The organism is Citrobacter sp. MGH110 (assembly GCF_001037515.1).
GTDB classification, from domain to species: Bacteria; Pseudomonadota; Gammaproteobacteria; order Enterobacterales; family Enterobacteriaceae; genus Citrobacter; species Citrobacter portucalensis.
The window spans coordinates 1457779-1573121 of record NZ_KQ089830.1 but is presented as its reverse complement, the minus strand read 5'-3'; the positions used below and the strand labels follow the sequence as shown (position 1 = coordinate 1573121).

The window sequence follows — 115343 nt, the reverse complement described above, 5'->3', positions numbered from 1 at the left end:
GCACAGCGAACTACCGGATGGTGCGGCAACGTTGCGCCATCGCCCACACGGCGTGCTGGCGGTTTTTGGTCCGTATAACTTCCCCGGTCATTTACCCAATGGTCATATTGTTCCGGCATTGCTGGCAGGCAATACGTTGATTTTCAAACCCAGCGAGTTGACGCCGTGGACCGGTGAAGCAGTAACAAAACTGTGGGAGCAGGCGGGGTTGCCGCCGGGCGTGCTGAATCTGGTGCAGGGCGGACGTGAAACGGGACAGGCGCTGAGTGCGCTGGAAGACCTCGATGGCCTGCTGTTTACCGGCAGTGCGAATACCGGTTATCAGCTGCATAAGCAGTTATCCGGCCAGCCGGAAAAAATCCTTGCCCTGGAGATGGGGGGCAACAACCCGCTGATTATTGAAAATCCGGAGGATATTGATGCCGCGGTGCATCTGACTATTCAATCCGCATTTGTCACCGCCGGACAGCGCTGTACCTGTGCCCGCCGCCTGCTCGTAAAAAAAGGCGCGCAGGGTGATGCGTTCCTGACGCGTCTGGTGGAGGTTAGTCAGCGTTTAGTGCCCGGCAACTGGGATGCACAACCGCAGCCATTTATGGGTGGACTGATTTCCGAACAGGCCGCGCAGCACGTCTATGATGCCTGGCAGCGTCTGGCGTCGTTGGGCGGCCGTACGCTGTTAGCGCCACGTCTGGTAAATGCCGGAACGTCACTGCTGACCCCTGGAATCATCGAACTGACCGGGGCGGGGAACGTACCTGATGAAGAGGTTTTCGGTCCGCTGCTCGGCGTCTGGCGTTATGACAGCTTTGATGATGCGATTCGTCTGGCGAACAACACCCGCTTTGGATTGTCGTGTGGGTTAGTTTCGCCCGATCGCGGCCAGTTTGAACAGCTACTGTTGGAGGCGCGGGCAGGGATCGTCAACTGGAATAAGCCGTTAACCGGCGCTGCGAGTACCGCACCGTTTGGCGGTGTAGGCGCTTCCGGGAACCATCGCGCCAGCGCGTGGTATGCCGCAGATTATTGCGCCTGGCCGATGGCAAGTCTGGAATCCCCGGCCTTAACGCTGCCAACGGCGCTTAGCCCCGGACTGGATTTTTCTCGCGAGGATAAGCTATGAAAGCCCGTGAGGTAAATTTTGATGGTCTGGTGGGGCTAACTCACCACTATGCTGGATTGTCATTTGGTAATGAGGCCTCAACCAAACATCGATTTCAGGTGTCGAACCCGCGTCTGGCGGCAAAGCAAGGTCTGCTAAAGATGAAAGCGCTGGCGGATGCGGGATTTCCTCAAGCGGTGATCCCGCCCCACGAGCGGCCTTTTATTCCGGTTCTGCGTCAGTTGGGTTTTAGCGGCAGTGACGAACAGGTGCTGGATAAAGTGGCGCGTCAGGCGCCCCACTGGCTCTCCAGTGCCAGCTCCGCATCGCCTATGTGGGTAGCGAATGCGGCAACGGTTTGCCCTTCGGCAGACTCGCTGGACGGGAAAGTGCATCTGACGGTGGCGAATCTGAATAATAAGTTCCACCGTTCACTGGAAGCGCCTACTACCGAGGCATTGTTACGGGCGATTTTCCGTGATGAGAATAGCTTTGCGGTCCACGGTGCGTTACCCCAGGTTGCGCTTTTTGGCGATGAAGGGGCGGCAAACCATAACCGCCTCGGTGGAGATTACGGTGACCCCGGCGTACAGCTATTTGTTTACGGTCGTGAAGAAGGCAATGCATCCCAACCGAAGCGCTATCCGGCAAGGCAATCCCGTGAGGCCAGCGAGGCGGTCGCGCGACTGAATCAGGTCAACCCGCATCAGCGCATTTTTGCTCAGCAAAACCCGGACGTTATCGATCTTGGCGTGTTCCATAACGATGTGATTGCGGTGTCGAATCGCCAGGTGCTGTTTTGTCATCAGCAGGCGTTTGTCAGACAGCAGGCATTGTTAGAGCAGTTGCGCAGTCAGGTGGCAGGTTTTACCCCGCTGGAAGTCCCGACAGCGGAAGTGTCGGTGCAGGATGCCGTGACCACTTATCTGTTTAACAGTCAGTTGCTGAGTCGTAGTGACGGTTCGATGATGCTGGTCCTGCCGCAGGAGTGTCGGGAGCATGCTGGCGTGTGGCGGTATTTGAACCGGCTTCTCGAGGAAGACAATCCGATCGATGACCTGCGGGTATTCGATCTGCGTGAAAGTATGTCCAACGGCGGTGGTCCGGCATGCTTGCGCCTGAGAGTGGTGCTCACTCCGCAGGAACAGCAGGCGGTGAATCCGGCGGTTATCATGAACGACACGCTGTTTAACACGTTGAATAACTGGGTTGACCGTTACTATCGCGATCGTCTTACCGCTGCCGACCTTGCCGACCCACAGCTGTTGCGCGAGGGGCGTGAAGCGCTGGATACGCTGACGCAATTGCTCAAACTCGGCTCAGTGTATCCTTTCCAGCAGGAGGGGATGCACCATGGATAACTTTCTGGCTATTACGCTCGCAGGCGCCACTCCAGAGAAAACGCAAGGAACCACTCATGGTTTTGACTGGCAGTGGATCGGTCACGGAATTCTGGAACTGACGCCGCTTGCACCCGTTGAACATTCTCTGGTGCTGTCTGCGGGGATCCATGGCAATGAAACAGCGCCGGTAGAGATACTCGATTCATTGCTTTCCAGGCTGTTTAGCGGCGAGCTGACACTGACATGGCGGCTGCTGGTGATTCTGGGAAACCCGCAGGCGCTGGCTGCGGGAAAACGGTATTGTCATAGCGACCTGAATCGTATGTTTGGCGGTCGGTGGCAGATTTTTACCGCAAGTGAAGAAACGCACCGAGCCCATGAGCTTGAGCTGTGTCTGGAAGATTTTTATTCACGGGCGAAAGAGCCAACACGCTGGCATCTGGATCTGCACACCGCGATCCGCGGTTCACAGCATCTGCGCTTTGGCGTATTGCCACAACGCAACGTTGCCTGGGACGAGGATTTTCTTGAATGGCTGGGAGATGCGGGACTGGAAGCGCTGGTTTTCCATCAGACGCCTGGCGGCACGTTCACCCATTTTAGTGGTGAATATTTTGGTGCGTTGGCCTGTACGTTGGAACTGGGTAAAGCGCTGCCGTTCGGGCAAAACGATCTCACCCAGTTTGCGCAAACGGCAGACGCACTGGAGAAACTGCTGCGGGGTGAGCGGGTGCCGACGAGAGAAATATCCCCGCTGCGTTATCGCGTGGTGTCGCAAATCACGCGTCGTAGCGACGATTTCATTCTCCACATGGATAACCAGACGCTAAACTTTACCCCCTTTAAAGAAGGCACCTTGCTGGCGCAGGACGGAGATGAACGTTTTATCGTCACCCATGATGTTGAATACGTTCTCTTTCCCAACCCTAACGTGGCCTGTGGTTTACGTGCCGGATTGATGCTCGAAAAGTTGTGATAAATATATTCGCCCTGCAGGTTTATCCTTTAGGGCTTATTTTTGCGTGCTGTTTTTATTTATTACGGATTATTCCTGGTGAATTGCTTTCTTAATAATCAGGGTTCAGGTATAGTTCTCCATAATCCTTTCAAAATCATCCTGTTGTAATTTTTTATTGCAACTCTGCGCAATTTATTCTTTTTTTCTTCATAATTGATGAAAGTTTGTTTTTTACACTTTCACTGTTTTACCGTTGCTCTGATTAATTGACGCTTAAGCCGGTAAAGTTAATCTCGTCAACACGACATCACATTGCATAAGAGTCGCATGAGTGTCGTAAAAATAACTGAAAGAAAGGATAAAAATTATGCGTAAACTGACTGCTCTGGTTGTTGCCTCTACTCTGGCGCTGGGTGCTGCGAACCTGGCTCATGCTGCTGACACTACAACAGCTGCACCAGCGGATGCCAAACCGATGATGCACCACAACGGCAAGTTCGCCCCGCATCACGACATGATGTTCAAAGACCTTAATCTGACCGACGCGCAGAAACAGCAGATTCGCGAAATCATGAAAGGCCAGCGCGATCAGATGAAACGTCCGCCGCTGGAAGAACGCCGTGCAATGCACGATATCATCGCCAGCGATAGCTTCGATAAAGCGAAAGCCGAAGCGCAGATTGCGAAGATGGAAGAACAGCGCAAAGCCAACATGCTGGCGCATATGGAAACCCAGAACAAAATTTACAACATTCTTACCCCGGAACAGAAAAAGCAGTTTAATGCCAATTTTGAGAAGCGTCTGACAGAACGTGCAGCGCAGAAAGGTAAAATGCCAGAAGCTGCCGAGTAATCGATCAGCGTCTACACTAAATCATTCACACTGTGTCGCGCTGATTGCCGCACAGTGTGAAACCAAACTCAAGACCGCCGCTCTTGTCCACAACACGTATAACGATGTGGGCAGGATCGGCGGTTTTTTCATTTCTGCCTATTGCACCGGACGCACGACACGCTATTCTCCTGAAGCCCGCGAAAATTCTACCTGGATCAGCGCGTTATTCTTTTTTGCAAAATGCCGGGTTCATCGCTAAGGCAAATCAACTCTGCTGCCGATAACAATAATCTGCAGGGTGAACATAATAATGATGATTTATGGCTGTCTGTTTACGGCAGGCTGCCATGCTGCTCCTTTCTGGAGGGATGATGGAATACTTTGATATCCGCAAAATGCCTGTTAATCTCTGGCGGAATGGTGCGGGAGAAACGCGTGAGATTTGCTGTTTTCCGCCAGCAACACGAGATTTTCACTGGCGGGCGAGTATCGCCTCCATTGCAGCAAACGGTGAATTTTCACTTTTCCCGGGTGTAGAGCGCGTGATTACGCTGCTGGAGGGAGGGGAAGTCACTCTGGAAGAAGCGAACATCTTTACGCATACCCTGAAACAGCATCAACCTTTTACCTTTGCCGGTGACAAGGTGGTAAAAGCAAAGCTGACGGAAGGGCAGATGTCGATGGATTTTAATATCATGACCCGACGAGATGTTTGCCAGGCAAAAGTCAGAGTGGCCGATCGCACCTTTACGACCTTTGGTTCACGCGGCGGCGTGGTGTTTGTTATCAGTGGTGCATGGCAACTGGGCGATAAACTGCTAACGGCCGACCAGGGTGCGAGCTGGCATGACGGCAAACACACATTACGACTGCTGGAACGCGAGGGAAAATTGCTGTTCAGCGAGATTAACTGGATGCCGGGGCATTCTCCGGATGCAGTTCAATAATGTCATATTGACCAGACAGAACAGGCCGGCAGAGAATTTTGTAGCCATCATGGTCAAAGCCTGCTGGCATACGCGCCAGGGTAGTCGCTTCATCCAGCGTTGAAACGGCTCCCAGCCACAGCCAGTTGTTGATGATATGGTACTGTGTTATTTCGGCACCGGTTTCTTGCAAGGCAATGGCATTGCTCCATGGCCAGCAAATCACTCTCACTCTTTCCAGCGCCGCTAGCAGGCGCGAGTGATGCGCTTCATGACTCTCTTTCCCGCAGCACGCTCCGGCGCAGCGTTTAAGCGCGGAGCGAAAACAGGCACGCCCGCGACTCAGGGGTTCCAGCCCCAACAGGCCGTAGCACAGCTGCTGTTCATCCGCGAGGTTTTGCAACGCTTGTAGCGCTGCGCGACGATGGGCAAACAGGCCAAACAGATTGGGTGCATGGGAGAAATCAATATCTCGTGCGTAGACAACCTGAACAGTTCGGTCGGTAAGCTGCAAGGCGCAAAGCTGACGATTGCGCCGCAGTCGTTTATTAAACAACGGCTGTTGTTCTTTGATCAACCGCGCTTCCAGCAGCAGGGCACCAATTTCTCCCGCCGTACAAATCCAGCTAATGCGTTTGGCCTGACGCAGCATTGCCGCTTCGTCCGCGGTACGCAGGTGTGCCAGCACGCGGCTGCGAATATTGACGCTTTTACCAATGTAGAGAGGCATAGTGTCGCTTTCACTGTGAAACAGATAGACGCCTGGTGCGGTGGGAAGCGCACTCAAAAATGGACGCAGGTGTTCTGGATATTCATAGATTGCCGCTGCCTCAAATGTCAGGCGTGGGGCTGATTGACGCCGTACCACTTCTCACTCCGGATGCTGGTTATTCATCCAGTGTAACAGTTTGAAACCGATTAAAAAAGCGGCATCAGACCAGGGGGAGGGGCCGGACAGCGGTGATCCCAGTGCTATCCGGCGATATGTGATTAAAAAAATTACGCTTTTTTCCAGAAGTCATCAAACACCGTGATCGGTGTGCGACGTTTGTGCTCGGTCTTCAGATACCAGCCTTCAATTTTTTTCGCGATGTCGGCAGCCAGCGTTTTTCCTTCCAGATAATCGTCGATGTTGTCATAGGTGACGCCTAATGCGGCTTCATCCGGCAGAGAAGGGCGATCGTCTTCGAGGTCGGCGGTTGGCGCTTTCTTATATAAATGTTCCGGGCAACCCAGCGCGGCAAGCAGCTGCTTACCCTGACGCTTGTTCAGGCGGAAAATAGGGTTAATGTCAGTACCGCCATCGCCGTATTTGGTGAAAAATCCGGTGATGGCTTCTGCTGCATGATCGGTACCCACGACAACACCGCTGGTCATTCCGGCGATACTGTACTGGGCCTTCATACGTTCACGGGCTTTTTCATTGCCACGGACAAAATCGCTCAGTTCAATACCCGCTTCACGCAGGGCCTGTTCACTGGCCAGTACCGCACCCTTAATATTTACTGTGAGCACGCGGTCCGGTTGGATAAAGGCGATGGCATCCTGACAGTCCTGTTCATCAGCCTGAACGCCATACGGCAGACGTACGGCAATAAACTGCAACGCGTCATTCCCCGTTTCTTCGCGAAGCTCGGAAATAGCCATCTGGCAAAGTTTTCCCGCGAGCGTTGAGTCCTGTCCGCCGCTTATCCCTAATACCAGTGATTTCAGAAAAGGGTAGGTTTGCAGGTAGGATTTCAAGAAATCCACGCTGCGGCGAATTTCCTCTTCTGCATTAATTTGCGGTTTTGCGCCAAGCGCCTGGATTATCTCTTGCTGCAGAGTCATTTAACCCCCTCCGAAAAATGAAATGATCAAAAAAATGATGTGTTAAAGCTAACGCGTTGGGACCCAAACGACAAGGGATGCAGGCCTGATCTAACATCATTTTGTTTTAATAGAATTTTCCGAAACGACCTAAGTATCATCTGATTGCTTGAAAAATGTGTTGTTGTGCTCCAGGCTTATATAACACGCTGAAATACAAGAGGACGGAATATGAACAAGAACCTAACAGGAATTCTAAGCGCAGCGGCTGTTTTGACTATGCTGGCAGGATGTACGGCCTACGATCGCACCAAAGACCAATTTGTTCAGCCCGTGGTGAAAGATGTGAAGAAAGGGATGAGCAGGGCGCAGGTGGCGCAGATTGCCGGTAAACCTTCTTCTGAAGTCAGTATGATTCATGCGCGCGGGACATGCCAGACCTACATCCTGGGTCAACGAGATGGTAAAGCTGAAACCTATTTTGTTGCTTTAGACGACACCGGACATGTGATTAACTCCGGTTACCAGACCTGCGCCGAGTACGACACTGACCCGCAGGCGGCGAAGAAGTAACAACTGCTTATTGCCTGAGCATTCAGAAGAACCGGCCTTCGCGCCGGTTTTTTTGTGCCGAACGATCTTATTTATTGCCGCGAATTATTTGCCTGAAATGTGAGGGGGGTCATAACGACAGGTCAAGGAGAGACAATTTAGTTGGTCAAGGAAATACCATCCGCCGGTGCAATCCCGTATACTCATTTCAGCCACCTAAAAAAGTAATTTAGCTGACGCAAGTTACCCAGAGCATGGATGCAGGTTATGGCTTGCGGAGTGTCTGGTTGACAGATAATCGCACATGAGGATCGTTTTAATGGAAAAGAAACACATTTATCTGTTTTGTTCTGCGGGCATGTCGACTTCATTGTTGGTTTCGAAGATGCGTGCTCAGGCCGAAAAATACGAAGTACCGGTTATTATTGAAGCATTTCCTGAAACGCTGGCCGGAGAAAAAGGTCCTGTCGCCGATGTCGTGTTATTAGGTCCACAAATTGCTTATATGTTGCCCGAAATTCAGCGTTTGTTACCCAACAAGCCTGTGGAAGTGATTGACTCGCTGCTGTATGGCAAAGTCGATGGTTTAGGCGTGCTTAAGGCTGCTGTTGCAGCAATTAAAAAAGCCGCAGCAAATTAATTATTTTATTTTAATTTTTCCCGTCAAAGAGTTATTTCATTAACATTCACCGCAATTATTAATTGCGGTATTTAAGGGTATTTTTCTATGAGTAACGCTATTGCTTCACTTGAAAAGGTACTCCTTCCTTTTGCTGTAAAAATTGGAAAGCAGCCACACGTTAATGCAATCAAGAACGGCTTTATTCGTTTAATGCCGTTAACCCTCGCAGGGGCCATGTTTGTATTAATCAATAATGTTTTCCTGAGCTTTGGGGAGGGGTCGTTTTTTTATTCAATGGGCATTCGACTTGATGCTTCAACTATTGAAACTTTGAATAGCTTGAAAGGCATTGGTGGAAACGTCTATAACGGTACGCTGGGTATCATGTCATTGATGGCACCGTTCTTTATCGGCATGGCGCTGGCAGAAGAACGTAAAGTCGACTCACTGGCTGCCGGGCTGTTATCCGTCGCCGCGTTTATGACCGTAACGCCTTATAGCGTGGGTGAAGCCTATGCCGTTGGCGCGAACTGGCTCGGCGGTGCCAATATTATTTCCGGTATTATTATCGGCCTGGTGGTCGCGGAAATGTTCACTTTTGTGGTCCATCGTAATTGGGTGATTAAATTACCTGATAGCGTACCGACGTCCGTATCGCGCTCTTTCTCTGCGTTGATTCCTGGCTTCCTTATTCTCTCCATTATGGGGATCATCGCCTGGGCGCTGAACACCTGGGGTACCAACTTCCACCAGATCATTATGGATTCCATTTCAACGCCGCTGGCATCGTTGGGCAGCGTGGTGGGCTGGGCCTACGTGATTTTTGTTCCGCTGCTGTGGTTCTTCGGTATTCACGGTTCACTGGCGCTGACTGCGCTGGACAGCGGTATCATGACGCCATGGGCGCTGGAAAACATCTCTATCTACCAACAGTTTGGTTCCGTAGATGCCGCGCTGGAAGCCGGTAAGACGTTCCACGTCTGGGCGAAACCGATGCTCGACTCCTATATTTTCCTTGGGGGTAGCGGAGCAACGTTGGGTCTGATTATCGCTATCTTCCTGGCATCGCGTCGTCCTGACTATCGTCAGGTTGCTAAACTGGCACTGCCGTCAGGTCTGTTCCAGATTAACGAACCTATCCTGTTCGGTCTGCCGATCATCATGAACCCGGTGATGTTTATCCCGTTCATTCTGGTGCAACCGATTCTGGCGGCGATTACGCTGGCAGCTTACTACTCAGGCATTATTCCACCGATTACCAACATTGCACCGTGGACTATGCCAACCGGTTTGGGCGCGTTCTTTAACACCAACGGTAGCGTCGCTGCTCTGCTGGTCGCGCTGTTCAACCTCGGTATCGCAACGCTGGTTTACCTGCCGTTCGTGGTGGTAGCCAACAAAGCGCAGAACGTTATTGACCAAGAAGAAAGCGAAGAAGATATCGCTAACGCATTAAAATTCTAAATTTAATCCGGCATGGCTTTACGGTCATGCCGGACTGAACCAGAGGAAAAAAGTATGTTGGATATCGAGAACATCGTCGACACGCAGTCAGAAGCAGAAGAACTTGAAGAAGTGGTGATGGGCCTCATCATCAACTCCGGTCAGGCGCGTAGCCTGGCGTACGGCGCACTCAAAATGGCCAAGCAAGGTGATTTTGAGTCGGCCAGGGCCATGATGGACCAGTCTCGTCTGGCGCTGAACGAAGCGCACCTCGTGCAAACGAAATTGATTGAAGGCGATCAGGGCGAAGGTAAAATGAAAGTCAGCCTGGTGCTGGTCCACGCACAGGACCACCTGATGACATCAATGCTGGCGCGTGAGCTGGTGACTGAACTGATTGAGCTTCACGAAAAGCTGAAATAGCGAGGAGTGCATAATGCAGCTACAGATTAACGCACCGGAAATCAAAACCGTTTATGAACAGCAGCTGTTTAATGGCAAAAATTTCCATGTGTTCATCTATAACAAAACTGAGAGCATCAGCGGGCTGCATCAGCATGACTACTATGAGTTTACCCTGGTTTTGACCGGGCGCTATTATCAGGAAATCAACGGTAAACGCGTACTGCTCGAGCGTGGAGACTTTGTCTTTATCCCGTTGGGATCGCACCACCAGAGTTTTTATGATTTTGGTGCGACAAGGATCCTTAACGTCGGCATCAGTAAACGTTTTTTTGAACAGCACTATCACCCGCTGCTGCCATTTTGTTTCGTTGCATCGCAGGTCTACCGGGCGAATAACTCGTTTCTTACCTACATTGAAACGGTTATTGCATCACTTAACTTTCGTGAGAGCGGGCTGGATGAATTTGTAGAAGTGGTCACCTTCTATATTATTAATCGGTTACGCCATCATCGCGAAGAGCAGGTGCTGGATGATATTCCGCAGTGGCTTAAAACCACCGTCGAGACCATGCACGACAAACGGCAGTTTAGCGAGAATGCGCTGGAAAATATGGTACACCTGTCCGCGAAATCCCAGGAGTATCTGACCCGCGCTACCCAGCGTTATTACAGCAAAACGCCGATGCAGATTATTAATGAAATCCGCATTAACTTTGCTAAAAAACAGCTGGAAATGACGAACTATTCTGTAACGGATATTGCTTACGAGTCTGGCTACAGTAGTCCAAGCCTGTTTATTAAAACGTTTAAAAAGCTGACGTCGTTTACACCGAATAGCTACCGTAAGAAATTAACTGAATTTAATCAGTAGATATTATTTGCCAATAACCCATTTTTTATAGCTTGCCCAAAATAGCGTCGGGACAGCCACGCTATACCTGACAAACGGGTTGAGCATAATACACGTCAGTGTTTTTACACTGAAGGGAGAAAGTATGAGCCAGAAATTAAAAGTCGTCACTATCGGTGGCGGGAGCAGCTACACCCCTGAATTACTTGAAGGCTTTATTAAGCGCTATCATGAATTACCGGTTTCTGAGTTGTGGCTGGTTGATGTCGACGGTGGAAAAGAGAAGCTGGACATTATTTTTGATCTTTGCCAGCGCATGATCGACAAAGCCGGCGTACCGATGAAGTTGCTTAAAACGCTGGACCGCCGTGAAGCACTGAAAGATGCTGATTTCGTTACCACCCAACTGCGCGTAGGGCAACTGAAAGCCCGTGAAAAGGATGAACGCATTCCGCTGAGCCACGGTTATCTGGGACAGGAAACCAACGGTGCGGGTGGGCTGTTCAAAGGTCTGCGTACCATTCCGGTTATCTTTGACATTATTAAAGATGTGGAAGAACTGTGCCCGAATGCCTGGGTGATTAACTTTACTAACCCGGCAGGGATGGTGACTGAAGCGGTTTATCGCCACACGAATTTTAAGAAATTCATCGGTGTGTGTAATATTCCTGTCGGCATGAAAATGTTTATTAGCGATGTGCTGGCGCTGAAAGAGAGCGATGATTTATCCATCGATCTGTTCGGTCTGAACCACATGGTCTTTATTAAAGACGTGCTGGTGAACGGTACATCGCGCTTTGATGAACTGCTGGACGGCGTGGCTTCTGGACAACTGAAAGCTTCCACCGTGAAGAACATTTTCGACCTGCCGTTCAGCGAAGGGTTGATTCGTTCGCTGAAGCTGCTGCCGTGCTCGTATTTGCTGTACTACTTCAAGCCAAAAGAGATGCTGGCGATCGAAATGGGCGAGTACTATAAGGGCGGCGCACGTGCCCAGGTAGTACAAAAAGTAGAAAAACAATTGTTTGACCTCTACAAAAATCCTGAGTTAAACGTTAAGCCGAAAGAGCTGGAGCAGCGCGGTGGCGCGTATTACTCCGATGCGGCCTGTGAAGTGATCAACGCCATCTACAACGACAAACAGACCGAGCACTACGTCAACATTCCACATCATGGACATGTTGATAACATTCCTGCGGACTGGGCGGTTGAGATGACCTGCACGCTCGGACGTAACGGTGCTACGCCGCACCCACGTATTACCCATTTTGATGAGAAAGTACTTGGCCTTATCTACACCATTAAAGGCTTTGAGGTTGCGGCGAGCAATGCGGCATTGAGCGGCGAGCTGAATGATGTGCTGCTGGCGTTAAACCTGAGTCCGCTGGTGCATTCTGACAGCGATGCCGAGATTCTGGCGCGTGAGCTAATCCTGGCGCATGAAAAATGGTTGCCAAACTTCGCCGGGTGCATTGAGAAACTCAAAAGCGAACAACACTAACTGAGGTCGGCTATGGAACGCGTACTGATAGTGAATGCGGATGATTTTGGCCTGAGTAAAGGACAAAACTACGGCATTGTTGAAGCCTGTCGTAATGGCGTTGTCACCTCGACAACAGCACTGGTTAACGGTGCGGCGATTGACCATGCGGTACAGCTGAGTCGTGACATACCTGCACTTGCCGTCGGGATGCATTTTGTTCTGACGCTGGGTAGGCCGTTGACGGCAATGCCGGGCCTTACCCGTGACGGATTACTGGGGAAATGGATCTGGCAGATGGCAGAGGAGGACACTTTGCCGCTGGATGAAATTTCTCAGGAGCTGGCCGCGCAGTATCAGCGTTTTATTGACCTGTTCGGGCGGGAGCCGACGCATCTGGATAGCCATCACCATGTGCATATGTTCCCGCAAATTTTCTCTATCGTAGCCGGGTTTGCTGCCCAGAAGGGGATTGCATTGCGTATCGATCGTCAGACCGTTTTTCAGGCGTCTGATTTTCCGGAAACGTTACGTACCTCCCAGGGATTCAGCAGCGAGTTTTACGGCGAAGCGATTTCCGAGGCTCTGTTTTTACAGACGCTGGATGCGTCAGCCGACCGGGGAGAGTCTTCGCTGGAAGTGATGTGTCATCCGGCCTTTATCGATGACATTATTCGTCAAAGTGCCTACTGTTACCCCCGCTTAACTGAGCTCGACGTGCTGACGTCTTCGTCACTGAAATATGCAATTGCGGAGCGCGGTTATCGTCTTGGCAGTTTTCTGAACGTGTAATTCCTGAGTTTGCGGCGCAATCGTGCGCCGCATTTTTTTGCTTGTGGCACAAATAGCACCTGCAACCCGTCTGCGATCCCCGATATAGTCATTCCCTTCACGAATACGCTGTTTTTGCACCGCCCAGTGGCAAAATCGGCTAAGATAGCGGTTTTCTGATTTTTAGAATTTGTCTTTAGTGAAGCAACTGATTATGAAACCTCTTCGCCAACAAAATCGTCCGGTTATCAGCTATGTTCCTCGCGTGGAGCCCGCGCCACCAGAGCATGCGGTTAAAATGGATGCGTTTCGTGACGTATGGATACTACGCGGAAAATATGTCGCTTTTGTCTTAATGGGGGAGGCGTTTCAACGTTCGCCTGCATTTACGGTCCCGGAATCAGCACAGCGCTGGGCTAATCAGGTTCGCCAGGAAAATGAACTAAGGGATTAATGGATATAAAAAAACCGCCGGAGCATGATACTCCGGCGGTTTTTTGTTCTTTAGCTGACAGACTTAGCGATGCGCCAGTTCGGCGTTATCGTCGCTGTCCAGAATCGTTTTATCAGTCTGCTTGAGCCATTGGCTGGTCAGCGTACCGGCAGTCATGGAACCGCTTACGTTCAGCGCGGTACGACCCATATCGATCAGCGGCTCAACGGAGATCAGCAGCGCAACCAGCGTGACCGGCAGACCCATGGCGGGCAGGACGATCAGCGCGGCAAATGTTGCACCGCCACCCACACCCGCAACCCCTGCGGAGCTCACGGTCACGATACCAACCAGCGTGGCAATCCACATTGGGTCCAGTGGGTTGATACCGACGGTCGGTGCAACCATTACTGCCAGCATTGCCGGGTACAGGCCCGCACAACCATTCTGACCAATCGTGGCACCAAACGAGGCGGCAAATGAGGCGATGGATTCAGGCACGCCCAGACGACGGGTCTGCGCTTCAACGTTCAGCGGAATTGAGGCTGCGCTGGAACGGCTGGTGAAGGCGAACGTCAGCACTGGCCATACCTTGCGGAAGTATTTTAACGGGCTAACGCCGTTCACACCCAGCAGGATCCCGTGTACCACGAACATAATGCCCAGACCGAGATAAGAGGCCACGACGAAGCTACCCAGCTTGATGATGTCCTGCAGGTTGGAACCCGCAACCACTTTGGTCATCAGCGCCAGAACACCGTACGGCGTCAACTGCATCACCAGACGAACCAGTTTCATCACCCAGCTTTGCAGGGTATCGATAGCGACCAGAACGAGCTCGCCTTTTGGTGCATCATCTTTCAGCAGTTTCAGTGCGGCTACACCCAGGAATGCGGCGAAGATAACCACGCTGATAATCGACGTCGGGTTCGCGCCAGTCAGATCGGCAAACGGGTTTTTCGGAATAAACGACAGCACCAGTTGCGGAACGCTGAGGTCAGCCACTTTGCCAACATAGTTGGTTTCAATCGCGTTCAGACGGGCGGTTTCGGCACCACCTTGCACCAGACCTTCGGCGGTCAGGCCGAACAGGTTGGTCACCAGAACCCCTACCAGCGCGGCAATCAGCGTGGTAAACAGCAGAGTTCCGATGGTCAGGAAGCTGATTTTACCTAACTGAGAGGCGTTATGCAGACGTGCAACGGCGCTGAGAATAGACGCAAATACCAGCGGCATAACAATCATCTGCAGCAGTTGGACATAGCCGTTGCCGACAATGTTGAACCACTGTACTGAATCTTTAAGAACCTGGCTGTCGGAGCCATAAATGGTGTGCAGGGCAAGGCCGAACACGACACCCATGACCAGACCGACCAGTACTTTTTTGGCCAGACTCCACTGTTTGTGACGGGCTTGCGCCAGCACGAACAGCAGCACTACGAACACGATAATGTTCGCGATTAATGGAAAGTTCATCCCCGTTCTCCTGATCTTATTATGCGTATCACCGTTTAAAGGTGATTCTGTTGGCGCAAGATTAGCAGAACTGTGACTTGCCTCTTATATTCAAATGGAATTGTTTATACCTAAAATGACTTTTTGGCTGATTTATTAGTCAATCTGATGCGTTATGAAACGATTGAACTGCATTTGTAGCGTATTAATCATCTGCGAAGACCAGCGTACCGCGCTGTTCTCTTGTACGGTTTGCGGCATCCAGATTGCCCACGCGAACAGTGCCATGCACAGAAACCGCTCCAGTTGATTGCCTTTTTGCGGCACGAGGATGGGCAGACGAAAACGCCAGCGGCAGGGCCAAAGCAGGGGAACGCCTGCTGGGGTCAGCATGTCGGCCAGAATGTGACTAAGATAGCCGAGTACCATACCTTGTAAGGCATCGGCAGGTATTATCCAGGTATCCGGGACTTTCAGGTAGAACGTGGCCAGCAGGGCAAAAACCGCCAGCAGGCTATGTGTAAACCCGCGATGACCAAATGCCCGGGCAATGGGTTTTGATATCCACTTCAGACGCTGCCCCAGCAGAGATTTGGGATGATCGATATCCGGCAGCAGGCACGTTAAAATGGCTGAAGGAACAATATGCCACCAGTCACCCTGCGCAAGAACGGGCGTTAGCTCGGCATTCTTGGCAAATACCGCACAGGCAATAGAAAAAAGAAGGTGGCCTTCCGCCGTCATGATAAAACCCAATAAACTGTCAATTCATACAGTATAGGGGTTTTATACAGTAGGCGGAAGAGGTGACGTTGTAACCCTTTGTCACAAGTGCGCCTTTACCGCGCCAGCCAACCACCGTCCACGGCCAGCGTATAGCCATGAATATAGTCAGAGGCGGGACTTGCGAGGAACACGACCGGACCTTTTAGATCATCCGGCGTGCCCCAGCGCCCTGCGGGAATACGATCGATAATCTCCTTATTGCGCTCGCTGTCTGCGCGCAGTTGCTGGGTGTTGTTGGTCGCCATATAGCCGGGCGCGATAGCATTGACATTAATTCCTTTGGCCGCCCATTCATTGGCGAGCAGGCGAGTGATGCCCAGAACGCCGCTTTTTGATGCGGTATAGGAAGGTACACGGATACCCCCCTGAAAAGAGAGCATCGAGGCAATGTTAATGATTTTTCCACCATTGCCCTGCGCCACAAACTGGCGCGCCACGGCCTGCGACAGAAAGAAAACGGATTTGAGATTCAGATTCATCACGTCATCCCAATCTTTTTCACTGAAGTCCAGCGCATCCTGACGGCGTATAGTTCCTGCATTGTTGACCAGAATATCGACCCGGCCAAACGCCGACACCGTTTGTGTCACGATGCTGGTGAGAGCATCTTGTTGACTGAGGTCGGCCTGAATGGCCATAAAGCGTCGACCGAGGGCGTTAATTTTCTCTGCGGTTTCATGCGGTATTTTACGATTCACGCCGACTACATCGCAGCCCGCTTCAGCCAGCGCCACTGCCATACCCTGCCCGAGGCCGGTGTCACATCCAGTGACGATGGCGACTTTACCCTCGAGACGAAAAGCTTCCTGAATCATGTTTACCTCAACTATTTATGTCATTAACGCTTGCGCTATAGGGCAAGGATAGGAGAGGTTAAACAGAAATACAATTAAAAATGAAATGGCGTTTTAAAATAGAAAGTCTGAAAAGACGGGCAATACGATCATTGCCCGTTACAGGATTAGCCGCGCAGATGAGCGGCTGTGAGTTCGGTGAGCGAGGTTAGTTTGACGTCGGCAAGAACGAAGCGAGGATCGTCCTGATTCTCATGCGCTGGTACGACGATGGAACGCATACGGGCAGCTTTCGAGGCAATCATGCCGTTCACTGAGTCTTCCAGTGCTACGCAGTTTAACGGGGCAATGCCCAGTTTCGCCGCACAATCGAGGTAAACTTGTGGGTGCGGTTTGCTGTAAGGCAGTTTTTCTGCAGAAGCCAGCGCGTCGAAGTCATCGCGCAGATCAAACATGGTCAGCACTTTTTCCAGCATATGTAGCGGCGAGGCGGATGCCAGTCCTACTTTGATTCCCTGAGATTTGCACAGTGCCACAGCTTCACGAACGCCTGGCAGCAGCGGTTTTGTCTCTTCAACCAACGCAATGGCCCGGGTAATGATGCGCTCGGTGACTTCCTGACGTGAGGGGCCGTTCCAGGGTTGCTGCGCAAACCACAAATCAACCACCATGTCGATGCGTAAGCCAAGGGTATCGGGAAGTTCATGGCGGCGGGAGATATCAACGCCTAAACTTGCTATCACATCCAGTTCAGCCTGATCCCAAAGTGGTTCAGAATCGACCAGTAACCCATCCATATCGAAAATTGCAGCAAGAATTTGACGCGGGGTTGACATTACAACCTCTCCTTTACGGTGATAAAAGGGATTAGAGCCAGCCTGGACGGACTCTGAGCGTTCATTATGGCTAATTCAGAAGTATACCGCCTTTAAAGATCAGGCGAAAACGGTAATCAACGGGTAAACTTAGGCCAAAATGACACGTCTTAATCAAGGGGAACTCATGACGTATCAACAAGCTGGACGCATTGCCATCTTGAAAAGGCTGGTGGGATGGGTGGTTTTCATTCCCGCGCTGATTTCAACGCTGGTTTCAGTACTGAAGTTTATGTACGCGCACAGCGAAAAGCAGGAAGGGATTAACGCGGTCATGCTCGATTTTGCCCATGTGATGATCGACATGATGCGGGTGAACACACCTTTTCTTAACGTGTTCTGGTATAACTCGCCAACGCCCGATTTTCAAAGTGGACTGAATCTCGTTTTTTGGCTGATATTCATCCTGATTTTTATCGGCCTGGCGTTGCAGGACTCAGGCGCCAGAATGAGCCGCCAGGCGCGTTTCTTACGCGAAGGCGTTGAGGATCAGCTAATTCTGGAACAGGCAAAGGGCAGTGAAGGATTATCCCGCGAGCAACTTGAGTCGCGAATTGTGGTACCGCACCATACGATCTTCTTACAAATTTTCCCGCTTTATATTCTGCCGGTGATCGTTATCGTGATCGGCTACTTTTTCTTCTCATTGCTGGGCTTTTTGTAAGTGCCACTCTATCGGGCCTGCCACGTTGCGAAACGGCAGGCCTGATAAGCAACACGGTACGTCGTTAGGCCGCCAGTAATCTATCCAGCGCTTTCTGCGCCACAACCAAATGCTGTCCCCCGAACAGAATTGCCCGATTCAGCAGCGTATAGAGCTGGTAGATTGGCTGCCTGTCGAGAAAGTCCAGCGGCAGTGGCGAGACAGACTGGTAACCGTCATAAATTTGCGGCGGCTGATCGGTATGTAACGGCAGCATTGCCAGGTCACACTCTCTGTCCCCCCAGTAGCAGGCAGGGTCAAAGATATACGGACCGTTAGGACCGAGGGCGCAGTTCCCGGACCACAAATCACCGTGCAGGAGAGACGGCTGCGGCTGATGAGAAGAGAGACGTTGCTGAACGTGTTCGACGATGGCGTCAATATTGCCAAACGCTATGCCTTTTTCAGCGGCGAGTTCCAGCTGCCAGCCTATACGCTGCTCGGCGAAAAAGGTTGACCAGCGACGTTGCCAGGTATTTGGCTGCGGCGTGGTAGAGAGCGCGTTATCGAAGTCGAGACCAAACTGAGGCTGGTCGCTCCATTCGTGCAAATGCGCAAGCTGTTGGCCGAGGATAAACGCGTTATGCGCATCAAGCGGACGGGGAGGGAGGAAATCCATCACCAGAAAGCTGTAATCTCTGTCTGCGCCTACTGCCCAGACTTTCGGTACAGATACAGTTTGACTGCGGGAAAGTAGCTCCAGCTGATCGGCTTCTGCCGTAAAGCCGGTTAACAGCTCTCTTTCATCGCATTTGACGAAAAAATCTCGCCCCGCATAGCGTAAATGCCATGCGGCGTGGATCTCTCCGCCGGGCAGTTCATTACGCAGTTCGATTTCGCCTTCACCTAATTGCTCGCTTAAAAGACGACTGATAGCCTGCCACATGATGTCTCTCCCCATGTTGTCTGCCAGATCATAAGGTTAGCGCAAGAATGCGGTTAAAAAACACGAACTGACGCACACCACGGACGCGTCATCGCTGGAAAGGCACTTAATGTTTGTCGTTCTTCTTCACCCCGTACCGCTGTGGAGACGTCTGACTGCACATGATTCACTTCTTTGTAATCACGTGATTTTTTATCATAGTCGCATAACACCCATGCTGACAGTTTTACGCGAGAATCCCCCTTTTTCTTCAAAAGAGGGACGGTGTCGTTACTGAGCGAGATACGAATATATTTTTTGCGTGTCGTCCAAAGAGCACAGGCGAGTACCCTGATTCAGCGTTGCTGCGCTGCCCGCGGCGACACCGTAACGGACAATATCCTCAAAAGGCGCGTTCTCTGCCAGTTTAAGCGTCATGGCCCCGACCATACTGTCGCCTGCACCTACGGTACTTTGACTTTTCACCGGTGGCGGAACCACCTGAACGCAGGTATCGCGATCTACACCCAGCGCCCCTTGCGGCCCAAGCGATACCACAACGCGGTGCGCTTTTCCGCTTTGCACGATTTCCTGCGCGGCCTTGCGCACATCATCGGGTTGAGTGAGTTCGCGGTTTACCAGCGCACTCAGTTCTTTGAGGTTGGGTTTGACCAGTTCGATATTGCCGATGGCTAACGCCGCCGTCAGTGCTTCGCCTGAACTGTCGACAATACAGCGGATCCCCTGTTTTTGTGCGGTGGTAATGAGTCGGGTCAACTTCTCAAGCTGTACGCCGGGCGGCAAACTGCCGCTGATGACCAGCAGCGCACCAGACTCAATTTCCAGCACCTGATCCTGAAGTTGGTAGAACTCGTCATCGGTCAGCGCAGCGCCCGGCATGACAAAACGATACTGTTCGCCGCTGGACTCCACGTGGACATGAAGATTTTGTCGGGTCCAGTCTTTGGCTTCGACGGTAGATACGGGAACATTTTCGTCGGCGAGCAATGCAACAAGATGCTCTCCGGTTGCTCCCCCCGCGGGGAAAATCGCCGTTGCGGTTCCGCCAAGATGGGCAATTGCGCGAGCGACGTTGATACCGCCGCCGCCGGGTTCAAAAACCGGCGAGGTACAACGAAGCTTACCTTCCGGGTAAATTTGCGGGGTGATTGTTGCGCTATCGAGAGAGGGCGCAAGTGTTAACGTATAGATACGTACCATCTTTACCTCCTGTTAGGCTGAACTCAGTCTGGCACTTAACCTCCCGAAAGTGAAGTAATTAACAACATGATTTTTCATATCTTTATTTAAAATTATCGCCATAAAGATATATAAATAAAATAAAGGTTTAGGAACGCTCTTATTCAAAAAATGAAATAAGAATTTATTGCTATGTTATTCGAGTCTTTTTATAATTTGTTACCTTTCAAGGGTCTTTTGTCATTGATCCATATGAAAGTTTCCGAGACCGTAATGGTCTCTTTTTTTGTTGTACGGACTCTTAATAAATGAAGCTTTTGAAGACAGTGCCCGCAGCATTACTGCTGACGGGAGGCCTGCTTGCGTCAATGCATGCTGTAGCCGATGATTCCGTTTTTACTGTCATGGATGACCCTTCCAGCGCGAAAAAACCCTTTGAAGGTAACCTGAACGCGGGATATCTCGCCCAGTCAGGCAACACAAAAAGTTCTTCTTTAACCGCAGATACCACCATGACCTGGTACGGCCAAACGACCGCATGGTCTCTGTGGGGAAATGCCAGCAATACCTCCTCAAATGATGAGCGTTCATCGGAGAAATATGCCGTAGGTGGCCGTAGTCGTTACAACATGACCGACTATGACTATCTCTTTGGACAGGCAAGCTGGTTGACCGACCGCTACAACGGCTACCGCGAGCGTGACGTGCTGACAGCGGGTTATGGTCGTCAGTTCCTCAACGGACCTGTGCACAGCTTCCGTTTCGAATTCGGTCCTGGCGTGCGCTATGACGAGCACACGGATGGCACCACCGAAACACAGCCGTTGGGCTATGCGTCCGGGGCTTATGCATGGCAGATGACGGACAATACCAAGTTTACTCAGGGTGTGTCGGTATTCGGCGCTGACGATACCACGCTCAACTCTGAAACCGCCCTGAACGTTGCCATCAACGAGCACTTTGGGTTAAAGGTGGCTTACAACGTGACCTGGAACTCTGAACCGCCGGCAACAGCGCCGGAGCATACCGATCGTCGCACGACAGTTTCCCTCGGCTATCGGATGTAATGACAAGCCGGGTCAAATAAATGACCTGGCTTTTCTAAGTTAAAGTTAAGTTTATTTAATATTTAATTTGCGTTTTATTTTTTTATCTGGTCATAACGCGCTATTTTCAGACAAATTCGATTAATCGATAAATAAACGAAAGCGGAACAGTGGGTGAGCGTCATTTAGCCCCAGATCATCGCAGCCCAGCGCAGCATCAACATGGCCGCACAAATAACGAGCAGAATCACAACCATCTTCCAGTGTTTCTTCGCAAAGCGATTTGTGGGCATTGTTTTTTTCCTGCTCAGGTTAGATGACTTTGTGCAAGTGTAACAAAGACGGTTGGGTGTCAGTGAATTGATTTACATCATAGAGCGCGCGTTGATTGTTGCTTTGATCGACCCGTAATGCCGTGTACACTGTCAAACGGTGTTATCAAAAAGCGGGTGTAGGTCCAGTGTGGTCTTTAAGGCAACCAGTGACATATTTCGCAGAGTGAAGCGGGAATCAGCCCACACCTTTTTGATAATTTTAAATATTGAATCTTTGTATGTGATCTTACGTGTGGGTCACCACTGCAAATAAGGATATAACATGCCTGTTATTACTCTTCCTGATGGCAGCCAACGCCATTACGACCACGCTGTAAGCCCCATGGATGTTGCGCTGGACATCGGTCCAGGTCTGGCGAAAGCCACTATTGCTGGCCGTGTTGACGGTGAGCTGGTAGATGCTTCCGATCTGATTGAGCATGATGCGAAACTCTCCATCATCACCGCGAAGGATGAAGAAGGTCTGGAGATCATTCGTCACTCCTGTGCGCACCTGTTAGGGCACGCGATCAAACAACTCTGGCCGCACACCAAAATGGCGATCGGACCGGTTGTTGATAACGGTTTTTACTACGATATCGATCTTGACCGTACGTTAACCCAGGAAGACGTCGACGCGCTCGAGAAGCGGATGCACGAGCTCGCTGAGAAAAACTACGATGTCATTAAGAAGAAAGTCAGCTGGTACGAAGCGCGTGAAACCTTCGTGAAGCGTGGTGAGACCTATAAAGTCTCCATTCTTGATGAAAACATTGCCCATGATGACAAGCCTGGCTTGTACCATCATGAAGAATATGTCGATATGTGCCGTGGCCCGCACGTGCCGAACATGCGTTTCTGCCATCACTTCAAACTGATGAAGACCGCAGGGGCATACTGGCGTGGCGACAGCAATAACAAGATGCTGCAGCGTATTTATGGTACTGCATGGGCAGATAAAAAAGCCCTGAATGCCTACCTGCAACGTCTGGAAGAAGCAGCCAAACGCGATCACCGTAAAATCGGTAAACAGCTTGACCTGTATCATATGCAGGAAGAAGCACCTGGTATGGTGTTCTGGCACAACGATGGCTGGACTATCTTCCGTGAACTGGAAGTATTCGTTCGTTCAAAACTGAAAGAATACCAGTATCAGGAAGTGAAAGGCCCGTTCATGATGGACCGTGTGCTGTGGGAAAAAACAGGTCACTGGGACAACTACAAAGATGCAATGTTCACCACCTCTTCTGAGAACCGTGAATACTGCATTAAGCCAATGAACTGCCCAGGCCACGTGCAGATCTTTAATCAGGGTCTGAAATCCTATCGCGATCTGCCGCTGCGTATGGCTGAGTTTGGTAGCTGCCACCGTAATGAACCGTCAGGTGCGCTGCATGGCCTGATGCGTGTTCGTGGCTTCACTCAAGATGATGCACATATCTTCTGTACTGAAGAGCAGATTCGTGATGAAGTTAACGCGTGCATTCGTATGGTCTACGATATGTACAGCACCTTTGGCTTCGAGAAAATCGTCGTCAAACTGTCCACTCGCCCCGAAAAACGTATCGGTAGCGATGAAATGTGGGACCGTGCTGAAGCTGACCTGGCCGTTGCGCTGGAAGAAAACAACATCCCGTTTGAGTTCCAACTGGGTGAGGGCGCGTTCTACGGTCCGAAAATTGAATTTACCCTGTATGACTGCCTCGATCGTGCATGGCAGTGCGGTACTGTACAGCTGGACTTCTCCCTGCCGTCCCGTTTAAGCGCCTCTTACGTTGGCGAAAACAACGAGCGTCAGGTTCCGGTTATGATTCACCGTGCAATTCTTGGGTCGATGGAACGTTTCATCGGTATCCTGACCGAAGAGTTCGCTGGCTTCTTCCCGACCTGGCTCGCGCCGGTTCAGGTTGTGGTCATGAACATCACCGATTCTCAGTCTGAATACGTTAACGAATTAACGCAGAAACTACAAAATGCGGGTATTCGTGTAAAAGCAGACTTGAGAAATGAGAAGATTGGCTTTAAAATCCGCGAGCACACTTTACGTCGTGTCCCTTACATGTTGGTCTGTGGCGACAAAGAGGTAGAAGCAGGCAAAGTTGCCGTGCGCACCCGTCGTGGCAAAGACTTGGGCAGCCTGGACGTAAATGAAGTGATTGAGAAGCTGCAACAAGAGATTCGCAGCCGCAGTCTTCAACAACTGGAGGAATAAGGTATTAAAGGCGGAAAACGAGTTCAAACGGCACGTCCGAATCGTATCAATGGCGAGATTCGCGCCCTGGAAGTTCGCTTAACAGGTCTGGAAGGCGAAGCTTTGGGTATTGTGAGTCTGAGAGAAGCGATCGAAAAAGCTGAAGAAGCTGGAGTAGATTTAGTTGAAATCAGCCCTAACGCCGAACCGCCAGTTTGTCGTATTATGGACTACGGCAAGTTCCTTTATGAAAAGAGTAAGTCTTCTAAGGAACAGAAGAAAAAGCAAAAAGTTATCCAGGTTAAGGAAATTAAATTCCGTCCTGGCACCGACGATGGCGATTACCAGGTAAAACTCCGCAGCCTGGTACGCTTTCTGGAAGATGGCGATAAGGCTAAGATCACGCTGCGTTTTCGCGGTCGTGAGATGGCCCACCAACAGATCGGTATGGAAGTGCTCAACCGCGTCCGTGACGATCTGAGTGAACTGGCAGTAGTCGAATCCTTCCCTACGAAGATCGAAGGCCGCCAGATGATCATGGTGCTCGCTCCTAAGAAGAAACAGTAAGGCCTTCAAGTAGCAATGTCTGTGGAGCCTACGGGTTCCACAGCCGTTGTTCGCCTACGTTTCGTTTATTAACAATGCGAAGTGGAAGTTATTAAAATGCCAAAAATTAAGACCGTACGCGGTGCTGCTAAGCGTTTCAAAAAAACCGGTGGTGGTGGATTTAAGCGTAAGCACGCAAACCTGCGTCATATTCTGACCAAAAAATCTACTAAGCGTAAACGTCACCTGCGTCCAAAAGGCCTCGTGTCTAAAGGCGATCTGGGTCTGGTTATCGCGTGCCTGCCGTACGCATAAGCCGTTAACGTTTAATTCATTTTTTTACTAAGAATATAGATACAGGAGAGCACATATGGCTCGCGTAAAACGTGGTGTAGTTGCCCGTGCACGTCACAAGAAAATTTTGAAACAAGCTAAAGGCTACTACGGTGCGCGTTCTCGCGTATACCGCGTTGCCTTCCAGGCAGTTATCAAAGCTGGTCAGTACGCTTATCGTGACCGTCGTCAGAAAAAGCGTCAGTTCCGTCAACTGTGGATTGCGCGTATCAACGCAGCAGCACGTCAGAACGGTATTTCTTACAGCAAATTCATCAATGGCCTGAAAAAAGCCTCTGTTGAAATCGACCGTAAGATCCTGGCTGACATCGCAGTATTCGACAAAGTAGCGTTCACCGCTCTGGTCGAAAAAGCGAAAGCAGCTCTGGCATAAGCCGGTGAAAAGAGGGAGCCTGGCTCCCTCTCTTTTATTTGTAGTGCAATCAATTAGTTGACAATTTATCCGTAAGCCTTTTCAATAAAGGTTGTCCGGTTTTTACCACACAAGGTAACGCAAGCATGAATGCTGCTATTTTCCGCTTCTTCTTTTACTTTAGCACCTGAACTCAGGAGGCTTGCGCGTGAAAGAAGAAACGGAAAACAGCGCCTAAAAGCCTCCCTGGTGGAGGCTTTTTTTATACGCGTCATCCTTCAAGTTGTCTCTGTATTGGCTGCATTCGCTCTTTGGCCGCGTTGATACAACTTGAATGATTTTGCGTATATACGAGCGACTAGTGAATATCGCAACATAACGAGGAAAACCATGTCACATCTCGCAGAGCTGGTTGCCAGTGCAACGGCCGCCATTAACCAGGCTTCAGATGTTGCCGCGTTAGACAATGTCCGCGTCGAATATTTGGGCAAGAAAGGGCACTTGACCCTTCAGATGACAACCCTGCGCGAACTGCCGCCAGAAGAGCGCCCGGCAGCAGGTGCGGTGATTAACGAAGCCAAAGAGCAGGTACAGCAAGCGCTGAACGCGCGTAAGGCCGAATTAGAAAGCGCTGCGCTGAATGCTCGTCTGGCTGAAGAAACGATCGATATTTCCCTTCCTGGGCGTCGTATCGAAAACGGCGGTCTGCACCCGGTGACGCGTACAATCGACAGGATTGAAAGTTTCTTCGGTGAGCTGGGCTTTACCGTGGCGACTGGTCCGGAAATCGAAGATGACTATCATAACTTCGATGCGCTCAACATTCCTGGCCATCACCCGGCGCGTGCTGACCACGACACTTTCTGGTTTGACGCGACGCGTCTGCTGCGCACACAGACTTCCGGCGTGCAGATCCGCACCATGAAAGAAAAACAGCCGCCGATCCGTATTATCGCCCCAGGCCGTGTATATCGTAACGATTACGATCAGACACACACACCAATGTTCCACCAGATGGAAGGGCTGATTGTTGATACCAACATCAACTTCACCAACCTGAAAGGCACGCTGCACGATTTCCTGCGCAACTTCTTTGAAGAAGACCTGCAGGTTCGTTTTCGTCCTTCCTACTTCCCGTTCACTGAACCATCAGCGGAAGTTGACGTGATGGGCAAAAACGGCAAATGGCTGGAAGTGCTGGGCTGCGGGATGGTTCACCCGAACGTGTTGCGTAACGTTGGAATCGATCCGGAAATCTATTCCGGCTTTGCATTCGGTATGGGTATGGAGCGTCTTACTATGCTGCGTTACGGCGTTGCCGATCTGCGTTCTTTCTTCGAAAACGATCTGCGTTTCCTCAAACAGTTTAAATAAAGGCAGGATAAAACAATGAAATTCAGTGAACTGTGGTTACGCGAATGGGTAAATCCGGCGATTGATAGCGATGCGCTGTCAAACCAAATCACGATGGCGGGTCTTGAAGTTGACGGTGTGGAACCTGTTTCCGGCGCGTTCAATGGCGTTGTGGTAGGTGAAGTGGTTGAATGTGGCCAGCACCCGAACGCTGACAAACTGCGCGTCACCAAAGTGAATGTAGGCGGCGACCGCCTGCTGGATATCGTCTGCGGTGCGCCAAACTGCCGTCAGGGGTTGAAAGTGGCTGTGGCAACCGTTGGTGCCGTTCTGCCGGGCGATTTCAAAATTAAAGCCGCGAAACTGCGCGGTGAACCATCTGAAGGCATGCTGTGCTCGTTCTCCGAGCTGGGTATTTCCGACGATCATAACGGGATTATCGAACTGCCTGCCGATGCGCCAATTGGCACCGATATCCGTGAATACCTGAAGCTTGACGACAACACCATCGAAATCAGCGTCACGCCGAACCGCGCCGACTGCTTAGGCATCATCGGTGTGGCGCGTGATGTTGCTGTACTGAACAAAGCCCCGCTGGTTGAGCCGGAAATCGCGCCAGTAGCCGCGACCATTAGCGACGTCCTGCCGATTCAGGTCGAAGCCGTGGAAGCCTGCCCACGCTATCTGGGCCGCGTGGTGAAAGGCATCAATGTTAAAGCGCCGACCCCGCTGTGGATGAAAGAAAAACTGCGCCGTTGCGGTATTCGTTCTATCGATGCCGTGGTTGACGTGACTAACTATGTGCTGCTCGAACTGGGCCAGCCGATGCACGCATTCGACAAAGACCGCATTGAAGGCGGAATTGTTGTCCGTATGGCAAAAGAGGGTGAGACCCTGGTATTGCTGGACGGCAGCGAAGCGAAGCTGAATGCAGATACGCTGGTGATTGCGGACCACAACAAAGCGCTGGCGATGGGCGGCATCTTTGGTGGCGAACATTCCGGTGTGAACGATGAAACACAAAACGTCCTGCTGGAATGTGCATTCTTCAGCCCGCTGTCTATTACCGGTCGCGCGCGTCGTCACGGTCTGCACACCGATGCATCTCACCGCTATGAACGTGGTGTCGATCCTGCGCTGCAACATAAGGCCATGGAACGTGCAACGCGCCTGCTGATTGATATCTGCGGCGGTGAAGCGGGCCCAGTCATTGATGTGACGAACGAAGCCACGCTGCCAAAACGCGCAACCATTACGCTTCGTCGTAGCAAACTGGATCGTCTGATCGGACACCATATTGCCGATGAGCAGGTGAGCGACATTTTGCGTCGTCTGGGTTGTGACGTGACGGAAGAGCAGGATGAGTGGAAAGCGGTCGCGCCGAGCTGGCGTTTCGATATGGAAATCGAAGAAGACCTGGTCGAAGAAGTCGCCCGCGTATACGGGTATGACAATATCCCGAACACGCCGATTCAGGCGGGTCTTATCATGGGTACGCATCGTGAAGCGGGTTTGTCGCTGAAACGTGTAAAAACCATGCTGAATGACAAAGGCTACCAGGAAGTCATTACCTATAGCTTCGTCGACCCGAAAGTCCAGTCACTGCTGCACCCGGGTGAAGAAGCGTTGCTGCTGCCAAGCCCAATCTCTATTGATATGTCGGCAATGCGTTTGTCCCTGTGGACTGGCTTGCTGTCTACGGTAGTGTATAACCAGAATCGTCAGCAGAACCGCGTACGTATTTTCGAAACGGGTTTACGTTTCGTGCCAGATACGCAGGCCAACCTCGGGATCCGTCAGGATCTGATGCTGGCTGGCGTGATCTGCGGTAACCGTCATGATGAACACTGGAATCTGGCAAAAGAGACCGTTGATTTCTATGATCTGAAAGGCGATCTGGAAGCGGTTCTCGACCTGACAGGCAAACTGGCAGACATTCAGTTCAAAGCTGAAGCGAATCCAGCACTGCATCCGGGTCAGTCTGCGGCGATTTATCTGAAAGGTGAACGTATTGGTTTCATTGGGGTTGTTCATCCTGAACTGGAACGTAAACTGGATCTGAACGGTCGCACTCTGGTGTTTGAACTGGAGTGGAATAAGCTCGCAGACCGCGTGGTGCCTCAGGCGCGTGAAGTTTCTCGCTTCCCAGCGAACCGTCGCGATATCGCAGTCGTTGTGGCAGAAAACGTTCCCGCTGCGGATATTTTATCCGAGTGTAAGAAAGTTGGCGTAAATCAGGTAGTTGGCGTAAACTTATTTGACGTGTACCGCGGTAAGGGTGTTGCGGAGGGCTATAAGAGCCTCGCTATCAGCCTGATCCTTCAGGATACCAGCCGTACACTTGAAGAAGAGGAGATTGCCGCTACCGTCGCCAAATGTGTAGAGGCATTAAAAGAGCGATTCCAGGCATCATTGAGGGATTGAACCTATGGCGCTTACAAAAGCTGAAATGTCAGAATATCTGTTTGATAAGCTTGGGCTTAGCAAGCGGGATGCCAAAGAACTGGTCGAGCTGTTTTTCGAAGAGATCCGTCGTGCTCTGGAAAATGGTGAGCAGGTAAAACTCTCTGGTTTTGGTAACTTCGATCTGCGTGATAAGAATCAACGTCCGGGCCGTAACCCGAAAACGGGCGAAGATATTCCCATTACAGCACGGCGCGTGGTGACCTTCAGACCCGGACAGAAGTTAAAAAGCCGGGTTGAAAACGCAACGCCCAAAGAAGAGTGATTTAACGATACGCAGAGTATGACGCGTATAACTAAAAAGGCCGCTATGCGGCCTTTTTCCTTTTCACTACCGAATCAGCACCGTAGAATCACCTCCATCTCTTTTCAGCAGAATGGAAAACATGCTGACTTTCGCCCATCAACAGCAGCGTCGAAACGTACGCTGGATACTGTCACTGTCAGTACTTATGCTACTGGCAACGATTCTAAGCTTGTGCGCAGGAGAACAATGGATCGCTCCCGGCGACTGGTTCAGCGCCCGCGGCGATCTGTTCGTCTGGCAAATTCGACTTCCCCGTACCCTTGCCGTTTTGCTGGTAGGCGCTGCATTGGCCTTATCTGGCGCAGTAATGCAAGCTCTGTTTGAAAACCCGCTCGCAGAGCCTGGATTACTGGGCGTATCTAACGGCGCGGGAGTCGGGCTTATCGCGGCGGTGTTGCTGGGGCAGGGGCAACTCCCTGGCTGGGCGTTGGGCCTTTGCGCCATTGCCGGAGCGCTGATTATCACGCTTATTCTGCTACGTTTCGCCCGTCGACATCTGTCTACCAGCCGCCTGCTGCTGGCGGGGGTGGCGCTGGGGATTATCTGTAGCGCGCTGATGACATGGGCTATCTACTTCTCTACCTCGTTTGATTTACGTCAGCTGATGTACTGGATGATGGGGGGCTTCGGTGGCGTAGACTGGCATCAGGCCTGGCTCATGGTGGCGTTGATTCCGGTGCTGGTGTGGATCTGCTGTCAGTCGCAGCCGATGAATATGCTGGCGTTAGGAGAAACTTCTGCGCGTCAGCTAGGACTGCCATTATGGTTCTGGCGCAACCTGCTGGTGGTTGCCACAGGCTGGATGGTTGGCGTGAGCGTGGCTCTGGCAGGGGCGATTGGTTTTATTGGGCTTGTGATCCCGCATATTTTGCGACTGTGCGGCCTCACCGATCACCGTGTTTTACTGCCAGGTTGTGCGTTGGCTGGCGCAATCGCATTATTGTTTGCTGATGTTGTCGCGCGTTTGGTGCTGGCCTCGGCTGAGTTACCTATCGGCGTGGTAACGGCCACCATGGGTGCACCGGTATTTATCTGGCTATTGTTAAAAGCCGCGCGCTAGAACGCGTTGGTTCGGTCTATGATTAAAAACTGAAAATCCACCTGTTGTTCTGGAGATGCTATGCAAAACACTATCCTCGATACAGAAGTGACGACCATCGACGGCGAGGTTACCTCACTGCAGCCGTATTCCGGGAATGTGCTGTTAATCGTCAACGTTGCTTCAAAATGTGGACTGACGCCGCAGTACGAGCAACTGGAAAATCTGCAGAAAGCCTGGCACCAACAGGGCTTCAGCGTTCTTGGTTTCCCTTGCAATCAGTTTCTGGGCCAGGAGCCGGGCAGCGAAGAGGAAATAAAAACGTACTGCAGCACCACATGGGGCGTAACTTTCCCGATGTTCAGCAAAATTGACGTCAACGGCGAGGGACGCCATCCGCTGTATCAGAAGCTGATTGATGCCGCGCCAACGGCCGTTGCGCCTGCGGATAGTGGGTTCTACGAGCGAATGGCGAGCAAAGGTCGTGCGCCGCTCTACCCGGACGATATCCTGTGGAATTTCGAGAAGTTTTTAGTGGGTCGCGATGGAAAAGTGCTGCAACGATTCTCACCGGATATGACGCCTGAGGATCCCATCCTGGTGCAAACCATCAAGCAGGCGCTGGCAAACTAATGTCTCGATTGATGCAGCTACAGGACGTCGCGGAATCGACCCGTCTCGGCCCGCTTTCTGGTGAGATAAAAGCAGGAGAGATCTTGCATTTAGTGGGACCAAACGGTGCCGGAAAAAGTACGCTGTTGGCGCGTATGGCGGGTCTGACAAACGGAGAGGGCAGTATCACTTTTGGTGATATGCCGTTGGAGGAATGGCCGGCCGCCAGGCTGGCGCAATATCGCGCCTATCTTGCGCAACAGCAAAATCCGCCGTTTGCCATGCCGGTCTGGCATTTTCTGACGCTGCATCAACCCGACAAAGCACGCACCGATCTGTTACAGGAGATCGCCGATGCGCTCGGCCTGGGAGATAAACTGGGGCGCGGCGTGAACCAACTTTCCGGCGGTGAGTGGCAGCGTGTGCGCCTGGCTGCGGTTATCCTGCAGATTTGCCCACAAGCGAATCCATTAGGTCAGCTTTTACTGCTGGATGAGCCGATGAACAGTCTGGATGTCGCGCAACAAAACGCACTGGACCGCTTGTTGAGTCAGCTGTGTTTGCAGGGCATAGCGATTGTGATGAGTAGCCACGACCTTAATCACACCTTACGCCATGCGCATAAAGCCTGGCTACTCAAACGCGGGAAACTGCTTGCCAGTGGTTCACGAGATGCGGTACTGACGCCGGCCAATCTGTCTGCGGCCTATGGCGTCAACTTCCGACGTTTGGATATTGAAGGGCACAGAATGCTCATATCAACCACTTAAGTGAAATGGGTTCTTGAAAATCATATAATTTCCACGCTAAATTGGCATAAAAATAAAATTCAGAGGATTCGTACTGAATGCGCTTTTGGCTCCTTTTCATCACAGCATTGTTTTTGGCGGGCTGCAGCAGCCATCGTGCGCCTGCGCCAAATGCCCGCTTGTCGGATTCTATTGCCGTTATCGCCGGTCTTAATGATCAGCTACAAACCTGGCATGGCACACCCTATCGTTATGGCGGTATGAGTCGTAGTGGGGTGGATTGTTCTGGATTTGTTTTGATGACGATGCGCGATAAATTCGACCTGCAACTTCCGCGCGATACGCGTACGCAATCAAAGATTGGTACCGAAATTGATAAAGACGATTTGCTGCCCGGCGATCTGGTTTTCTTTAAAACCGGGTCTGGGGAAAGCGGTCTGCATGTTGGTATTTACGATACCAATAATCAATTTATTCATGCTTCAACCAGCCGTGGCGTGATGCGCTCGTCTCTGGATAACGTTTACTGGCGTAAAAACTTTTGGCAGGCGCGACGTATTTAATCCCCCGCAACTCCGAGGCTGCCATCGAGTGCGCAGCCTCAACATCACCATTTGAAAGTTAACTTTTATTTCTGCTTTTGGTTAGACAATACCCCTGAACATTAAGAGCGTATCTTGCTAAAAATATGATTTATTCCGAGATATTAAAAAGTGCAAAGCTGGATATTCGCTTATAATCAGGATAAGCTAAAAAAAAGGATTCGATTTACCGGCTAAAAAGGGAAAAATGAAAGGGCCTCTACTTGCATCAGCAGTAACGTATTTCTCCATCCTTTGCTACAGGATGCCGGATAACACCCATGCAGCGGGGCTGGCACGATGATTGTTTCACTGGATAATCTTTACCATTCTGAGTTCTCTTTTCTTCCTGCGAGAAGCGAAAAAGGCGATCTTGAATTCGTCGATATCATCACCAGTTTCGCCAGTGCGCATGGGGATGTGCGTATACCCACCGAGCTGGTCCTACCTCGGATGTCAGACGACGAACAATGTCGTTTATTTGTAGAAAAACTAGAATTAATCGAAACGTGCCAACATTTTTTTATTCAGCGAAAAGTATCCGCCTGGATTAATTTAACGCCAGCAGTTGCTAATACTTTATTATCAGATACTGAATTTGCTTCACAAGTTGAACGATTTTCATTTCTGGAGCTGACTATTAATGAAAGCTATCCGGAGTTAAACAAAGGTAAAGATAATCCAATATTGGCCGCACTTGCTGCGCGATTTCCATTAGTCCTGACAAACTATGGTTCTGGCGGTATATCAACCCGGGCAATTTTTGACGGCCTGTTCAAACGCGTCGTGCTGGATAAAAACTTTGTTCAACAAAGGATTGCACATATTTCGTTTGAACCGTTTATGCGGGCTATTCTGGCGCAACTATCGCCCAGCTGTGAGTCAATAATCATTAGCGGAATTGATACACAAGAGATGCTGGAGCGCGTCTTGCCTGTGGGATTTAGTGCCATGCAGGGAGGATTGTGGCCTGCGGTGCCTCCTGCGCAGATAATTTCGCTCGCTAAGATATAACCCTTTTATTTGCTGGTGTTTAACAGCCTATTAACAGTCTACACTAGAGGCAGGAGGCCCTATGACCCTGTCTTTTACCACTCGCTGGCGTGATGAACTACCAGCAACCTATACCGCGCTTTCACCCACCCCTCTGAAAAACGCGCGCCTTATCTGGCATAACGATGCGCTGGCGGAGCAATTAGCAATTCCTGCGGCGCTATTTGATATTCCGACTGGTGCAGGCGTTTGGGGCGGCGAATCGTTGCTTCCCGGGATGTCGCCTTTAGCCCAGGTTTATAGTGGGCATCAGTTCGGCGTCTGGGCTGGTCAGCTTGGCGACGGACGAGGGATCCTGCTGGGCGAACAACAGCTCGCGGATGGTTCAACGTTTGACTGGCACCTGAAAGGCGCCGGACTCACACCGTATTCCCGCATGGGTGATGGGCGTGCCGTGCTGCGCTCGACCATTCGTGAAAGCCTGGCCAGTGAAGCGATGTACTACCTGGGAATACCGACCACGCGGGCATTGTCGATTGTCACCAGTGACACGCCGGTTTATCGCGAAACGGTCGAAGCAGGGGCGATGCTCATTCGCGTGGCGCAAAGCCATATGCGGTTTGGCCATTTTGAGCATTTTTACTATCGCCGAGAGCCGGAAAAAGTGCGCGAGTTGGCTGACTTTGCGATTCGCCATTACTGGCCGCAATGGCAGGAAGAAGCCGATAAGTATCAGCTGTGGTTTAACGATGTTGTCACGCGTACTGCGACGTTAATCGCTGACTGGCAGGCGGTAGGATTTGCACATGGTGTTATGAACACGGACAACATGTCGATTCTGGGTCTGACGATGGATTACGGTCCATTCGGTTTTCTTGATGATTACGTGCCTGATTATATCTGCAACCACTCTGACAACCAGGGGCGATACAGTTTCGATAACCAACCGGCTGCCGCGTTGTGGAACCTGCAACGTCTGGCGCAAACCCTGTCGCCGTTTATCCCGGTCGAGGCGCTAAATGATGCGCTGGACAGTTACCAGCTGGCGCTGTTAACTCGCTATGGTCAGCGGATGCGGCAAAAGCTCGGCTTCTTTAGCGAGCAGAAAGACGATAACGAACTGCTTAGCGAACTGTTTAGCCTGATGGCGCGAGAAAGAAGCGACTATACGCGAACGTTTCGCATGCTCAGCGAAACGGAGCAGCACAGTGCGCAATCTCCGTTGCGCGATGAGTTTATCGACCGCGCAACATTTGACGACTGGTTCACGCGGTATCGCTCGCGCCTTCAGCAAGACAATATTGCCGATGCAGTCAGACAAACACAGATGAAGGCGGCAAATCCGGCGATGGTATTACGTAACTGGCTGGCGCAACGGGCGATTAGCCAGGCAGAGCAGGGGGATTATGCCGAACTGCACCGGTTGCACCAGGCGTTGCGTACCCCGTTTGCCGATCGTGATGATGACTATGCCAGCCGTCCACCTGACTGGGGCAAACGGCTGGAAGTGAGTTGTTCAAGCTAAGGGGCCAGAAATACCTGTGGGGAGGCGTTGGCCGGATGCTGGCCAACGTGTACCTGAGCACCGTACCAGCGCTTCAGATCATCGGCCTGTAACACAGTTTCCGGTGTTCCCTGCGACACCAGCCTGCCGTTGTGCAGCAGCACTATTCTGTCTGCCCACAGTGCGGCGAGGTTCAGATCGTGAAGCACAATGCACACATGCAGCTCACCCGAAGCGGTTAGCGTTTTTAGCATGCGCAACAGATGCTGCTGGTGGTAAAGATCCAGCGCGGAGGTCGGTTCATCAAGGAATAACCAACCGCGAGGCGCACCGTCGCACCAGAGTTGCGCCAGCGCACGGGCTAACTGCACTCGCTGTTGCTCGCCGCCGGAAAGCGCGGCGTATTGCCGGCCTGCCAGAGGCGTACATCCGGTCATCTCCATTACCTGTGCAATAAGCCCAGGTTCCGGTCGTTGGGTCCAGGGCGCGCGACCCATTGAGATGACGGCCTCTACCGGCCAGTCAAACCCCAACTGTGTTTGCTGACGCATCACCGCCCGGTGTCGTGACAGCGTCTGGGTAGGCCACTCCTCCAGCGGTTTGCCCGCCAGCACGCAGCGCCCGGTAGCCGGTTTCAGAAAACCGGTCAGCAAGCGTAGCAGAGTGGATTTCCCCGCACCGTTTGGGCCGATGAGCGCCACCAGTTCACCTTTTGTAAGGGCGAGTGATACATTGTCAATTACCGCTCTGCCAGCTACGTGATAGTGAAGCCCTTCAGCGATGAAATGTTCAGCCATGCGGTCCTCGCTGACGAAAAATAAGCCATAAAAACCACGGTGCGCCGAGAAGACTGGTCAACAGACCGACCGGCATCTCCGCAGGCGCAACCGCCGTACGGGCTAGTGTGTCGGCAATCAGCAATAAAAATGCGCCCGCCAGCACGGAACCCGGAATAACGGCCCGATGGTCTGAGCCGAGCCACATACGTATTAAATGTGGGATGACCAACCCGATAAAGCCAATCACGCCGCTTACCGCCACGGCTGAGGCAACCAGTAGTGCGCTACAAAGCAGCAAAATACGCTGGATTGTACGCACATCAACGCCGAGATAATGCGCCTCTTCCTCACCCAGTTGCAGAAGATTCAGCGCCGGAGCAAGTCGCCAGATGATCAGCACTGTCGGGATTGTCAGTGAAGTGACAGCCAACAGTGTGGACCACTGCGCGGCCCCCAGACTTCCCATTCCCCATAGCGACAGCTGGCGCAGTTGCGCATCATTACTGACCCACGACAAAACGCCAACCGCCGCCCCACAGAGCGCGTTAATGGCAATGCCGACCAGCAGCAGGCGTGAGAGTGAACCGTCGCGCTGTTGGCTAAGGATAAAAATCACTACGGTTGCCGCCAGCGCGCCGAAAAAAGCGGCCAGCATTGGAGCATACAACATCAGCAGCGCGGGCAAGGAGACAGGCAGCACCACCCACAGGGCCACAGCGCAGGCGGCGCCGCTGCTTATTCCCAGTAATCCAGGGTCTGCAAGTGGATTGCGAAACAGCCCCTGCATCACGCAGCCCGCGAGCGCCAGAGAGCCGCCAATCACCAGCGCCAGCAGGACGCGGGGCAGACGAATCGTGAGCCAGATTTGACGCAGTGCCTCATCGCCATCACGCCAGAGCAGACTTACCGGCAGGCGCAACGCGCCAAAACCGGTAGCCAGAACCGTCATTACAACCAGCATCAATGCCAACATCCACAATGAACAGGTGATCCGCCGGGACATCAGGGCAATTGCTCCGCTTTAGCACGAAGCTGCAAAATAGCCTGTGGCGTGCGAACGCTGAAGCCCAACAGCGCCATATCGTCAACCTGCAATACCTGTTTATTCCTTCCGGCAGGTGTTTGCGCAAGTCCCGGTAGCGCCCACAGATTTGCCTCGCCACCCATCGCCTTAACACCTTCTTGTGAAATCACTACCAGATCGGGCTGGCTGGCAATGACGCCTTCTTGTGACAGCGGCTGATAGCGATTAACGCCCTGCATCGCGTTGCGTAGACCTGCGGCACGAATCGCCGCATCGGCTCCGGTTTGCTGGCCCGCCGCCATCGCGGTCATCCCGCCATGATTGAGAATAAACAGCACACGTTTATTAAGTTCAGATGACGGGAGCGTCGCCAGTTCCTGACGTAACGTTGCGCGCAGCGTTTCGCCGTCGGCCTCCCGATGAGTAGCCTCGGCGATAACCCGAACTTTTTCATCAATCGCGTTAAGATCGTTGCTTGCTGGGATCGTGACAACCCTGACGTTGCTCTGCTCGAGCTGTTTTAACACCAGAGAAGGCTGCGCCTGCGCGCTGGCAAGGACCAGCGTAGGGCGTGTGGCAAGGATCCCTTCGGCGTTGAGCTGGCGCAAATAACCAACATCAGGTAACGCGGTTGCCGCAGCAGGCCATTGGCTGGTGCTGTCTCTCGCCACAAGGGAGGGTTGTGCTCCCAGTGCGTATACGATCTCGGTGACATCGCCACCGAGGGCAACAACTCGTTCCTCGGGCGCAGCCAGTGCGGCGAAGGGCAGCAGCACGATCAGGGCCAGCAGTTTTTTCATGCAGCCAGTCCTTTCGGCGTTAGCGCGTCAATCTGTGTGCGCCATTGCGTCTGTTCCGGCTCGCCTTCCGTACGTTGACCATACAGTTGTGCGATTTGCGTACCGTCGGCAGCAAACAGTTCCAGACTGGTGACGTGACCATCGGCGGTCGGTTTGCGCGTCACCCACGTTTCAGCCACGCTCTCTTCCAGCAGATGTAGGGTAAAGGTTGGGTTGAAGATGTTTAGCCAGCCTTTCATCGGTACCAGTTTTTCAATCACGCCGGTAAAAATCTGTACACAGCCGCGATTACCCACAAAAACCATAATTTCGTTGCCATCCTGACGCGCGGTGTCGAGTAACTGCGCCAGTGCACTATTAGAAACCTTACAGGCCAGATCGTCGCCCACCAGATTAAACGCCTGTTGGCGGGTGAGTTCATGGCGTTTCAGCAGACCGAAGAACTGGTGGACATCGGTCATCGCTCGCCACTCTTGATCAACGGTCTGCGCATCGACCGTGACGGCGGCAGGCGCGGAATTGTTGGCGGGTTGCAGTGCCAGCGGCGGGTTTTCTGCAAAGATGAAACGGGTCAGCAACGCTGCCCATTCCTCAACGAGGGTATTTTGCGTGGTATAGACCTTCAGCAGCGCATCTCCCTGATGGTCGAAGAACTGAATGCTCTGACGCTCACCATGGGCGGTTGTTTCGCTGATATGAAAGGTGCTGGCCCACTGATTCAGGAACAGACGCAGATCGAGGGCGCGCGGATTGAGAACCAGTCCGGCATGACCGTTGAGGTGCTGATTGGTAAAAGCACCCACCTGCTCATGTACTGCGTATTCATTGCGGCAAATACATTTGGTTTCGCCAACTGCTTCCAGTGCGCTGAGAATTTCACGCACTTCGCCACGTAAGCGCCAGGCATCGTGACCGACGCGTGCAAAGGTCAGTTCGGCTTCGCTAATATTCATCAACCCCGCAATATCACGTGCGTATTTGCCAGGATTTTCTTTCTTCAGTTCCAGCCAGCGTGTGTAATGATTCATTGTCTCTTCCTTCCAGATTGCGGCCCCGGCGAACCGGGGAAAAGTGATTACCACTGATAACTCACGAAAATTTCGCCATTACGACCATCCTGCGGAATGCCTTGCGGCGACCAGTACTCTTTGTCGAAGGCGTTGCCCAGTACCAGCGTGGTGGTCATGCCTTTCAGCGCTTGTTGGCCCTGATAGCTGACGTAGAAATCGTTTACCGCATAGCCGGGCTGTTTAGCGTAGGTGCTGCTGATATGCGTTGAACGGTCAGCAAATGTCCCTATCCAGCCGACAGAGAAACCGCTGTGCGCAACTGGCACATTCAGTTTGCTGGTGACGGTGTCCGGGTTAATGCTGGAAATGTATTCGCCGGTGTCAGTATCTTTTCCGCGTGTGCGGTTATAGGCCATGTCGAGGCTGAACAGATCGGTGGAATATTTCGCCATCACATCCCAGCCCCAGATTTTGGCGTTGGGTACGTTATAGGACATGGTTGTCGCAGCGGCGAAATCGACGCTGGTGGAGATGTAATCTTTCGCTTTGGTGTCGAAATAGCTGGCTTTAAATTCGAGCGCGTCGCTCGCCATCAGCAGATCGTCAAAGCGCAGGCCAAATCCGTATTCCTGTGTTTCGTTGGTTTCCGGGCGCAGGTTAGGGTTTGGTACCCAGTAGTTGGTGTAAAAACGACCAATCGAGAAGTGTTTCGCATCGTTATACATCTCGCCCATAGTCGGGGCACGGAAAGCCTGAGCGTATGAACCGAACAGCATCAGCCAGTCAGTTGGCGCAACCGTTAATCCGGCGCGGGACGACCATTTATCGGCATCGACATCTTCATAACCGTCGCTGCTGCCGCGATAAGAGTCATAACGGGTACCGCCCAGCAGCGTAACCGGCAGGTCGCGCAGGGTGATTTCATCCTGGAGCCAGCCGGAGCTGAAATCGATCTTAGCCTCCGGGAAACCAGTTGTTGCTCCTCCCGGTTGTTGTTCCTGACGATAGTATTCACCGCCGTAGGTCAACAGGTGAGATGCAAAAGAGTCGGTAAACAGGCGGCTGCGGTTGTCGATCTTCCCGCCTTTGGTGGTTTGCTTGCGGAATTCGCCAGTGTTATCTGCGTTCTGAGCATTAATGCGCGCTTCGGACCAGTAGATACGGGCGTCAGCGTTCAGCCAGTCATTGTCCGCCGGAGCGAGCGAGTAGGTCAGTTGCGCATCACGCTGGATCGTTGAACGGTTGGTCATCGGATTGCTGGCATCTGCCGCGCTGGTCTGCGGGTTTTTAGGTTCCCGGGCGTCATTGTTGTAGTAACGCAGCGAACCGGCCAGCGTCTGGGCGCTGTCAATTTTCCAGCTACCTTTCGCCAGCATATTGTTAATTGCTTCGTCATTCGGCGCAGTAGTACCGTCACTCTGGCGTAAATCACCGCGATCGCGGCTGGACCAGGCAAGCAGTCCGTCCAGCGTATCGGTACGGCCATACGTGCTGGCGCCCATGCCGAGACTGTGATCGCCGGTCGCCGCGGTACCGAACACGCGATAACCGCTGTTTTGCCCGACTTCCAGTAGATCTTTGGCATCTGCAGTGTCATAGGCGATCACGCCGCCTAGCGCGCCGCTACCGTACAGTAGTGCGGAAGGGCCACGCACGACTTCGATGCGTTTGATAAGCGCCGGGTCGAGGAAGGTGCTGTTCAGGTGTCCGGTGTCGGTTCCCTGACGAACGCCGTCAACCAGTACCAGAACTCCGCGTCGATCATAGCCGCGCAGATTCACGTCCTGGCCGTTGGTACGGCCCGTACCGTCAAGGGTCAGGCCTGGAACCTTACGTAACAGGTCGGCAGCGGAGCTGGCGGTTTGGTTTTCTGGGGCGGTGGCGTCAATGACGCTAACCATCATTGGCGCTTCAAAGGCGCTACGGGCATTGCCGGTGGCGGTAACGGTCATATCCTCGACCGCCGCCCAGGCGACGGCGGGCAGGTTACTGATAATCGCCAGCGCCAACAGCGATGGGCGCAGGGAAGCGGTGTGCAGGTAAGGCATAGCAACTCTCCATTAGGAAATCGAAAAGCGCTGGCTGCCTGGGTATGACCTGGGTGGCTGGCGAAATGTGTTGTTTATTTAGTCAGAATGAGTTTTCCGGCTTGTGTCTGGCGCAGCAGGTAGTGCTGACCATCATGTTCTATGATCACGCGTCCTTCGTTACCAAGCAGGGTTTTACTGTCAATTCGTCGCTCGTTTGGCGCGACGAAAGGCGGTGTTTTGTCTTTTGCGGGCGTTGCCGTTATGTTATCCATACGTGACATAGTGTTTAAAAATAACAATCAATGTAACAATGATAATCATTATCATCAAACTACAAATTTGCGGCAAGCGTTTTTGTGAAATAATTGTGACGAGAACGTTTTTTGCGCAATAAGCAAGGGAAAAACAAGGGATTAGCGCCGGGCAAGCTGATATTGCCCGGCGAACAGCATTAAAAACGGCTATCAACCGCAGAGGCGAGTTTTTCAACCAACAGTTCAGTATCTTCCCAGTTCAGGCACGGGTCGGTAATGGACTGACCGTAAACCAGCGGCTGGCCGCTAACGATTTTTTGCGTACCTTCACGCAGGAAACTCTCCGCCATAATCCCGGCAATCGCCGTCGAACCATTGCGAATTTGCTGGCATACATCATCACAAACGTCCAACTGACGGCGATGCTGCTTCTGGCAATTACCGTGGCTAAAATCGACCACCAGATGCTCAGGCAGGGAAAATTCGTGCAGGGTATCGCAGGCGGCAGCAATATCTTCAGCATAATAATTCGGCTTTTTACCGCCACGCATGATGATATGCCCGTAAGGGTTACCGCTGGTCTGATAAATGGTCATCTGGCCGGTTTTATCCGGCGAGAGGAACATGTGACTGGCGCGGGAGGCGCGAATCGCATCGACGGCGATGCGCGTGTTGCCATCCGTTCCGTTCTTAAAGCCAACCGGGCAGGAGAGCGCGGAGGCCATTTCACGATGGATCTGACTTTCGGTGGTGCGCGCGCCAATAGCTCCCCAACTGATTAAATCAGCAATAAACTGGCCGGTCACCATGTCGAGGAATTCAGTCGCCGTGGGGACGCCCAGTTCGTTGACCTGCAACAGCAGTTTTCGCGCCAGTTCAATACCGTGGTTCACACGATAACTGCCATTCAAATCCGGGTCGGAAATCAGGCCTTTCCAGCCTACGACGGTGCGTGGTTTTTCAAAATAGGTACGCATCACGATTTCCAGACGCGCCTGGTGCTTAGTGCGCAGCGCCTGTAACCGTGTCGCGTATTCCATCGCGGCATCAAGATCGTGAATCGAGCAGGGACCTACGATCACCAGTAAACGGGGGTCTTCACCATTTAAAATTTTTTCTATCCGACGTCGGGAGTCCGTAACATGACGGGCGACGGAGGACGAAACAGGATGCCGTTGCGCAAGCTCTGCTGGAGTGACCAGGTTGTCAATACGCGCAGTACGGAGTTCATCGGTTCTGTTCATTACTTGTCTCAGAAATTTGTTGCTTCAACGGCAGGACTACCGGGAAGTGATGTACATCACAATATCACACTCATCCTGCCTGGTGGCGAGCATAATAACAAAAAATCGAACCAATGCACTAGCATTCTAGTACATGCGGCGATTCAGTCCCATGATATCGAGGATCTTGGTAGCAATCTCTTCTACCGAGTAATTGGTACTGTTCAGCCAGGGGATCTGGTTTTTCCGATAAAGCGCTTCCACCTCAGCAACTTCCATACGGCACTGACGCAGTGAGGCGTAACGGCTGTTCTCACGGCGTTCTTCGCGGATGGCCGCCAGGCGCTCAGGGTCGATAGTCAGACCGAACAGCTTATGCTGCAACGGCTTCAGGGAGGTGGGCAGCACCAGATTATCCATATCATCGGCAATAAAGGGGTAGTTGGCCGCGCGGATACCAAACTGCATGGCCAGATACAAACTGGTCGGGGTTTTGCCGCAACGGGAAACGCCGAGCAGGATCACCTGCGCCTGATCGAGGTTGCGCAACGAAATACCGTCGTCGTGGGCGAGGGTGTAGTCAATGGCAGCAATGCGCGCGTCGTACTTGTTGAGGTTACCAGGATTCAGACCGTGCGTGCGGTGGGCGATAGGCGTAGGGTCGAGTTTCATCTCGTGCTGCAGTGGGGCAACCAATGCCTGCACGATATCCTGACAAAACCCTTCGCTTTGCAGAATGATCGAGCGAATTTCCGGCAGGACGATGGAGTAAAACACTAAAGGGCGCACGCCAGTTTGTTGGTAGATAGCGTCAATCTGGTCTTTAACCGCGCGCGCACGACTCTCATTTTCCACAAACGGCAGCGTAATGCTGCTGATCGTGACCGGAAATTGCGACATCACCGCGTGACCCAATACCTCGGCGGTGATGGCCGTACCATCAGAAATATAAAATACGTGACGATCAACAGCATTATCCATTTTGCTCATCCTGGGGCAGATATAATTCTCTGAAAGCATAAATTAAAATTCGCCAGAAGCGAATATTGCGGCATCTATTTTATAAAATGAAACGGTATTTTTATATTTAATGAAAAGTGCATTTCATTTTTCGGAACAAATGTTTATACCGGTCATTTTTGTGGTGATCCCGTGTGGCTCGCGGGTTTGCGCAAATGCGGAAACAATCTGAAAAAATAAAAAATAAAGTTGCTTGAACGATTCACCGTTTTTTTCGCCGGAGTAAATATGCCAAGATAATTACGCAAAATTGAGTTTCCTAACCTCGTTCATATATAAGGATTGTTCGATGTCCAACAATGGCTCGTCACCGCTGGTGCTTTGGTATAACCAACTCGGCATGAATGATGTAGACAGAGTTGGAGGCAAAAATGCCTCCCTGGGTGAAATGATTACTAACCTTTCAGGTATGGGTGTTTCCGTACCGAATGGTTTTGCAACGACCGCCGATGCGTTTAACCAGTTTCTGGACCAGAGCGGTGTAAACCAGCGCATTTATGAGCTGCTGGATAAAACGGATATCGACGATGTCACTGAGCTTGCGAAAGCCGGGGCACAGATCCGCCAGTGGATTATCGACACTCCTTTCCAGCCCGAGCTGGAAAATGCCGTCCGCGATGCCTACGCGCAGCTGTCAGCGGACGATGCCAATGCCTCTTTTGCCGTGCGTTCTTCCGCTACCGCAGAAGATATGCCAGATGCGTCATTTGCCGGTCAGCAGGAAACCTTCCTCAACGTCCAGGGATTTGATGCCGTACTGGTTGCCATCAAACACGTATTTGCCTCGCTGTTTAACGACCGCGCGATCTCTTATCGTGTTCACCAGGGCTATGACCACCGTGGCGTCGCACTTTCTGCTGGCGTTCAGCGGATGGTGCGTTCTGACCTCGCGTCCTCAGGCGTAATGTTCTCCATCGATACCGAATCCGGTTTCGACCAGGTTGTCTTTATCACGTCCGCCTGGGGCTTGGGCGAAATGGTCGTGCAGGGCGCCGTTAACCCGGATGAATTCTACGTGCACAAACCGACCCTGGCGGCTAACCGTCCGGCGATCGTCCGTCGCACAATGGGATCGAAAAAAATCCGCATGATTTACGCGCCGACCCAGGAACACGGTAAGCAGGTGACCATTGAAGATGTCCCGCAGGAACAACGCGACATTTTCTCCCTGACTAACGAAGAAGTGCAGGAACTGGCCAAGCAAGCGGTGCAGATCGAGAAGCACTACGGTCGTCCAATGGACATCGAATGGGCGAAAGACGGTCATACCGGCAAGCTGTTCATTGTTCAGGCGCGTCCGGAAACCGTGCGCTCTCGCGGTCAGGTGATGGAGCGTTATACGCTGCATGCTCAGGGTAAAATTATTGCTGAAGGTCGCGCCATCGGCCACCGCATTGGCGCGGGTCCGGTCAAAGTCATTCATGACATCAGCGAAATGAACCGCATCGAACCAGGCGACGTACTGGTTACCGACATGACCGACCCGGACTGGGAACCGATCATGAAGAAAGCGGCAGCAATTGTCACTAACCGTGGCGGTCGTACCTGTCACGCGGCAATCATTGCCCGTGAACTGGGGATCCCGGCCGTGGTGGGCTGTGGCGATGCGACCGAGCGCATGAAAGATGGTGAGAAGGTAACTGTCTCCTGTGCCGAAGGCGATACCGGTTATGTTTACGCTGACATGCTCGACTTTAGCGTGAAGAGTTCCAGCGTGGAGACCATGCCGGATCTGCCGTTGAAGGTGATGATGAACGTCGGTAACCCGGACCGGGCTTTCGACTTCGCCTGTCTGCCAAACGAAGGCGTCGGCCTGGCGCGTCTGGAATTTATCATCAACCGCATGATTGGCGTACACCCGCGTGCGCTGCTGGAGTTCGATGACCAGACGCCTGAGCTGCAAAATGAAATCCGCGCCATGATGAAAGGTTTCGATTCTCCGCGTGAATTCTATGTCGGTCGTCTGACGGAAGGGATCGCGACGCTGGGTGCGGCGTTTTATCCAAAACGCGTCATCGTGCGTATGTCGGACTTTAAGTCCAACGAATATGCCAACCTGGTCGGCGGTGAGCGTTATGAACCGCATGAAGAGAACCCGATGCTGGGCTTCCGTGGGGCGGGCCGTTATGTTGCCGACAGCTTCCGCGACTGCTTCGCGCTGGAATGCGACGCAGTAAAACGTGTCCGTAACGACATGGGCCTGACTAACGTTGAAGTGATGGTACCGTTTGTACGTACCGTTGCCCAGGCGAAAGCGGTGGTGGAAGAGCTGGCACGCCAGGGGCTGAAACGCGGCGAGAACGGACTGAAGATCATCATGATGTGTGAGATCCCGTCTAACGCCTTGCTGGCCGAGCAGTTCCTCGAGTACTTCGACGGCTTCTCCATCGGCTCAAACGACATGACGCAGCTGGCGCTGGGTCTGGATCGTGACTCTGGTGTGGTTTCTGAACTGTTTGATGAGCGTAACGACGCGGTGAAAGCGCTGCTGTCGATGGCGATTCGTGCTGCCAAGAAACAGGGTAAATACGTGGGTATTTGCGGCCAGGGACCTTCTGACCACGAAGACTTCGCGGCCTGGCTGATGGAAGAGGGGATCGACAGTCTGTCGCTGAACCCGGACACCGTCGTACAAACCTGGCTGAGTCTGGCTGAACTGAACAAGTAATATCATGCCTTATCCGGCCTATTCAACGTAGGCCGGATAAGATGCGTGAGCATCGCCATCCGGCGCTTTATCCTGTAATACTCTCCACGCTCAAACGCTGAATAATATCCTGACGAAGCTGGTATTTTTGTACTTTACCTGACGCCGTGCGCGGTAATTTCTCCACGATCACAATGTGCTCAGGGTATTTGTACTTTGCCACCCGCTTGCGGCTAAAAAATGCCACCACTGATTCCAGCGACAACGAATGATGCGGAGGTTTTAGAACCACGTAAGCACACGACCTTTCACCTAACCGTTCGTCCGGCATCGCGACAACACAGGCATCGTGAATGCGAGGATGCTGCAATAAAATATCCTCAACTTCGCGGCTGCTGATGTTTTCTCCACCGCGGACAATGATATCTTTTTTCCGTCCGGTGATTTTGATGTACCCCGCATCGTCCATTCGGCATAAGTCGCCGCTGTAATACCAGCCGTCTTGATCCAGCGCGCGGGCGGTGAGTTCGGGTTCATCGAGGTAGCCCATAAACACATTGGGACCACGCGAAGCTTCTTCACCTTCTACCCCCGCGGGCAACGTATTGCGTGCTTCGTCGACCACTTTAATTTCGACGCCTGCAGCAGCATATCCGTCGGTATTCATCATGCGAGAAAGCGAATCATCGAGATTGACCAGCGCATGCGGTGAACTCTCTGTCGAGCCATAAATGCTTAATAATTTTATGCCGAGCTGCTGGCAGTCACGGGCAATCTTCTGTGGAATGGTTGTGCCCCCACATAAGAAAAAGCGTAGCGATGAGAGATCGCGTGGTCGTTTTTCCATGCTACACAACATGTCGTAGACGAAGGGCGTTGCGCCGAGCACACAGGTACAGCGTTGTTGCTCCAGCAGTTCAAGACAGGCGGTTGGGGTGAAAATATCTAACAATACGCTGCGTGCGCCGATTAAAAACGGTGCAGTAACGCCATGCAGAAAACCGGTAGCGTGTCCCAGTGGTGCGGGCGTCAAAAACACATCCTGCCAGGTGAGATTGAGGCGGGCACAGTAGGCGCGCTCGCTGGCAAGGATGTTGTTGTGGGTCAGCATTACGCCTTTTGGCATTCCCTCGGTACCGGAGGTAAACAACACCGCCGCCAGTTCATCGGCGTGAACATTAGTCGTCTGGGTTAAAGGCGGAGCTAAAAGCAGTTGACTGAGCGCCAGCGAGGTAGTTGCCGGAGCCAGTTTATCCACGGCAACGATCTGTTGCAGATGCGGCAACTGGTTTTGTAAGGGGAGGATCAGATCGACCGGTCGGGTCTGTTTAAACAGCGTCGGTGCGAAAAAAATCTTCGCTTTGCACTTATTTAGCACCCATACCAGCTCGGCTTCACGCCACGCTGGCAGCAGCGGTACGGAAACGGCCCCGGTTTTCAGGCAGGCCAGGTAGATAATCGTAAACTCGCACCAGCCCGGTAACTGGAAGGCAATGCGATCGCCGGGTTGAATACCGCAGGCTAAAAACCAGGTTGCCAGACTGCTGGCCGCGCTGTCGAGTGCGGCATAGGTGTATGAAGCGCCATGGTTATCAACCACGGCGATTTTATCTGGCATGGCTCTGGCAGTTTGGTTCCAGTAATCGCCAAGCGAAGCATCTCCCCATAAACCCTGTTGCCGCCAGACTTCGCGGCGTTCGGCGTTAAACGTTAGTGTGATACTCATGAAGTTATTCCCAGGATGATTTCGGCATACATCTGACCGGATGGCCGGCGTGGCCGATCCGGTGTACTACAGGCAAAATCCATTAGCCGTAGCGAAAATCAACGCCAAATGTTCCGACCGGATATTCCCATTGGTCGAGGATTGTGTCGCCGCACAGTACTCGACACGTTCCGCACTCCAGGCAACCAGCAGAATCAAAATGAATGTTTCCACTCTCGTCCTGCTTATACAGCCCGGCGGGGCAGGCTTTCAGCAGCTTGCGAAATTCATTAAGGTCTGGATGTTCGGCCAGGATGATGTGCGGGTGGCCTTCATCGACATTGAATTTATTGACGCCCAGTTTGACGTCAACGTTAACGGTATTGTCCTGATTCATAGTGCAGTTGCCCCCTTGATACCGTCTTTCAGTAAGTTCATCAGCCCGATTTGTTTTGCGTGGGACATAATCATCTTGCGAACCGGTTGATTTGGACGTCCGTCAACGGTGAACATATCGCTCATGATGTCGGCCACCATACGCGGATACTGAGTGAACAGCCGTGGGTTTTCCATTAACGCCGGGATCTTGCGAAAATGCTGTAAATCACGCATCACACAGCCCTGTTCGAGCGCGCGCTTGTAGCCCATCAGGCTACTGGCAGAGAAATCCTGGCGTTCTTTTGCTGCAATAGCTGTTTGGGCAGCGGCTTCTGCGGAAGCGATGGCCAAATCCATACCTCGCACCGTGAAACCCAGGTTCAAACAGAAACCGGCGGCATCGCCCACGATCATCACACCGTCATCGACCAACTTTGGAACCATTGCCAGACCGCCTTCCGGCACCATATGCGCGGAATATTCCAGTAGTTCTCCACCGGCAATCAATGGCCGAATAGTTGGATGTTGTTTAAAGTCTTCCAGCATTTGTGGAATGCTTTTTGTGGCATGGGCAATATCCCCCAGACCACACACCAGACCCAGAGAGATGGAGTCCTGGTTGGTATACAAAAATCCGCCTCCCATCAACCCATCAGACGGTGAGCCTGCAAACAGCCAGGCCGCGCCTTCATTACCTGAAAGATTGAAGCGATCTGCAATGACCGCTGGAGGTAAGCCGATCAGCTCTTTTACGCCAACGGCATAGTGATGTGCAGAAGAGGGCGGAACCATCCCCAGGGAACGCCCCAGCATAGAGTTGACGCCATCGGCAAGGATGACAATATTGGCTTCCAGGATATCGTCACCGGCCTGAACTCCGGTAACCTTATTACCTTCGCGGATCAGGGCATCGACGCGCACGCCGGGGATGAACTGCACGCCAGCTTGTTCCGCCTTATCCATTAGCCATGGGTCAAGTCTGTTGCGCAAAACGGTATACGAATCCTGCGTTGGTGCGTCAGCTTTTTCACGATGGAAATCGAGAGTGACGGCGCTTTCTTCGGTCAGAAAGGAGATTTTTTCGCGGGTGACTTTACGCTCGAGCGGCGCTTCCTGCGCGAACCCCGGCATGATGCGCTCAAGACTATGTGCATAGAGTCTTCCGCCGGTCATATTTTTACTACCAGCACTGTTACCGCGCTCGATGACCAGTACGTCCAGTCCGGCCTGAGCCATCACGTAGCCTGCAACCGTACCCGCCACGCCAGCACCGACCACAATGGCATCAAATTTTTCATCTGACATGCTTTATGCTCCCTTCCCGCTGCGAGGGCAGCGGGATATGTGCGTTAAATGTGGGGGTTAGCGGCTGAGATGCTCGATAAGAGCCGGAACGACTTTGTAGATGTCGCCGACCAGTCCGTAATCGGCATAATTGAAAATAGGGGCTTTCTTATCTTTGTTGATGGCAACAATGACTTTCGCGCCGTTACCGCCAACCATATGCTGAATTTGTCCTGAAATGCCGAGGGTGAGGTAAAGGTCCGATTTCAGTAACACGCCAGAAACGCCGATGTAGCGTTCGCGTTCCATCCAGTTTTCGCCTTCGGCAATCGGTCGTGAACAACCCACTTCTGCACCCAGTACAGATGCCAACTGGTGCACCATCTCCAGATCGTTTTGCGCAACCAGGCCGCGGCCCACACCCACCACACGTTTGGCTTTGCTGAGATCCACGCTGCTCACGGATTTGGCGCGACGTTCCTGGCACATAATTTCATGGTGTGGTGCGATGTAAGGTGCAGAGACAACAGGGCAGGTATGTGAAGCATTAGCCTCTACCGGTTCAAGTACGCCTGGGGCAAGGGTGATAATTGCCTGAGTTGTTTTGATTTTTTCTTTGCCGAATGCCAGGCCACCGTACATACGGTGTTCTGCGAACAGTGAGCCATCATCAAGCGTTACCGACGTGGCGTCATTTACCATCGCTGCATTGAGCTGAATACTTAACCGCGCACCAAGGGATTTAGCGCGTTTAGTCGCTGGCATCAGCAATAGTCCGGTATGTTCTTGTATCAGGGCGGCGATGGTCTCGGCGAAATTTTCAACACGCTGTAAACCAGACGTTGTTTCAAGCACGACAATCTTATCGGCACCCAGAGGTTTAACCTGATTGGCCTGTTCGTTGCCTTGTACAATAAGGTGTACCTGTTCACCCCACAGGCGTGCGCCGGCCATTAATTCTGCATAGCGTTCTACGTTATCGCTGAACACCCATACGTTAGCTAATTTACTCATGATAATTTCTCTCCGTTGGGCTTAGTTCAGGGCTTTTTTCAGATGCTCAGCCAGCTCGGCGATGGCTTCTGCTGAGTCGTTTTCCAGAATGATGTGCTTACGTTCTGTTTGTGGCGGAACGGTGAGGCTCACCAGTTCTGCTAACGGTGAGGCAGGTGTCCAGCCAATATCGCTGGCTTGCCACGGTGTGACCGGTTTTTTACCTGCGCCCAGAATGGCTTTCATCGAGGGAATACGCGGCGTGTTGATATCCGAGGTTACGCACAGCACGGCGGGGAGCGGCAGTTCAATCACTTCAACTTCGTCTTCCAGCGTACGTTCAACCACAATGCGATCGCCGTTACGTTGGATGTTGCTGACGGCGTTAATCACCGGAAGTTGTAAGAGTTCGCCAACCAGTAAGCCAACCTGCTGGGCGTAGATGTCTCCAGACCCTTCGCCGAACAGCATCAGGTCGAATTCAATGTTTTTGGCCGCGCAGGCCAGCGCCTGAGCCGTGTCTCGCGGTAATGAATGCTCCAGTTGGGGATCCTGCACCATAAACAAACTGTCCGGCCCGCGGGACAGTACGTCTTTACGCACTTTGGAGTTTTGCAGTAGCGAGCCGCCAACCGTTAAGGCGACGATTTCATCACCTTCCGCACTAAGTTGCGTCGCGGCCTCTATTGCATTCAAATCAAACTGACTGATTTTGGCATCGGCCCGGTCAAAGTTAAGCGAACGTTCTGGGGTAACAACAATGTCCTGTTCTTCAGGCACCAACTTAAAGCAGGTTATTAGTTTCATGGCATCTCCAGTGATTCTCGTGTGGATGATGACGGGGAGTGACATCATCAACAGTAGGGAAAATTGACTGAAAATAGTGTGCGGCAGAGGGGGACTGTTTTCGACGGGGCAATCTGTTTTCATTCCCAACAATCTTGCAAAAAAAAGGACTTTAGGAATGCTGAGTTTATGAACGTAAAGACGACGTCGGGTGTTAAAGTGATAAATATGGAAATAAAATCGAGACGTTTTTTTGAGAAATGGATCATATTTTTATCCGTTTCTGCATGCACTTTGTTTCTGGTGTGTAAATTATTATTGCTGACTTAATAACATTTACACTTTCCTGTTATTTTAAAATAAAAACAATTTGTGCGAGCAGCGTGCTGAAGTTGGAGGTGTCATCTTGCAGACGACGCAAATAATTTTGTTTCGCCTGGACAGAATAACGTTGTATAACGTCTTCATCGTTTTTACTTTTCGATATTAATTATCCGCAAAATTACTGCCTTTCGGTGGAGGTTGTCATGTATCAACGCTGTTTTGATAATGCCATGGAGACCCTTTTTGAACAGGGAAAAACCCCGAGATTTTCGCGATTCGTCATCAGTGATGATCCTAACTGGGAGTCGGGTCATCATGTTCATGACAATGAAACAGAGCTTATCTATGTAAAAAAAGGTGTCGCAAGGCTAATTATCGACTCTTCGCTGTATGTCGCACATGCGGGTGACATCGTAGTGATAGAACAAGGGCGGTTACATGCGGTTGCTTCCGATAGCAGCGCACCTGCAACCACTTACACCTGTGCGCTCTACGGCTTTCGTTTCAACGACTGGCAGGAGAACCAACTCTTGCAGATGCACTCGTGTCCGGTTATTAGCGTTAGCCAGGGCAAAGAGGTTATTAAAAGTATCTTTAATGAACTGAGTGTTATGATCCCGCAGAGCAAGAATAACCTGACGTCTTCCGCTTATGACGCCTTCGCTTATGCATTAACCGTTTTATATTACGAAAACTTTAAAAATGCTTATCGTTCTGAGCAGGGATATATTAAAAAAGATATCTTAATTAAAGATGTGTTGGTTTATTTAAATAACAATTTCCGAGAGAAAATTACGCTGGAACAGTTGTCTAAGAAATTTCGTGCCAGCGTGAGCTATATCTGTCACGAGTTTACTAAGGAGTATCGTATTTCGCCGATTAATTATGTGATTCAGCGGCGAATGACAGAGGCAAAATTTGCCCTGACGAATACGGAGTCCTCGTTGGCAGAAATTTCCTGGCGGGTAGGGTATGAAAATGTCGATCACTTTGCCAAACTCTTTCAGCGGCATGTGGGTTGTACCCCCAGCGATTATCGTAAGCAGTTTAAAAATAACCTTGTAGAACAGGAATGTTTGATGCCAGAAATATGATTAACCTGGCTCGTGCCGGATAACGCATTTGCGCTATCCGGCAAGCATTACTGCTTACTTATTCTGATAATCTTTCAGGATTTGGCGACCCGCGACGTAAATCATGATTTCATCTGTACCACCGCCAATGCGTTCACAGCGGACATCACGCCAGAAGCGGGAAACGCGTGCTTCGTCGGTGTAACCCAGCCCACCCATAATCTGAATGGCGTCATCAATCACTTCCATTGCAGTACGTGCACAATACAGTTTTGCCAGCGCTGCACTGGTGCGCAGAGACTGTTCCTGATCGGCCTGCCAGGCGACTTTTAACACCATATTGCGCATGTTATCGATTTTAATCGCCATCAGCGCCAGTTTTTCCTGGATCATCTGATTGTGACCAATTGGCTTACCGAATGCGATGCGCTGGTTGGCGTAACGGGCGGCATCTTCGAAGGCGCATTCAGCAAAACCGGTACTGCGTGCAGCGTTGATCAAACGTTCCATTTCGAAGTTGTACATGACGTTGAGGAAACCCATGCCTTCCTCTCCGACCATATCGCTTTCGTCCACTTCGACGTCATCAAGATAAACTTCGCAGGTGCTGAGCATATGCCAGCCGATTTTGTGCAGCGGATTAACCTTAATGCCGGGTTTTTTCGAATCGACCCACCACAGCGTAAAGGCTTTTTTCGGATCTTTTGGCTCTGGATCGCGGGCCAGTACCAGCATATAGGGATACTCTTTCGCGCCGGTGATAAAGGTTTTCTGCCCGTTGAGATAGACCTTACCGTTTTTGCGAGTGTAGCTGGTGGTCGCGCTGTTGTTGTCGGAGCCAGCTCCCGGTTCGGTTAATGCTAGCGCATACGCTGGATCGCCCGTTTCCATGGTGCTTTCTGCGGTCTTACGCAGCTGTTCAGCGGATCCAAAACGACGCATACTGTGAATGCACTGACCGTTAGTGATCAAAAAAGCGGGTGCGCCGCATTTTGAAACTTCCATCAGTGCCAGCATCTGTGTGACGTAATCCGCCGGGATGCCACCAAACTCTTCCGGAACGCCCAGCATCGAAATACCGTTGTCCGCCAGGGCACGCATAAACTCTTTCGGGTAGGTCGCCGTCTGATCGCAGGTACGGAAATATTCTTCCGGGAAATTGCTGGTAATCAGTTCTCGAATACTGGCAAGCAGCAGTTCTTGTTCTTCAGTTAAAGAAAAGTCCATCAGGGTACTCCTTTTAATTGGCGGCGTCGGGTAATACAAAACCCATCGAGGCATCGATAAATAATCTTTCGTCCATCAGCTTCAGATTTGGCGAAATAATTGGCGTGAAATCCATCTTGTCCAGAATGTCTTCCTGTAAAGAGACTCCCGGTGCAATTTCGATTAAATGAAGACCATCTGCTTTTAACGTAAAGACAGCGCGTTCAGTGATGTAACGCACATCAAGTCCACGTTCGAGAGCAATTTTTCCGCTGAAAGTCACTTCAGGTAATTCGTTGACGAATTTTTTCACCCGACCTTCCTGCACGATATTTAACTTGCCATCGGCAACTTCCGTTTTCAGACTTCCGGCAGTTAACGTGCCGCAGAAAATAATTTTTTTGGAGGTGGCGCTAATATCGATAAAACCGCCGGTACCCATGATTTTGCCATTGAATTTGTGTACGCCGACGTTGCCGTGGCGATCGACTTCGGCAAAACTTAAATAGCACACGTCCAGTCCACCACCGTGATAGAAGTCAAACTGGGAGGTCATATCCAGAATGGCGCGGGTGTTGACGTTGGCGCCGAAAGCAATACCTTGAGAGGTGATGCCGCCAATCGGACCCGTTTCGACTGTCAGAATAAAATCGTCAGCACAGCCTTCTTCGCGCGCGACGAGGCCAATGCCATCGGCAATGCCTACACCAACGTTGCCGACCGCACCTTTGCGCATTTCAAACAGGGCGCGTCTGGCCACCAGTTTACGCTGATTGAGCGGCAGGGCAGTCTGTTGGCTGTCATCGAGAACAAAATCGCCAGAGATAAAGCGGTTAACCGGCGCGCCACCATACAGTTGCGTTTGGTCGGGGTCGATGACCACAATATCGACCAGATAGCCGGGAATACGCACCGATTTCGGATGCAACGTGGCTTTCTTCACCATCTTTTGCACCTGCATCATAACGATGCCACCGTTATTGTGTACGGACTGAGCAATCACCAGCGCATCAAGATACATCACCTCATCTTCAAAGGTGGCGTAGCCTTCACTGTCGCAAGTGGTGGCGCGAATAAAGGCGATGTTTGGCGCAATGGCTTTGTAATACAGGTACTCTTTGTTATCAATTTCCACCAATTTGATCAGATCTTCGGTGGTCACTTCATTCAGCTTACCGCCCTGTTGGCGAGGGTCAACAAATGTACCGATGCCGATATCACTCAGGATCCCCGGCTGGTGAGCCGCCGATGCACGCAGGGTTTGGGTTAATACGCCCTGAGGATAGTTATAGGCGGCAATTTTATTTTGTTCAGCCAGATCGGAGATTCGCGGTGATTGTCCCCAGTGTCCGCATAATGCCCATTTGACTAAACCTTCCTGTGCCAGTGGGCTAATTCCCCGGTCGGCACGGTCACCCAAACCTGTAGGACTAATCAACGCTAAATTTCGCGGTAACTGTGAGTTTTTATATTTTTCAGCCAGTGCATTAATTAATGTTGTTGCTTCGAGAATACCCCCTCCAGCACCTAATACACAAAGCGTTGCTTCATCAGGAATATAATTGACTGCATCTGCAGCGGATAATACGGGTACCCGACCATCTATACGATTTGGCCTTGAAAATTTCATGTGAACTCCAGATTATATGCGTGCGACTACCTGTCGCTATATTCGACAATAATATTGTGAGTTATTTAATAACGCTTAATTACCGGCCAGATATCCGTGGTTAGACGAATATCTGGGCTAGGGCATTACTGATATTTATATGGATATATCTGTAATTAAGCCTGATGCAATATTGTCAATACAGTACGCAGGTCGGTGACCGAAATTTGTCCTGGTGCGGAGGCTTTTTTTACTGCCCCAAAGGTTGCCGCTGAACCGAAAACCTCACCAGACAGACGTGAAATCACCCCTGTTTTAGCCATCGACATGGTGATTATCGGGCGATCGGCATAGCGTTCTTGCATTTCCAGCGTGGCACTAAGCAGCGTCAGAACATCCGTTTTATTTTGCGGCATCAAGGCAATCTTCGGGATATCTGCACCAAGTTCCTGCATTTTACGCAGGCGCTGGACAATCTCTTCCGCGGCTGGTGTCTTATGAAAATCGTGATTGGACATAATCACAAAGACATTTTTCGCATGCGCATGCTCGACGGTCGCTTTGACCAGTTCGTCACCGGTAAACAGTTCCAGATCGATCATATCCACCAGACTGCTGTCTACCGCCGCGCGGTTAAGTGCAATATAGTGCTCGACAGACAGAGCCTGTTCACCGCCTTCTTTGGCGCTACGGAAGGTGAAAAGCAGTGGTTTGTCAGCCATCACATCGCGGATGGTGCGCGCAGCTTCCAACACCGCCTCAATGGAAGAGACATCGGCGAAATGGTCTACGCGCCATTCCAGAATGTCGAAATCCGCTTCGCGATAGGCCAGCGCTTCGCTTTTTACCGTGGCGATGTCTTTACCCATCAGCGAGACAATGATCTTCGGCGCACCCTCGCCAATAACGAGGTTTTTTACGGTTACGGTTTTCATTGATTACCCTTTAACTATTGTACAAATGCTTGCCCGTCAGGCGGCAAAACCCATAACCTGTTTCACATACTCCAGTGGGAAATCTTTCCCGGTCCAGAGCTTGAACTGTTCAGCCCCTTGCCACAACAACATGCCGTAACCATCAATTGTTTTGCAACCAGCACTTTGTGCCTGCTGCAATAATTTGGTCATATGCGGGTTGTAGACGCATTCGGTTACCAGCAGTTCCGGACGCAGCAGGGAAGCGTCGGTCACGAGAGATTCATTTTCCAGCGGCTTCATGCCGACTTTAGTGCCGTTGGTCAAAATATCTGCGCTGGCAAGTGCGTCAGCAAAAGCCTGGCGATCGGCGAGATCGATAACGGTGACCACGCAGTCGGTGTTTTCATTGACGCGTTTGGCAAACTCCTGCGCTTTGGCAAAAAACTCATCCTGGCGGTTAAAGAGTTTAATTTCTTTGATGCCTTCAATCGCTGCCTGTGCACCAATAGCCGTCGACGCACCGCCTGCGCCCAACAGTACCATGGTTTTACCTTTGATATCGAAACCACTTTCCTTAATTGCACGAATATGGCCCGTGCCATCGGTATTGTAACCGCGCAGGTAACCATCATCATTGACGATAGTGTTAATTGCGCCGACCAGCTTGGCTGCAGGCGTTAATTCATCAACATACTCACATGCCAGCTGCTTGTTGGGCATTGAGACCCCGGTACCCCGCATCTTTAAGGCCTTCAGCCCGGCAATGGCATTAGCAAACGTTGAGTTATCAACTTCAAATGCCATGTAAGTGAATGGCAATCCCGCTTTTTCTAATGCCTTATTTTGCATTTCAGGCGACAGACTGTGTCTGATAGGGTAGGCCATCAAACCAATCAGTTCATATTTTGCAGTTACGTCCATTTAATACTCCTTCTAAACAATTTATTGAAAATAACGCTCGCCCAACCGCACATCATTTTTGGGGATATCAAATACGCGGTAGTAACGAATAAAGACGATGATGGCGGTGACAAAAGCCAACAGAGCAAATGCAAGGTCCAGCAAAATAATGTATTGCAGACCAATGTTAGAGAGGTATCCGGTGATTAATGGGATAATAAAGTTGGCTACGCCACCCATCATCATATAAATACTGGTGACTTTGGCCTTGCTCTTGGGAAAGAACTCTGACATCACCGATACACCGAGCTGTAAAATACCGCCAGCGGCAGAGAATCCAATGAGAAATGAACCGGCGTTACATACCAGCGGAGATGGGTATAAATAGATCACGGCTGCGGTGATGGTTGCCAGTCCGGCGTTAAATACGTTTGCCCAAATAGGTCGTACCCATTTTTTCAACAGTGCGGCAAAGATAAATACGCAGACCAACGAACCCATACTGTAGTAAGAGATTGTTTTCAGTGCGTCGGATTCTGCCATGCCAGCAAAGGCCATCGCATATTTCGGCATCCAGACCACGATGACGTAAAAAGTCGAAAAGGCAGCAACACCAAACATGACGGATGCCACACCTTCCAGCCAGACCAATGGTTTACTGTTCATCTGTGGCAGATCTTTCGCGATGCCGGCATCCACCATCTGGCTGGGGAAACGACTTTTTAGCAGCATCAGGGTAATGACTACAAACAACGCACCCGGGATAATGACCGCATAACCGTACCAGATATGGTTGAGCAGCATGGTGCTGACGACGATGGGGTAGATCATCTGCCCAAACGAGACCATAGCTTTCACCAGGATAACGGCTGAGCCAGAGGCTTTAGGGAAGCATTCCATTAACGCCGGGTACCCACCGGTATCCAGTGCCGAGTTTGCCACGCCAACGCAAACGGCCAGAATAAAGGCAATCATCAGATTAGGGCTGGCGGGAATACCGAAGAAGAACAGTATATAAAGAATAGCCCCTAACAGAATGATAGCCCGACGACCAAATTTATCTGAGAGCACGCCAAAGAATAATATGCTCACCAGTCGTCCCAGACCAATGCCTGAAATCAAATAGGCAATTCCTGCATTGTCGGTGGAAAACTTTTCTGCAAGAGAGGTCATATTTTGCGCCAGTGTAATGACGCTAATGCCGTGTAGGAAATAACTTAAATAAATACAGGTTATCGCCAAAAGAAATGGCGTATTAAAGGTCTTGCTTTGAGACATTTTCACAACTCCTTGCGGATTTTAAAATTGTTCTGTGCTCGTCGATATTGTTTAAATTGCGGCGACCTTGTAATTAATATACCGGGCAGCAGCCACAGAGCCTACATAGCATGGCGTTTAAGTTACCAGGTATATTGCATAACACACTGTGAAATTGAACTCTGCCAGCCGGTGTTTTGTTGATGTTTTAAAACATATGCCAATTATTTTGCAGAAGGGGGGAACAATATTGCATCCACGCTATTCTACGGCTTGTATCATTTTTAGCTGATGCTTTGACGCGATGTGGCTGCGATAACCAATAAACAACGCCAACAGGAACCCAACAGCGGCTATACCAGTATCAAACCACATGATGTGAGCAATACTGGTTTCTGAGAGTTTTGCTGTTATCAATGGAATGGTGAAGGTCGCAATGCTGCCCGCGCTGTAGTAAATCCCGGTCGCTTTGCCCTTCGCATGCGGAAAGCGTGCGGCCATGAGCGTTAAACCGATTTGCACAACGCCCCCAGCGGAAGAAAAACCGATGACAAACGCAAAGATAATGACCACGTAGGGTGTCGGATGCAGACAAACCATCAGCAGTGCGACAAATGAGATAAACGTATACAGCATCAGCATCGATGTCGCGCGTTCTGCTTTTCGCGCCAGCGGGGCGGTGATCAGCACGCACAGTAGAGAGCCGCAGGTATAAATGCTTAACAGTTTGATAGATAACGTATAGGACATTCCTGCGACAAACTGTCCGTATTGCGCCAGCCACTGGCTTACCAGGTAAAATGTTGCCATTGCGATGTAGCCGTATAGGGTGTAACTGGCAAGGTCGAGCAGGGAGCAACGATGTTCAGGTTGTGCGGTTTCTCGTTCAGCAGGTTGTGCCAGGATGACGGTATGAGGCCCGGGGTGTGGCGGAAACCGACAGCGAAACAAAAACACGCCGTTGAGTATCATAACGGCAGCCGCCAGCAGGAAGGACCAGCCAAACCAAAGTTCGCTCCACACCAGCAGGCTGATGATCATCGGCAGCAGGAACTGACCGCTGGAGACGAAGGCTTTTATCAAAATATTGGCTGTGCTGGGGGAACGGGGGAATGCCTCCATCAGGCTGGGATAGGTTCCGGCATCGAGAAAACTGTTTGCCATTCCTGCTAAAAAACCAAAAGCATAGGCAAGAAAAATACTGTGAGTATTGATGATGCCAATAAAGAAAATCAGGTAGCAGGTCATACCAAGGATAATAAATGGTCTGCGACCGTAGCGATCGGAAAGCATCCCTGCCACTAATAAAACGCTTAAGCGGCCGATACCGAGTGAGGAAATAACAATCGAGACGCCCGCAGCATTGGTTTGCCACTGTTGTTCCAGCGAAGACATATTGAGGCTCATCAGAATGACCCCCATGCCGTGCACCAGGTAATTTAGGTACAGCCCTATCGCAGTGGAGAAATAGGTGTTTTTCATAATGAGTTACTCAGCGAAGAGGCTAAATAGGTATGGCGTTGCAATCTCTTAACACATACGCTCGAGATCGTGAGCATAGAGTTCAACAGCAGCCGACTGATAGATTTTCCAGTCGAGAAAACCATCGTGGTGATAAACCGCCTGAAAAGCGTTCAGATCGGGGAAAAAACGCATGGTGTTATTACCGATACGATTATTTATTTTGTCGATAATTGCATTAATTCTTAACTTCCTCCTTGCTTTCATTTCTGAACAAATGCGGATGATGTCTTCTGGAATTTCTCTTTCACCCTTTTCCCATTGCTGCCAGGCGGCAACATTGTTATCGCGCGCGATATAACTGGCGCTTTCTTCCACCGTCATAGCAAAAATATGGCGGATCGCCTGTAGTTCTAATGCGTTCATTATTTGGTCACTTCATAAAAGACGGTGGAATAGTAATAACATTGCTGTGGATATTTCGGCTTGAAGAGAGTCACAGTATTTTGTGCAATATTATTTGTTGTACGCCGAAGGAAGAGGGGGTGTGTTGCCCGGAAAGGCTGGAGGATTGGTTGTGTGAAGGAAAAAAAAGCCCACAGTGGGAAATGGGTAACCAGAGATAACGAGGCTTACAGTGAAAATCTAGAGATCATGAGGCTTAGCTATGAACACAAAAATTGCACACTTGCAGCACTCCGTAAAGAAAGGATACTTGTGGCGTCAACGGCACGGCAAAAACACGATAGAGATTGCCTTTCAAACGACAGAGCCTGCGAAGGCAACAGCACGTTGTGCAATGTTAACAATCCGCTTCCTTCAACTGCACCCTAAGCGTGTCTATCAATAACCCACCCAATTCTACCCTTTGTTTTTACACTACTTAGAATCTCTTACAGAATGTCATAGTAAGAACAGGGTTTGTCGGTTCGGATGTGTAGTTTACCCCCATCTACATACATCCTTATGTGGCAAGAGCTAGAACTATCAACTAATACACATCCATGTATTACTTGTGTATTACAAGTTGTTATCCGTTATTAACCATCACTACAGCTCTGTTAATAGCCTGTGCAATGAGCCGTTAGCTAAAGAGCCGTGTGCAATGATTGCAGTGTTTCTACTTTGCATGCTTACTTTTACCCATAATGATTAAGTGAGTGATGTTTATTTCTTTCTTTCAGTGTCCAGTGCAAAAGCACTGTAAGCACTTGCACGATAAGGGTTTTCTGCTAATTTTCCTTAATAATTGTGTAGCTATAGTGACTATTATTAAGTGCTGTTCTATCGCGCAATTAGCAATAATTACACTGAATAATGCAAAGCATCCTTACATATTATTTGTATGTTAAACACCGTAACACATACCGATTCTAACCGTATGTATTTAAACGGTATTTTCGAGTAACAAATAATGGTCAGGGAATAATAATGCATCACCACTTAATGTATTTGTGCTGTTCTTTTTAGTGCCTATATTGACCCCTGCAGCCTGTAAGAGCTTAATGCGACTCCCCAATCATGGGGGGGTTAATACAGAGGTAAATAAAATGTTCAAGGCAATATCTAAGGTTTTATCTGTTGTTATTATTTTGATGGATAATGATTCTACACGCATCGCTCCAGAAAAGCTTTCTGTGTATGCCAGCCTTATTAATCAGTGTGGCGATGATATAGATGAGCAATGCGTAGCTGCTTATGAAATAGCTAAGGATGTAAGCATTTTGCGTTTAAATGATATGTCTCAATCTGATTTTATGGGAAGGGTGTTTTCATCTTTTTCTGAAATTGACAGGCAAGCTTAATAACTAATATTGGGGCTATTTATATGTAGCCCCTTCAATGTACTTAATGTGAGGAAAGTGTAATGACCAATAAAACAGAGTTGATTAACAAGCAGCCAATCTTAAAACTCTTGGCAACTGGAGGGCGTGGGTTTGGTTAGAGAATCAGCCAGCACCAAAGCCAGCTACTACAAGTGCAGCGTTTAGGGATAAAGATGTTTCTGTTCCTGCTGAGCAGCGTGCAGCTGAGGCTGCAAAGCTAAAGCCTTTGCTTGATGAAGGGAAAATTACCATTAATGACATAGTAAAGGCTGTGGAAGATATAGGTGGAAAAGTTGCCTATGCACAGCTACAGAACTGGTTAGGGCTGAAAGCTGCTAAGACAACTAAACAGGCTGCTCCTGTGGCTGTTAAGCAGAGTGAAGAAGTGTTCACCATTAGCAAGGGTGAGCGTTATTTCTATGATGCTCTGTTAAAGATGGTTAGCCCTGCTGATGTTGCAAATGCTAAGAGTCTTGTACTTGCACGATTCAAGCAAGAGCAGATGGAGCAGATAGAGCGAGAAGCAGAGGAGCAGATGAAAGCTCTTAATCTTGATGATTGGTTAGGGGCAATGGAAGGTCAGCAGGTTGACACGCTCAAGCAGGGCGTTCAGGACGTTTTAGATAAGCTGGATAGTGCAGAAGCTAGGGGGTAAGCCTTAGCCCGTTACAGAGCGATAGAGAGCGTTATAGATGGTGTTGCTGGTGGGGGTTCTCAATAGAACCCTGGCTATTGTAGTTGGCTTTGATGAATGGCTAGAGGAATTGAGGCATAGACGCTAATTTCTTTGAGCTTTAATTATTCTATCTATTCAGTTGTGAGTTAATTATGAAGAAAAATATTGTAATGGGGCTAATTGTGTTGGCTCTTTGTGGGTGTGATTCTAAAGAAACTATTAATACAGCCATTTGTACGGGGACTGAACACAAAAGCCCAACTACATCAACACCTGATTCTTTAACGCTTAATATGCGTAATTATCCAGAGTCTGTAGGTGTTGATGGTGAGAGGCTTACTCAATCATCAGTAGAAAGTGATTTTTTCACTAATACTTTTTTCTTTGGTAAATTTAGTGATGATAGGAGTCTTTTTATGTCTGTAGTTATCACTGAAAATAAACATCCACTATTAGAGTTGCCATATGGTTTATGGGTGTTTAGAGATAGCCCTGATGGTATCAAAACAGCCTTTACTATGTTTTGGAATGAGTTAACAAGCGATTTTTCTGCTCTTGTAAACGATGTGGGACACAGTGATTCTGATGTGACTTGTAATAAATTAAATTGATATTGAATTGTTATAGTGAGTGTCTTTTTATTATTGTTTCTTTGCTGGTTAGGGCTTAGTGCTCTATGGGGAAGTTTCTTCCTTATAGGGCATTATTTAGTATTAATAATTCAATGCAGAGTTATCTGTTTACTGCATCACACTGAAATTATTCAGGGAAATGATTAAATGAACTTAAATAAAGTAGTGGCTGCTTTACTTATTACTTCCTCTCTGTCTGCCTGCTGTACCATTATGGATGGCAAGAGTCAGAAGGTGCAAATCAAAACTAATGCACCAGCAATGTACACCATAAAGAACGATGATGGGGAACAGGTAGCGCAAGGCGTAGCCCCTGCGACGGTGACGCTAAAGCGTGGTGATGCTCCATATGTGGTTACTTTGCAGCGTACAGATGCATCACAGCCCACTACAGGCACTATCAACGATAATCTGAATGGTTGGCTATGGGGGAACCTAATAACGCCTCTTGGTTTGATTCTGGACTTTGCACAGGGTAGTGCATGGGATTTGGACAAGGACATAACCATCAATACTATGGCAGATGTTAACAACCCAAATGCTAATGCTCTGAACACTCCGCATGTAGCAACTAATACAGCTAATCCAATTGTAATTAACAATACTGTTAACAATAAGCAGGGATGATATGGCTAATATCTTTAAGAAGTATTTTGTAGGTGATTCTGTGCGGATTAATCCACTGTATGAAATATTAGGACAGGGTGTGCACATTTTACACTTTAGCTTAGGTGGAAATAACACTTTATCTTCTATGGTTTGTGAGTGTGTCTCTAATACAGATTGCAGGTTGAACTATGGGGATGATGTGTTAACTCTTGTAGATTCCACTGACTTTAATGTCATACCTGACAGGCATCTAAGATTTAAAAACACTGCTGGTAAAATGGTTAGGTTGTTCTTTCCTGCAATAAATGGTCAGAATAAGACATGTGTAATAAAAATGAATAAAATTGATTATCCAGCAATGATAGATAAACCTTGCTACGCTGAGGATTAATCGCTGAGAGAATAGGTGGTGTTACTTAGGAGGGGATAGAGAGTTTTCTATTCCCTTTTCTTTTTTCAGCGTTCAGGTGTAGCCTGTATTGTACATTTCAATTTCTAACTCGCTTTATTCTTTTAATATAATAATGGTTATGTAAATAGACCCGTTTTAGTTCCAGGCATTTTTTGAGATCCCGGCCAAATGAATGTGTTGCCGATATTCCTCCGGCGTCATATTGTTCAGTGATTTATGCGGGCGTTCACGGTTATATTCTGACACCCATCTTTCCGTGATTTCCCGCACTTCATTCAGCGTTCTGAACAGATAAAAATCGAGTATTTCTGTACGGTATGTTCGGTTAAAACGCTCAATAAAAGCGTTCTGCGTCGGCTTACCCGGCTGAATAAATTCCAGTTTTACTGCATGTTGCTCTGCCCATTCAGCCAGTGCAAGTGAGATAAATTCCGGACCATTATCCATGCGTAGCATGACCGGATAGCCGCGATCCTGTCGAGTACACGGACCACGCGCAAAGCTGGCAGATTCAGATCGACTTCAATCGACAATGCCTCACGGTTAAAGTCATCAACGTCATTGAACGTGCGAAAACGACGGCCACAGACCAGAGCATCAGGCATAAAATCGACAGACCAGCTCTGGTTCAGCGCTTCCGGTGTGGCCAGTGGCGAGGGATTACGCACCGGCAACCGTTGTTTGCCTTTACGGCGAAAATTCAGCTTCAGCAGACAATAAATACGATGGATCCTTTTGTGATTCCACGGGTATCCCTGCCGCCGCAGAACCTGGAAAAGTTTTGGAAAACCGTACCGTGGGTATCGCTCTGCCACTGCCTGCAACGCGACAATAACGGGTTCGTCACGCGTGGTATCCGGATGGTAATGGTAAACCGTTCTGCTCATGTTCAGACTCCGGCAGGCCTGACGGATACTGAGTCCAAATATCGTTATCAGATGAGTGGCCAGCTCACGCTTAAAGGCTGGTTTTAAAGCTTTTTTCGATAACGTCTTTCAGCGCCCGGTTCTCAAGGCTCAGGTCGGCAAACATCTGTTTGAGACGCCGATTCTCGTCCTCAAGATCCTTGATCTTTTTAATTTCAGAAGCCTCCATGCCGCCGTATCTGGACTTCCAGTTGTAGTAGGTGGCTTCAGAGATATCGGCCTCCCGGCAGACATCTTTAACGGTTCGTCCGGCTTCAACCGATTTAATTACGGCAATGATCTGATGCTCAGTAAAACGGGCTTTACGCATAGCGATCTCCTTTGTTGGCAGAGTGATTATGCAGGAGGATCTCTAAATGTGAATGGCGCGATTATGCGGGATACTTACAATTGCACGACATCCCTGATTTTAAACGAAAAAAAAGCCCAACGTGGGAGTTGGGCAAAGACTACACACAGCAATTCGTTGTTTCACTCAGGGGATTTCCATGCTTATAAATCAATGTGTTGATCTAAAGCCATGTGCTAATAGTAGGCATCGTGATTTTTTACGTCGATCAGATTCATCTCAATAGTTTAAAAACTGTAAAGAATTTGCGACACAAATGATTATTTAAAGAAGGGCGAGGTTGGGTCTAATCCCGAAAGAGGGAGGATTGATTAGTATTGTTAAACAATCAGGCGGCGCTGCCGCCTGATGTTGGATTACTTATTGCGTTCGATTTCAGCAATTTCTTCGAGGATTTCATCCGGATTGGTACCTGGCGCAGGGGCTTCGTTTACCCAGGCGGAGAACAGACGCCAGGAAACGGCCAGCACTACTGGACCGATAAACAGACCAATCATGCCGAAGGCAATCAGTCCGCCGATGACCCCGGAGAGAATCAGGATCAGTGGCAAATCGGCACCCATACGAATCAGCATCGGTCGAATAACGTTATCTAGCGTTCCGACTACGCCGCTCCAGACCAGCAGAACCGTGCCCCAGGTTGAATCACCCGTCCAGTACAGCCAGATAATGGCCGGAATCAGCACCGGCAACGGCCCCAGTTGCACCAGACAAGACAGGATCATCAATACCGCCAGCAGTGTGGCGTAAGGCACGCCGGTTACCGCCAGACCAATTCCCCCGAGCACTGCCTGCACCAGAGCGGTGACCACAACGCCCAATGCGACGGCGCGAATGGCTTGCGCGGCCAGCAGAATGGCAGCATCGCCACGTTTTGAGGCAAGACGGCAAGCGAAGTGACGAATACCTAATGCGACCTGTTCACCGCGCCAGTACAACAGGGCGCTGAACAGCAGCATCAGACCACAGTGCATCATAAAGCGGCCGATATGCGCGGCCTGACCGACAAACCAGGTGGTGGTGGTACCGATATAAGGACGAACCTTGGCCATAATGGCCGAACCGCCCATATCCAGTAAACTGTGCCATGCGCCATACATTTTGGCACCCACCAGTGGAATGCTGTTCAACCAAGCCAGATCCGGTAGCGTCATATCACCTGCGGTTACGGCATGGATCAGCGGCCCGCTGCCATCGACGATACTGTTAACCAGCAGCGCGATAGGGATGATGAACAACAGCACTAACAACAGTGTCATCACCAGTACGGCAAGTGAACGACGTCCCCAGAGCAATTTTTGTAAGCGTAGCAGGATAGGCCAGGTCGCAATGACAATCGTACCTGCCCAGGCAAAACCGAGGATAAAGGGCTGAACAATCCAGAGACAGGCCACAATCAGGATGGCTAAAAACAGCACCGATAGCAGCACTTGTGCAATATCCCTGGGCTGACGGAAATTTACCATAAATACTTTTCACCTTTGTCTTTGCGCCAGAACGTTGACGCGACGTGAACACGTTAATCACACTCTATAATGATGAGCAATTTCAGCGGTTTTGAACAGGCGGATTCTGCCTGTAAATCTGCTGAGCGTATTAGAAAAAAATGTGATACAACAAACAAAGCAACACGCAAACGATTAAATTCACAACACAGACCGCAGGAAAGGGTCACTATAATGATTCCACAAATTTCTCAGGCGCCAGGTGTCGTTCAGCTGGTGCTCAATTTTTTGCAGGCGCTGGAGCAGCAAGGATTCACGGGTGATACGGCAACGAGCTATGCCGATCGTCTGACAATGTCGACGGATAACAGTATTTATCAGCTGCTTCCTGATGCTGTCGTTTTCCCTCGTTCAACCGCAGATGTGGCGCTAATCGCCCGTCTGGCGGCAGAACCGCTATTCTCGTCGTTGATTTTTACCCCGCGCGGCGGCGGCACCGGGACCAACGGTCAGGCGCTGAACCAGGGCATTATTGTTGATATGTCCCGCTATATGAGCCGGATTATTGAAATCAACCCGCAAGAAGGTTGGGTGCGGGTAGAAGCCGGGGTGATAAAAGACCAGCTCAACCAGTTTCTGAAGCCATATGGCTATTTCTTTGCCCCGGAATTATCCACCAGTAACCGGGCAACGCTCGGCGGGATGATCAACACCGATGCGTCCGGGCAAGGATCGTTGGTTTACGGTAAAACTTCCGATCATGTGATGGGCATCCGTGCGGTGCTGATGGGCGGTGATATTCTGGATACCCAGCCCATGCCGGTCGAGCTTGCCGAAATGCTGGGTAAAAGCAATACCACGATTGGCCGTATCTATAAGACCGTTTATGAGCGTTGTCGTGATAACCGACAGCTGATCATGGATAAATTCCCGAAACTTAATCGCTTCCTGACGGGTTACGATCTGCGGCACGTCTTTAACGATGAGATGACCGAATTTGATTTAACCCGCATTCTTACCGGCTCTGAAGGTACGCTGGCGTTTATCACCGAAGCCCGCCTTGATATCACGCCACTGCCCAAAGTCAGACAGTTGGTTAACGTTAAGTACGATTCGTTTGATTCGGCGTTGCGTAACGCGCCGGTGATGGTGGAAGCGCGCGCATTGTCGGTAGAAACCGTCGACTCCAAAGTACTCAATCTGGCGCGTGAAGACATCGTCTGGCACTCGGTAAGCGAACTGATTACCGATGTCGCGGATAAAGAGATGCTGGGCCTGAATATTGTCGAGTTTGCCGGTGACGACGAAACCTTGATTAATTCGCAAGTCAGCGCACTCTGCGAACGCCTGGATGGGTTAATCGCTCGCCAGGAAGCGGGCGTCATTGGCTGGCAGCTATGTACCGAACTGGCGGGCGTCGAACGAATTTACGCCATGCGCAAAAAGGCTGTCGGTCTGCTGGGCAATGCAAAAGGTTCCGCGAAGCCAATTCCGTTCGCCGAGGATACCTGCGTTCCTCCGGAGCATCTGGCTGACTATATTGCCGAGTTTCGCGCGCTGCTCGACAGCCATGGTCTGAGTTACGGCATGTTCGGCCACGTGGATGCTGGCGTGCTGCACGTTAGGCCGGCTTTGGATATGTGCGACCCGCAGCAGGAAGTGCTGATGAAACGCATTTCCGATGATGTCGTCGCGCTGACGGCAAAATATGGCGGTTTGTTGTGGGGTGAACACGGTAAAGGTTTCCGTGCGGAATACAGTCCGGCGTTTTTCGGTGATGAACTGTATCGTGAACTGCGCAAAGTGAAATCGGTGTTTGATCCGCAAAACCGGCTCAACCCCGGCAAAATCTGTCCACCGGAAGACGTTGATGCGCCGATGATGAAAGTGGACGCGGTGAAACGCGGAACGTATGACCGTCAAATCCCGCTGGCCGTACGCCAGGAGTGGCGTGGGGCAATGGAGTGTAATGGCAACGGGTTATGCTTTAACTTCGATGCGAAAAGCCCCATGTGTCCGTCGATGAAAATCAGCCTTAACCGTATCCATTCTCCGAAAGGGCGAGCTACGCTGGTACGTGAGTGGTTGCGTCTGTTGGCCGATCGCGGGATCGATCCTGTGCAACTGGAAAAAGAGCTACCGGAGAAACGCGCCAGTTTACGCACGCTGATTACCCGTACCCGCAACAGCTGGCATGCACGCAAGGGCGAATACGATTTCTCGCACGAAGTAAAAGAGGCGATGTCAGGGTGCCTGGCGTGTAAAGCCTGTTCCACACAGTGTCCGATTAAAATTGATGTGCCGGAGTTCCGCTCACGCTTCCTGCAGCTGTACCACACGCGTTATCTGCGCCCGTTGCGCGATCATATGGTGGCGACCGTTGAGAGCTATGCACCGCTAATGGCGCGGGCGCCTAAAACGTTTAACTTCTTCATCAATCAGCCGCTGGTGCGAAATCTGGCTAAAAAGCACATTGGAATGGTTGATTTACCGCTATTGTCTGCGCCGTCGCTGCAACGCCAACTTGTTGGGCATCGTTCCGCCAATATGACGCTGGAACAGCTCGAATTACTCAGCCTCGAGCAAAAAGCCCGTACGGTGCTGGTGGTGCAGGACCCTTTCACCAGCTATTACGATGCGCAGGTGGTCGCTGATTTTATACGTCTGGTAGAAAAACTGGGTATGCAGCCGGTACTGCTGCCGTTTTCGCCAAATGGCAAGGCGCAGCACATTAAAGGCTTTTTAAACCGTTTTGCCAAAACGGCGAAAAAGACATCCGAGTTTCTTAACCGGGTAGCGAAGCTGAATATTCCGATGGTGGGTGTTGATCCGGCGCTGGTGCTTTGTTATCGCGATGAATACAAGCTGGTGCTGGGAGAACAGCGGGGTGATTTCCATGTGCTGCTGGCCAACGAATGGTTATCAAAAGCTGTGGAAACACAGCAGTCAGTCGCTGTTGGCGGTGAACCGTGGTACTTCTTTGGCCACTGTACCGAAGTGACGGCTTTACCGGGCGCGCCTGCACAATGGGCGGCTATTTTTGCTCGCTTTGGCGCAAAGCTGGAGAACGTCAGCGTGGGGTGCTGTGGTATGGCGGGCACCTACGGTCACGAAGTGAAGAATCACCAAAACTCATTGGGTATCTATGAGTTATCATGGCACCAGGCAATGCAACGATTGCCACGTAACCGTTGTCTGGCTACAGGGTACTCCTGTCGCAGCCAGGTTAAACGCGTTGAAGGTACGGGCGTTCGCCACCCATTACAGGCACTGCTGGAGATTATAGGATGATCTGGAAACGTGAAGTCACACTCGAGGCTCTCAATGCCATGGGTGAAGGAAATATGGTTGGGTTGCTCGATATTCGTTTTGTGCACATTGGCGACGATACGCTGGAAGCTACGATGCCAGTGGACCATCGCACCAAACAACCCTTTGGGTTGTTACACGGCGGCGCATCCGTGGTGCTGGCGGAAAGCATTGGTTCGGTAGCTGGCTACTTGTGTACTCAGGGTGAGCAGAAAGTGGTGGGCCTGGAGATCAACGCCAACCATATCCGTTCTGCACGGGAAGGGCTCGTCAGGGGCGTATGTCGCGCGTTACATACAGGTTCTCGTCACCAGGTGTGGCAAATAGAAATCTTCGATGAGCAGGGTCGATTGTGCTGCACGTCGCGTCTGACGACCGCAATTTTGTGATGCATATTGCTTTTGGTCATTATCTGCACAGGGAATGGTGTTATACTGTGCAGGTTTTGAACACAAGCGAGGATGATATGTCTACCCAATTAGACCCTGCCCAACTGGCAATAGAATTTTTACGTCGTGATAAAACCGATCTTTCACCGGCTCAGTACCTGAAAAGGCTGAAACAGCTTGAGCTGGAGTTTGCAGATCTGTTGGCGCTCTCTTCCACTGAACTGAAAGAAGAGATCTATTTTGCCTGGCGCATGGGCGTTCATTGATTCCGGTATGCTTATCGTAACGAAACCCCGACACGCGTTCGGGGTTATTTTTTGCCTTAAATCTTCATTACCACTTCATCTCGCCGCTATTAACCTTCGCACTTAGTTCCAGCGAGCTTACGTCTGCAAGGCCTGGCCATGCTGCCGTCATGGTTTTAATCACATAGTCCGATCCTTTCTTCGCCCCTAGCGCCTGCTCAAACGACTGCAAATAGTCCTGGGTGAAGCGAATAGCTTTATCACCGGTTGGGCGGTCGCCAATGTAATGACCCGGGACCACCTGAGTGGGCTGTAAGCTCTGCATTTCGCTCAGTACGCTACGCCATGCACTACGTTGTTGTTCAGACTGTGTATCCGCCGTCCAGACGTGAATACCTGAAGCCACGCCTGTGCCGCCAATAATGGCTCGATTCGCCGGGATCCAGATATACGCTGCATAATCGTTGGCGTGACGCAGTTCCAGCGTTTCGCCATCAACCGTGAACTGCGTTTGCGTAGTCGCCTGCGGAACGGTAAGCGATGTTGGCGAGCCGTCCTTCATTTGCGGGCCCCAGAATTGCAGCTTGGCCTCTTTGGTAGCGCGGATATGGTCTACCACCTGCGGCGTTGCCAGGACTTTTACCTGTGGGAAGGCCTTAACGATGGGCTGCAAACCAAAATAGAAATCCGGATCGCCGGAGGTGATCACGATAGCCTTCAGCGTTTTACCGCTGGCGCGAATCATTTGCACCAGTTGTTCACCATCTTTGGTACTGAACTGGGCGTCAAACAAAATCGCCTCTTTTGGGCCAGACACCAGCGTCGAAGAAACCGGGAAAATAGCCTTATCCTGTGGATTATAGACGTCCAGCTGTAGCGGCGCGGCGAAAGCTGAAGACGCAAACAGAGGTAACAGCAGGGCCAGAGTTTTAACTTTCATACCAGGTAACCTTGTGCAGGAAATTGTCTTTTGATAGTTCCCGTATTTTAAGGATATTCGGATCTGTTAGAATTCCCTCATTAGGACATGCTGAGTTTCATAAAACGATCGGATGGGAACAATGGACAGAGTGATGGCGGCAATGGTATTCAACCATATCTGTGATTTGGGTAGCCTGAGCGCAGCCGCGCGTGCGTTGGGGCTTTCCCGTCCGATGGTCAGTCGTTATCTCGACGAGATGGAAAAATGGGCAGGCGCAAGGCTTATCCATCGCTCATCGCGTCGCTTGACGATCACGCCAGCGGGTGAAGAGGCATTAGTGAAAACACGTTCTCTGGCGCAACTTTCGCTGGATATTGGTGCCGCCAGTGCCGCGCAAATTCCCTCCGGCACGCTACGTGTAGCCTGCGCCCATTTTACCGCGATGCATATTCTTGCTCCGGTTCTGCCGACGTTTATGGCGCAATATCCGCAATTACGTATTGAGGTGGAGATCAATAATCAACCGGTAAGCCTTGTGGGGGAACGCATCGATGTGGCGATCCGCATAACGGATAATCCAGAGCCAGGGACTATTGCCCGTCGGTTGGGCGACTGTAAATCGGTTCTTTGCGCGTCTGCAGATTATCTGCATCATCATGGCACGCCTGAGACAATCGACGATCTCACACGGCACAATTGCCTGTACTACAGCGGTTTTGCCGGACAATCCTGGCACTTTTTGGATCCTCAGGGGCAGCCTGTCTCCGTTGCAATCAAAGGGAATTTGAGTGCAGGGATCTCTTCGCTGCTCTGCGAGTCGGCGGTGGCCGGAATGGGGATCGCGTTGGTGCCAGAGCTGGAGGCGCAGGAAGGGCTGGAGCAGGGAAAGCTAATTCGATTACTGCCAGAACTTCAACCTAAGTGCCTGCCGATTTATGGTTTATACCTTTCGCGTGAACATCAACCCGCAGGGCTACGCCTGCTGCTGGACACGCTCAGTGAGGCACAGCGTTAAATATGTGATTGAACGCGTTTATAAAAGAGTCAAACCGCAATTAGTGTTAAAAAAAACTAATCGGTGTATGAGATTCTTCTTATCGCCCCTTCAAGAGCTAAGCCAATATGAGTGCCGGAGATAAGCGCCGGATGGGGCCGGAACCCTTAAGCCTGCCAACAAGCAGACTTAAGGGTTTTTTGTTGTTTGTTTATTATTTGAATTGTTTTTCCCTACCTTCATCCCCACCTATCCCTTAAATAGACATTTTCTATACATCTTTTGTCATTTGACCTGACTGAACGATTGGATTTTCATAATCCATTATTAATCAATGCATTGAACAAAATAATCCATCCCTGTAAACCCTCGCTGCAGGGTCTATGCTTAGTAAAAGTAGTCAAAAAGGGCGATTAACCCGAATGCCCCTGCTGTTGAGGGGTTGAAGTGATAATCATTATCACTAACATGGTGTTATAGCTTAAAAGCTAGTGACTCGAGGTAACTCTATGGAATTGCATTCAGGAACATTTAACCCGGACGATTTTGCCTGGCGTGGGCTGACGTTAACGCCAGCGGCTGCGGCGCATATCCGTGAACTGGTGGCAAAGCAACCTGACATGTTGGGTGTGCGTTTAGGCGTGAAGCAAACAGGGTGCGCGGGATTCGGTTACGTGCTGGATACCGTCCGCCAACCCGAAAAAGACGATCTGCTGTTTGAAACGGAGGGCGCCAGACTTTATGTGCCGTTGCAGGCGATGCCGTTCATTGACGGCACAGAAGTCGATTTCGTTCGCGAAGGATTAAACCAGTTATTTAAATTTCATAACCCGAAAGCCCAGAACGAATGCGGCTGTGGCGAAAGTTTTGGGGTATAGGCGGTACTATGTCTCGTAATACTGAAGCAACTGACGATGTCAACACCTGGGCTGGCGGGCACCTTAATTACAAAGAGGGCTTCTTCACCCAACTGCAAACCGATGAGCTGGCAAAAGGGATCAATGAAGATGTCGTGCGCGCGATTTCGGCAAAACGAAATGAACCCGACTGGATGCTGGAATTTCGCCTGAATGCCTTTAAAGCGTGGCTGACCATGGAAGAACCACACTGGCTTAAAGCGCATTACGACAAACTGAATTATCAGGAGTACAGCTATTACTCCGCACCTTCCTGCGGTAACTGCGATGAAACCTGTGCGTCTGAACCGGGAGCGGTACAGCAAACGGGCGCGAATGCATTTTTAAGCAAAGAGGTTGAGGACGCATTCGAACAGCTTGGCGTGCCGGTACGTGAAGGCAAAGAAGTTGCGGTTGATGCCATTTTCGACTCGGTATCGGTAGCGACCACCTATCGCGACAAACTGGCGGAACAGGGCATTATTTTCTGTTCGTTCGGTGAGGCCATTCACGATCATCCTGAGCTGGTAAAACAGTACCTGGGCACTGTTGTCCCCGGCAATGACAATTTCTTTGCCGCGCTGAATGCGGCGGTGGCATCTGACGGCACGTTTATTTATGTACCGAAAGGCGTACGTTGCCCAATGGAGCTGTCGACCTATTTCCGTATCAATGCGGAAAAAACCGGGCAGTTTGAACGCACCATTCTGGTTGCGGATGAGGGCAGCTACGTCAGCTATATCGAAGGCTGTTCAGCCCCGGTGCGCGACAGTTACCAACTACACGCGGCGGTGGTGGAAGTCATCATCCACAAAGATGCCGAAGTGAAATACTCCACTGTGCAAAACTGGTTTCCCGGCGATGGCAATACGGGCGGTATTTTGAATTTCGTCACCAAACGCGCACTCTGCGAAGGCGAAAACAGCAAAATGTCGTGGACGCAGTCGGAAACCGGCTCGGCCATTACCTGGAAATACCCAAGCTGCATTTTGCGTGGCGACAACTCGATCGGCGAATTCTACTCCGTCGCGCTGACCAGTGGACATCAGCAGGCCGATACCGGCACCAAAATGATCCACATTGGCAAAAACACCAAATCGACCATTATCTCGAAAGGGATCTCCGCCGGACACAGCCAGAACAGTTATCGCGGCTTAGTGAAAATCATGCCGACCGCTACTAACGCCCGCAACTATACCCAATGCGACTCGATGTTGATCGGTGCGGATTGTGGGGCACACACCTTCCCGTATGTGGAGTGTCGTAACAATAGCGCCCAGCTTGAACATGAAGCCACCACGTCGCGTATTGGTGAAGACCAGTTGTTTTACTGCCTGCAGCGCGGCATCAGTGAAGAGGATGCCATTTCGATGATCGTGAATGGTTTCTGTAAAGACGTGTTCTCTGAACTGCCGCTGGAGTTTGCCGTGGAAGCGCAAAAACTTCTCGCCATAAGTCTTGAGCATAGCGTCGGTTAAATTTTAAGGAAAGCACATGTTAAGCATCAAAGATTTACAGGTCAGTGTGGAAGATAAGGCGATCCTGCGTGGGTTGAGCCTTGAGGTTCGCCCCGGAGAAGTTCACGCCATTATGGGACCAAACGGTTCGGGGAAAAGTACGCTTTCTGCAACTCTTGCTGGGCGGGAAGACTACGACGTCACTGGCGGGACGGTAGAGTTCAACGGCAAAGATTTACTGGAACTGTCGCCGGAAGACCGGGCCGGTGAAGGGATCTTCATGGCATTCCAGTATCCGGTGGAAATCCCTGGCGTCAGTAACCAGTTTTTCCTGCAAACGGCGCTGAATGCGGTGCGGAGTTACCGTGGCGAAGAGTCGCTGGATCGATTTGACTTCCAGGATCTGATGGAAGAGAAAATAGCGCTGCTGAAGATGCCGGAAGATTTGCTCACGCGCTCGGTAAACGTCGGTTTCTCCGGTGGTGAGAAAAAACGTAATGACATTCTGCAAATGGCCGTGCTGGAGCCTCAGTTGTGCATTCTTGATGAGTCAGACTCCGGGCTGGATATTGATGCGCTGAAAATCGTTGCGGATGGCGTGAACTCGCTGCGTGACGGGAAACGCTCATTCATTATCGTCACTCACTATCAGCGCATCCTGGACTATATCAAACCCGATTTTGTTCACGTTCTCTACCAGGGGCGAATTGTGAAGTCCGGTGATTTTATGCTGGTCAAACAACTGGAGGAGCAAGGTTATGGCTGGCTTAGCGAACAGCAGTAACGTGCTGCAACAGTGGCACCATCTGTTTGAGACGCAAGGGGAGACACGCTCACACCATGCGCAGCAGCACTTGCAACAGATGCTGCGTCTGGGGCTGCCAACGCGGAAGCATGAGGACTGGAAATACACGCCGCTGGAGGGATTAACCAACAGCCAGTTTGTCAGTCATGTCGCTGAGATAACGTCAGCCCAATGTGCAGCGTTGTCGCCGACAATTGATGCTGTACGACTGGTGTTTGTTGACGGGCAATTCTCTCCGACGCTCAGCGACAGTACAGACGGTAGCGGTTTTGACATTACCATTGACGATGCGCGCCAGGCGCTGCCAGCGGCTATCCAACCGGAAGTGTTTTTGCACCTTACCGAAAGCCTGTCTCGTAGCGTAACGCACATTCAGGTGAAGCGTAACCAGCGCCCCGCGAAACCGCTGCTGCTGCTACACATAACCCAGGGGCTGGCGGGCGATGAGGTGAATACGGCGCACTATCGCCACCATCTGGAGCTAGCGGAAGGCGCAGAAGCCACCGTTATTGAACACTATGCCAGCCTCAGCGAGCGTCGCCATTTCACCGGCGCACGCTTAACGATGAACGTCGCGGCAAACGCCCATTTGCGCCATATCAAACTGGCGTTCGAAAATCCGTTTAGTCACCACTTCGCGCATAATGACATTCAATTGGGCGCGGATGCTACTGCCGTTAGCCACAGTTTCTTGCTTGGTGATGCGGTATTGCGCCATAACACCAGTACGCAGCTTAACGGTGAAAACACCACGCTTCGGCTGAACAGTCTGGCGATGCCGGTGAAAAATGAAGTCTGTGATACACGGACCTGGCTTGAGCACAACAAAGGGTATTGCAACAGTCGCCAGCTGCATAAAACGATTGTCAGCGATAAGGGACGAGCGGTCTTCAATGGTCTGATCAACGTCGCCCAGCACGCCATCAAAACCGACGGTCAGATGACCAACAATAATTTGTTGCTCGGAAAGCTGGCGGAGGTGGATACCAAGCCACAGCTCGAAATTTACGCCGACGATGTGAAATGCAGCCACGGGGCGACGGTAGGACGGATCGACGACGAGCAGATGTTCTATCTGCGTTCGCGAGGGATCGGCCAGCAGGATGCTCAACACATGATTCTCTATGCGTTTGCCGCTGAGCTGACGGAAGCCCTGGGCGATGAAACGCTGAAACAACAGGTACTGGCGCGGATCGCCCAACGCTTGCCGGGAGGCGCAGCATGACATTTCCCATTGAAAAAGTACGGGCTAACTTTCCGGTCCTGACGCGTGAAGTGAACGGTTTACCGTTGGCGTATCTGGACAGCGCTGCCAGCGCGCAAAAACCCAATCAGGTGATTGATGCCGAGGCCGAGTTTTATCGTCACGGCTATGCGGCGGTCCACCGCGGTATTCATACGCTGAGCGCCCAGGCCACGGAAAAAATGGAAAATGTGCGCAAGCTTGCCTCGTTGTTTATTAACGCCCGCTCAGCGGAAGAGCTGGTGTTTGTTCGTGGTACGACGGAAGGCATCAATCTGGTGGCGAACAGCTGGGGCAGCAGCAATGTGCGAGCGGGCGATAACATTATCATCAGCGAAATGGAGCACCACGCCAATATTGTGCCCTGGCAGATGCTGTGTGCCCGCGTAGGGGCAGAGCTGCGCGTTATTCCGCTCAATGCCGATGGTACGTTGCAGCTGGAGACGCTGCCGACGCTGTTTGACGATCGTACGCAACTGCTGGCGATTACCCACGTTTCTAACGTGTTGGGTACCGAGAACCCGTTATCGGAAATGATTGAGCTGGCGCATCAATACGGCGCAAAAGTGTTGGTGGATGGCGCGCAGGCGGTGATGCATCATCAGGTGGATGTCCAGGCACTGGATTGCGATTTTTATGTTTTCTCTGGGCATAAACTTTATGGACCAACCGGTATTGGCGTTCTGTATGCCAGAGAGTCGCTGTTGCAGGAGATGCCACCCTGGGAAGGCGGTGGTTCAATGATTGCGACGGTGAGTTTGAGTCAGGGGACAACGTGGGCTAAAGCCCCCTGGCGTTTTGAAGCCGGAACGCCAAACACCGGAGGTATTATCGGACTCGGCGCGGCTATTGAGTATGTTTCAGCACTGGGGCTTACTGAAATCAGCGAATATGAACAGTTCATGATGCGCTATGCGTTGGAGCAGCTGGCGGATGTGCCGGATTTGACACTCTACGGACCGGATAACCGCCTGGGTGTGATTGCATTTAACCTTGGTAAACATCACGCCTTTGACGTCGGCAGTTTTCTTGATAACTATGGAATAGCCGTGCGGACGGGGCATCACTGCGCAATGCCGCTGATGGCCTACTATAACGTTCCTGCTATGTGTCGGGCGTCGATTGCAATGTACAACACCCATGAAGAAGTGGATCGCCTGGTAACGGGCCTCAAGCGTATTCATCACTTACTGGGCTAACAGGGAGGCGTTATGGCTGCGCTACCGGATAAAGAAAAGTTGTTGCGTAATTTTCTGCGTTGCGCTAATTGGGAAGAGAAATACCTGTACATTATTGAGCTGGGTCAGCGTTTGCCGGAATTAAACGACGACTTACGCTGCCCGGAAAATAGCATCCAGGGATGTCAAAGTCAGGTATGGATTGTTATGAACCAGAATGGCGAAGGGATTATTGAATTACAGGGCGACAGTGATGCGGCAATTGTGAAAGGACTTATTGCCGTGGTATTCATTTTGTATGATCGCATGACGGCCCAGGATATTGTGAATTTTGATGTGCGTCCGTGGTTTGAAAAAATGGCGCTCGCACAGCACCTCACGCCGTCTCGTTCACAAGGGCTGGAGGCGATGATTCGGGCTATTCGCGCCAAAGCCGCAACTCTTAGCTAAACTGATAAAACACGTTAACTTTCAGACCGACTTGAAAGCGTTCGTGTAAGGCAACGCAGTGACTCGTAAGCCGGATTGGGCGCTCGCCGCCGTCCGGCAAGAACGCCAGGGGGGTGAGTGAGTATGAAACGCGCGTCTGTTATTACGTTAATGCTAATCGGCGCTTACAGCGCTATTCAGGCCGCATGGGCGGTCGATTATCCTTTGCCCCAGGCGAACAGCCGCCTTGTTGGGCAAAACCAAACCTACACCGTGCAGGAAGGCGATAAAAACCTACAGGCGATAGCCCGTAAGTTTGATACCGCTGCCATGCTGATCCTTGAAGCCAACAATACTATTGCCCCCGTACCTAAACCCGGAACCCTGATTACTATTCCCTCACAATTACTGCTGCCGGATGCACCACGCGAAGGCATTATTGTGAATCTGGCGGAACTGCGTCTGTATTACTTCCCGCCAGGAGAGAATATTGTTCAGGTATTCCCAATTGGTATCGGTTTGCAGGGGCTGGAAACGCCGGTAATGGAAACCCGGGTTGGGCAGAAAATCCCGAATCCTACCTGGACCCCTACACCAGGCATCCGTAAACGCTCTCTGGAGCGTGGCATCACATTACCGCCTGTTGTACCTGCCGGGCCAAATAACCCGTTAGGACGCTTTGCACTGCGTCTGGCGCATGGAAACGGTGAGTATCTGATCCATGGAACCAGCGCGCCGGACAGCGTGGGCCTGCGTGTGAGTTCTGGTTGTATTCGCATGAACGCGCCGGACATTAAAGCACTGTTTGCTCAGGTCCGCACAGGCACGCCGGTCAGGGTGATTAATGAGCCGATAAAATATTCGATTGAGCCGAACGGCATGAGGTATGTCGAAGTGCATCGACCGCTGTCGCCGGAAGAGGAACAAAACGTCCAGACCATGCCGTATGTGCTACCAGCCGGTTTTAACCAGTTTAAAGACAATAAAGCGGTGGATAACAGTCTGGTGGAAAGGGCGTTGTATCGTCGCGCAGGTTATCCGGTCACCGTCACTGCCGGGCAAGCATCGGTCGCGAGCAATGGGCCAGAAGTGAAGTCTGCGCAAAATGGCGTGCCGGGAGGAGATGCTGAGGTGCGCGCTACGCAATAACAGGGAAGAGGAATTCAGAGCAAAAAAAAATGGCGCACAATGTGCGCCATTTTTATTACACAGATACTATTACTTGCGGTATTTAGTAGCTGCGTTGTCCAGACGCTGGTTAGCGCGAGCTGCGTCATCTTTAGCAGCCTGAACGTCGGAACGCATTGCGTTCACGTCGTTGCTCAGCTGGTCAACTTTAGCGTTCAGAGTCTGAACGTCAGAAGACAGCTGATCGATTTTAGCGTTGCTGGAGCAACCTGCCAGCAGAGTAGAACCCAGGATTACCGCGCCCAGTACCAGTTTAGTACGATTCATTATTAATACCCTCTAGATTGAGTTAATCTCCATGTAGCGTTACAAGTATTACACAAACTTTTTTATGTTGAGAATATTTTTTTGATGGGAATGCACTTATTTTTGATCGTTCGCTCAAAGAAGCATCGAATTGTGCAAAAACGGCTAAAAACCCGAGTGAAAACAGAAAGCTTCCATCGGATTCATCTTAGATAATCACGGATTAGATAGTGAAATCCGATTTGATTTTTTATTAATTGTGGCTATCGATAAAATAAAAAAAGCGCCACCAGGGCGCTTTTTTAAGCAAATTAATTCGCGATGGAATTATTACAGCACGTGAACGGATGCGGTGTTGGTGGTGCCGCTCGGAACCAGTGCACCAGAAACCATAACCACAACGTCACCTTTTTGAGCCAGACCGCTTTCCAGAGCGACTTCTTTACCCAGACGATAGAAATCATCGGTAGAGCTGATTTCTTTAACCACCTGTGCAACAACGCCTTTGCTCAGCACCAGCTGACGCGCGGTAGTTTCGTTGGTGGTCAGCGCCAGGATGGTGGCATCCGGGAAGTATTTACGTACTGCGCGAGCGGATTTACCACCCTGGGTTGCGACGACGATCAGCGGCGCGTCCAGTTTTTCAGCAGTTTCAACCGCGCCACGGCAAACGGCTTCGGTGATGCGCAGTTTGCGGCTGTCGTTGTTGAAGTCCAGACGGCTGGTCATCACACGGTCAGTACGCTCACAGATGGTCGCCATGATGGTAACGGCTTCCAGCGGGTATTTACCTTTTGCAGACTCGCCAGACAGCATTACTGCGTCGGTACCGTCGAGGATGGCGTTCGCTACGTCACCGGCTTCAGCGCGGGTCGGACGCGGGTTTTTGATCATGGAGTCCAGCATCTGGGTCGCAGTGATAACGACTTTACGTGCACGGATACATTTTTCGATGATCATCTTCTGCGCGAAGATAACTTCTTCAACCGGGATCTCAACGCCCATATCGCCACGCGCAACCATGATGCCGTCAGACGCTTCGAGGATTTCGTCGAAGTTGTTCAGGCCTTCCTGGTTTTCGATTTTGGAGATGATCTGGATGTTTTCGCCGCCGTGCGCTTTCAGGTGCTCACGGATTTCAACGACATCAGAACGTTTACGGATAAAGGACGCTGCAACGAAGTCAACGCCTTGCTCGCAACCGAAGATCAGGTCTTGTTTGTCTTTTTCAGCCAGTGCTGGCAGCGCGATGGAAACGCCCGGCAGGTTAACGCCTTTGTTTTCGCCCAGGTCGCCGTTGTTCAGCACTTTACAGATAACTTTGTTACCTTCGATGGCGGTAACTTCCATGCCGATCAGACCATCGTCAACCAGAACGGTGTTGCCGACAGACAGATCTTTAGTGAAGCCTTCGTAAGTTACAGCAACGATTTCGTTGTTACCTACGACAGATTTGTCGGTGGTGAAGGTGAAGGTCTGGCCCGCTTTCAGGGAAACGTCGTTACCGCCTTCCAGTTTGATGGTACGGATTTCCGGACCTTTGGTGTCGAGCAGGATTGCGGCTTTCTTGCCGGTTTTGCTCATAACGTTGCGCAAATTCTTGATGCGCTGACCGTGTTCTGCGTAGTCGCCGTGGGAGAAGTTCAGACGCATGACGTTCATGCCCGCGTCCAGCATTTTGGTTAACATCTCTTCGGATTCGGTTTTCGGACCGATGGTGCAAACAATTTTCGTCTTTTTCATGACAGTCTTAGTCTTTAAGTTGAGAAGGATATGGAAATCTGGCTCCCATCGCGCACGGATGGGAAGCTAAACCTGAGTTACGAAAGTTGTGATGCCTCGCTCTAAGGATAGGTGACATCGAAAAAGCGTGCAGAGGAATGTGTGCTTGTGTTTCAGCCCAACGGGATGGTGAGTTCTGTAGTCGTTGAGTTTTACAGGTCAATGTGCTGAAACCATTCAAGAGACAATTGGCGCGCATTATACGCTGAAAATTATCAAAAAGGAAAATGGAAACAGCGTTTCAAAACACTTCTGTGCAGTTTTACAAAAATTATTCATTAATTTGTTCATCGGTATGGATAAAGAGGTTATCCGGCGTTGCGATTTGTTGCGCAACAAACAGCATTTAACATCTCGATGACTACGTTTTATATCGTTGACGTCGATGCAGTACTATATTTCTAAAAGTTATATCAAATGCGTTTTAATTCATTTTAAAAGCCAATTCCACTGATTACACTCGTTTGGACATCCATACTGCTAAACAGCTAAAAGCGCTAGCAGAAGAACAATAAGCAGCAGCGGATACCCAAACGACATGATTGTCCTGAAAAATATTTCGAAAGTGTTTACGCCAGGCAGGCTTGCCATCACCGCTGTCGATAACGTCAACCTGACGGTTGAACAGGGGCAGATTTACGGCATTATTGGTTACAGCGGGGCAGGTAAAAGCACCTTAATTCGTTTGCTCAATGGTCTCGAAAAACCAACCTCCGGCAGCGTGACGATTAACGGCCACGATATCTCGGCCGCCAGTGGGGAATCGTTACGCCAGGCGCGACTGAAAATCAGCATGGTGTTTCAACACTTCAATTTGCTGTGGTCGCGGACTGTTAGCGAAAACATCGCGTTCTCTATGCAAATCGCCGGTGCGTCCAAAGCGTCCATCAAAACGCGGGTTGCTGAACTGATTACGCTGGTTGGGCTGAGCGGTCGTGAAAATGCGTATCCTTCCCAGCTCAGCGGTGGGCAAAAACAGCGTGTAGGAATTGCTCGCGCGCTGGCGAACAATCCAGATGTCCTGCTGTGTGACGAAGCCACCTCGGCGCTGGATCCGCAAACTACCGATCAGATCCTCGATTTACTCCTCGATATAAACCGTCGCTTCAAATTGACCATTGTGCTGATCACTCATGAAATGCACGTGGTACGCAAAATCTGCGATCGCGTCGCGGTAATGGAAAACGGCAAGGTCGTTGAGGAAGGTGATGTGCTCAGCGTCTTTACCCATCCTCAGCAGCCTATTACCCGACAGTTTGTTCGTCAGGTTAGCCAGTACACCGAAGAAGACGAGTTTAATCCGCAGCTGGCAAGCGAGTTGGGTGGGGTGGTTATCAAATTAACCTTTACCGGGCAACGTACCCATCGACCTGTGGTTGGGGAATTGACCCTGCGCTATGGCCTGCCGTTCAACATCTTGCACGGCAAAATGACGCAAACCGCACACGGCGTGTTTGGTCAACTCTGGGTGCACGTGGTGGCCTCTGAGGAACAATTGAACAATATTTTGGCCGACCTGCGCCAGAGCGACATTGAAGGCGAGGTGATTCAACATGGCTGAAGAACTGTTTCCCCATCTGAAGTGGGAGCAATTGTTAGCGGCAACCCAGGAAACGCTGTATATGACAGCTCTTTCGGGGGCGGCGACCTTTATTCTGGGCATCGCGCTTGGTCTGGCATTGTTCCTGACCGCGCGCGGCGGATTGTTCCCTAATCGCGCGGTATATAGCGCTATTTCGCTGGTGGTGAATATCTTTCGTTCGATCCCATTCATCATTTTGATCGTGCTGCTGATCCCGTTTACCAAAGCGATGGTAGGCACCATTCTCGGCGCCAATGCCGCGTTGCCTGCGCTGATCGTGGGGGCAGCGCCGTTTTATGCGCGTCTGGTCGAAATCGCTCTGCGTGAAGTGGATAAAGGCGTTATTGAAGCGACGCGTTCAATGGGCGCACGACTGAGCACACTTATTTTTCGAGTTTTACTGCCGGAATCATCTCCTGCTCTGGTGTCCGGGATCACCGTGACGCTAATTGCGCTGGTGAGCTACAGCGCGATGGCAGGGGTAATTGGTGCCGGTGGTTTAGGGAATTTGGCCTATCTGGAAGGATTCCAGCGCAACCACAGCGACGTCACGCTGGTGGCGACGGTGACGATTTTGCTCATTGTCTTCATCATCCAGCTTTGCGGCGATGTGATCACCTCTCTGTTAGATAAACGCTAATAAAATACGGAAACCATAATCATGAAAAAATCACTGACGTTACTCGCCGCAGCAACCTTAAGCGCCCTGAGCTTTGCCTCCTGGGCTGATACTCTGACCGTTGGCGCGTCTAACGTGCCGCATGCGGAGATCCTTGAACAGGCCAAACCGATTTTGGCGAAGCAGGGGATCGATCTGGAGATTAAACCGTTCCAGGATTACATTCTGCCGAACACTGCGCTGGCTGGCCGTGAGATTGACGCCAACTACTTCCAGCATATTCCGTACCTGAACAGCGTGATTAAAGACCATGCAGGCGATAAAACGTATGACTTCGTCAGCGCCGGAGCGATTCACATTGAGCCGATTGGTATCTATTCGAAAAAAGTGAAATCACTTAAAGATCTGCCGGAAGGCGGCAAAGTCATCATGCGTGACGCGGTATCTGAGGAAGGCCGTATTCTGTCGATTTTCGAAAAAGAGGGGGTGATCAAGCTGAAGCCGGGCGTGGATAAAGTAACTGCGCGCATTAGCGATATCGTCGAAAACCCGAAAAAGCTGAAGTTCCTGCCAAACGTGGAAGCCGCGCTGTTACCGCAGATGTATAACAACGACGAAGGCGATGCGGTGGTGATTAACGCCAACTACGCCATCGACGCCGGGCTGGATCCAGTGAAAGATCCTATTGCTGTTGAAAGTGGTGAAAACAACCCGTATGCCAACATCATTACCGTGCATCGTGGCGACGAGAAGAAAAAGGATATCGTAGCGCTGGTTGATGTCCTGCATTCAAAAGAGATCCAGGACTGGATCCGTACTAAATATAAAGGTGCGGTGATCCCGGTAAACAACTAATCTGCTTTTTGCCGGGTGGCGGCAGTGCTTTATCCGGCCTACGACGTCCTGTAGGCCGGGTAAAACGCGTTCGCTATGCCATACGGCACCAGAGCTACACTCGCTCAATTCTCGCTGGCAACCCCTGACGCACCGACGCACCCGACACCCAGTCAAGCCAGGTATTGGTTACCTGTCGGGTTGGGTCCGCAAAACCCAACTCGTTGAGATTAATCCCCGACTTAATCTGCTCATCAAACGCCATCGGCTCACCGTCGAGGGTATGCCGTGCCGCGCCCATTTCTTTATGCCCGTAACCATGCTCGATGGCGATAACACCCGGCATGACGCCATGCAGCAGGCTTATCTGCGCTTGCGCCTGACCACCGGGGGTGGTGATACGCACGATATCGCCGTGTGCTAAACCATACCGCTGACCATCCTGTGGATTGAGCGCCACCAGATTAACCGGCTTCAGATGATGAAGGCGTGGGATAACCGCCGTGGCGCTGGACATGGTATTGGATTTAAAGGAAATCAGTTTCAACGGCCACTCTTGTTCCGGGAACAACTCCTCGACCGCACGTCCATCTGACAGACGTGAAGGATACCAGGCCGGGCAGCCGCTGAAGCGCTCGCCGGTAATCGCATGGCGGTGCGCGGCGACGTTCGCATTCCAGATTTGGAGCGGTTTTTCCCAGGCATTGCCGACGCGGTTATCAACTCGCCCGCTGTTGTCCGGCGCAAAGCGCCCGCCGCGGGAGTAGATAAACGCCACTCGGCTGATTTCATCGGTTTTCAACGTTTGGGTCATCACAGGCATGATCCGCTGGACCCCGGTCAGCGCTATGTCTTCCGGCTGTGCTTCAGCAACCGGAGCTTTGCCCATAAACGCAATATTGGCCGCGAGACGCAGGTAGTAATCTTCCGCACGGTTTAACGGATAGTGATTACCTTGCGGATCGGTAATTGCATTGTCGCCGAATCCAGGTAGCCCGATGCGCTTTGCCACTGCGATACAGAAAGACTCCATCGAGGCCGGTTGACCGTCAGCCGTGAGGCTGGTCGCCGATCTGACAACTGGCCAACGCGCGGTGGTGGCTTTGCTGGCCACGCCCGCCCACGGAGCGCTGAATCCCCAGCTTTCGAAGTTGTGGGTATCCGGCACGATGTAATCTGCCAGCGCCGTGGTTTCGTTCATAAAGGCGTCAATGGCAATAAACAGCGGCAGACGAGCAGGATCCTTGAGCTTTTCTTCCGCCACGCCGCGTAACCCCGCAATGCCGTAAAACGGGTTGGTCATGTTGGAGATCCAGGCTTTCAGCGGATAAGGGTAACCTTCAAGCGCCGAGACGAGGAGTTCGGTAAGCTGACCGGCGACAAACGGATACCACGGCGCTTTAGCCGGGAAGGGCGATTGCCCGGCAGCCACCTTATTGCGGTACTCTTCCGAAGACTCATAAGCGGTTTTACTGCGCGCGATGCTTAACCCTTTCGGTTTTACCTTCCCGGCGAAGCTGTCCATGTTGTAGCGCGGACCGTCGGTGGCGCCATTAAATTTGCCGCCGCCGACGAACACGCCGCCTTCAAGACTAAGGTTGCCAATCAGCGCATTGAGCATCATCACCGACCAGGCGTTATAAAATCCATTACCTGCCATCATACCGCCGTGCGTGATCACTGCCGCTTTACGCCCGTGGCGGGTGAATGCGTCGGCCAGAGCGGCAATGTCTGCTTCTGACACCCCACACTGCTGGCTGTACTGCGTTAGCGACAGTTTCTCTGCGGACTCACGCAGACACTGGAAGCTGCTTTTTACCGTTACTGTCTGCCCGTCGGCCAGCGTCACTTCACGGGTAACAAACAGCTGAGCGCGCGGGCAACTGCTGGCGGCGACAATCTCACCGGCCTCGTTGACGACCACCGGCTCCTGGGCTGCGTTTGCACTCAGATGGGCGAGGGTCAGGTGCTGTCCGGCAAGCGTTGGAATTTCATCGGTAATCACCAGATGCGTAGCGTTAGTCCAGCTTTTTTCTCCAGCCTGCTGCATGGCCTGCACGCCGGGAATGGCGAGATAATCAGCGTTATAGCGTTGTTTATCGATAATCCAGCTTATCATCCCCATAGCCAGCGCGGAGTCGCTTCCCGGTCGTACGGGCTGCCAGTGACCGCGATCGTCAGCCAGCACCGTGGTTAATGGCAGGGCTGGCGCCACCACAACATAGCGGAAGTCGTCACGTAAACGGGCGCTGGCCAATTGGCGGGCCTGGCGCTTAAACGGGTTGCCGGATTGCGCCGGAGAGGTGCCCATAAACAGCGCGAATTCGACGTTATCCCAGTCGGGTTTCACGTGGGTATTTTTATCCAGATCGCCCATTAACGCGCCGGAACCGGCCCGATAGGCCAGGCCGCAGTAAGCGCCATGAGCACCGAAGTTTTTACTGCCGAAACTGTTCAGTGCGAAGCGACGTAAAAAGGTATCACGTCCTTCATCGCTGGTATTGGTGACCAGCAGTTGATTGGATTTTGGGCCAAAGCCGGGATGTTTCGCATCAAGCGGTGTAGTGGGATCGTGGATGGCTCTCAGACCATCAACGTGGCCTTCACCAAACAAATCGCCACCTTCCACCACCTCTTTGATCAGCTGTTCGAAGCTGATGCGCTGCCATTTTCCTTCACCGCGTTTACCGACACGCTTCATAGGCTCCAGAATACGTAGCGGGCTGTACAGACCTTCGAGTAAGGTTGCGCCACGGGCGCAGGCGGTGGAACGTGCGTCAAGACCTGACTCCCCGGCCAATTGTTCCATTGCCGTAGCAAAGGGGACGGAGGCGTCTATATGGTGCTCGTGCGACAACGGATGATAAGGGTTGCCCGCAATGCGCAGCACTTTGCCTTGCTCAGTGTCAACGCGAACCCGTACACCACACTGCGTCCAGCAACCAAAGCACTGCGTCATCGAGATCACCTGCTGCGGGTTTTGCTGCCAGTGAGGCCGGGCGTTGGCTTCTGGGATGAGCGCGTTGGCAAAAATGCGGTCACGGGTAATTTTGCCCGAGGTTCCGTCCAACAAACCGTCTATAGCGCGCTTTGCCACATCCCGATAACTCAGGCCAAAAGTCACCATGCCACCTACGGCAAGGCCCACTTTAAGCCACTGACGACGGGTTAAATTAGCCATGTTGCATTCTCCTTGCGATCGCGTTCAGGGCTTCACGAACAATAATAATCAGTGCTATCCACAGGCCGAAGGTACCCACAATAGCCAGCCAGCCATCGGTGCCGCCGGGCAGGGTATAGGGATTAAACTGCGCGTTAAATTTCGGTACGGTCTGCACCTGGATGAGTAACGTCCAGCGCATTAGCCAGCACAGCGCCATAGCGCTAAAAGCGAGTAATATGCGCAGCGGTAGCGACAAGGGGTAACGTACAACCAACCCGCAAAGACCAAGCGAAACAAGCCATAGCGCAACCCAACCGATAGCGTAGTGTTGTGCTGAAGAGGCAACATCCAGCCACTGACGGATAGCCGAACCGGAACGCGTATTTCCACTCGCCCAGATCGCCACCACGATAGCCAGCGCGATCAACGTGACCATTTGCCCCCACGCTAGCTTACGCGGTAGTGCGTCCCTGCTATTTGTCGTGGCAATAAGCAGGGCAAGAAATGTTTGCAGCGCGCTGAGGAACATCGCAACCGGAAAGGCGTAACTGAACCAAATGGGACGCGCCTGTACCACCGACACTTCACGGCCGGTGTAAACCAGCAATCCGATGGCGGACAGCGCGCTACCAAGTGCTAACCATTTTGTGACGCTGTAACTTTTTAGCGTTAGCCGTTTCACATGCTGCGCCAGAAACCACAGACCTAAAAAACCGGTAAACAGCGGTAAAAACAGCGCGCCCCACGGCATCCAGGACCATGGCGTCGGATACGCATAGAAATGCCAGACGCGGGCGGTTTGGTGTAGATCAGCGGTCAGCGCCAGTGGCGCGGTAATCGCGCAGGTTAGCGCGATTAACAGCGTCAGATTCTCCAGGTCTACCGTTTCTTTTTTGCGCCAGTGAAGAACGCAGGCGAATAGCGCAGCGCAGGCGGCAATGCCGATGAAAAAGAAGTATTGTACGGCCCAGGGTAACCAGCTTACGTCCTGGGGATGGGCCAGAACCTCGTCGATAATCAGTGAATGGTTCATTTAAACCTCCTGCCATAGAGCGGGTTGAGCTCGTCCCATCAATGGGGTGACAAACGCCTCATCCAGTCCCAGATAGAACACGTGAGGAGACGTACCGCTTTCCGGCTTCAGGACTTTGATGGCGTCATGGTGTTCATGCAGCATTTGTGAAATGCGGCTGTGCGGATCTTTAATATCGCCAATGATGCGCGCGCCGCCGACGCAGGATTCCACACAGGCCGGGAGCAGCCCCGCTTCTAGGCGATGAACGCAAAAGGTACATTTATCGGCGGTTTGCGTTTCATGGTTGATGAATCGCGCATCATAAGGGCAGGCCTGCACGCAATAGGCGCAGCCCACGCAGCGTGTGTTGTCGACCACCACAATGCCGTCTTCTCGTTGGAAAGTGGCTTGTACCGGGCAAACGGGCACGCAAGGGGGATTATCACAATGGTTGCACAGTCGCGGCAGCAGGACGTTGGTAACGCTTTGCTGGCCTTCAATCTGTACTTGATACTGGTTGACGAGGGTACGAAATTCGCCCTGTGGCGTCTGGTTTTCAATGGCGCAACTGACGGTACAGGCCTGGCAGCCGATACAGCGTCGCAGGTCAACCAGCATGGCGTAGCGATGCTGTTGTGAGCCTTCGTGGGGTTCAGGCGAAAAGGGAAATTGCGCCTGAGCCAGCGGAACCAGTGATGCGCCAGCGGTCAGGACGCCCAGTTGCTGGAGAAACTGCCGTTTACTGCTGTCCATATATTCTCCCGTCACGATGCAACAACGAAACATTGGTCACGCCGTTGATTTGCGTGTGATGAATAAAGAATCTCAATGATTTACAGTGTAAAAATCGTGACGGGGTATACTCTATTGTGGTTAACCACATACCCGGCTTGTTGTTGATCTAAAACAACATAATTGACAGGGATAATTGAGTGGGACGCAACGTAGTAAGATGTCTGACGGTGCTGGCGTCGCTGTGGATGCTAAGCGGCGCGGTCAGGGCGCAGACATGGAACATTGGCGTTTTGGCGATGCGCGGGGAGGTTTCTACACGTAATCACTGGCAGCCGCTGGAAACCTTGTTGAATCAGCAAATCCCCGGTGAGCAGTTTCATATTCAACCGCTGGACCTGCGGCAGATGCAGGAGGCGGTGAATCGTGGAACGGTACACTTTGTGGTCACCAATCCGGCGCAGTTTGTCCAGCTTAACAGCCGCTCGGCGCTACGCTGGCTGGCGTCGTTACGCTCCACCCGTGGTGGGAAAGCCACCAGTAACGTGATTGGCAGCGCCATTCTCGTCAGGCGCGACAGCGGGATAACCTCCGCACACGATCTGATCGGCAAAACGGTTGGCGCCATTGATGCTCAGGCGTTTGGTGGCTATTTGCTGGGATATAAAGCGCTCAGTGATGCCGGTCTGCGCCCTGAACGTGATTTACGTCTGACGTTTACCGGATTTCCCGCCGATGCCTTACTCTATTTATTACGTGAAAAAGCCGTGCAGGCGGTGATCGTGCCGGTGTGCCTGCTGGAAAAAATGGATGAAGAAGGCCTCATCCGTAAAACCGATTTTATGACCGTGTTGAATCATCCGACTTCAATTCCCTGTTTAACCAGTACGCCGCTCTATCCGGACTGGTCATTTGCCGCACTACCTGCAGTGAGTGACGAGCTGGCCGATCGCGTGACGCGGGTACTGTTCAATGCACCGCAAAACGCGACGTTTCGCTGGGGCGCGCCCGCCTCGACCCGTGAAGTAGAAGCGTTGCTGCGCGACGTCCGACAGCATCCGCAGCAGCGTCAGCTGTGGCTGGATGTCAAAAGCTGGTTTATTCAACACCGACTGGCGATGGGGGGCGTGGTCATCGTATTGCTGTTGCTTACGCTCAATTACATCTGGGTGATGCTGTTGGTTCGCCGACGTGGCAGGCAGCTGGAGCGGAACAACGTGTTGTTGCACAAACAGGAACAGGCGCTGGAGACTGCCCGCCAAATGAGCGTGCTGGGGGAGATGACCTCCGGTTTTGCCCATGAACTCAATCAGCCGTTGTCTGCTATCCGTCATTATGCCCAAGGCTGTCTGATTCGCCTGCGTGGTCAGGATGAGCAGCATCCGTTGCTGCCCGCGCTTGAGCACATAGACGCCCAGGCACAACGAGGAGCCGATACGCTGCGCAATCTCCGGCAGTGGGTCAGCCAGGCACAGGGCAATCCGGTACTCTCCGATGACTGGCAAGCCATCAACGTTCACGATGCTATCCATCACGTCTGGCAATTACTGCGCATGCCCCAGCAATTCCCGGCGGTAACGCTGCACACGCAGGTTAGCAAGGCGTTAACGTTGATGCTGCCAAGCGTTCTTCTTGAGCAGGTGCTGGCTAATCTGGTACTCAATGCCGCCCAGGCAGGCGCTACGACGGTATGGTTTAGCGCCCTGCACAAGGATGGTGGCGTGCGTATTCAGGTGCAGGATAATGCCGGAGGCATTGACGAGGCTCAGTTGTATCAGGCGTTTCAGCCGTTTATGACCACCCGTAAAGAAGGTATGGGACTAGGACTGGCAATTTGTCAGCGACTGGTGCGCTACGCAAACGGAGATATTGAGATCAAAAATCAGCAGGCCCCGGACGGTAAAGCGGGGGCGAGAGTGACATTGTATTTTAAGCCAAATCAGGAAGGAGGCCGTAGTGGCGATAATTCATCTGCTGGATGACGACATTGCTGTTACCCAGGCCTGTGCGTTTTTATTGGAAAGTCTGGGATATGAAGTGTCTTGCTGGGAGCAAGGCGAGAAATTCCTCGCCGAGGCAAATTTGCACCAGGTGGGCGTACTACTGCTGGATATGCGTATGCCGGTACTGGATGGGCACGCTGTGCATGAAATCATGCGTCAGAAAGCAAGTACGCTGGCGGTGGTCTTTCTCACCGGGCACGGCGACGTGCCGATGGCGGTTGAGCAAATGAAACGTGGCGCGGTCGATTTTTTGCAAAAACCCGTGTCAGCCGTGCCGCTTCAGGCAGCATTAGAACATGCCTTGCAGGTCTCAGCAGCGGCGTTCTCGCGACAAGAGATCATCTCATGCTACCAACAACTTACGCCAAAAGAACGGGAACTGGCGCATCTGGTAGCAAAAGGGTTAATGAATCGGGAAATTGCTGATGCCATGAATATTGCCGTGCGTACGGTTGAAGTGCACCGGGCGCGGGTGATGGAAAAAATGCAGGCAGGAAGTCTTGCTGAGCTCGTTAATCGACTTCAGAGAATTCAGTAGAATGATGACATTTATTTGATTTTCATTGAATTTTGTCTAAATCCTCAGAGTGATATATGCTGTTGGTTTGAGTTAATGACGAGCGGGCAAAAATGGGAAATCAGACGAAAGACGACGAGTTGTACCGTGAAATGTGCAGAGTAGTCGGTAAAGTAGTGCTGGAAATGCGCGATCTGGGACAAGAACCTAAGCATATCGTCATTGCGGGAGTACTGAGAACCACCCTTGCTAACCAGCGCGTGAAGCGCTGTGAGTTAGAAAAACAGGCTATTGAGACTGTAATTAAAGCATTGGCCGGTTAATTCATAAAAAGAGGACCGCAGAAATTTTTTGCCGTCCTCTTATTCTCGATACGTTAATCTATCAATCTATATAATTTATCTCCGTTAATAATTGGTTGTAGAGAACTATAAATCGATATGTATTTATTTATATATCGGTTGTCGTACAGCATTATATTTGGGAGAGGGTTCACAAATATTTGTAATTTAAATGGGCTGCTATTTCACTCTATTTCTTAATGATAATAAATCTCACTCCGCATTAATTATATCCCTTCCGTTTTTTAATTGATGACGATCAAGACTATGCATGCTGAATAACCACATTATTTCTGCGCCTAACCCTAAAGGATTAGATTCATTCAGTTTAACCACCGTTATTTACGCGATCAGGTTAGGGCAAAAATTTACGTGTTGTTGGCAACATTAACCGCCCGATATGGCTTGAGCTGCGCTGGTTTAAATTAGCCTGGAGGTGTTGCTACCACAGCATTTGCGAAGAGGATGCGAAATAAATGAACCAGGTTGATCGTCCATTTTTAGATTGTGGTTTAACGCGACTAGAATTCCTGCGGATATCAGGGAAAGGACTGGCGGGATTAACGATTGCCCCCGCGCTGTTATCCCTATTTGGTTGTAAGCAGGAAGATATCGATAGTGGGACCGTGGGGCTTATCAATACGCCGAAAGGGGTTCTGGTGACCCAGCGAGCGCGCTGTACGGGCTGTCACCGCTGTGAAATATCCTGTACCAATTATAACGATGGTGCCGTAGGGACCTTCTTTTCCCGGATAAAAATCCATCGCAATTTCTTCTTTGGCGATGATGGCGTCGGGTCCGGTGGTGGGCTGTATGGCGATTTAAACTATACCGCTGATACCTGCCGGCAATGCAAAGATCCGCAGTGCATGAAGGTCTGCCCAATTGGTGCAATTACCTGGAAACAGGAAGACGGTTGTATTGCGGTGGACCAGAAACGCTGTATTGGCTGTAGCGCGTGTACCACAGCCTGCCCGTGGATGATGGCGACCGTAAATACCGAAACGAAAAAGTCCTCAAAATGTGTGTTATGCGGGGAATGCGCCAATGCTTGTCCGACTGGAGCATTAAAAATTATCGAGTGGAAAGATATTACTGTTTGATAGATAACAGGCATACCTGATTCGCGCCATTAATTGCCAAAAATACTGCAGTTTTGGATAAAAAACTGCCTGAAGAATGGCGGGTATATCTATTAAACCTTCTTGCAAAGGAAAACATGATGGCTAATGGTTGGACAGGTAATATTTTACGGGTCAATCTCACCACGGGTAATATCACCCTTGAAGATTCCAGTAAATTTAAAAAATTTGTCGGTGGGATGGGCTTTGGTTATAAAATTATGTACGACGAAGTCCCGCCAGGCACCATGCCTTTTGATGAAGGGAATAAGCTAGTTTTTGCCACCGGACCATTAACGGGGTCTGGCGCTCCCTGTAGCTCCCGCGTCAATATCACCTCCTTATCGACGTTTACCAAAGGTAACTTAGTCGTAGATGCCCATATGGGCGGTTTCTTTGCTGCACAAATGAAATTCGCCGGTTACGACGCCATTATTATTGAAGGCAAGTCCGTATCACCGGTCTGGATCAACATCAAAGACGATAAAGTCAGCATCGAAAAAGCCGATTTCTTGTGGGGCAAGGGGACTCGCGCCACAACCGAAGAGATTTGTCGGATTACCAGCCCGGAAACCTGCGTTGCCGCTATTGGGCAGGCGGGTGAGAATCTGGTGCCACTGTCCTGCATGATCAACAGCCGCAACCACAGCGGCGGTGCCGGTACGGGTGCGGTGATGGGTTCGAAAAACCTGAAGGCCATTGCGGTAGAAGGGACTAAAGGCGTCAACATTGCCGATCGTAAAGAGATGAAGCGTCTCAATGACTACATGATGACCGAGCTTATCGGCGCCAACAACAACCACGTTGTGCCAAGCACCCCGCAGGCCTGGGCAGAATACTCTTCGCCAAACTCGCGCTGGACAGCCCGTAAGGGACTTTTCTGGGGCGCGGCAGAAGGGGGGCCAATCGAAACCGGTGAAATCCCGCCGGGAAACCAAAATACGGTGGGTTTCCGTACCTATAAATCGGTGTTCGATCTGGGTCCAGCCGCAGAAAAATACACGGTCAAAATGAGCGGCTGCCATTCATGCCCTATTCGTTGTATGTCGCAGCTCAATGTCCCGCGGGTGAAGGATTTTGGCGTGCCGAGTACCGGCGGCAACACCTGCGTGGCGAACTTTGTTCACACCACCATTTTCCCCAATGGCCCGAAAGATTTTGACGATAAAGACGATGGGCGAGTCGTAGGGAACCTGATCGGACTGAACCTGTTTGACGATTACGGTATCTGGTGTAACTACGGCCAACTGCACCGTGACTTTACCTACTGTTATTCGAAAGGCGTCTTTAAACGCGTGCTGCCAGCCGAAGAGTACGCGGAGATCCGTTGGGATCAACTGGAGGCGGGCGATCCTAACTTTATCAAAGATTTTTACTATCGACTGGCGCATCGCGTGGGGGAACTCAGTCATCTTGCGGACGGTTCGTATGCCATTGCTGAACGCTGGGATTTGGGCGAAAAGTACTGGGGTTATGCCAAAAATAAACTGTGGTCGCCGTTTGGTTTTCCGGTCCATCATGCAAACGAAGCCTCGGCGCAGGTGGGGGCGATCACCAACTGTATGTTTAACCGTGACTGTATGGCGCACACCCATATCAACTTCATCGGTTCCGGTTTGCCGCTGAAATTACAGCGCGAAGTGGCGGGCGAGTTATTTGGGTCGCAGGACGCCTACGACGAGACCAAAAACTATACCCCAATCAATGCCGCCAAGATCAAATATGCCAAATGGACGCTGCTGAAAGTCTGCCTGCATAACGCGGTTACGCTGTGTAACTGGGTTTGGCCGATGACGGTTTCACCACTCAAGAGCCGCAACTATCGCGGAGATTTGGATCTGGAAGCGAAATTCTTCCAGGCTGTCACCGGTGATGAAACCACGCAGGCGAGTCTGGACCTGGCCGCTGAACGCATCTTTACCCTGCATCGTGCCTATACGGTCAAACTGATGCAAACCAAAGATATGCGTAATGAACACGATCTCATCTGCTCCTGGGTGTTTGATAAAGACCCGAAAATTCCGGTCTTCACCGAAGGCACCGACAAGATGGACAGAGAGGATATGCGTCAGTCACTGACGATGTTCTATCAGGAAATGGGCTGGGATCCCGAGTTGGGTTGCCCAACGCGCGAAACCCTGAACCGACTAGGGCTTGAAGACGTGGCAGCCGATTTGGCTGCGCAGGATCTGTTGCCAGCGTAAGGAACGCGAGATGACTAACGTGAGCAACGTTCAGGCACCCGTTGGGGCGCTTCCTGACGAGGTTGATAGCCAAAAGAGACACTGGCTACAGGCGTTTCACCCGCCGGTCGAGCAGGTGACTGCGCCGCAGGTTCAGGAAGCCGCCAGCCCGGAGTCGATTGTGGCAGATTTTATCCGCCAGCATTCGGCATCGGGGCACCTGGTAGCGCGCAGCGTGTTTCTGCAGCCACCTTATTCGGTCCCTGAAGACGATCTCTCCGCGCTGCTGGATGTGCTGTGCCAGGACGCGAATAACGCGGATATCACCCGTGTGCAGGGTGCGGAAGATGTCTATTTCTACTCAACGCAAACCATGACGGCAAACTACGCCGACATGTGCGTGCAGGTGGTGGAAAACGACATCTGCCGTGCGATTGCCGAGGCGGTACGCTTCGACGGCCGTACGTATCCTCGCCCCTATAAGGTCGCCATGTTGACGCAGCCGCCGTACAGCTTCGAGTCCCAACAAATTACAGCGGCGCTAACGGCCATGGAAACGCACCCTGATTACGCAGATATACGTACTGTGGAATCGTCAAATGCGGAGCCTTATTTGTTCAGCGAACGTTTTATGAGTTATGGCAAAGCGTACGGCCTGTGTGAATGGCTTGAGCTTGAGCAGTATCAGAACCCCTGAATTCTTCAGGTTGATGTCATGGAATGTGTGGACGACCACTGTCACAGCATTAGAGGATAACCCGATGTCCTTCACCCGACGAAAATTTGTCATTGGCATGGGGACGGTGATTTTTTTTACCGGCCCAGGTCAAAATCTGTTAGCGAGTACCAGGAGCCCTAAAGCCGTTCGTTACGTCATGATTCACGACGAATCACTGTGTAACGGATGCAATATTTGCGTTCGTGCATGCCGGAAAACCAACCATGTACCTGACCAGGGCAGCCGTTTGTCGATCGCTCATATTCCTGTAACCGATAACGACAACGAAACGCTGTATCACTACTTCCGTCAGTCCTGCCAGCATTGTGATGATGCACCTTGTATTGAGGTGTGTCCGACCGGTGCCTCCTGGCGAGATGAGAACGGTATTGTGCGAGTAGATACGTCTTGCTGTATTGGTTGCAGTTACTGTATTGGCGCGTGTCCTTATCAGGTGCGCTATCTCAACCCGCAAACCAAAGTGGCGGATAAATGCGACTTCTGCGCTGAATCTCGGTTGGCGAAAGGTTTCCCTCCGATCTGTGTTAACGCTTGCCCGGAACATGCGTTGATTTTCGGTCGTGAAGATAGCCCGGAAATTCAGACCTGGTTGCGAGAAAACAAGTATTACGAATATCAACTTGCAGGCGCCGGGAAACCCCATCTGTATCGTCGGTTCGGTCAACATTTGATTAAAAAGGAAAATGTATGAACGCGTCGCAGAATGCCGAACAGTTTCACGCCCAACTTGCACAGTATGTTCCCCTGTTTTCACCGGACTACTGGCCTGTGTGGTTAGTCGTTGCCGGGTTAATGCTGGTGGGAATGTGGCTGGTGCTGGCGCTTCACGCCATGCTGCGCTTTCGGGCTGCGCATAAAGCGTCGGCAGGGCATGGTGAGAAGGTCTATTTATATTCGAAGGCTGTCCGCCTGTGGCACTGGTCGAATGCGCTGTTATTTCTGTTGCTTTTGGTTAGTGGCCTGGTCAATCACTTCTCTGCCGTTAGCGCACCGGTAATGAAAAGCCTGCTCACCGTTCATGAGGTTTGTGGCTTTTTGCTACTTGCCTGCTGGATTGGTTTTGTGCTGATCAACCTGATTGGCGGCAACGGACATCACTATATTATTCAACGTCAGGGCTGGATCGCTCGTGCGCAAAGACAAACTCGTTTTTACCTGTTTGGCATTATGCAGGGCGAGTCACACCCATTTCCGGCCTCACCTCGCTCTAAATTTAATCCGTTACAGCAGGCGGCCTATGTTGGCGTGATGTATGGTTTGTTGCCACTGCTACTGATCACTGGATTGTTATCGCTTTACCCGGTAGCTGTCGGCGATCTGTTCCCCGGAGTGCGTTACTGGCTGCTTCAGGCGCACTTTGCGCTGGCAATAGTCAGTCTGTTTTTCATTTTTGGGCATCTTTATCTCTGCACTACGGGTCGCACGCCGGGCGAAACCTTTAAGTGTATGGTGGATGGCTACCACCGGCATTAAGCGATGATGATTACGCGAAGTGACTTACGGGCCTGGCGTGTTGGGCCCGTCATGTATCGCTGGTTTCTACGCGCGTTTCCCGCAGGAGGAAGCTATGCCGATGTTCATCGCGCGCTCCAGCGGGAAGGGTATACCGATTGGGCAAATAGCCTGGTGGAATACGGCTGGTCAAAATGGCGGGAAGAGGCGAGTTTTGCTCAGCAGGATATTGACGCGATGGGGAATATTTCCCGTGAGCAAGTCGCGGGGGAAACCAGTCGTCCGTTGGCGAGTGCGGAAGATTATGCCCGATTTAGCAGTGCGGGTGATAACGTAAAAATTGCCAGCGCCGGGTATGCTGCGCAGATCGCCTGTGCCGGTTACAGCGCACGGATTGGCAGTGTAGGCTATAACACGCATATCGGCAGTTCAGGCGATCGCGGGCGAATAGCGATTGCGGGAAACTCGGCGCGTATCAGCAGTGTGGGCGACGGAACACGTATTGCCAGTACCGGCATGCGCGTACGTATCAGTTCGCTCGGCGATCGAAATCGGATTGCCAGTAGCGGTGATTTAACCCAACTGGCCTGTTTTGGCGCAGAGTCGAAAATCGCTAACTGCGCGGACAATATCCACATTATTGCCAGCGGAGAGAACGCCGTTGTTGCCAGTACCGGTGCTGTCGACTCGATAATTCTTGGTCCCGGCGGATGTGCGGCGCTGGCTTATCACGATGGCGAAAGAATGCGTTTTGCGCTTGCCGTTGAAGGGGAAAATAACATTCGGGCGGGCGTGAAATATCGGCTCAACGAAGACCATCAGTTAGTGGAATGTTGAGCCGAGAGGTCATTTTAGTGCGAATCGGCGCTGGGTGATTTTTTCAAGGCTAAAGCACAGCAGGTAATAAACCAGCCCGGTAAAGATAAAAATGGCGGCGGGGTAAATTTGCACCCGGCTGTTAACCTGACCGGCAACCGTCGTGAGTTCCGGCACGTTAACGATAAACGCCAGTGACGTGTCCTTCAGTAGCCCAATAAAAATCCCTGTCAGCGACGGCAGTACGTTACGCAGCACCTGCGGCAGCAAGATAAGCCACAGGACCTGTTCCGGGCGAAAACCCTGAACAACTGCCGCTTCATACTGCCCGCCAGGCAGTGCGCTAATTCCAGCATACACCGAGTGCATCACCGAGGCGGCGGTGAACCATGCCAGCGCCAGCGTCACGGTAACGGCACCGGGCAGATCGCTTCCGGTCAGCATGGGTAGCAAATACCACATCCAGAAAATCACAAAGATGAGCGGAATGCCGCGAATAAATTCCGCCCAGAAAAACAATCCGTTGCGAACCGCGCCCGGAAATCGCCAGGCGCAACAGGCAAGAACGATCCCGCCAGGCAGCGCCAGCAATGCCGCACCGATAGCCATCAGCAAAGTGAGCAGGACGCCACCGGGTTGCCCCTCAGCTACACGTCCCCACAGGAGATAGTCAAGATTGTCGGTAATGACCGAAACATTAGCGATCATGCAGTATGCTCCTGACGTTGAAGATGCGCATTCTTATCTTTGACGATTTACCCGACGCAGACTGCGGGCCAAGACGCGTAAGCAGCATTCCCAGAACGATGCCGGTAAACAGATAGAGTGCGGTGCCAACGGCAAAGGCTTCCAGCGCGTGCGCGTTGTAGCTCTCAATTTGCCGTACCTGGTAGGTGAGCTCAGCAAATCCAATACCGCTGGCAAGCGAGGAAAGCTTCATCAGGTTGAGATATTGCCCAACAATCGGTTGCCAGGCGTTTGCCAGCCCCTGAGGCAGCAGAATGTGACGAAATATCGCCCAGGATGAAAACCCCTGCGCCACGGCAGCCTCGCGTTGTCCGGCAGAAACAGCCTGTAAACCCGAAGCGATCTCTTCAACCAAAAATGCTGAGGTAAATACCCCCAACCCCCATGCTGAACAGATAAATTCCGGCGTTAACCACCAGACATCACCCGGCAAAATTGACCATGGATGATCGGCATTGATAAAGCTAATGACGTTACGGGGTAGCCAGTTCCAGGCGGCAAAATACCAGAACATCAGTTGCACCAGTAAAGGCGTGTTGCGAAACACCGAGACCCAAACCCCGACCATCGTTTTAGCGAGACGATTGCCCGTCAGGCGCAGGCCGAGCAGTGAGATGGCAATGAGCGTGGCGAGCACGATACCTGCCAGCGTCACCCAGAGCGTGGTGAGAAAACCGGAAATTATCCATTGCAGGGGTTGCCCGCTCAGCACTCCCTGCCAGTCCATTGCATGCATTATGACGATGACTCCTGGTGTAACGGGTCGAGCACTTTTTTCAGGAAACGCTGGGTTCTCGGGTGCTGTGGTCGGACGAAAAAATCCTCCGGCGCGGCCACTTCCAGAATATCGCCACCATCGATGAAAACCACCCGATCGGCAATTTCGCGGGCAAAATGCATTTCGTGGGTCACGACGATCATAGTGATACCGCTGTGGGCCAAATTTTTCATTACCTGTAATACCTCGCCGATCATTTCCGGATCCAGCGCGGAAGTGGGCTCATCAAACAGAATAATTTGTGGCGACGAGGCCAGTGCGCGGGCGATGGCCACGCGCTGCTGCTGCCCACCGGACAACTGCGCGGCATAGGCGTTGGCTTTTTCCGCCAGTCCCACTTTTTCCAGCAACTCAAGTGCCCGACGATCCGCTTCCGTCTTGTTCCAGCCGTGAACGTATTCCAGCGCCAGTGCGATGTTCTGCTGCGCAGTCAGGTGCGAATAGAGATTGAATTGCTGAAATACGAAACCGATACGGCTACGTAGCTGGCGTAACGCCGCCCCGCGCAACTGGCTAATCGGTTTACCATCAATGAAGATTTCGCCACCGCTGAGCGACTCAAGCTGGTTGATAAGACGTATAAGAGTGGATTTTCCTGAGCCGGAAGGCCCCAGAATAGTCACCACTTCACCGGGTTCAACCGCCAGGCTAACGCCGTTAAGGACGGTGTGAGCGTCATACTGTTTAATCACATTGCGTAGTTCGACGCTCGACTGGCGCAAATGGGTAAAATCCGCAGCCGAAGCTGCGGATCGATGAAAAAGGGTTGAGAGCATATTACTTGGCTTCTATTTTAAAGGCGCGGGCTTGCGGATTTTTGGTTTCAGGACCAAACCAGACATCATAAATTTTGGCTGCCTGCCCGGTAGATTCCAGCTTCAAAAGTTCATCGTTGACGGCTTTTAACAACGCTGGCTCACCTTTTTTCACCCCCACGCCGATCTCTTCTTTGCTCAGCAGGTCCGGCAGAATTTTGAAATCAGCTTTATCCGGCGCAGCGCCTAATAACCCGGCCAGAATCGTACTGTCCTGGGTAATGGCCTGAACATTGCCGTTGCGTAGCGCGGTTAACGCCAGCGGGATATCGTCGTAGGCCAACACGCGCGACTGCGGGAAGCGCTGATGCAGTGCCTGTTCACCAGTAGTGCCTTTTACCGCGCCGATGCGTGCTTTGCTGTATTCATCGAGCTTATCCGGAGATTTTGCTGGCACAAGGAACTGCTGGCCGGTAACAAAATAAGGAACGGAGAAATCTATTACCTGCGCCCGTTCAGGTGTAATCGTGATATCTGCGACGATTAAATCAGCTTTACCAGATTGTAATAACGGAATGCGGTTTGCCGGATTGGTCGCTACAAGTTCCAGTTTTACACCAAGGGATTTGGCCAGCGCTTCGGCAAAATCAACGTCGTAGCCGACAATCTTATGGGTTTTGGCATCGACGGAGCCAAACGGAGGATTCGCGTCAAATGTCGCGACTTTTACGACGCCTGCGGCTTTGATATCGGCCAGTTGGTCAGCCTGAACCTGCGAGACGGTAAGTCCTGAGGCCAGCAGCACGCCCAATGCCAGCAGTGTTTTTTTAGCGCGGTAAGTTTTCGTTGCCATCATTGTATGAAATCCCTGTAGTTTTTTGGTTTGTGCTTTTTACGCTCCCATAACTTACGGTTGGGACAAAATAAGAAAAAATTCTTATCTATATACAAAATGTTATTAGTGAAGGATGTGTTAATAGCGGGTGAAAATAATGCAGGAGTGAAAGGTAAAATCGTGCATAAGCCTGGTAATAATTCGCATTTTGTTTTTGTGTGAGAGCACGCTTGAATAAGATTGAGCTGTGCTAATGTCCAGAAATGCTACTGGAATACCCTCCGGACCTGTACCATATATCACAACAGGTCTGGAGTGGGGATAAGCATGCTGCGTGATAATTTTAACGATCTCTATTATCTCATTATCGTTGCCCGCGAGCGTAGTTTTACCCGGGCAGCGGCAAAACTTGGGGTTTCGCAATCCGCGCTAAGCCATGCGATTCGTGGGCTTGAAGAGCGGCTGGATGTACGGCTTCTGACCCGCACCACGCGCAGTGTTGCGCCGACCGAAGCCGGAGAACGGCTTATCAACAGTATCAGCCCGCGTTTTGATGACATTGAAACAGAGCTGCTGGCATTAACCGATGTCCGTCAGCGCGTGGCCGGTAACATCCGCCTGACGCTGGGCGAACATGCATTGCAATCTACCGTCTGGCCCGCGCTGGAGCCGTTTTTGCAGGCTTACCCTGATGTTAATGTGGAAATGACCATCGACAATAGTCTGACGGATATTGTGACTGGCCGTTATGACGCGGGTATTCGGCTCGGTGAGCAGGTGGCAAAAGACATGGTAGCCGTCAGAATTGGCCCGGACTGGCGCATGGTAGTGGTGGGGTCACCGGCGTATTTTGCTCGTCATGGCAAACCGCAAACCCCTCACGACCTGCAAAATCACAGCTGTATTAACATGCGCATGCCGACGTTGGGCGGATTATACGCCTGGGAGTTTGCTAAAGACGGGCAAGATTTGCGCGTACGGGTGGAAGGGCAGCTTATTTTTAACAATCTATCCCCGCGAATTAGCGCAGCGATGGCGGGAATGGGGCTGGCTTTTGTGCCGGAAGACACCGTCGAGCAGGCTGTTGCAGAGGGGGCATTGGAAAAAGTGTTGGAGGACTGGTGCGAACCTTTTCCTGGCTATTATTTGTACTATCCCAGCCGAAAACAGCATACCGTCGCCTTTGCCCAACTGATTGAGGCCTTACGGTATACGGGCTGAAGTGGGTGGGGTTAACAGGCAACAAAAAACCGGCATTGCGCCGGTTTGGAAATCAGATTTTGCAGGCGTCGCCGCAGTCATTATCAGCAATAATTTCCTGCGCTTTCTTGTCTGCATCTTCCAGACGTTCAGCGTTACGCTCTTGCGCTTCTTCCAGTCCATCAAAGACCAGATTATCGAGATCAATTTCCATCATTCACCTGCTCAGGTTCAGCGTTTAACATCACGTTATTATATTGCAAAAATGTTGCTTAACAGCAGCGATTCTTGCTACTTAGCATCGAACGCAATCCGCTGTGCGTAATTATCCGCCAAAATAGCCTATGGTTCGCAATTGCTAAAGAATCGTTGGTTGTAAATACCGCAAAATTCTCGCTCTCTCTACCGTTTTATCTCCACTTTTTCATTAACGTGATGCGCGATCATTTTTAACAAATCTGCGACAAAATCACTATACATATAACTTAATATCTTTTATACATTAATTGTTCAACCCTGCGACTATTCCACAAAAGAGAAAGCAATATGGAACAGACACCTGATAAGAAAAATGATAATTTTCAAAAAGATGGCAAAGAACAGTTCAATCGCTCGATCGGTCTTATTTCAAACTTTGCGTTGGGTTTTACCTACCTGTCGCCGCTTACCGCCGTCTATTCGCTGTTTGCACTGGCCGTAACGCTGGCGGGGCCGCCCGCAGTATGGTGGATTTTAATCGTCGCATGTGGGCAACTTTTGGTGGCATTGGTGTTTGGTGAGGTCGCTTCCCAGTATCCGATAACCGGCGGGCTTTACCCCTGGGCCAGAAGGTTGTGGGGCAAGAAGTATGCGTGGATCGCCGCCTGGATCTATCTGTGGGCGCTGGTGGTCACCATTACGTCGATCGCGGAATATACATCAACGTTCGTTGAATCACTCTTCCACTATGGCCAGACGCCGGCCACGATGTTGGTGACTTCTGTTCTGCTGCTGCTGTTGATGATGGCCGTTAATATGTCCGGGACTAAAAATCTGGCCCGGGTGGCAAAAATTGGCTTCTGGTGTGAAATTGTCAGCGTGATCGCGCTGGGGATTTATCTGCTGATTTTCCACCGTTCACAGCCGTTCTCTGTGATTTTTGACTCGATGGGCGTGCTGGCTCATGACGGCAGCTACTCCACCGCATTTATGTCTGCTGCACTGATGGGGCTGTTTATGTTCTTTGGCTTTGAGGCCTGCGGTAACGTTGCGGAAGAGGTGCAGAATCCGAGTAAAAAGATCCCGGTGGCGATGATTTTAAGCATCGTATTCGGCGCGATTTCCGCCATTATTTCTGTTATGGGTTATTTGCTGGCTTCACCGAATCTGGTCAGTATCGTGAATGGCAAAACGTCCGATCCGATCCCGGCAATCCTTAATGAAGCTCTGGGCGAAACTGGCGCGACTGTCTTTATCGTGGTTGCAATTATCGCCATGTTGTCGTGCATTTTGTCTCTGCAGGCTGCGTTAAGCCGTCTTATCTTTTCTTTCTCCCGCGACAGAATGCTGCCTGGAAGTGAATGGATGGCCAAAATCTCTAAAAATGGTGTTCCGGATAATGCCATGGTCGTCAGTTGCCTGCTGCCAGTGATCATCTGCGTTTGGGTTTATTTCCAGCCAGATAACCTGTCGCGTATCACCGCGTTTGCTGTTATCGGGATTTATATCTCGTTCCAGATGGTTGTGCTGGCCGCGCTGCGTCAGCGTCTGAAAGGCTGGAAACCGGCGGGGGAGTGGACCATTGGCGGTTGGGGCGTAATCGTGAATGTGTTGGCGTTAGCTTACGGATTGTGCGGGATCTGGTTACTGGCGCAACCGGCAGACAGCAGCGACTTCATCGACCGTTGGACGGTCCTGTTCGGCCTGGCGATTGTTGTTGGCTCGGGGCTTATTTATATGTTCCTGACCCGTCCGTTTGGTCGTTCAGCGGCGCCGGAAAACGACGCCATTGCGTACGCCAATAAGCTCAATATGGGGCAGGATAACTAAAAACTAAGGGCCTTCGGGCCCTTAGTTTTGATAGTGATAAAGGATAAAGTAGTCGCTTTGATACACCACGGTACTGTTTGCAGGTGACAGCAATTCACCCACGCGAAAACGTGGCCAACTGGAGAAAATGATCCTGTTTTCCAGATTAGTCAGAATCACATAGTCAGGATGGGCACAGGAAAGCAGTTCGGCTTCTATCTGACTGACCAGCAGATCGACCGCGGCAACACCGAGAAACTGATCGTTGTAGTAGACCGGGACGGCTGACGTTAAGGTATAGGAGATATTGCAAATATAGTCGACGTAGGGACCGTGGATATAGGCTTTGCCTGCCGGAGGAGAATGCTTAAACCACTCAAAGGTTCTGAAATCCAGTCGTTGTTGAGTGGCCTGATCCAAATCCAGATGCGCCTGGCTTAAACCATTATCTTTCTTATACCACCACTCCAGCAACCAGTACTCTTTTGTGGTTGCGGTGCTCTCAATATGGCTGGCGAATCCCGCCCCTGAGCAGTAATGGTTGTTATTGAGCGTGCGCTTGATGTGCTGTTGAACGGTGGATCTGACTGAGGGGTCGAGAACGATCTCGGCTGAGGCCTTTTGTACCCCTGAAATCGCCTCATGGATGCTCCTCGCCAGCGCAACGGTAGAATCTACGGTAGAAACAGTAATATCATCAATTTTACGAATTAATGCGCTTAGGGATGTCGAAGAGCTCATTGTCTGTCCTGCCTTCACTGATTGTCAGTTCGAGTTATATTTCAGCTTTTTTTCAATAAGGTAGTAGGTAAACGTGTCGATGATCTGCGTGGCAAACTGTACTGACTCTGCCTCGTTGTGAGCAGCCAGCGCATCGGCCAGCGCCGAATAAAGCGCGATAATTTCTGCATGAATACTGTCTGTGCGATAAAGTATCGCCACCAGCGATGCCCATTCAGCCTGAACCTGCAGCTCCTGATTGGCCAGTCGCGCTGAATGCGAACTGGCGGCAATCGCCAGCAGACAACGCATATCGGCCTGAGTCATCAGCTCAGGTGAGTTTGCCTTTCTGAGCACCTCGACAAACTCGCGAAATTTGGCGATATCCGCACCGGTCATCCGTCGGGAAGCCAGCCGCGCGCTATGGCTAATAATGGCGCAATGCATTTCACCCAGATCAGACAGATAATCCGTACTGATCGCCTTGAACGGATGCAGGGCGCTATTTTTGCCATCAATATTTTCGCAAACGAAACTCCCACCATTACGACCACGAACCGTATGGATAAGATTATTAGCCCGAAGCGTGTTTAGCGCTTCTCTGATAGTGATATGTGAGACACCCATCATCTTTGCCAAATCAGTTTCGTTGGGGAGCTGTTCTTTTGGCTCCAGCAACCCCGTGATAATGGCATTTGAAAGGCGTTGGACTATCTGGTCTGAACGACTGACCTGCCCGATAGGCGCAAATATGACCGCGTGAGTAATCATAATCTTTTCTGTACTCAATTCCCTGAAACAACGACCATTTTTAACACATGCCCGTCGGGCAAGGAAGGTAAGAATGGCCGAGTTATTTTACATGCCTGGGCGCAACGTCACTGCACAAGCGGATGTGTGTCCCGATAACCTTATGATGAGCTGGGCGTAACGCGTCAGCTGGCAATAAAAAGCCTCATCCCGCAAATGTGAAAATTAAGTTAAAAATGCGAGGCTTATCATAGTGTCAATGTTGCGCATTTGAAAAAATTTTACAATATATATATTACATAAGATTCTTTATGTATTAATTGGCAGGAGACAAACATGAAAACCCTGAAGCATTTTATTAATGGGCACTATGTAGCAGGCAGTAGCGAAGATAGCTTTGAACTGGTGAGTCCGGTTGACGGCGAAACGTACGCAATATCTCCCAACGCTAACGAGGCGGAGGTAGAGCAGGCTTACTCAGCAGCGGAGGCGGCGTTTAGCATCTGGAGAAAATCGACGCCGGCACAGCGGCAAAAGGCGTTATTGCGGCTGGCCGATGAGATTGAACGTAACGTTGAGCGACTGGTAACCGCGCAGAGTCAGGAAACCGGTCAGCTTCGCCATTTTATTGAGAAAGAGGAGATCGCGGCATCTTGCGATGCCATCCGCTTTTTTGCCGGAGCGGCGCGCTGTCTTGAAGGAAAGGCGGCCGGAGAATATTCCGCAGGATTTACTTCAACCATTCGTCGTGAACCGCTGGGTATTGTTGGGCAAGTGACGCCGTGGAACTACCCGTTCATGATGGCGGTGTGGAAGATTGCACCAGCGCTGGCGGCAGGCAACACGGTGGTGTTAAAACCAAGCGACACCACGCCAGTTAGTACGCTGCTGTTGGCTGAACTGGCCGCACCATTGTTCCCGAGAGGGGCGTTTAACGTTGTGTTGGGCAAAGCCAGCACTGGTTCGCTGGTGGTTTCAAACCCGAAAGCCTCACTGGTCTCGATTACCGGTTCGGTCCGTGCGGGTTTGCAGGTTGCGGCTTCGGCGGCGGCAAATCTGACCCGAGCACACCTGGAATTGGGCGGGAAAGCGCCCGCAATCGTGTTCGCCGATGCGGATATGGACAAGGCGATTGCGACGATTACCACAGCTGGCTTTTTCAATGCCGGGCAGGATTGCACAGCGGCAACGCGGATCCTGGTAGACCAATCTATCTACGCTGAGTTTCTGGAAAAACTGATCCAGAAAACAAAAAGTATCAAATATGGGCCGCCAGAAGATCAAAATGCACTGTACGGCGCATTGAATAGCCGGAATCAGCTGGAGCAGGTGAAAGGCTTTATTGAGCGTTTACCGGCACATGCAAAAATTGAAACCGGTGGGCGCGCAGGATCTGGTCCAGGCTTCTATTTTGAGCCGACGATCGTCTCCGGTTTGCATCAAAATGATGAAGCTATTCAGCATGAAGTATTTGGCCCGGTAATGACTGTTCAGTCGTTTTCTACTGACGAAGAGGTACTACACAAAGCGAATGATGTGGAGTATGGTCTTGCCGCCAGCGTCTGGACCAGTAACCATGGTCGCGCCCAACGCTTCAGCATTGACCTCGATTTTGGCACGGTGTGGATTAACAATCACATTCCTCTGTGTGCCGAGATGCCGCACGGCGGGTTCAAAAAATCGGGGTACGGCAAAGATCTCTCATCTTATTCACTCGAGGAATACACTCGGGTGAAACATATCATGTGCGACATTTCTGAATAGAGAGGATTACGATGAAAACATTAAAAATTGCGGTGCTTTCATTAGTGATGTTCTCGGGCTATAGCCTGGCAGAAAGTACATCGCTGAATACCGTAAAAGAGTATATGGCGGCGTGGAATGCGCATGATGCTTCGCGAGCCGCTCAATTTCTTGCTGATGATGCGGTCTATTATGATGCCGCCGCAGGAGAACCGATAAACGGCAGGGAAAAAGCAGAAAAAGAGGTTATCGGCGCTTTTATTAAGGCGGTTCCAGATCTTAGCTGGAAAATGGTTGGAAAACCCGTCTACGACGAAGATACCGTGGCCTTTCGTTGGGAATTTTCAGGCAAAAATAGTGGTGAATGGGCAGGGAGTCCGCCGACAAATAATCCGATCAAATTTGAAGGCGTCAGCTATATTCATGTTAAAGCAGGAAAAATCACCTGGCAGGGTGATTATTATGATTCTAAAAAACTGGATGAAGAGTTAAAGCCAGTGAAGTAGTCGGTTGTACCCCTTTATAAATAAGAAGGGGTATCTCTCTTATTTGTGTCGTATTAAAGGCAGTGTGTAGCAATAAGGAAAAAAGTTAATGGCAATTACCAGACGTGATTTTCTCAACGGCGTCGCGGTGACTATTGCGGCGGGACTTACCCCGCTGGAGTGGGTCAGGGCGGCAGGAAAGGGAAACGCATTTATAGATGGAAATTATTATCCTCCTGCGCTGACGGGGCTGCGGGGTAATCATCCTGGATCGTTTGAAATGGCGCATGCGCTAGGTCGCGAGCATAAACATTTTGATTTAAACGCTCTGCCCGTTGAGGAAGAGTACGATCTGGTGATTGTGGGTGGTGGTATTAGCGGGTTAGCTGCCGGTTGTTTTTGGCGTCAAGTTGCCGGGCAAAATAGCCGGATCCTGATCCTCGATAACCATGACGACTTTGGTGGACACGCCAAACGTAATGAATTTACCAGCTCGGGTAAGAAATTACTCGGTTATGGTGGCAGCGAAGCATTCCAGTCACCTGCGCATAATTTCAGCCCTGAAGTACAAAAGTTGATGGAAACCGTGGGTGTCAGCGTCACGCGGTTGAAAGAGAGTTTTGACGTAAACTTCTACCCCGACTGGCAGCTCAGTCGCGGCGTTTTCTTCGATAAGAAGAATTTTGGCGAAACAAAAATCGTCAGCGGCGATCCGGGTCGCGCGGTATCTGATGATATTCCGCCGGACAGGCTCAATGGGCGTAAAATTGAAGACTTTATCAATGATTTTCCGCTAAGTGAGAACGACAGAAAAGCGCTGATCGACCTGCACGTCCGGCCCGGTGATTACCTGCCGGGGATGACGGTCGATGAGAAAATGGAATGGCTGGATACCCACAGCTACAGTGAATTTTTGGCAACAAAAGTTGGTTTGAGCAAAATGGCGCTGCTCTATTTCCAGCAGCGTTCCAACGACTTCTTTGCTATTGGTATTGAAGGTATTTCCTGTAGCGATGCCCGTGCGTGCGCCTTACCCGGCATGGAAGGGATGGGGTTACCGCCGCTGGACGGTGAGTCACTGGCCGACCTCGAAGAGCCATATGTTTACCACTTCCCGGACGGTAACGCCGGGTTAGCCCGTCTGTTAGTCAGATATATGCTGCCGGATGCGCTACCGGGCAACACGATGGAAGACTCTGTCCTCGCCAGATTACATTACGAAAAGCTGGATCTGCCGGAAAACACCACGCGCCTGCGCCTGAACAGCACGGTGATTAATGCGGCCAACGTGCAGGATGGCGTGGCGGTGACCTATCTGCGTGACGGTAAAATGCACCGTGTGCGCGGTAAGAACACCATCATGGCAGGTTATAACATGATGATCCCGTATCTGGTGCCAGAGATGCCGGAACAGCAGCAGGCGGATCTTAAACTGAACGTGAAGGCACCGCTGGTGTACACCAACGTGGTGGTCAAAAACTGGCAGGCGTTCAAACAGCTTGGCGTACATGAGTTTTATTCTCCGGCGGCACCTTATAGCAGGGTCAAGCTCGACTACCCGGTCAGTATTGGTGGGTATCAACATCCGGCCTCCCCGGACGATCCGATGGTCATTCATATGGTCTATGTGCCGACCTATCCGGGCAGTAACCTGTCGGCCAGAGAGCAGTTCCGTCTAGGACGAGCCTATTTGCTGGGGACCACCTTTGCGGCGCATGAGGAGATGATTCGCTCCCAGTTGCAGGAGATGTTTGGCTCAACCGGATTTGATAATCAACGCGATATTGCCGCCATTACGGTTAACCGCTGGGCGCATGGCTATGCGTACTACGCCAACTCGCTGTTCGATGATATGGATAAGATGCCAGAAATTATCGAACGGGCGCGTAAGCCAGTCGGTCGCATTGCCATCGCTAACTCCGATTCTGACTGGAGTGCTTATGCCCACACGGCAATCGATCAGGCATGGCGTGCGGTTAATGAACTCAAGGATATGGGGTGATCTATGCGTAACGTAACCATTCTCGCCGCCTGTTTATTTACCGCTTCGGTTTCCGCTGCTGAATCTAACGGTGAATACATCGCGCGAATTTCAGACTGCGTCGCCTGTCACACAGCAGAAGGTGGTGCGGCGATGGCGGGGGGCAAAAAGTTTCCTACTCCGGTGGGGGATATTTATTCGACCAACATTACCCCGGACAAAACGCAGGGTATTGGAAATTATTCTTACGAGGATTTTGAAAAGGCCGTACGGCAGGGGATCGCCAAAGATGGTCATCCACTCTATCCGGCTATGCCTTATCCCTCCTATGCGAAACTTTCTGACGAGGATGTTAAGGCGCTGTATAGCTATTTTATGCATGACGTCACGCCGTCAGCACAGCCCAATAAAGAGAATGCCATTCCGTGGCTACTTTCCGCCCGCTGGCCGCTGCATATCTGGAACTGGCTGTTTACCGACGCGCCAGTGACGGCTGTAGAGGGCGCGAAAACGGATGATAATGCTGCTCTGGTAAAACGAGGTGCTTATCTGGTGGAAGGCCCCGGACACTGCGGTTCATGCCATACCCCGAGAGGCATGGCGATGAACGAAAAAGCGTATACTAATGCTGATGCCGAATACCTGAGCGGCGCGATGATTGACGGCTGGTATGCACCGTCGCTGCGCGGCACCGGTATGTCTGAGCAGGAGTTAAAATCGCTGTTGCTGACCGGTAAAAGCAAGCATGCCGCGGTTTCAGGTTCGATGGCTGAAGTCGTCACGCAGAGTACACAGTATCTGACCGACGAAGATGCCACGGCGATCGCCCAATATCTGTTGAGCCTGAAAAGTGCGAAGCCTGAAACGGTACGTGCTGCGGCGACTACAGCATCCTGGTCGAATTCACCTGAGGCGGGCAAAGTGACCTATAACCGCTACTGTTCAACTTGTCACGGTCTGGAAGGGAAAGGTACGGATGATAACGCGCCTTCTTTAGTTAACAATCCACTGGTGATGGTTGATGACCCGACACCGCTGTTCAGAGTGATTGCCCACGGCGCAGAAACACCGACAACGCGTGGCAGCGTCTCCTTTAAGATGCCTGCCTACGGTGGCTTGTTAAGCAACAACGAAATGCGCGACGTGATCAACTATGTGCGTAAAAGTTGGGGTGAAGGGAATGGCGAAGTAAGCCAGGAAGACCTGGCTGGCGTTAAAAAAGCGTCACATTAAACAGTATGCCGGAGAAGGTGCTTGCACCGTCATCCGGCAGTGCTTACACGGTGTTTACCCTGATAATATCCGCGAGTCGGGTAAACGCCGACGTCATTTCATTTTCTTCTATACTGGCAAATCCCAGCAACAGGCCGCTGCGTTTCTCTTCATTCACGTAGTAGCGTGACAGTGGGCGCACCAACAACCCTTGCGCATTCGCCTGTTGGGCAATGACCGCATCATCGCTCCCGGAGGGTAACTGTAAGATCATATGCAGCCCGGCGTTGCTGCTGAAAGAACCAAGAAAATGTTCACCAAGTTGGCGGCTGATAAGCTCTACCAGCATCTGGCGACGACGACTGTATAGCTGACGCATTTTCCGAATGTGTGCCGCGTAATAACCCTCGCGAATAAACTCCGCCAGTGCGGCCTGAATCAACAGATGCCCACCACGATAGAGGTCGTTATGAACCTTTTTCAGCGGAGCGGCTAACGATTTAGGTAGCACGACATACCCGAGTCGCAGTGCGGGATAGAGTGTCTTACTGAATGTCCCGATGTAAATGACCGGTGTCTCTTCTTCCAGCCCCTGCAAAGAGGGAATCGGCTGGCCGGAAAAGCGGAACTCACTGTCGTAATCATCTTCCACTATCCAACTTCGCGTTTCACGTGCGCGAAAGAGAAGTTGCCGGCGGCGGCTCAGACTCATTACCGAACCGAGTGGGTATTGATGTGACGGTGTCACAAAAATAAGTTTTGGCGGTGTTTCACCTGCATCCGGCGGGACCATGCCTTGTTCATCAACCGGGATAGCCGAAAAATTAACGGCATTGATGCGCAGAATATTTTTGATTCCCCAGTAGCCCGGTTCCTCAATCCAGGCGTGATCGCCCGGGTTGCATAAAGTCCGGGTCACCAGATCCAGGGCCTGGTGAATACCTTCAGTAATCAGAATTTGCTCCGGTGAGCACCGTACGCCGCGAGCGGTGCGCAGATAGTCTGCCAGTGCTTCTTTTAGCTCATTCACGCCGCCTGTGGCATCGTAAGTGAGATACTCCGGGCGCAGTCGTCTTGCCAGCCTGTCCTGAATTTTCTTGAGCACCCGGTGCGGGAAATGCTCTACATCAGGTACGCCTGGAATAAATGCCCCCCACTGACGGGGACTGGCGCTGGCATGACCCAGCAGCTCAAGGCAGCGGTCGGATAAGCGGGTGTGATCTTCCAGAGCGGCAGCAACAGGCTCTTTGTCAGGACGCAGGTCGAGATTGTCCAGCACGCTGTCGGTCACAAATGTGCCGCTGCTGGTGCGCGCGGAAATATACCCTTCAGCTTGCAACTGTTCGTACACCCGCAGGACGGTATTGCGCGATAGCGTCAGCTCTCCTGCCAGGTCACGCGACGGAGGCATTCGGGTAGCCGGTTTCAGGCTACCTTCGAGGATGCAACTACAAATGGCGGCATACAGGCGGCGATGTAGTTTTTCGTCAGTCTGCTGATTAAATGCATGCTTGATCACATCTCCGGCAAGTGAACGCATTTGGATCCTTAAAATAAAACGATTTGGCTCTCGATTAAAGTACCAGACGGCGTCTAAATTTAAAGGGTAATTCAACCGAAATGTATTAATGGACAAGGTGTAGAGAATGAACAATAAAAACCTGCAACAACGTCGTCTGGATGCCACCCCGCGTGGCGTGGGTGTGATGTGTGATTTTTATGCCCAGTCGGCAGAAAACAGCACGATTACCGATATCGAAGGCAATCAGTACATCGATTTTGCCGCCGGGATCGCCGTGCTGAACACCGGACACCGCCATCCTCGCCTGGTGCAGGCAGTCGAAGCGCAACTTCAGGCTTTTACCCATACGGCTTATCAGATTGTCCCGTACGAAAGCTATGTGTCTTTAGCTGAGAAAATCAACGCCGTTGCGCCAATCGACGGCAAGCGTAAAACCACATTCTTCACTACCGGGGCTGAAGCGGTAGAAAACGCGGTGAAAATTGCGCGCGCGCATACCGGCCGTCCTGGCGTTATCGCATTTGGCGGTGGTTTTCATGGGCGTACTTACATGACGATGGCGTTAACCGGCAAGGTGGCACCCTATAAAAAAGGTTTCGGTCCGTTCCCAGGCTCTGTTTACCATGCGCCGTATCCTTCTGAATTGCAGGGCATTTCCACGGCGGATTCCCTAAAAGCGATTGAGCGTCTGTTTAAAGCCGATATCGATCCAACCCAGGTTGCGGCGATTATCTTCGAACCCGTCCAGGGCGAAGGGGGCTTCGTGGTGGCGCCGCCAGAATTTGTGGCTGCCATCCGCCGTATTTGCGACGAGCATGGCATCGTGATGATCGCTGATGAAGTACAAAGCGGGTTTGCCCGTACGGGTCAGCTGTTTGCGATGGATCATTACGCCGATAAAGCGGACCTGATGACCATGGCGAAAAGCCTTGCGGGCGGCATGCCGCTGTCAGGCGTCGTGGGCAAAGCCGAAATTATGGATGCGCCTGCGCCGGGTGGTCTGGGGGGAACCTACGCCGGAAACCCGCTGTCGATTGCAGCGGCCCATGCGGTGCTGGATATCATTCGTGATGAGCAGCTATGCCAGCGTGCGGCGGCTCTCGGCGAACAGCTGCGCGCCGCTCTGACAGACGCGCAAGCAGGGTGTCCTGAACTGGCCGAAGTGCGAGGTTTAGGCTCTATGATTGCTGCTGAATTCTGTGATGCAGCGACAGGAGAACCCAACGCTGCTGCCGCACAACGCGTGCAGAAGAAAGCCCTTGAGCAAGGATTACTGCTGCTGACCTGCGGTCAGTATGGCAACGTTATTCGTTTCCTTTACCCGCTGACAATTCCGCAGGATCAGTTCGCTAAAGCGCTCGATATTATCAAAGCAGCAACCAAGTAATTCGTTAGTTGTCATTTACCCAAAGCCGACGGTCGTCATCACCGTCGGCTTTTTTGTTGCCGTGGATTTACCAACCACATGTCGTTATATATTTACATATATATCGATTGGATCTATTCTATTCATCATACAAATATAATAACTGTACTCTTCAAGAGAAGGCGCTTGCGTTAGCGGCCTCCAGTCTTTCTATCTAACGAATTGAATTAACGAATGTTAAATAACAAATTTACCCCAGTGGCCTCTGGGTTGTTAACCTTTGCCTGTTTTTCCACCGCCGTCACGGCTCATGCTGAAGATACCGTCATCGTTTCGGCGCCAGCCACGTCACAATCCTCGTTATCGGAACATGAACCTCCGGCGAGCGAAAAAAAAGTCACGTTAGGTAGCCTCGGCGAGCGAGAGTTGATAGACGTTCCCTGGTCGGTGCAGACGTTGTCGAAAAAAGTGCTGGATCAGCAACAAATCAAAGATGTGAAAGACGCCTATCGCTACCTACCGTCCGTTCAGGGTGACGGCGTCCGCCCACAAACCCGCGGCATGCAGGGGAGCGTGGTACAAAACCATATGATTGATGGCCTGAACGCCGTCTCCACGACGGAATATTCGACCGAACAGTTCCAGAACATTGAGGTGTTGAGCGGCATCGCTGGATCGCTGTATGGCCCTGCTAATCCAGCAGGGATGTTTAATTTGGTGTCTAAACGACCTGTCGATACACCGTTGCATCGCGTCACAGTAGGGCAAGGTACAGGGTCGGGAACGTTGGCATCGATGGATTTCAGCGGCCCAATCGATGCGGGAGACCAGGTGAAATATCGCCTCAACTTGCTGAACGATGAGGGCCATAGCTAC

112 protein-coding genes, 1 other RNA gene, 1 pseudogene and 1 other annotated feature (2 of these 115 only partly in view) are annotated in these 115343 nt (G+C 51.2%); of the genes and pseudogenes, 67 read left to right on the top strand and 47 right to left on the bottom strand.

The window, feature by feature from the left end; translation table 11 throughout:
* From astD to ves, 5 genes are all read left to right on the top strand, one after another.
* Nucleotides 1–1123, top strand: the 3' portion of a protein-coding gene (gene astD / locus SK38_RS07460) for a succinylglutamate-semialdehyde dehydrogenase (RefSeq protein ID WP_048235514.1). The gene continues 356 nt to the left of window position 1, outside the view; only the last 1123 of its 1479 coding nucleotides appear in the window; its start codon lies beyond the left edge, outside the window; it ends in the stop codon at nt 1121–1123.
* Nucleotides 1120–2463: an N-succinylarginine dihydrolase gene (astB, locus tag SK38_RS07455; protein ID WP_048235513.1), complete on the top strand. Its 1344-nt coding sequence runs from the start codon at nt 1120–1122 to the stop codon at nt 2461–2463. Before astD ends, astB begins: the two co-directional genes overlap by 4 nt.
* Entirely contained in the window at nt 2456–3421 is a 966-nt protein-coding gene (astE, locus tag SK38_RS07450) for a succinylglutamate desuccinylase (RefSeq protein ID WP_048214341.1), read from the top strand. The genes astB and astE overlap by 8 nt, the downstream gene beginning before the upstream one ends.
* Before the next feature lie 349 nt (nt 3422–3770).
* Nucleotides 3771–4256 carry an ATP-independent periplasmic protein-refolding chaperone Spy gene (spy, locus tag SK38_RS07445; protein WP_048226767.1) on the top strand — a complete coding sequence of 162 codons (486 nt, stop codon included), beginning with the start codon at nt 3771–3773 and terminating at the stop codon, nt 4254–4256.
* 353 nt (nt 4257–4609) lie between these two features.
* Nucleotides 4610–5185, top strand: coding sequence for an environmental stress-induced protein Ves (ves, locus tag SK38_RS07440; RefSeq protein ID WP_032943147.1), 576 nt, complete (start codon nt 4610–4612; stop codon nt 5183–5185).
* On the opposite strand, the gene cho is transcribed toward ves, so the two are convergent.
* Together cho and nadE are read right to left on the bottom strand one after the other, a co-directional pair.
* The gene (cho, locus tag SK38_RS07435) at nt 5145–6032 is read right to left on the bottom strand and encodes an excinuclease Cho (protein ID WP_048235512.1); all 888 of its coding nucleotides are present in this window, start codon (nt 6030–6032) and stop codon (nt 5145–5147) included. The two genes, ves and cho, sit on opposite strands and share 41 nt — an antisense overlap.
* 131 nt (nt 6033–6163) lie before the next feature.
* Nucleotides 6164–6994, bottom strand: a complete 831-nt coding sequence (gene nadE / locus SK38_RS07430; protein ID WP_032943150.1) for an ammonia-dependent NAD(+) synthetase — start codon at nt 6992–6994, stop codon at nt 6164–6166.
* Nucleotides 6995–7204: 210 nt separating this feature from the next.
* Here nadE and osmE point away from each other — a divergent pair, with 210 nt between their 5' ends.
* The 8 genes from osmE to cedA all read left to right on the top strand — a co-directional run bounded on the left by osmE (nt 7205) and on the right by cedA (nt 13550).
* Nucleotides 7205–7546: an osmotically-inducible lipoprotein OsmE gene (gene osmE, locus SK38_RS07425; protein WP_003030621.1), complete on the top strand. Its 342-nt coding sequence runs from the start codon at nt 7205–7207 to the stop codon at nt 7544–7546.
* A gap of 298 nt (nt 7547–7844) precedes the next feature.
* Nucleotides 7845–8165, top strand: coding sequence for a PTS N,N'-diacetylchitobiose transporter subunit IIB (gene chbB / locus SK38_RS07420; protein WP_003832547.1), 321 nt, complete (start codon nt 7845–7847; stop codon nt 8163–8165).
* 87 nt (nt 8166–8252) lie between these two features.
* Nucleotides 8253–9611, top strand: a complete 1359-nt coding sequence (chbC, locus tag SK38_RS07415) for a PTS N,N'-diacetylchitobiose transporter subunit IIC (protein WP_006684840.1) — start codon at nt 8253–8255, stop codon at nt 9609–9611.
* A gap of 54 nt (nt 9612–9665) precedes the next feature.
* Nucleotides 9666–10013 carry a PTS N,N'-diacetylchitobiose transporter subunit IIA gene (gene chbA / locus SK38_RS07410; RefSeq protein ID WP_048214339.1) on the top strand — a complete coding sequence of 116 codons (348 nt, stop codon included), beginning with the start codon at nt 9666–9668 and terminating at the stop codon, nt 10011–10013.
* A 10-nt stretch (nt 10014–10023) separates the two neighbouring features.
* Nucleotides 10024–10866: a transcriptional regulator ChbR gene (gene chbR / locus SK38_RS07405; protein ID WP_085951046.1), complete on the top strand. Its 843-nt coding sequence runs from the start codon at nt 10024–10026 to the stop codon at nt 10864–10866.
* A 124-nt stretch (nt 10867–10990) separates the two neighbouring features.
* Nucleotides 10991–12346, top strand: a complete 1356-nt coding sequence (locus tag SK38_RS07400; RefSeq protein ID WP_048235511.1) for a 6-phospho-beta-glucosidase — start codon at nt 10991–10993, stop codon at nt 12344–12346.
* A gap of 12 nt (nt 12347–12358) precedes the next feature.
* A complete protein-coding gene (gene chbG / locus SK38_RS07395; protein ID WP_048235510.1) occupies nt 12359–13117 on the top strand; it encodes a chitin disaccharide deacetylase in 759 nt (252 codons plus the stop codon).
* Nucleotides 13118–13286: 169 nt separating this feature from the next.
* A complete protein-coding gene (gene cedA / locus SK38_RS07390; protein WP_071692181.1) occupies nt 13287–13550 on the top strand; it encodes a cell division activator CedA in 264 nt (87 codons plus the stop codon).
* A gap of 63 nt (nt 13551–13613) precedes the next feature.
* Here the strand turns inward: cedA and tcyP are convergent, their stop codons facing one another.
* From tcyP to hxpB, 4 genes are all read right to left on the bottom strand, one after another.
* Nucleotides 13614–15005 carry a cystine/sulfocysteine:cation symporter gene (tcyP, locus tag SK38_RS07385; protein ID WP_048235509.1) on the bottom strand — a complete coding sequence of 464 codons (1392 nt, stop codon included), beginning with the start codon at nt 15003–15005 and terminating at the stop codon, nt 13614–13616.
* A 135-nt stretch (nt 15006–15140) separates the two neighbouring features.
* Nucleotides 15141–15740 carry a metal-dependent hydrolase gene (locus SK38_RS07380; RefSeq protein WP_008784570.1) on the bottom strand — a complete coding sequence of 200 codons (600 nt, stop codon included), beginning with the start codon at nt 15738–15740 and terminating at the stop codon, nt 15141–15143.
* Nucleotides 15741–15823: 83 nt separating this feature from the next.
* Nucleotides 15824–16585, bottom strand: coding sequence for a 2-dehydro-3-deoxy-D-gluconate 5-dehydrogenase KduD (gene kduD, locus SK38_RS07375; RefSeq protein ID WP_048214334.1), 762 nt, complete (start codon nt 16583–16585; stop codon nt 15824–15826).
* Between the two features lie 146 nt (nt 16586–16731).
* The gene (gene hxpB / locus SK38_RS07370; protein WP_032943160.1) at nt 16732–17400 is read right to left on the bottom strand and encodes a hexitol phosphatase HxpB; all 669 of its coding nucleotides are present in this window, start codon (nt 17398–17400) and stop codon (nt 16732–16734) included.
* A gap of 166 nt (nt 17401–17566) precedes the next feature.
* On the opposite strand from hxpB, the gene SK38_RS07365 reads away from it, so the two are divergent.
* Entirely contained in the window at nt 17567–18103 is a 537-nt protein-coding gene (locus tag SK38_RS07365; protein ID WP_008784573.1) for a YniB family protein, read from the top strand.
* Between the two features lie 64 nt (nt 18104–18167).
* On the opposite strand, the gene SK38_RS07360 is transcribed toward SK38_RS07365, so the two are convergent.
* Nucleotides 18168–19028, bottom strand: coding sequence for a fructosamine kinase family protein (locus tag SK38_RS07360; RefSeq protein ID WP_003030598.1), 861 nt, complete (start codon nt 19026–19028; stop codon nt 18168–18170).
* Nucleotides 19029–19298: 270 nt separating this feature from the next.
* Nucleotides 19299–20228 carry a 6-phosphofructokinase II gene (gene pfkB, locus SK38_RS07355; protein ID WP_048235508.1) on the bottom strand — a complete coding sequence of 310 codons (930 nt, stop codon included), beginning with the start codon at nt 20226–20228 and terminating at the stop codon, nt 19299–19301.
* 287 nt (nt 20229–20515) lie between these two features.
* Here pfkB and SK38_RS07350 point away from each other — a divergent pair, with 287 nt between their 5' ends.
* On the top strand, nt 20516–21274 hold the full coding sequence (locus SK38_RS07350) for a DUF481 domain-containing protein (RefSeq protein WP_003832568.1): 759 nt from the start codon (nt 20516–20518) through the stop codon (nt 21272–21274).
* A gap of 164 nt (nt 21275–21438) precedes the next feature.
* Here SK38_RS07350 and yniD read toward each other — a convergent pair whose 3' ends face one another.
* Entirely contained in the window at nt 21439–21546 is a 108-nt protein-coding gene (yniD, locus tag SK38_RS24935) for a small membrane protein YniD (RefSeq protein ID WP_003030590.1), read from the bottom strand.
* Nucleotides 21547–21850: 304 nt separating this feature from the next.
* On the opposite strand from yniD, the gene thrS reads away from it, so the two are divergent.
* The 14 genes from thrS (at nt 21851) to selO (ending at nt 34632) form a co-directional block, all read left to right on the top strand.
* Entirely contained in the window at nt 21851–23779 is a 1929-nt protein-coding gene (thrS, locus tag SK38_RS07345; RefSeq protein ID WP_003832572.1) for a threonine--tRNA ligase, read from the top strand.
* Between the two features lie 3 nt (nt 23780–23782).
* Nucleotides 23783–24325 carry a translation initiation factor IF-3 gene (gene infC, locus SK38_RS07340; protein ID WP_048997935.1) on the top strand — a complete coding sequence of 181 codons (543 nt, stop codon included), beginning with the start codon at nt 23783–23785 and terminating at the stop codon, nt 24323–24325.
* A gap of 96 nt (nt 24326–24421) precedes the next feature.
* Nucleotides 24422–24619, top strand: a complete 198-nt coding sequence (gene rpmI, locus SK38_RS07335; RefSeq protein WP_003030583.1) for a 50S ribosomal protein L35 — start codon at nt 24422–24424, stop codon at nt 24617–24619.
* 55 nt (nt 24620–24674) lie between these two features.
* Nucleotides 24675–25031, top strand: a complete 357-nt coding sequence (gene rplT, locus SK38_RS07330; protein WP_003030578.1) for a 50S ribosomal protein L20 — start codon at nt 24675–24677, stop codon at nt 25029–25031.
* 120 nt (nt 25032–25151) lie between these two features.
* Nucleotides 25152–25276: a sequence feature (Phe leader region), on the top strand.
* Nucleotides 25157–25201: a pheST operon leader peptide PheM gene (gene pheM, locus SK38_RS24930; protein ID WP_001386830.1), complete on the top strand. Its 45-nt coding sequence runs from the start codon at nt 25157–25159 to the stop codon at nt 25199–25201. (Overlaps the previous feature by 45 nt.)
* Before the next feature lie 124 nt (nt 25277–25400).
* Entirely contained in the window at nt 25401–26384 is a 984-nt protein-coding gene (gene pheS, locus SK38_RS07325) for a phenylalanine--tRNA ligase subunit alpha (protein ID WP_048235507.1), read from the top strand.
* A 15-nt stretch (nt 26385–26399) separates the two neighbouring features.
* Nucleotides 26400–28787 carry a phenylalanine--tRNA ligase subunit beta gene (pheT, locus tag SK38_RS07320; RefSeq protein ID WP_048235506.1) on the top strand — a complete coding sequence of 796 codons (2388 nt, stop codon included), beginning with the start codon at nt 26400–26402 and terminating at the stop codon, nt 28785–28787.
* Nucleotides 28788–28791: 4 nt separating this feature from the next.
* Nucleotides 28792–29091 (top strand): integration host factor subunit alpha, encoded by a 300-nt coding sequence (gene ihfA / locus SK38_RS07315; protein WP_003030571.1) that lies wholly within the window; start codon nt 28792–28794, stop codon nt 29089–29091.
* Between the two features lie 121 nt (nt 29092–29212).
* A complete protein-coding gene (btuC, locus tag SK38_RS07310; protein WP_003832584.1) occupies nt 29213–30193 on the top strand; it encodes a vitamin B12 ABC transporter permease BtuC in 981 nt (326 codons plus the stop codon).
* 60 nt (nt 30194–30253) lie between these two features.
* The gene (locus SK38_RS07305; RefSeq protein ID WP_003832585.1) at nt 30254–30805 is read left to right on the top strand and encodes a glutathione peroxidase; all 552 of its coding nucleotides are present in this window, start codon (nt 30254–30256) and stop codon (nt 30803–30805) included.
* Nucleotides 30805–31554, top strand: a complete 750-nt coding sequence (btuD, locus tag SK38_RS07300) for a vitamin B12 ABC transporter ATP-binding protein BtuD (protein ID WP_008784579.1) — start codon at nt 30805–30807, stop codon at nt 31552–31554. Before SK38_RS07305 ends, btuD begins: the two co-directional genes overlap by 1 nt.
* 77 nt (nt 31555–31631) lie before the next feature.
* A complete protein-coding gene (locus SK38_RS07295) occupies nt 31632–32096 on the top strand; it encodes an NlpC/P60 family protein (RefSeq protein WP_003832591.1) in 465 nt (154 codons plus the stop codon).
* A 318-nt stretch (nt 32097–32414) separates the two neighbouring features.
* On the top strand, nt 32415–33128 hold the full coding sequence (locus SK38_RS07290; protein WP_048235505.1) for an EAL domain-containing protein: 714 nt from the start codon (nt 32415–32417) through the stop codon (nt 33126–33128).
* 61 nt (nt 33129–33189) lie between these two features.
* On the top strand, nt 33190–34632 hold the full coding sequence (gene selO / locus SK38_RS07285; protein WP_048235504.1) for a protein adenylyltransferase SelO: 1443 nt from the start codon (nt 33190–33192) through the stop codon (nt 34630–34632).
* Here selO and SK38_RS07280 read toward each other — a convergent pair.
* The 8 genes from SK38_RS07280 to ppsR form a co-directional block, all read right to left on the bottom strand.
* The gene (locus SK38_RS07280; protein WP_048235503.1) at nt 34629–35408 is read right to left on the bottom strand and encodes a heme ABC transporter ATP-binding protein; all 780 of its coding nucleotides are present in this window, start codon (nt 35406–35408) and stop codon (nt 34629–34631) included. The two genes, selO and SK38_RS07280, sit on opposite strands and share 4 nt — an antisense overlap.
* Nucleotides 35401–36393: a FecCD family ABC transporter permease gene (locus SK38_RS07275; protein WP_003832595.1), complete on the bottom strand. Its 993-nt coding sequence runs from the start codon at nt 36391–36393 to the stop codon at nt 35401–35403. The genes SK38_RS07280 and SK38_RS07275 overlap by 8 nt, the downstream gene beginning before the upstream one ends.
* Nucleotides 36393–37214: a heme/hemin ABC transporter substrate-binding protein gene (locus SK38_RS07270; protein WP_048235502.1), complete on the bottom strand. Its 822-nt coding sequence runs from the start codon at nt 37212–37214 to the stop codon at nt 36393–36395. Before SK38_RS07270 ends, SK38_RS07275 begins: the two co-directional genes overlap by 1 nt.
* Nucleotides 37211–38242, bottom strand: a complete 1032-nt coding sequence (chuS, locus tag SK38_RS07265; RefSeq protein ID WP_048226740.1) for a hematinate-forming heme oxygenase ChuS — start codon at nt 38240–38242, stop codon at nt 37211–37213. Before chuS ends, SK38_RS07270 begins: the two co-directional genes overlap by 4 nt.
* Nucleotides 38243–38289: 47 nt before the next feature.
* Nucleotides 38290–40272, bottom strand: a complete 1983-nt coding sequence (locus SK38_RS07260) for a TonB-dependent hemoglobin/transferrin/lactoferrin family receptor (RefSeq protein ID WP_048235501.1) — start codon at nt 40270–40272, stop codon at nt 38290–38292.
* Between the two features lie 74 nt (nt 40273–40346).
* Nucleotides 40347–40535, bottom strand: a complete 189-nt coding sequence (gene hemP / locus SK38_RS07255; protein WP_008784587.1) for a hemin uptake protein HemP — start codon at nt 40533–40535, stop codon at nt 40347–40349.
* A 170-nt stretch (nt 40536–40705) separates the two neighbouring features.
* Nucleotides 40706–41752: a 3-deoxy-7-phosphoheptulonate synthase AroH gene (gene aroH / locus SK38_RS07250; RefSeq protein WP_003030555.1), complete on the bottom strand. Its 1047-nt coding sequence runs from the start codon at nt 41750–41752 to the stop codon at nt 40706–40708.
* Nucleotides 41753–41878: 126 nt separating this feature from the next.
* Nucleotides 41879–42712, bottom strand: coding sequence for a posphoenolpyruvate synthetase regulatory kinase/phosphorylase PpsR (gene ppsR / locus SK38_RS07245; protein WP_003832602.1), 834 nt, complete (start codon nt 42710–42712; stop codon nt 41879–41881).
* Nucleotides 42713–43040: 328 nt separating this feature from the next.
* Between ppsR and ppsA the strand changes: the two genes are divergently transcribed.
* The gene (gene ppsA / locus SK38_RS07240) at nt 43041–45419 is read left to right on the top strand and encodes a phosphoenolpyruvate synthase (RefSeq protein ID WP_003832604.1); all 2379 of its coding nucleotides are present in this window, start codon (nt 43041–43043) and stop codon (nt 45417–45419) included.
* Between the two features lie 67 nt (nt 45420–45486).
* On the opposite strand, the gene fadK is transcribed toward ppsA, so the two are convergent.
* The 5 genes from fadK to SK38_RS07215 all read right to left on the bottom strand — a co-directional run bounded on the left by fadK (nt 45487) and on the right by SK38_RS07215 (nt 50565).
* The gene (fadK, locus tag SK38_RS07235) at nt 45487–47124 is read right to left on the bottom strand and encodes a medium-chain fatty-acid--CoA ligase (RefSeq protein ID WP_048235500.1); all 1638 of its coding nucleotides are present in this window, start codon (nt 47122–47124) and stop codon (nt 45487–45489) included.
* A gap of 82 nt (nt 47125–47206) precedes the next feature.
* The gene (locus tag SK38_RS07230) at nt 47207–47500 is read right to left on the bottom strand and encodes a ferredoxin family protein (protein WP_003832609.1); all 294 of its coding nucleotides are present in this window, start codon (nt 47498–47500) and stop codon (nt 47207–47209) included.
* Nucleotides 47497–48786 (bottom strand): FAD-dependent oxidoreductase, encoded by a 1290-nt coding sequence (locus SK38_RS07225; RefSeq protein WP_048226734.1) that lies wholly within the window; start codon nt 48784–48786, stop codon nt 47497–47499. Before SK38_RS07225 ends, SK38_RS07230 begins: the two co-directional genes overlap by 4 nt.
* A gap of 57 nt (nt 48787–48843) precedes the next feature.
* Nucleotides 48844–49779, bottom strand: a complete 936-nt coding sequence (locus SK38_RS07220; protein WP_048235499.1) for an electron transfer flavoprotein subunit alpha — start codon at nt 49777–49779, stop codon at nt 48844–48846.
* Nucleotides 49780–49800: 21 nt separating this feature from the next.
* Nucleotides 49801–50565, bottom strand: coding sequence for an electron transfer flavoprotein (locus SK38_RS07215; RefSeq protein ID WP_048235498.1), 765 nt, complete (start codon nt 50563–50565; stop codon nt 49801–49803).
* A 506-nt stretch (nt 50566–51071) separates the two neighbouring features.
* On the opposite strand from SK38_RS07215, the gene SK38_RS07210 reads away from it, so the two are divergent.
* Complete coding sequence (locus tag SK38_RS07210; RefSeq protein ID WP_032943176.1) at nt 51072–51962, top strand: AraC family transcriptional regulator; 891 nt, start codon at nt 51072–51074, stop codon at nt 51960–51962.
* Between the two features lie 54 nt (nt 51963–52016).
* On the opposite strand, the gene SK38_RS07205 is transcribed toward SK38_RS07210, so the two are convergent.
* The 7 genes from SK38_RS07205 to SK38_RS07175 form a co-directional block, all read right to left on the bottom strand.
* Nucleotides 52017–53168 (bottom strand): acyl-CoA dehydrogenase, encoded by a 1152-nt coding sequence (locus SK38_RS07205; RefSeq protein WP_003832619.1) that lies wholly within the window; start codon nt 53166–53168, stop codon nt 52017–52019.
* A 13-nt stretch (nt 53169–53181) separates the two neighbouring features.
* Nucleotides 53182–54777 carry an acyl CoA:acetate/3-ketoacid CoA transferase gene (locus tag SK38_RS07200; protein ID WP_048235497.1) on the bottom strand — a complete coding sequence of 532 codons (1596 nt, stop codon included), beginning with the start codon at nt 54775–54777 and terminating at the stop codon, nt 53182–53184.
* Between the two features lie 155 nt (nt 54778–54932).
* A complete protein-coding gene (gene aroD, locus SK38_RS07195; RefSeq protein WP_048235496.1) occupies nt 54933–55691 on the bottom strand; it encodes a type I 3-dehydroquinate dehydratase in 759 nt (252 codons plus the stop codon).
* 36 nt (nt 55692–55727) lie between these two features.
* Nucleotides 55728–56594, bottom strand: a complete 867-nt coding sequence (ydiB, locus tag SK38_RS07190; RefSeq protein ID WP_003836604.1) for a quinate/shikimate dehydrogenase — start codon at nt 56592–56594, stop codon at nt 55728–55730.
* Nucleotides 56595–56615: 21 nt separating this feature from the next.
* Nucleotides 56616–57851 (bottom strand): MFS transporter, encoded by a 1236-nt coding sequence (locus tag SK38_RS07185; RefSeq protein ID WP_032943180.1) that lies wholly within the window; start codon nt 57849–57851, stop codon nt 56616–56618.
* A gap of 240 nt (nt 57852–58091) precedes the next feature.
* Nucleotides 58092–59312, bottom strand: coding sequence for an MFS transporter (locus SK38_RS07180; RefSeq protein ID WP_048235495.1), 1221 nt, complete (start codon nt 59310–59312; stop codon nt 58092–58094).
* 48 nt (nt 59313–59360) lie between these two features.
* Nucleotides 59361–59717: a YdiL family protein gene (locus tag SK38_RS07175; RefSeq protein ID WP_048235494.1), complete on the bottom strand. Its 357-nt coding sequence runs from the start codon at nt 59715–59717 to the stop codon at nt 59361–59363.
* Nucleotides 59718–60841: 1124 nt separating this feature from the next.
* On the opposite strand from SK38_RS07175, the gene SK38_RS07170 reads away from it, so the two are divergent.
* The 5 genes from SK38_RS07170 (at nt 60842) to SK38_RS07155 (ending at nt 63425) form a co-directional block, all read left to right on the top strand.
* On the top strand, nt 60842–61096 hold the full coding sequence (locus SK38_RS07170; RefSeq protein ID WP_048235493.1) for a hypothetical protein: 255 nt from the start codon (nt 60842–60844) through the stop codon (nt 61094–61096).
* 247 nt (nt 61097–61343) lie between these two features.
* Entirely contained in the window at nt 61344–61772 is a 429-nt protein-coding gene (locus tag SK38_RS07165; RefSeq protein ID WP_048235492.1) for a hypothetical protein, read from the top strand.
* A 173-nt stretch (nt 61773–61945) separates the two neighbouring features.
* A complete protein-coding gene (locus SK38_RS24925; protein ID WP_156183246.1) occupies nt 61946–62404 on the top strand; it encodes a hypothetical protein in 459 nt (152 codons plus the stop codon).
* A gap of 168 nt (nt 62405–62572) precedes the next feature.
* Nucleotides 62573–63052 carry a hypothetical protein gene (locus SK38_RS07160; RefSeq protein ID WP_048235491.1) on the top strand — a complete coding sequence of 160 codons (480 nt, stop codon included), beginning with the start codon at nt 62573–62575 and terminating at the stop codon, nt 63050–63052.
* A gap of 1 nt (nt 63053) precedes the next feature.
* Nucleotides 63054–63425 carry a hypothetical protein gene (locus SK38_RS07155; RefSeq protein WP_048235490.1) on the top strand — a complete coding sequence of 124 codons (372 nt, stop codon included), beginning with the start codon at nt 63054–63056 and terminating at the stop codon, nt 63423–63425.
* A gap of 156 nt (nt 63426–63581) precedes the next feature.
* Here the strand turns inward: SK38_RS07155 and SK38_RS24690 are convergent.
* The 3 genes and pseudogenes from SK38_RS24690 to ydiK all read right to left on the bottom strand — a co-directional run bounded on the left by SK38_RS24690 (nt 63582) and on the right by ydiK (nt 66187).
* A pseudogene (locus tag SK38_RS24690) lies at nt 63582–64682 on the bottom strand (IS3 family transposase).
* 104 nt (nt 64683–64786) lie between these two features.
* An RNA gene (rprA, locus tag SK38_RS23745) (antisense sRNA RprA) lies at nt 64787–64894 on the bottom strand.
* A 183-nt stretch (nt 64895–65077) separates the two neighbouring features.
* A complete protein-coding gene (gene ydiK / locus SK38_RS07135) occupies nt 65078–66187 on the bottom strand; it encodes an AI-2E family transporter YdiK (RefSeq protein ID WP_003832632.1) in 1110 nt (369 codons plus the stop codon).
* 213 nt (nt 66188–66400) lie between these two features.
* On the opposite strand from ydiK, the gene ydiJ reads away from it, so the two are divergent.
* The 3 genes from ydiJ to SK38_RS07120 all read left to right on the top strand — a co-directional run bounded on the left by ydiJ (nt 66401) and on the right by SK38_RS07120 (nt 70130).
* Nucleotides 66401–69457 carry a D-2-hydroxyglutarate dehydrogenase YdiJ gene (gene ydiJ / locus SK38_RS07130; RefSeq protein WP_048235487.1) on the top strand — a complete coding sequence of 1019 codons (3057 nt, stop codon included), beginning with the start codon at nt 66401–66403 and terminating at the stop codon, nt 69455–69457.
* Nucleotides 69454–69864, top strand: a complete 411-nt coding sequence (gene menI, locus SK38_RS07125) for a 1,4-dihydroxy-2-naphthoyl-CoA hydrolase (RefSeq protein ID WP_008784603.1) — start codon at nt 69454–69456, stop codon at nt 69862–69864. Before ydiJ ends, menI begins: the two co-directional genes overlap by 4 nt.
* A 77-nt stretch (nt 69865–69941) precedes the next feature.
* Nucleotides 69942–70130 carry a YdiH family protein gene (locus tag SK38_RS07120; protein WP_003030540.1) on the top strand — a complete coding sequence of 63 codons (189 nt, stop codon included), beginning with the start codon at nt 69942–69944 and terminating at the stop codon, nt 70128–70130.
* Nucleotides 70131–70197: 67 nt separating this feature from the next.
* Here the strand turns inward: SK38_RS07120 and SK38_RS07115 are convergent, their stop codons facing one another.
* Nucleotides 70198–71049: a Vmh family MBL fold metallo-hydrolase gene (locus SK38_RS07115; RefSeq protein WP_048235486.1), complete on the bottom strand. Its 852-nt coding sequence runs from the start codon at nt 71047–71049 to the stop codon at nt 70198–70200.
* Between the two features lie 121 nt (nt 71050–71170).
* Here SK38_RS07115 and SK38_RS07110 point away from each other — a divergent pair, with 121 nt between their 5' ends.
* From SK38_RS07110 to ldtE, 8 genes are all read left to right on the top strand, one after another.
* On the top strand, nt 71171–72046 hold the full coding sequence (locus SK38_RS07110; protein WP_048235485.1) for a LysR family transcriptional regulator: 876 nt from the start codon (nt 71171–71173) through the stop codon (nt 72044–72046).
* Between the two features lie 488 nt (nt 72047–72534).
* Nucleotides 72535–72903, top strand: a complete 369-nt coding sequence (gene sufA, locus SK38_RS07105) for a Fe-S cluster assembly scaffold SufA (RefSeq protein ID WP_003832645.1) — start codon at nt 72535–72537, stop codon at nt 72901–72903.
* Between the two features lie 8 nt (nt 72904–72911).
* A complete protein-coding gene (gene sufB / locus SK38_RS07100) occupies nt 72912–74399 on the top strand; it encodes a Fe-S cluster assembly protein SufB (protein WP_020996440.1) in 1488 nt (495 codons plus the stop codon).
* 16 nt (nt 74400–74415) lie between these two features.
* Nucleotides 74416–75162: a Fe-S cluster assembly ATPase SufC gene (gene sufC / locus SK38_RS07095; protein WP_048235484.1), complete on the top strand. Its 747-nt coding sequence runs from the start codon at nt 74416–74418 to the stop codon at nt 75160–75162.
* Nucleotides 75137–76408: a Fe-S cluster assembly protein SufD gene (gene sufD, locus SK38_RS07090; RefSeq protein ID WP_032943209.1), complete on the top strand. Its 1272-nt coding sequence runs from the start codon at nt 75137–75139 to the stop codon at nt 76406–76408. Before sufC ends, sufD begins: the two co-directional genes overlap by 26 nt.
* The gene (gene sufS / locus SK38_RS07085) at nt 76405–77625 is read left to right on the top strand and encodes a cysteine desulfurase SufS (protein WP_048235483.1); all 1221 of its coding nucleotides are present in this window, start codon (nt 76405–76407) and stop codon (nt 77623–77625) included. Before sufD ends, sufS begins: the two co-directional genes overlap by 4 nt.
* A 12-nt stretch (nt 77626–77637) precedes the next feature.
* Nucleotides 77638–78054: a cysteine desulfuration protein SufE gene (gene sufE, locus SK38_RS07080; protein ID WP_003832654.1), complete on the top strand. Its 417-nt coding sequence runs from the start codon at nt 77638–77640 to the stop codon at nt 78052–78054.
* Between the two features lie 123 nt (nt 78055–78177).
* Nucleotides 78178–79182 carry a L,D-transpeptidase LdtE gene (gene ldtE / locus SK38_RS07075; RefSeq protein WP_048235482.1) on the top strand — a complete coding sequence of 335 codons (1005 nt, stop codon included), beginning with the start codon at nt 78178–78180 and terminating at the stop codon, nt 79180–79182.
* A 69-nt stretch (nt 79183–79251) separates the two neighbouring features.
* Here ldtE and lpp read toward each other — a convergent pair whose 3' ends face one another.
* From lpp to ynhH, 3 genes are all read right to left on the bottom strand, one after another.
* Entirely contained in the window at nt 79252–79488 is a 237-nt protein-coding gene (gene lpp / locus SK38_RS07070) for a murein lipoprotein Lpp (protein WP_003029373.1), read from the bottom strand.
* A 309-nt stretch (nt 79489–79797) separates the two neighbouring features.
* A complete protein-coding gene (gene pykF / locus SK38_RS07065; RefSeq protein WP_003029366.1) occupies nt 79798–81210 on the bottom strand; it encodes a pyruvate kinase PykF in 1413 nt (470 codons plus the stop codon).
* Between the two features lie 7 nt (nt 81211–81217).
* On the bottom strand, nt 81218–81412 hold the full coding sequence (gene ynhH, locus SK38_RS25300; protein WP_244293978.1) for a protein YnhH: 195 nt from the start codon (nt 81410–81412) through the stop codon (nt 81218–81220).
* Between the two features lie 375 nt (nt 81413–81787).
* Here ynhH and SK38_RS07055 point away from each other — a divergent pair, with 375 nt between their 5' ends.
* Genes SK38_RS07055 through SK38_RS07045 form a run of 3 tightly spaced genes read left to right on the top strand, consistent with a single transcriptional unit; the run spans nt 81788 to nt 84305 of the window.
* Nucleotides 81788–82810 carry a methionine ABC transporter ATP-binding protein gene (locus tag SK38_RS07055; protein WP_032943213.1) on the top strand — a complete coding sequence of 341 codons (1023 nt, stop codon included), beginning with the start codon at nt 81788–81790 and terminating at the stop codon, nt 82808–82810.
* Nucleotides 82803–83471 carry a methionine ABC transporter permease gene (locus tag SK38_RS07050; RefSeq protein WP_003029361.1) on the top strand — a complete coding sequence of 223 codons (669 nt, stop codon included), beginning with the start codon at nt 82803–82805 and terminating at the stop codon, nt 83469–83471. The genes SK38_RS07055 and SK38_RS07050 overlap by 8 nt, the downstream gene beginning before the upstream one ends.
* A 21-nt stretch (nt 83472–83492) precedes the next feature.
* Entirely contained in the window at nt 83493–84305 is an 813-nt protein-coding gene (locus SK38_RS07045) for a MetQ/NlpA family ABC transporter substrate-binding protein (protein ID WP_003029358.1), read from the top strand.
* Nucleotides 84306–84399: 94 nt separating this feature from the next.
* Here SK38_RS07045 and ttrA read toward each other — a convergent pair whose 3' ends face one another.
* From ttrA to ttrB, 3 genes are read right to left on the bottom strand one after another with little or no spacing between them, the layout of a single operon-like run.
* Nucleotides 84400–87465 (bottom strand): tetrathionate reductase subunit TtrA, encoded by a 3066-nt coding sequence (gene ttrA / locus SK38_RS07040; RefSeq protein ID WP_048235480.1) that lies wholly within the window; start codon nt 87463–87465, stop codon nt 84400–84402.
* Nucleotides 87458–88480, bottom strand: coding sequence for a tetrathionate reductase subunit TtrC (ttrC, locus tag SK38_RS07035; protein WP_048235479.1), 1023 nt, complete (start codon nt 88478–88480; stop codon nt 87458–87460). The genes ttrA and ttrC overlap by 8 nt, the downstream gene beginning before the upstream one ends.
* The gene (gene ttrB / locus SK38_RS07030; protein WP_048235478.1) at nt 88481–89215 is read right to left on the bottom strand and encodes a tetrathionate reductase subunit TtrB; all 735 of its coding nucleotides are present in this window, start codon (nt 89213–89215) and stop codon (nt 88481–88483) included.
* 227 nt (nt 89216–89442) lie between these two features.
* On the opposite strand from ttrB, the gene ttrS reads away from it, so the two are divergent.
* From ttrS to ydhT, 9 genes are all read left to right on the top strand, one after another.
* Entirely contained in the window at nt 89443–91176 is a 1734-nt protein-coding gene (gene ttrS / locus SK38_RS07025) for a tetrathionate respiration histidine kinase TtrS (protein WP_153753987.1), read from the top strand.
* The gene (gene ttrR, locus SK38_RS07020) at nt 91151–91735 is read left to right on the top strand and encodes a tetrathionate respiration response regulator TtrR (RefSeq protein WP_000974596.1); all 585 of its coding nucleotides are present in this window, start codon (nt 91151–91153) and stop codon (nt 91733–91735) included. The genes ttrS and ttrR overlap by 26 nt, the downstream gene beginning before the upstream one ends.
* A gap of 92 nt (nt 91736–91827) precedes the next feature.
* Complete coding sequence (gene fumD / locus SK38_RS07015) at nt 91828–92037, top strand: fumarate hydratase FumD (protein ID WP_048235476.1); 210 nt, start codon at nt 91828–91830, stop codon at nt 92035–92037.
* 494 nt (nt 92038–92531) lie between these two features.
* On the top strand, nt 92532–93158 hold the full coding sequence (locus SK38_RS07010) for a ferredoxin-like protein (RefSeq protein WP_048235475.1): 627 nt from the start codon (nt 92532–92534) through the stop codon (nt 93156–93158).
* 119 nt (nt 93159–93277) lie between these two features.
* The gene (locus SK38_RS07005; RefSeq protein WP_048235474.1) at nt 93278–95380 is read left to right on the top strand and encodes an aldehyde ferredoxin oxidoreductase; all 2103 of its coding nucleotides are present in this window, start codon (nt 93278–93280) and stop codon (nt 95378–95380) included.
* A gap of 10 nt (nt 95381–95390) precedes the next feature.
* Complete coding sequence (locus SK38_RS07000; protein WP_048235473.1) at nt 95391–96056, top strand: YdhW family putative oxidoreductase system protein; 666 nt, start codon at nt 95391–95393, stop codon at nt 96054–96056.
* 64 nt (nt 96057–96120) lie between these two features.
* Nucleotides 96121–96789, top strand: coding sequence for a 4Fe-4S dicluster domain-containing protein (locus SK38_RS06995; protein ID WP_048235472.1), 669 nt, complete (start codon nt 96121–96123; stop codon nt 96787–96789).
* On the top strand, nt 96786–97571 hold the full coding sequence (phsC, locus tag SK38_RS06990; protein WP_048235471.1) for a thiosulfate reductase cytochrome B subunit: 786 nt from the start codon (nt 96786–96788) through the stop codon (nt 97569–97571). The genes SK38_RS06995 and phsC overlap by 4 nt, the downstream gene beginning before the upstream one ends.
* Nucleotides 97572–97574: 3 nt before the next feature.
* Complete coding sequence (gene ydhT, locus SK38_RS06985; RefSeq protein WP_048235470.1) at nt 97575–98387, top strand: protein YdhT; 813 nt, start codon at nt 97575–97577, stop codon at nt 98385–98387.
* Between the two features lie 9 nt (nt 98388–98396).
* On the opposite strand, the gene SK38_RS06980 is transcribed toward ydhT, so the two are convergent.
* The 4 genes from SK38_RS06980 to SK38_RS06965 are packed head-to-tail and all read right to left on the bottom strand — an operon-like array spanning nt 98397 to nt 101502.
* Nucleotides 98397–99074 (bottom strand): amino acid ABC transporter permease, encoded by a 678-nt coding sequence (locus SK38_RS06980; protein ID WP_048235469.1) that lies wholly within the window; start codon nt 99072–99074, stop codon nt 98397–98399.
* Nucleotides 99064–99849, bottom strand: a complete 786-nt coding sequence (locus SK38_RS06975; protein ID WP_048235468.1) for an amino acid ABC transporter permease — start codon at nt 99847–99849, stop codon at nt 99064–99066. The genes SK38_RS06980 and SK38_RS06975 overlap by 11 nt, the downstream gene beginning before the upstream one ends.
* Nucleotides 99849–100667: an amino acid ABC transporter ATP-binding protein gene (locus SK38_RS06970; RefSeq protein WP_048235467.1), complete on the bottom strand. Its 819-nt coding sequence runs from the start codon at nt 100665–100667 to the stop codon at nt 99849–99851. The genes SK38_RS06975 and SK38_RS06970 overlap by 1 nt, the downstream gene beginning before the upstream one ends.
* Before the next feature lies 1 nt (nt 100668).
* Complete coding sequence (locus tag SK38_RS06965; RefSeq protein WP_048235466.1) at nt 100669–101502, bottom strand: ABC transporter substrate-binding protein; 834 nt, start codon at nt 101500–101502, stop codon at nt 100669–100671.
* 306 nt (nt 101503–101808) lie between these two features.
* Between SK38_RS06965 and SK38_RS06960 the strand changes: the two genes are divergently transcribed.
* Entirely contained in the window at nt 101809–102702 is an 894-nt protein-coding gene (locus SK38_RS06960; RefSeq protein ID WP_048235465.1) for a LysR family transcriptional regulator, read from the top strand.
* A 52-nt stretch (nt 102703–102754) separates the two neighbouring features.
* On the opposite strand, the gene SK38_RS24920 is transcribed toward SK38_RS06960, so the two are convergent.
* Entirely contained in the window at nt 102755–102895 is a 141-nt protein-coding gene (locus SK38_RS24920) for a hypothetical protein (RefSeq protein WP_003832695.1), read from the bottom strand.
* A 332-nt stretch (nt 102896–103227) separates the two neighbouring features.
* Between SK38_RS24920 and SK38_RS06955 the strand changes: the two genes are divergently transcribed.
* Nucleotides 103228–104709 carry an APC family permease gene (locus SK38_RS06955; RefSeq protein WP_003832697.1) on the top strand — a complete coding sequence of 494 codons (1482 nt, stop codon included), beginning with the start codon at nt 103228–103230 and terminating at the stop codon, nt 104707–104709.
* 21 nt (nt 104710–104730) lie between these two features.
* Here SK38_RS06955 and SK38_RS06950 read toward each other — a convergent pair whose 3' ends face one another.
* Together SK38_RS06950 and SK38_RS06945 are read right to left on the bottom strand one after the other, a co-directional pair.
* Nucleotides 104731–105429: a cache domain-containing protein gene (locus SK38_RS06950; RefSeq protein ID WP_020996432.1), complete on the bottom strand. Its 699-nt coding sequence runs from the start codon at nt 105427–105429 to the stop codon at nt 104731–104733.
* 24 nt (nt 105430–105453) lie between these two features.
* Nucleotides 105454–106179: a FadR/GntR family transcriptional regulator gene (locus tag SK38_RS06945; RefSeq protein ID WP_008784630.1), complete on the bottom strand. Its 726-nt coding sequence runs from the start codon at nt 106177–106179 to the stop codon at nt 105454–105456.
* Nucleotides 106180–106494: 315 nt separating this feature from the next.
* On the opposite strand from SK38_RS06945, the gene SK38_RS06940 reads away from it, so the two are divergent.
* From SK38_RS06940 to SK38_RS06925, 4 genes are all read left to right on the top strand, one after another.
* Entirely contained in the window at nt 106495–107922 is a 1428-nt protein-coding gene (locus SK38_RS06940) for a gamma-aminobutyraldehyde dehydrogenase (protein ID WP_048235464.1), read from the top strand.
* Between the two features lie 11 nt (nt 107923–107933).
* A complete protein-coding gene (locus tag SK38_RS06935) occupies nt 107934–108407 on the top strand; it encodes an ester cyclase (RefSeq protein ID WP_032943249.1) in 474 nt (157 codons plus the stop codon).
* 88 nt (nt 108408–108495) lie between these two features.
* Nucleotides 108496–110388: an NAD(P)-binding protein gene (locus SK38_RS06930; RefSeq protein ID WP_048235463.1), complete on the top strand. Its 1893-nt coding sequence runs from the start codon at nt 108496–108498 to the stop codon at nt 110386–110388.
* Between the two features lie 3 nt (nt 110389–110391).
* Nucleotides 110392–111600 carry a c-type cytochrome gene (locus SK38_RS06925; protein WP_048235462.1) on the top strand — a complete coding sequence of 403 codons (1209 nt, stop codon included), beginning with the start codon at nt 110392–110394 and terminating at the stop codon, nt 111598–111600.
* Nucleotides 111601–111643: 43 nt separating this feature from the next.
* Here SK38_RS06925 and pdxR read toward each other — a convergent pair whose 3' ends face one another.
* Complete coding sequence (gene pdxR, locus SK38_RS06920; RefSeq protein WP_048235461.1) at nt 111644–113119, bottom strand: MocR-like pyridoxine biosynthesis transcription factor PdxR; 1476 nt, start codon at nt 113117–113119, stop codon at nt 111644–111646.
* A gap of 106 nt (nt 113120–113225) precedes the next feature.
* On the opposite strand from pdxR, the gene puuE reads away from it, so the two are divergent.
* Nucleotides 113226–114488, top strand: coding sequence for a 4-aminobutyrate transaminase (gene puuE, locus SK38_RS06915; RefSeq protein WP_003832711.1), 1263 nt, complete (start codon nt 113226–113228; stop codon nt 114486–114488).
* Nucleotides 114489–114701: 213 nt separating this feature from the next.
* A protein-coding gene (locus SK38_RS06910; protein WP_048235460.1) for a TonB-dependent receptor crosses the window boundary here: on the top strand, nt 114702–115343 show its 5' portion. Its footprint extends 1491 nt past the window's final position; 642 of the gene's 2133 nt are visible here — the first part of the coding sequence; it begins with the start codon at nt 114702–114704; the stop codon falls past the right edge of the window.

What these genes read in the sequence shown, in the direction of transcription:
- astB (WP_048235513.1), top strand. Translation starts at nt 1,120, where the DNA reads ATGAAAGCCCGTGAGGTAAATTTTGATGGTCTGGTGGGGCTAACTCAC.
- astE (WP_048214341.1), top strand. Translation starts at nt 2,456, where the DNA reads ATGGATAACTTTCTGGCTATTACGCTCGCAGGCGCCACTCCAGAGAAA.
- spy (WP_048226767.1), top strand. Translation starts at nt 3,771, where the DNA reads ATGCGTAAACTGACTGCTCTGGTTGTTGCCTCTACTCTGGCGCTGGGT.
- ves (WP_032943147.1), top strand. Translation starts at nt 4,610, where the DNA reads ATGGAATACTTTGATATCCGCAAAATGCCTGTTAATCTCTGGCGGAAT.
- nadE (WP_032943150.1), bottom strand. Translation starts at nt 6,994, where the DNA reads ATGACTCTGCAGCAAGAGATAATCCAGGCGCTTGGCGCAAAACCGCAA.
- osmE (WP_003030621.1), top strand. Translation starts at nt 7,205, where the DNA reads ATGAACAAGAACCTAACAGGAATTCTAAGCGCAGCGGCTGTTTTGACT.
- chbB (WP_003832547.1), top strand. Translation starts at nt 7,845, where the DNA reads ATGGAAAAGAAACACATTTATCTGTTTTGTTCTGCGGGCATGTCGACT.
- chbC (WP_006684840.1), top strand. Translation starts at nt 8,253, where the DNA reads ATGAGTAACGCTATTGCTTCACTTGAAAAGGTACTCCTTCCTTTTGCT.
- chbA (WP_048214339.1), top strand. Translation starts at nt 9,666, where the DNA reads ATGTTGGATATCGAGAACATCGTCGACACGCAGTCAGAAGCAGAAGAA.
- SK38_RS07400 (WP_048235511.1), top strand. Translation starts at nt 10,991, where the DNA reads ATGAGCCAGAAATTAAAAGTCGTCACTATCGGTGGCGGGAGCAGCTAC.
- chbG (WP_048235510.1), top strand. Translation starts at nt 12,359, where the DNA reads ATGGAACGCGTACTGATAGTGAATGCGGATGATTTTGGCCTGAGTAAA.
- tcyP (WP_048235509.1), bottom strand. Translation starts at nt 15,005, where the DNA reads ATGAACTTTCCATTAATCGCGAACATTATCGTGTTCGTAGTGCTGCTG.
- kduD (WP_048214334.1), bottom strand. Translation starts at nt 16,585, where the DNA reads ATGATTCAGGAAGCTTTTCGTCTCGAGGGTAAAGTCGCCATCGTCACT.
- hxpB (WP_032943160.1), bottom strand. Translation starts at nt 17,400, where the DNA reads ATGTCAACCCCGCGTCAAATTCTTGCTGCAATTTTCGATATGGATGGG.
- SK38_RS07365 (WP_008784573.1), top strand. Translation starts at nt 17,567, where the DNA reads ATGACGTATCAACAAGCTGGACGCATTGCCATCTTGAAAAGGCTGGTG.
- SK38_RS07360 (WP_003030598.1), bottom strand. Translation starts at nt 19,028, where the DNA reads ATGTGGCAGGCTATCAGTCGTCTTTTAAGCGAGCAATTAGGTGAAGGC.
- pfkB (WP_048235508.1), bottom strand. Translation starts at nt 20,228, where the DNA reads ATGGTACGTATCTATACGTTAACACTTGCGCCCTCTCTCGATAGCGCA.
- SK38_RS07350 (WP_003832568.1), top strand. Translation starts at nt 20,516, where the DNA reads ATGAAGCTTTTGAAGACAGTGCCCGCAGCATTACTGCTGACGGGAGGC.
- yniD (WP_003030590.1), bottom strand. Translation starts at nt 21,546, where the DNA reads ATGCCCACAAATCGCTTTGCGAAGAAACACTGGAAGATGGTTGTGATT.
- thrS (WP_003832572.1), top strand. Translation starts at nt 21,851, where the DNA reads ATGCCTGTTATTACTCTTCCTGATGGCAGCCAACGCCATTACGACCAC.
- rpmI (WP_003030583.1), top strand. Translation starts at nt 24,422, where the DNA reads ATGCCAAAAATTAAGACCGTACGCGGTGCTGCTAAGCGTTTCAAAAAA.
- rplT (WP_003030578.1), top strand. Translation starts at nt 24,675, where the DNA reads ATGGCTCGCGTAAAACGTGGTGTAGTTGCCCGTGCACGTCACAAGAAA.
- pheS (WP_048235507.1), top strand. Translation starts at nt 25,401, where the DNA reads ATGTCACATCTCGCAGAGCTGGTTGCCAGTGCAACGGCCGCCATTAAC.
- pheT (WP_048235506.1), top strand. Translation starts at nt 26,400, where the DNA reads ATGAAATTCAGTGAACTGTGGTTACGCGAATGGGTAAATCCGGCGATT.
- ihfA (WP_003030571.1), top strand. Translation starts at nt 28,792, where the DNA reads ATGGCGCTTACAAAAGCTGAAATGTCAGAATATCTGTTTGATAAGCTT.
- btuC (WP_003832584.1), top strand. Translation starts at nt 29,213, where the DNA reads ATGCTGACTTTCGCCCATCAACAGCAGCGTCGAAACGTACGCTGGATA.
- SK38_RS07305 (WP_003832585.1), top strand. Translation starts at nt 30,254, where the DNA reads ATGCAAAACACTATCCTCGATACAGAAGTGACGACCATCGACGGCGAG.
- btuD (WP_008784579.1), top strand. Translation starts at nt 30,805, where the DNA reads ATGTCTCGATTGATGCAGCTACAGGACGTCGCGGAATCGACCCGTCTC.
- SK38_RS07295 (WP_003832591.1), top strand. Translation starts at nt 31,632, where the DNA reads ATGCGCTTTTGGCTCCTTTTCATCACAGCATTGTTTTTGGCGGGCTGC.
- SK38_RS07290 (WP_048235505.1), top strand. Translation starts at nt 32,415, where the DNA reads ATGATTGTTTCACTGGATAATCTTTACCATTCTGAGTTCTCTTTTCTT.
- selO (WP_048235504.1), top strand. Translation starts at nt 33,190, where the DNA reads ATGACCCTGTCTTTTACCACTCGCTGGCGTGATGAACTACCAGCAACC.
- SK38_RS07280 (WP_048235503.1), bottom strand. Translation starts at nt 35,408, where the DNA reads ATGGCTGAACATTTCATCGCTGAAGGGCTTCACTATCACGTAGCTGGC.
- SK38_RS07275 (WP_003832595.1), bottom strand. Translation starts at nt 36,393, where the DNA reads ATGTCCCGGCGGATCACCTGTTCATTGTGGATGTTGGCATTGATGCTG.
- SK38_RS07270 (WP_048235502.1), bottom strand. Translation starts at nt 37,214, where the DNA reads ATGAAAAAACTGCTGGCCCTGATCGTGCTGCTGCCCTTCGCCGCACTG.
- chuS (WP_048226740.1), bottom strand. Translation starts at nt 38,242, where the DNA reads ATGAATCATTACACACGCTGGCTGGAACTGAAGAAAGAAAATCCTGGC.
- SK38_RS07260 (WP_048235501.1), bottom strand. Translation starts at nt 40,272, where the DNA reads ATGCCTTACCTGCACACCGCTTCCCTGCGCCCATCGCTGTTGGCGCTG.
- hemP (WP_008784587.1), bottom strand. Translation starts at nt 40,535, where the DNA reads ATGTCACGTATGGATAACATAACGGCAACGCCCGCAAAAGACAAAACA.
- aroH (WP_003030555.1), bottom strand. Translation starts at nt 41,752, where the DNA reads ATGAACAGAACCGATGAACTCCGTACTGCGCGTATTGACAACCTGGTC.
- ppsR (WP_003832602.1), bottom strand. Translation starts at nt 42,712, where the DNA reads ATGGATAATGCTGTTGATCGTCACGTATTTTATATTTCTGATGGTACG.
- ppsA (WP_003832604.1), top strand. Translation starts at nt 43,041, where the DNA reads ATGTCCAACAATGGCTCGTCACCGCTGGTGCTTTGGTATAACCAACTC.
- fadK (WP_048235500.1), bottom strand. Translation starts at nt 47,124, where the DNA reads ATGAGTATCACACTAACGTTTAACGCCGAACGCCGCGAAGTCTGGCGG.
- SK38_RS07230 (WP_003832609.1), bottom strand. Translation starts at nt 47,500, where the DNA reads ATGAATCAGGACAATACCGTTAACGTTGACGTCAAACTGGGCGTCAAT.
- SK38_RS07225 (WP_048226734.1), bottom strand. Translation starts at nt 48,786, where the DNA reads ATGTCAGATGAAAAATTTGATGCCATTGTGGTCGGTGCTGGCGTGGCG.
- SK38_RS07220 (WP_048235499.1), bottom strand. Translation starts at nt 49,779, where the DNA reads ATGAGTAAATTAGCTAACGTATGGGTGTTCAGCGATAACGTAGAACGC.
- SK38_RS07215 (WP_048235498.1), bottom strand. Translation starts at nt 50,565, where the DNA reads ATGAAACTAATAACCTGCTTTAAGTTGGTGCCTGAAGAACAGGACATT.
- SK38_RS07210 (WP_032943176.1), top strand. Translation starts at nt 51,072, where the DNA reads ATGTATCAACGCTGTTTTGATAATGCCATGGAGACCCTTTTTGAACAG.
- SK38_RS07205 (WP_003832619.1), bottom strand. Translation starts at nt 53,168, where the DNA reads ATGGACTTTTCTTTAACTGAAGAACAAGAACTGCTGCTTGCCAGTATT.
- SK38_RS07200 (WP_048235497.1), bottom strand. Translation starts at nt 54,777, where the DNA reads ATGAAATTTTCAAGGCCAAATCGTATAGATGGTCGGGTACCCGTATTA.
- aroD (WP_048235496.1), bottom strand. Translation starts at nt 55,691, where the DNA reads ATGAAAACCGTAACCGTAAAAAACCTCGTTATTGGCGAGGGTGCGCCG.
- ydiB (WP_003836604.1), bottom strand. Translation starts at nt 56,594, where the DNA reads ATGGACGTAACTGCAAAATATGAACTGATTGGTTTGATGGCCTACCCT.
- SK38_RS07185 (WP_032943180.1), bottom strand. Translation starts at nt 57,851, where the DNA reads ATGTCTCAAAGCAAGACCTTTAATACGCCATTTCTTTTGGCGATAACC.
- SK38_RS07180 (WP_048235495.1), bottom strand. Translation starts at nt 59,312, where the DNA reads ATGAAAAACACCTATTTCTCCACTGCGATAGGGCTGTACCTAAATTAC.
- SK38_RS07175 (WP_048235494.1), bottom strand. Translation starts at nt 59,717, where the DNA reads ATGAACGCATTAGAACTACAGGCGATCCGCCATATTTTTGCTATGACG.
- SK38_RS07170 (WP_048235493.1), top strand. Translation starts at nt 60,842, where the DNA reads ATGTTCAAGGCAATATCTAAGGTTTTATCTGTTGTTATTATTTTGATG.
- SK38_RS24925 (WP_156183246.1), top strand. Translation starts at nt 61,946, where the DNA reads ATGAAGAAAAATATTGTAATGGGGCTAATTGTGTTGGCTCTTTGTGGG.
- SK38_RS07160 (WP_048235491.1), top strand. Translation starts at nt 62,573, where the DNA reads ATGAACTTAAATAAAGTAGTGGCTGCTTTACTTATTACTTCCTCTCTG.
- SK38_RS07155 (WP_048235490.1), top strand. Translation starts at nt 63,054, where the DNA reads ATGGCTAATATCTTTAAGAAGTATTTTGTAGGTGATTCTGTGCGGATT.
- ydiK (WP_003832632.1), bottom strand. Translation starts at nt 66,187, where the DNA reads ATGGTAAATTTCCGTCAGCCCAGGGATATTGCACAAGTGCTGCTATCG.
- ydiJ (WP_048235487.1), top strand. Translation starts at nt 66,401, where the DNA reads ATGATTCCACAAATTTCTCAGGCGCCAGGTGTCGTTCAGCTGGTGCTC.
- menI (WP_008784603.1), top strand. Translation starts at nt 69,454, where the DNA reads ATGATCTGGAAACGTGAAGTCACACTCGAGGCTCTCAATGCCATGGGT.
- SK38_RS07120 (WP_003030540.1), top strand. Translation starts at nt 69,942, where the DNA reads ATGTCTACCCAATTAGACCCTGCCCAACTGGCAATAGAATTTTTACGT.
- SK38_RS07115 (WP_048235486.1), bottom strand. Translation starts at nt 71,049, where the DNA reads ATGAAAGTTAAAACTCTGGCCCTGCTGTTACCTCTGTTTGCGTCTTCA.
- SK38_RS07110 (WP_048235485.1), top strand. Translation starts at nt 71,171, where the DNA reads ATGGACAGAGTGATGGCGGCAATGGTATTCAACCATATCTGTGATTTG.
- sufA (WP_003832645.1), top strand. Translation starts at nt 72,535, where the DNA reads ATGGAATTGCATTCAGGAACATTTAACCCGGACGATTTTGCCTGGCGT.
- sufB (WP_020996440.1), top strand. Translation starts at nt 72,912, where the DNA reads ATGTCTCGTAATACTGAAGCAACTGACGATGTCAACACCTGGGCTGGC.
- sufC (WP_048235484.1), top strand. Translation starts at nt 74,416, where the DNA reads ATGTTAAGCATCAAAGATTTACAGGTCAGTGTGGAAGATAAGGCGATC.
- sufD (WP_032943209.1), top strand. Translation starts at nt 75,137, where the DNA reads ATGGCTGGCTTAGCGAACAGCAGTAACGTGCTGCAACAGTGGCACCAT.
- sufS (WP_048235483.1), top strand. Translation starts at nt 76,405, where the DNA reads ATGACATTTCCCATTGAAAAAGTACGGGCTAACTTTCCGGTCCTGACG.
- sufE (WP_003832654.1), top strand. Translation starts at nt 77,638, where the DNA reads ATGGCTGCGCTACCGGATAAAGAAAAGTTGTTGCGTAATTTTCTGCGT.
- ldtE (WP_048235482.1), top strand. Translation starts at nt 78,178, where the DNA reads ATGAAACGCGCGTCTGTTATTACGTTAATGCTAATCGGCGCTTACAGC.
- lpp (WP_003029373.1), bottom strand. Translation starts at nt 79,488, where the DNA reads ATGAATCGTACTAAACTGGTACTGGGCGCGGTAATCCTGGGTTCTACT.
- pykF (WP_003029366.1), bottom strand. Translation starts at nt 81,210, where the DNA reads ATGAAAAAGACGAAAATTGTTTGCACCATCGGTCCGAAAACCGAATCC.
- SK38_RS07055 (WP_032943213.1), top strand. Translation starts at nt 81,788, where the DNA reads ATGATTGTCCTGAAAAATATTTCGAAAGTGTTTACGCCAGGCAGGCTT.
- SK38_RS07050 (WP_003029361.1), top strand. Translation starts at nt 82,803, where the DNA reads ATGGCTGAAGAACTGTTTCCCCATCTGAAGTGGGAGCAATTGTTAGCG.
- SK38_RS07045 (WP_003029358.1), top strand. Translation starts at nt 83,493, where the DNA reads ATGAAAAAATCACTGACGTTACTCGCCGCAGCAACCTTAAGCGCCCTG.
- ttrA (WP_048235480.1), bottom strand. Translation starts at nt 87,465, where the DNA reads ATGGCTAATTTAACCCGTCGTCAGTGGCTTAAAGTGGGCCTTGCCGTA.
- ttrC (WP_048235479.1), bottom strand. Translation starts at nt 88,480, where the DNA reads ATGAACCATTCACTGATTATCGACGAGGTTCTGGCCCATCCCCAGGAC.
- ttrB (WP_048235478.1), bottom strand. Translation starts at nt 89,215, where the DNA reads ATGGACAGCAGTAAACGGCAGTTTCTCCAGCAACTGGGCGTCCTGACC.
- ttrS (WP_153753987.1), top strand. Translation starts at nt 89,443, where the DNA reads ATGCTAAGCGGCGCGGTCAGGGCGCAGACATGGAACATTGGCGTTTTG.
- fumD (WP_048235476.1), top strand. Translation starts at nt 91,828, where the DNA reads ATGGGAAATCAGACGAAAGACGACGAGTTGTACCGTGAAATGTGCAGA.
- SK38_RS07010 (WP_048235475.1), top strand. Translation starts at nt 92,532, where the DNA reads ATGAACCAGGTTGATCGTCCATTTTTAGATTGTGGTTTAACGCGACTA.
- SK38_RS07005 (WP_048235474.1), top strand. Translation starts at nt 93,278, where the DNA reads ATGGCTAATGGTTGGACAGGTAATATTTTACGGGTCAATCTCACCACG.
- SK38_RS07000 (WP_048235473.1), top strand. Translation starts at nt 95,391, where the DNA reads ATGACTAACGTGAGCAACGTTCAGGCACCCGTTGGGGCGCTTCCTGAC.
- SK38_RS06995 (WP_048235472.1), top strand. Translation starts at nt 96,121, where the DNA reads ATGTCCTTCACCCGACGAAAATTTGTCATTGGCATGGGGACGGTGATT.
- phsC (WP_048235471.1), top strand. Translation starts at nt 96,786, where the DNA reads ATGAACGCGTCGCAGAATGCCGAACAGTTTCACGCCCAACTTGCACAG.
- ydhT (WP_048235470.1), top strand. Translation starts at nt 97,575, where the DNA reads ATGATGATTACGCGAAGTGACTTACGGGCCTGGCGTGTTGGGCCCGTC.
- SK38_RS06980 (WP_048235469.1), bottom strand. Translation starts at nt 99,074, where the DNA reads ATGATCGCTAATGTTTCGGTCATTACCGACAATCTTGACTATCTCCTG.
- SK38_RS06975 (WP_048235468.1), bottom strand. Translation starts at nt 99,849, where the DNA reads ATGCATGCAATGGACTGGCAGGGAGTGCTGAGCGGGCAACCCCTGCAA.
- SK38_RS06970 (WP_048235467.1), bottom strand. Translation starts at nt 100,667, where the DNA reads ATGCTCTCAACCCTTTTTCATCGATCCGCAGCTTCGGCTGCGGATTTT.
- SK38_RS06965 (WP_048235466.1), bottom strand. Translation starts at nt 101,502, where the DNA reads ATGATGGCAACGAAAACTTACCGCGCTAAAAAAACACTGCTGGCATTG.
- SK38_RS06960 (WP_048235465.1), top strand. Translation starts at nt 101,809, where the DNA reads ATGCTGCGTGATAATTTTAACGATCTCTATTATCTCATTATCGTTGCC.
- SK38_RS24920 (WP_003832695.1), bottom strand. Translation starts at nt 102,895, where the DNA reads ATGGAAATTGATCTCGATAATCTGGTCTTTGATGGACTGGAAGAAGCG.
- SK38_RS06955 (WP_003832697.1), top strand. Translation starts at nt 103,228, where the DNA reads ATGGAACAGACACCTGATAAGAAAAATGATAATTTTCAAAAAGATGGC.
- SK38_RS06950 (WP_020996432.1), bottom strand. Translation starts at nt 105,429, where the DNA reads ATGAGCTCTTCGACATCCCTAAGCGCATTAATTCGTAAAATTGATGAT.
- SK38_RS06945 (WP_008784630.1), bottom strand. Translation starts at nt 106,179, where the DNA reads ATGATTACTCACGCGGTCATATTTGCGCCTATCGGGCAGGTCAGTCGT.
- SK38_RS06940 (WP_048235464.1), top strand. Translation starts at nt 106,495, where the DNA reads ATGAAAACCCTGAAGCATTTTATTAATGGGCACTATGTAGCAGGCAGT.
- SK38_RS06935 (WP_032943249.1), top strand. Translation starts at nt 107,934, where the DNA reads ATGAAAACATTAAAAATTGCGGTGCTTTCATTAGTGATGTTCTCGGGC.
- SK38_RS06930 (WP_048235463.1), top strand. Translation starts at nt 108,496, where the DNA reads ATGGCAATTACCAGACGTGATTTTCTCAACGGCGTCGCGGTGACTATT.
- SK38_RS06925 (WP_048235462.1), top strand. Translation starts at nt 110,392, where the DNA reads ATGCGTAACGTAACCATTCTCGCCGCCTGTTTATTTACCGCTTCGGTT.
- pdxR (WP_048235461.1), bottom strand. Translation starts at nt 113,119, where the DNA reads ATGCGTTCACTTGCCGGAGATGTGATCAAGCATGCATTTAATCAGCAG.
- puuE (WP_003832711.1), top strand. Translation starts at nt 113,226, where the DNA reads ATGAACAATAAAAACCTGCAACAACGTCGTCTGGATGCCACCCCGCGT.